Source organism: Cupriavidus sp. a3 (genome assembly GCF_051015765.1).
Lineage (GTDB): Bacteria > Pseudomonadota > Gammaproteobacteria > Burkholderiales > Burkholderiaceae > Cupriavidus > Cupriavidus oxalaticus_A.
On the sequence record NZ_CP170645.1, the window covers coordinates 426,315 to 508,164 of the forward strand.

Genomic DNA, 81,850 nt, shown 5'->3' on the forward strand with positions numbered 1-81,850 from the left:
TCAGCGCATCGAACATCAGTCGGCCGATGCCTGGCCAGCCGAACACGGTCTCGGTCAGCACGGCGCCGCCGGCCATCTGGCCGAGCTGGATCCCGGCGAACGTCACCACGGGCAGCAGCGCATTGCGCAAGGCGTGGCGGCGGATGGTCTCGCCAAGCGGCACGCCCTTGGCGCGCGCGGTCTTGATAAAGTCCATGCCAAGCACTTCGAGCATCGACGCACGGGTCAGCCGCGCGTAGACGGCCATGAAGAAGCAGCCGAGCGACACCGTCGGCAGCACCAGGTGGTGGGCGATATCGCACGCGCGCGCCCAGCCCGACAGGTTGCCGCCCACTGCCTCCATGCCATACGGCGGCAGCCAGCCGAGATGGAGCGAGAAGAACAGGATGGCCAGCAGCGCAAGCCAGAACTGCGGGGTCGCATAGATCAGCAGCGATCCCGTCATCAGCACGCTGTCGAGCCAGGTCCGCCGCCCCGCATAACGCGCCCGCGACGCAATGACGCCGAACACCACGCCGAAACCCAACGCAAACACGAACGCACACGACATCAGTAACAGCGTGGCCGGCAGCCGGTCGAGGATCAGGTCGAGCACCGGCAGGCGCTCGCGATACGAGTAGCCGAGGTCGAGATGGGCCACGCCCCACAGATAGCGGCCAAGCTGCACCGGCAGCGGCTGGTCGAGGCCGAACTCCTTGCGCAGTTCTTCCACATAGGCCGGGTCGGACGCGCCGGACTCGCCGGCCAGCACCGCGGCCGGGTCGCCGGGCGCCATGCGCACCAGCATGAAATTGATGATGACCACGCCCAGCACGACGAACAACGCCTTGCCGAGCCTGGCGATCAGGATGGAGAGTGCCTTTTCCACGCGATCGTATCCTTCTTGGGACTGGAGCATCCGATGCACCGCCGGTTTGGCGGTGCATCGCCCTGCAATCGGCATTACTTGCTGAGATAGACGTCGGCGAACGTGTCGTTCAGGCCGATGGCCGTCTGGATCAGGTTGTGCACCTTGCCGCTATAGAGCGTGGGCAGCTCCATCTCGAACAGGTAACCGTTGGCCACCTCCTGCACCAGGGTCTTCTGGATGTTCGAGTAAAGCTGTTGCCGCTCGCTGTCCGACGTTGCCGCGGCAGCCTTGTCCCACAGCGCATCCATGGCCGGATTCACATAGCCCTGGTTGTTGACGAAGGCCGAGCCCTTGACCTGGTTGCGCGCGAGGTAGAGCCGGGACACACCCAGCGCCGGGTCGCCATACTGCGACGTAAAGCTGAACGTCAGGTCGAAGTCGAATTCGGACACGCGCTTGGCCCAGGTGCCCGCATCGGCGGACTCGATCTCTACCTTGAAGCCGAGCTGCTCCAGGCACTGGCGCGTGTACTCGCCCAGGCGGTCCCACGTTGCGCCGTACGGATAGGACAGGATGCGGATCGTGTGCTTCGACGGATCGATGCCCGACTCCTTGATCAGCGTGCGCGCCTTCTTGAGGTCGAAGCCGTAGGCCGGCACCTTGCCGTCGTAGAACGGAGTCGTCGACGAGATCGGCCCGGTGGCCACCTTGCCCAGCCCGAAGAAGATGCTGTTCACCACGAACTTTCGATTGATGGCCTCCATGATGGCCTGGCGCACCTTCACGTTGTTGAACGGCGCCTTGCGCTGGTTCATCTGGATATAGGCCAGCTTCGAGAACATCTCCCAGCCCTTGGTCGTGTACTGCACGTTCGGCAGCGCGCGCAGGCGCTTGATATCGACGTTGTCCACGTCGCCGGCGCTCACCACCTGCACGTCGCCACGCTCGAATGCCACGGCTCGCGATGCGGCATCCGGGATCACGTTGAAGACGATTTCGTCCAGGTAGGGCTTGCCCTTCTGCCAGTAGTTCGGATTGCGCGCGAGCACGATGTAGGCGCCCTTCTTCCATTCCTTGAACATGAACGGACCGGTACCCACCGGCGTCTGGTTGGCCGGGTTCTTCGCGTACTCGGTGCCATCATAGATGTGCTTCGGCACCATCGGCATGTTGTCGCTGACGAACGACTTCAGGAATGGCGCGAAGGGTTCCTTGAGCGTGATGACCACCTTGTTCGGACCCTGCGCCTGCACGGACTGCACGAACTGGTCGATCACCACGCGGGCACGCGGGTGTACCGTGCGCAGGAACTTGTCGATCGTGAACACCACGTCGTCGGACGAGAACGGCTTGCCGTCGTGCCACTTGACGTTCTGCTGCAGCTCGAACGTGTAGACCTTGCCATCCGGCGAGATGGTCCACGACTTGGCCAGGCCTGGCTGCGGCTTCATGTCAGGCGACCACGTCAGCAGGCTTTCGTAGATCTTGCCCGCCACATACTGTGTGGGCGTCTGCTGGTTCAGGCCCAGCATCAGCGTGGGCGGCTCGGGCTGGGCGATGGCGCGCAGCGTACCGCCGCGGGTCTGGGCGTGGGCAGCGGCGGCAACGCCGAGAGTCAGGGCGAGCGAACATGCAGCGATCTTGAGCAGGCGCGTGGCGGGCAGGGGCAGCTTGGAGGACATGGATCGGTTACCTGTGGAAGCGGGGGACGGGGAAGTTAAAGCGGTTGGACGGCGATGCCGTCGGCGGCGAAGGCCTTGCGGATACGTTCGGCGAACAGCACGGCGCCGGGCTGATCGCCGTGGACGCAGAGCGTGTCGGCCGCGATCGGCACCGACCTGCCGGACAGCGCGAGCACGCTGCCATCGAGCACCATGCGGCGCACCTGGGCAATCGACGCCTCGACATCTTCGATCATCGCGTGCGGCATCGAGCGCGGCGTTAGCGTGGCATCGTCCTGGTAGGAGCGGTCGGCATAGACCTCGTTGGCCACACGCAGGCCCGCGGCCTTTGCGGCCTCGGCCATATTGGCGTTGGCGACATAGATCAGGGTGCCGGGCACCACGTCGCGCACGGCCTCGGCCACGGCGGTGGCCAGTGCGGCATCGCGGGCAGTCATGTTGTAGAGCGCGCCATGCGTCTTCACGTGGTGCAGTGGTACGCCGACGGCGCGCGTCACGCCGAGCATGGCACCCACCTGGTAGACGGTCAGCGCGTAGACCTCGGCCGCGCTCATTGCCATCGCGCGGCGGCCGAAGCCCTGCCGGTCAGGCAGGCCCGGATGCGCGCCGACGGCCACACCGGCATTGGCGGCAGCGCGCACCGTGGCCAGCATGACGTCGGGGTCGCCGGCGTGAAAGCCGCAGGCAATGTTGGCGGACGTGACGTGGCGCAGGATCGCTTCGTCGTCGCCCATGCGCCAGGCGCCGAAGCTTTCGCCCATGTCGCAGTTGATATCAAGAGTCGGCATCGATTGGATTCCTCGTGTTCCTCGTGTTATTGGGGGGAAAGGCCTAGCAGGCGTGCAGCGTCGAGGGCAATGGCGCGCAAGCGGTCTTCCGTGGCAAGCAGTTCGCGCTGGGCGGCCTCGGCAGTCACAGCGCGGAAACGCAGCGCCGTGCCAGGCATGGCCTGGGCCAGCAACGGCAGGTCGGCGCTGATCACGTACGCGATCTTGGGGTAGCCGCCCACGCTCTGGCGGTCGGCCATCAGCACGATCGGGGCGCCGCCCGGCGGCACCTGCACGGTGCCGAAGCTGACCGCCTCAGACACCATCTCGAGCGGTGACGTCAGCGCAAGCGCTGGCCCCTCGAGGCGATAGCCCATGCGGTCGGACTGGCTCGACACCGTGAACGTAGCCTGCTCGAAGTCCTTGCGTGCCGCCGGCGTGAAGCGTTCCCACTGCGGACCGGGCAGGAAGCGCACCGCCTCGCCGCCAACTCCCGTGGCGCAGCCGAGCGCACCGGCAGGCTGACGAGCCGCAACCCACGACATGGCGCTCTGGACCATCATGCGGGCAAGCGGCAGCATTTCTCGGTATGGAGACGCCACGACAACGCGGTCGCCGGCGCGCAATGGGCGGCCCTCCACGCCGCCGAACTTCGCGCGCATATTGGTGCTGCGGCTGCCCAGCACCGCTTCCGGTGCAAAGCCGCCGCGCACGGCGAGATAGGCCCGCGCGCCAAGTCGGCAATGGCCGAACGCGACCGGGACGTCGTGCCGCACCATCACGGCGCGACACATTGGCAGCGGGACACCCCCCACCGTCACGGCGATGTCGGCGCCCGTCACGGCGATCAGCGTGTCCTGAGAAAAGCGAACGGTCGGACCGTTGAGGGTAATTTCAAGCGCGGCGCTTTCGGGGTCGTTGCCGATCAGCACATTGCCCAGCCGGTGGGACCACTCGTCCATCGCACCATTGACCGGTACGCCGAAGCGCTGGTACCCGTAACGGCCCCCGTCCTGGAGCAACGACAACATGCCCGGCCGCTCCACGCGCATCGTGTTCATGGCCGTGGCTCCAGCATGGCGTCGAACTCGGCCGGCGAGATCGGCACAAAGCGCAAGTGGTCGCCCAGTTGCAAGCGCGTTGGCGGCTGCCGGTCGATGTGGAAGAGGTTCCACGGTGTGCGGGCGATCACATTCCAGCCGCCGGGTGACGCGACCTGATAGATCGACGAGATGCCATTGGCAATCGCCACCGAGCCGGCCGGCACCAGCGTGCGCGGCGTACTGCGACGCGGCACGTTCAGGCGCGGATGCAAGGGCCCGGCGAACGGATTGCCCGGCGAGAAGAAGAATGTATAGAGCACCAGTGGCGTCGCACTGTGCAACCGGATCACCTCATCGGTGTCGATTTCGCAGGCGCGTGCCACGTCTTCGAGGTCAGGCCCGTATTCGCCGCCATAGCAGGCCGGCACTTCGACCACGCGGCCGGCATGAACAACGGCCGGCACGCCGTCGACCAGCACGTCCCGGATGCGCGCCGACAGCTGCGCGAACGCGGAACCCTTGTCGCGCGGGAACATCTCCGGCCGGTAGTGCACGGCGACCGTAGTGAACGCGGGCACGATATCGAGCACGCCACGCCATTGCTGCCGCAGGAGCCATTCGGTCACGGCATGCACGGTCTGGCTGACCGCCACGCTGACCTGATCGCCAAGGCGAATCTGCAGGCAACGGTCGCCGACCGGCTCGATGCGCCAGTCCGTCAGTCCCATCGTTGGGGGGCCTGGTTGCGCAATGGTCATCACGGGCGCTCCAGTGCGGCGCAAGCGCTCACGATGCGCTCGCAGGCGGTGCGCAGGCGGTCGTCGGACAAGGCGTACGCGAGCCGGACGTAGGGTGCCAGGCCGAATGCCGAACCGGACACCACGGCCACGTTGGCGGCATGGAGCAGGTACATCGCGAAGTCGGTATCGGTTTCGATGCGCGCGCCATCGGGTGTGCGCATGCCGATCGCCGCGCTGCAGTCCGCATAGAGATAGAACGCTGCGGGAGGGCGGCCCATGGTCAGCACCGGCGCGGCATCGGCAAGGATCGACAGTGCCAGGTCACGGCGTGCGCGCAGCCGGACACGCCAGCCATCGAGAAATTCCTGCGGACCGTCGAGCGCGGCCACTGCGCCGGCCTGGCTGATCGCGCTTGGATTGCTGGTGCTTTGCGACTGCAGCAGCGCCATGGCCTTCACCAGCCAAGCGGGGCCTGCCGCATAGCCCAGGCGCCAGCCCGTCATCGCATAGGCCTTCGATACGCCGTTGATGGTAAGCGTGCGGTCGCGCATATCGGGCGCGGCCTGTGCAAACGACACGAACTCGCCATCGAACACGATCTCTTCATAGATCTCGTCCGACATCACGAGCACATCGGTATAGTCGCGCAGCACGCGGGCCAGCTCGCGCAACTCGTCGGCCGAGTACAGCGCACCCGAGGGATTGCACGGCGAGTTGAACATCACCCAGCGGGTACGCGGCGTCAGCGCCTCACGCAGCGCCGCGGGCGTGAGCTTGAAATCGTCCGTGGGCGCGGCGGTGACCAGCACCGGCGTGCCGCCCGCGATGTGCACCATATCGCTGTACGACACCCAGTAGGGTGCCGTGACCACGACCTCGTCCCCCGCATCGACGGTGGCGAGCAACGCATTGAACAACATCTGCTTGGCACCCGTGCCGGCGATGATTTCTGCATCGTCATAGTGCAGACCGTTGTCGCGTGCCAGTTTTCGTGCAATCGCTGCCTTGAGTTGGGGCGTGCCGGCGACGCTGGTATAGCGCGTCTGGCCGGCACTCATTGCCTGGATCGCGGCCAACTGGATATGGGCGGGCGTGTCGAAATCGAGCTCGCCTTCGGACAGGCTGATAACCGGCTTGCCCGCGTCGGCAAGCCGCCTAGCGGCTTCAGACATGGCGCCGGTGGCGGAAGGACGCGCCATGGCGAGGCGCTGGGAGAGTCGGGAAGCAGAAGAAGTCGGCATGAAAATCGCGTGAGGTCGATACCGGCATTCCGAGTGAATGCCATTGGTATACCACTGGCATTCAAGCAAACGCCGTGCCATACTTCGCCGCATGACGAAAACAGATGCCCTCGCCTATTCAGCGAACGCCATGGAGACACTGCCCGACGCCGATGCCCTAGCCGACGATCTGCCGAAAGAACGCGCGCTCGGCAACCTTGCCTACGAGGCCGTGCTAGACCTGCTGGTTTCCGGTGAACTGCATCCTGGAGACCCTATTCAGGAACGCGCCCTCGCCGCCAAGCTCGGGTTCTCGCGCACGCCCCTGCGCGAGGCCTTGCATCGGCTCGAAGGGGAACGCCTGCTCGAGCGTGGCGCGAACAGCCGCCTGTTCGTGCGGCAGGTGACGGTGCAGGAGATCCTCGAAGCCCTGCACGTGCGCCGCCTGCTGGAACCCGATGCCGCGGCACGTGCGGCGGGTCAGATTCCCAAGGCGGAACTGGCGAGGCTGCGCCGGCGAGTGGAGGAACTGCTCGAGCACAACGAGCCAGGCAATCCGGAGCACCAGGTGCTCGACGCCGACCTGCACGGTGTCATCTGCAAATACTGTGACAACGAGATGCTGGCCAGCATCATTGCGGAAGTTCGACGCAAGACGCGCATGTTCTCGCTAAAGCGGCTCGACCGGCGTCTGGGGCCCGTCTGCCATGAACACTTGGCCATGATTAGCGCCCTTGAACGCGGCGATGCCGAGGAAGCTGCGGCCCGCACTGCCGAGCACATCGATAATATCCGCGCGTCCATTCTTGAGAAGCTTGCGCGGTGGTAGCCTGCGCATTCAGGGAGACCGCGCCAAAACGGGGGCTGACTAGGCGGTAAGGCGGTAGTCTTCTTCTCCGGCGACAGAAGGATACCAACGTTCCGCCCTGCGGATCTGCAGCAAATCATGCGCGTGCCGAGGCCGCCAGGCTATCTGTTTCCGTTTGACAATCCGCTTGCTGACCACCTGATTGACGGCTGACTCGACAATACCTGGCTGACTGGCGTGCTGGCGGCGCCGACAGACATGCTCCCTCCCCATTCAGCAAAACCGTCCTAACCTCCGACTTTTTTCTGAGTACGGACATTATGTCAAATTTGGAGGGCTGCGCCACCGCCGTTCTGCCTTTCGCTGGGGCGGCCCGCACTGTAGGAAACCGGAATTAGCTGGACTACAGATCAGTTTGCTGGACTGGAAATCCGGAATTCGCTGGACTGCCGTGCAATGCCCGCCAACGCCGACCCAGACCTGACTGTAGGTTCACCCTCTGGTCACTGCGACTGGCTCAAGATGTTTGGGAGGCGGCCGTCAATACGGGACTCCATTCCCTGTTTCCGCCATGCGTTATATTCCGATCCGCGACCAGCACCTCACTATCCTCGCCCGCAACCGCGACGCGTGGCGGGCTCGGGCGGAACGACTCTTTGACGTCGAAGATCTCATTCGGGCATGCATCCCGGATGCCGCCACTTGCGATCCAAGCGTTGTTGCCGACGCAATCCGGGAGTGGTTCGATAGTTTCGACGACGGCATTCCGACATGGCGGCTGTCGTCTCAAGCACGATAAGAAGCCGGCCAGGTGGATCCAGCGCCGAGGATCGGCGTGAGCCAGGGAGGACCGTTGACGGCCAGAAGCGGTAGGTCGCGAATGACGCCTTGGCGGAAGCTTTGTTGCGACTGAGGCTGGCTGCTCCGAGAAGAAGGCTGGGCTCTGCCAGGGACAGAGCCCAGCTTTTCCTTACTTGTTGTGCCAGATCAGCCCTGCCTGGACCATGTCAACCTTGCGGACATCGTGCCCCGGGAGGAATTTCGATGGGTCGACTAGTCCTACCTTGTCGCTGGGGTCGAGCGCCGTCGCACTGTCGACCGGCAGATCGCTGATCGGTTTTTCCGCCCAGCTGATCTTGGTCTTGGTGTTGGCGGTCGAGGAGACCATGACTTCGCCGCTCAGATCGACCGTCCGCTCGGCCGGGGTCAGTATCTGCGACAGTTGCACCTTTTCTTGGCGGGACTTCCAGCGGCTGCACCGGTCCGTCTTGCCTATGCCGCAAGCGTAGACGTCTTTCCAGCGCCAGCCGACTGTGACCTGGCCGTCGAAGGTCACCCCTCCGTTCAGCGAATAGACGTTGTTCGAAACCTCACGCTGGACTTTGATAAAGAGGAGGCTCTGGGCCGGGACGTTCTGAGTAAAACTCTCGTCAAACTTTCGCGTGATCGTGTTTTCCTCTTCGGTTTCCCGGCCCACCGTGACTGTGCGGCTCTTCTCGACGCTCGCCGATCCTTCCGATTTCATTCCAATACCGCCGAACTTGAAGGAACCATCAACCTTGATCGAATAGGTTTCCTTGCGACCGGTGACGACAGTCTTCTTGAAGCTGAACTTCTCGCGTTCGACCACCGTAACGCCGATGTTGAAGGTGCGGGTCTGCTGCGCATTGGTGCCATTGATGAACTCATATACCTCGCTGTTTACCGATTGGGGCAACGCGGTCACCACGTCACCGATGACGAGGTCGGATTGCGATACCGAGATCGAGTCCAGTGTCATGCTGTTGTAGTCGGTGCGGAACTTCTTGCGGAATTGGTCGAGCAGGTAATTCTCGACTACGATTCGTTCGCGCGGGAGGCTCTGGACTTTGGTAAGGGGTGTCAATGACGGGCCATCAGCGGCGCTGGCTCCAGCGCTGACCATGCCCAGTTTCGCCACCGCTGCAGACAGGCTTCCGGCGAGCGGCGATTTCGCCTTTTGGCCGGTTGAAGCCTTGGCGGCATCGTCCACCCAGTTGATCTCGACTTCACCAGAGCAGCGATACTTGGTGCTGCCGTCGTCCGTATCACGATCCTCGCAATCGGCCGTGCCGCGCGAATGTCCGATGACACGCCGGCCGGCCGCTGCTAGGCTGACCTCGGCTTCGTCGGTTTTGGCGTCGAGTACATCGTAGAGCTGGCCTTCGGCCTCCCCCACGGAAGTGAACCAGTCACTCGTCGCCGCAATCTTTTGCGTACCCGACGAAAAAAGAGCCGCCGGTGCGCCAAGCACCGGCGTTGCCGTGGCCAGAGCGGCCGTACCTCCGATCAGTGCCGCTGCTAGATAGATGGTCCTCATCGATTTCCCGTGTTTGTTTTTGACTGTAACAATCTATTACCGTTGTAAGGATCAAGTCAATAACACAGTGCTAGCCTCCGTGTGCGCGATGAAGCTGGGGGCGTGTTGCTGGAATTAGGCGGTACAGCATGGTCTGGTTGGAGTAGTGGCGCTCGTAGTGGAGCGGCGCCCCGTCCGGCGTCCGCTGCGGCTGCCGGCCAGTGGCGTGCACGATGGGCTCCCGAAGGGGTGAGCACGCACGGTCTCATGCCGCGCTTCTCGCCTCAATCGCTCCGAGGGCTGCCCGGCGACGTGTGCCCTTTGCTGTGGGGGCCTTCCTCCAGGTGGCTGTATTCACGCTCGACCGGCAGCTTTGCGGCGACGAGATGCGGTCGACGTATGTCGCTTCAGAGTCGGCTCCAGTCGGCTGGCCCAGGCGTAACCAATCCCTCGCGGTCGATCGGGCCCTTACCGGCCAGTTTCTTACGTCGGGAGACGCTGAGAAGTGGCCACTCAAGCGTCAACTCTGCGCTTACAGCGGACAGCAACCACCTGGGCCGGGTGATTAGCTCTATGCCCAATTTGTTGAATAGCCATTCTCTGCGCAGAAATCATATAGCTGCTCATAGGTGTGAATCTGTTTGCGCGTTAATTCCAGATGAATGCCCTTCAGAACGATTAGGCCATTGTCGACGTCCAAGGCTTTCATTGGATTAACCACTACACTCTCGATATGCGAAAACTCTACTTGATTTGGATGGTCAAAGCTCGAACCGGAAAGTTCACAGCAAGAAATCCCATATCGGGTGATTCGCTCTGATTTGAGATAAGGTCTATTATTATCAATTTCCCCCAAAAATACATCCTTCAAATCCCTAACCGCGGCAAGATTGATAATCCGCGTATACAGATCCAAAGCTATATTCAAGTATTGTTTCGTTGCACCAGATTTAAAGTGAATTCTTGCGTGTATCAGTCCTACTAACGTAGGGCCGGATATGTGCTCGAATCCGTCTATATTTACAATTTCAGCAGGTGACACAATTCCGGCGAGCCCTTGGTAAACCAAGGGCCGCTCAGCTCCTGAACTTCCGGTTCGCAGAATTGACGAAAGCCCCTGTATTTTAATATAGGGAACGCCAGTAACACAGATTTTTGTATTTTTGAAGAACGCGTTGACTATAGAGTTGACATGGCCTAGATCGAGGCTCGCCGAAGCGGCCGAGAGGGCGACCTCCAACTCCAATTTGGATACCATCCCGCTCAACGAATGATAAAGCACAGAGGGTGCACTATATTTAGTCATGCTTTACCAACCATTCGCTTATATATCCGATTAATAATCTCAGTTACCTCTTCATTCTCCTTGAAATTTGACTCATTATCCCTGTCTGGGTGAAATTTTGCAGCAAGCTTGTCCCTCCACTCTTTCGCCAAAACTTTATCGACATAATGTTTTCTTGTTATCCCAAGGGCTTCGTCAAAATGATGGGCCTCGTGATTTGTTATATAAAAAGCTAGTTCGTGCTTGTCGGAAATAAAATGCTCGCCCTTGCGCGCCTGAGATGTTCTCGCCAATCTAAATGCCGCTATGATGGCGACAAAATCTTTTCTGTGATCGATTTTGATTAGGTTATTTAATTTTGTGTCTTTCAAAAAGACTTCTTTGGCTATCGAAAATAATTGGTCGTTATCGATGTCACACTCACTTTCAATCAAAAGCCACTCGAAACTCTTCACTATAATCTCCCATTACGCGTACGGCGCCATGCTCTCCACTCACTGAGAGTCAATCGGAGCCAATCTTGGCCGACGCAAGATATTCACGATACTATCGCGCATTCTGCGAGCAGTCGATGGTGATCGCTTGCGCGCATCGCTCATTGGTGCCACCGCTCGGATGGCCTTCTTCTCTGCCGATTCGCCTGGCTGCTTAACTCTGACATCTGCCCTTGGAGCGTTGGCGGCGGAACCGGCACCTATGGGTCGCTATGTAAACCTCTGCATAGCGCCCCCTATGTGCAGGTCGCAACTATGTGTAGGTCGCAGTGGGGGCGCATGGTCGAGTCCGCCGGCGGCGCGGGTTTTGGAATGGTTGATCATTGCAAACCTACGCATAGTTTCCGCTGCGGTTCGACGGGGTGTCGCCACTGGGAGACGCTACGATGGCGGCCGAGGTCTGGCGTGCCGAACAACGGCATTACACTCGCGCCCGGCCAGCAGAACATCACGGCCGCGTCACCGTTATGTTGATTCCCAACCTAGGAAAGGGGCGACGGCCGTTGCATGACTGAAGCCTGCCGACACCACGATGCATCGATCATGGGCGTGGGATACGCGCAGGCGGATCAGACGGACGTTATAACTATGCGCATGCAGTATCGCGGCAAGTTCCCATCAGAGTGGCTACAGCACCAAGGATTGCACGCCATCTGCGCATAGTTGTGACCTGAGCATAGGGGTCGGCAAGAGCCGCAGAGCAACCGGGGTGATGAGCCTTGCAACGAGAAGTGCGCAAAACGGCTTTCGCGCCGCAGTCCGGCTAATTCGCGCTTCTCGTCATGGCAGTCCAGCTATTTCCGAGTGCAAGACCGCGAAGCGGCGACGGAATTAGATGTTAAGTCATTGATTTTTCGGGAAACGCAGTCCAGCGAATTCTGGTTCCTCACAGCACTGTCGCCGCACGATGTCGCACGCGGCCATGCCGCTCAAATGCCTACTCGTTAAACCACGCGTACATCGGCATCCGGTACGTATCCGTCAGATACGATTGCGTTGCCGCAAGGACTTCCAGGTGCGCCGGTTCAGCGGCTTTCTTTGAGTAGCCGGGTTGCACAAGCGTCATGGCATAGTCAGGACGCAACTGCTGCCATCGGTTGATCCAGGTCACGAGCAACGGTAGTCCCCCCCGCTCGAACCGGGAGGCCTTATTCGCCTTGAGCCGAGCGGCTTCCCGCCGCTGCAGGCGTTTGAGCATGTTGCCCAGTTGCTCCGCCCAGCGAACCGATTTCTGGGCCTGTCCGCAGATCTCATAGAGGTCCTCAATGCGTGCGGTGGGCTTCGCTTTGGAGGAATACTTGCAATGATAGAGATGCACGCGCAAGCGATTGCCCTCCAGCTTCATGGCGACAACGTCCGCTACTTCTCCTGCGCCGTCATCGTCAAAGACGATATCCCACGGATCTTCAAGCAGGCGATCGATTACCCGGCGCTGGATCGAATCGGGCCTTTTGTCCAAGCCTTGTGATTCCGACCGGATGTTCACACCTTCCCAGCCACCGGTGGTTATGCGCTTCAGATCGAAAACCGGAACTGCGTCGCGCGGCGGGACGATGAACAGGGCCGAGCCGACCAGCATGTCACCATCGGCCATGTAGACGTGCGGCGGGCTCTCGAGGAACCACTCCAGCAAGGCCTGTTCCTTCTTGCCGCGACGGATCGCCAGCGCTGGCCCTGTAAGCTGAAAGAAATTCGGCGCGCCGCTCTCAATCGTGAAGCGATACGTGGCAGCGAAGCGATCACTGCCGATCCGGAAATGGATGCCGCCTTCGCAAGTGAAGTCCTCCAGGGAAATCTCGCAATCTTGAAACGGCTCGGCGGTATCGCCAGCCACCAGCGCGATGCGATCCTCGCGCTCGAACAGCACGTCCTCCGGCCAGTCGATCGCCAATGGAATCTTCCCCGCTGGCAGACTTTCCTGCGCCACCGCCTTGACAAGATTCCTGAGGATTCGTTCAGTCGTGATGCGCTCATCCAGAAGCTTCTGCCCGAGCCTGTCGCACCACCGCATCCATTCGGCCGGATTATTGGTCGTGGTCTGCGACCAAATTTTTCCCTTGATGGAACAGCCCAGTGTGGCACGCGTTCGAATAGAATCCCGCGACTCGCCGTCCTCGTCGACGTCCTCCAGATCTACAAAGCCCTGTCCGAACAGATTGTTGAGGGTCTTTGTGCGATTGCCGGCATAGGCGTTGAGCTGATCAGCGATATCGACACCCATGAACATGGAGTAGCGCACGGGCTTCCGCTGGGCCTCACTTAGCCCAAGGTTCGACAGCATCAACCTCTCAAAGCCGTCCAGCGCACGAAATACCGAATCCCCACCGAGCCGGGTCGCCGTGCCGCCGGTCAGCTTGCTGGCCAGTGGCATGTGCAGGTCCTTCTTGCGCGACGTATTGATGAAGAGAAGCTGCTGCTCCTCATTCCAGTAGGCCATGACAAGGTTATACTGGACGTTCCTGGGGAACTTCACGCTCGTCCAGGGCAAGGCTTCCTCGTCGCGGGTCACGAGGATCAGAAGGCGTTCCGCAGGATTCACGCTAGGACCATCGGCGATGGTCGCATGACTTCCGATAGCCTCATCGATATCCTCAACGCACCATTCTTCGCAGTCTGTGCGATAGACGATGGTGCTCATTCGCGGCTGGAGGTTTTCGACATGGAAGTTATCGGGCGGCACTAGAAGGCCCGTCACGATGTCTTCGCGGCGCTTAGCGTCGAACGTCTTCTGGTAGCCAACTACATTCAGGAGATGGTTCCAATCGGCATCCTCCGCATACAGGGCCTTCAGACGCTCATTGACATCATCCATTGCCACGTTCGCAATCACTGTCGCGGCGCCCAAGTCTGCGCGGGTTCGGGTAAACCGTCCAACGAACTGAAGCGTGATGGCCTCGCTCTTGTGCTTGTCATGCAGCGCGGCAATCTTCAGCTCTGGCAGATCGAAACCCTCTCCGAGCATGTTAACGCATACAATGATCGCGGCCTCGCCCGAACGGAGCTTAAGCAAAGCTTCCCGGCGAGCGATCACGCCCATGTCGCTATGTATCAGTTGTGGGGAAAACTCGCCCAGCCTGGCCTGATACTTTTGATGCAAGGCTTTGGCGGCCTCAATCGTTCCCACTCGCGCCATCACCAGATGAGCCCAACCGTTCGCACGGTCGCGTCGCAATACCTGCCCCACATGCGTGATGATCTGACCGTCGGCATCATCGCGATCCAGACCCATCACGGGAATATAGTTAATCGACTTGAAGAGCCCATCACGCTGGGCTTGCCTTAGGGGGTAGGAATAGATATGTCGCCCGTCCACACGCTTACCGTCGTTGCGGTATGGCGTCGCGGTGAACTGCAGAACAGTCTTTTTGCTGAATTGCTGCTTAAACGCGCGCCACGTGGCAGCAGCAATGTGATGCGCTTCATCGACAAAAAGATGTGTCGCCCACTCTGCGGCACGCTCCTGCATGTCCGAAGATAGCTCGGTGACTAGATCCATTGTTGTGACAACGACTTGTGCGGAGTTGAGGAGGCGAACAAACTCCTCTATTGTCTTCGGCGCGCGTTTAAGCATAGCAACCGTAGGCAACAGCGCACTGTGGGCAAGGCATTGGGTTTGCCTAAGCATGCCCAGGCTCAAGAACTTGTCGGCCACTTGCGTGCGAAGCGCATCCGACGGGACGATGACCAGCAGTCTCGGTATTAGTGCCATAACCAGAAGCGCAAGCATGGTTTCCGTCTTGCCGGTCCCGGTCGGCAGGACGACCGTCACTGCGGCCCGGCTCACGCTCCAATGAGCAAGCACGGCCCTGACTGCACCAACCTGCGGCAAGCGCATGCCGGCCCGAACGAGGCGCTCCCCATCGTAACGTTCCACCCGAAGATCTAGGGCATCCTCCCAAGATGCCAAGGTACGCTCGGTATCAGCGATCTGCGCGGTCTCCATCCCCCTCGCCTGACGCGGGCGTGGCAGCAGCCATTTTGCTTCCCCTCGCATGGCTGCCTCGATGCTAGAGGCATCGTCAACTTTGAGGACACTGGCGTGCCCATGCGACGAACTGGTATTACGATCCACGACCGCGAAGGAACCGAAGTCTCGGCTGAATCCGCTAAACCCTGCGCTTCGCTGTAGCGGGGACAACTTGACCGCCACGCGCTGCTGCGCCGACCGTAGCCGTTTGATCATATTTCCGTCTGCTCGGTCGATCAGATCCACCATGTTCGGGACGACGAGTTCTACCTCGTGCGCAAATAGATCATCCATGCATGCCCCTGCCGTCGAAAAATCGGATTCAATATTGACATTGCTTTCACGTCGCCGCCCCGGCACCTGCTCGTAAAATGCCCGGCGAATGTCCAAGTACACTGATCACGCAATACCCTCGCGCATTTGCCACTACGCCGCGCGACACCGGACCAGTTGTAGGCGGGCCTTCTCGCAAAACCAAAGAGCTTGGCGGAAACCGTGCCTATTGTCATCCCTGCGGATGTAGGAGCCGAAGGCATACAGCCGTCAATTTTGCAGGTGGCGATGTAACCCAAGCCGCGATAGACGATTTGCACGCCGAGATAGGCGATCAATGGGCGCCGATCCAGAACGGTCCCCTGACGATTGTGATGAGCGTTTCGCACTGCGAGTGGTCACTCAAAGTGACCCCTTGCTTACAGGGTGAAACGTCGAAGGTTGCGTTGGTAATCGAGTGTGATGACAAGTCAGGTAGGACCGGGACCTGCTAAGCCTGTGGGGTCATACGAGCCTTAAGCTCGCAGTACGAATGAGGCGCAGGTCAGCATATTTCATAGGGGCCAGCAGCGGCGATACCGGCTGCAAGAAGGCCGAATATAGAGCTGCAGCCCATCCTGTCAGTGTCTGAACAAGCGAAAACCTTGCGCAAACGGGGCGCGTTCATATAGATGACCCCTAGTTGGGATGCCCAGGCATATGTGGGCATTACACTTCTGGTAAGGAATCCTATTCTCGGCCCCGCCCGGCCAGCCCAACGGCAGCCTGCTGTCTCAAGGTTACGAAAAATCGCGCCCTATGGTCGACAAAGGCAAATTAACAATCATCTTGACCACGTCGTCATTCGCTTCGCACCGAATGCTCCCAAAATGCGAGGCCACAACTTCGCGGGCGAGAAACAATCCGAAGCCGCCGCCCTCAACCGCATTGACAAACCTTACTCCACGCTCAAAACAGCGTACGGGATCTATGCGATGACGAGATTCATTCTCGACAACCATTATTGCGCGCTGTCCGGTTGCCTGCACAGTAATGAATATGCGTTGCCCCTTCTCGCCATACTTTATAGCGTTCTCGAGTAACACTGCGGGAATTAATGGGAACGACTTTTGACTACCTTTGACGATCGCTCTCACGCCATTGACGTAAATGGACATTGACCGAGCTGCAGCACGCTCTTGATAGATTCGCTTCATCTTGAAAGCGAGGTCATACAAGTTCACAGTAGAGTCAAGAGGAAGAGAGCGCATTCCTTCGATGTTGGAGAGCGCTTCCAAGATATCGAAGTTATTTCTCATCAACTCTGCGGCGCCCTTGATGCTCAAGAGACCCCTTGTTTCGCCGGTATCAGAGATGGCGCGCTCGGCGTGCTGAATGATGGTGGCATTCAACTTTCTCAGTTCATGAAAAGCCTGCGGCAACACCTTCGACGCCTCCACCAATGCGTCGGCTTTGAGCGCAACCAACTCGTCAGCCAACTTGACCACCGAATCCACTGAGTTCCTTGTCACTCTGTTGGCTGGGTATTTCTTTGCAACCTCCCGTTCGCGGTCGGACCCAAACCGCGGATGCGCTACGACGCCCGAGACGGCCCATTTCTTCCCATTGACGTCGAAGCCTTTGGTCGTGAATCCGAAGGGGCACTCTGCAAAGCGCCCAGGGGTGAGTGTCTCATAATGCCGACGACACCGCTGGTCATTCGACTTTACCCTCTCTCGGCAAACGAGAGGGGACGGAACTTCGGTGCCGTCAATGACCGCAAGCTTTGCAATGTCGGTGAGGGGAAGAAATGACAGCGGCCTAGTCATACGAACATCTTCCCGATGATTGCCTCGACAGTCTTCTCTGCCGCGATACCAACGGCCTTCGAAAGGTACTCTTTAAATTTAGTCTTATCTTTCCCAGAAAGCGCCTTGCTGAGGGCGTCTCTCATCTTGTCTCGATCTTCACTCCGACTGACCGAGAGCTTTATTATCAGAGCTTCAAATAGATGCTCTTTGCTAAGCGCCTTGCGCAACTCCTCCTCGATAAGCAACATCGAATCACCAAGCCCCATGTCCTTGGGAAGCACGGCGTGGCTAAGGCGGAAGAACTCCGACTCAGAAGCGTTCAGACTTCTGGAGGTATATGCAATGATGCGTGTACGAGGTGAAACGCGACGAATGTGCTTAATTAGGTCAAGCCCCTGCCCGGCGCCCAGACGCTGGCCTACGCCGTAATAGTCGACGATAGCAACATCGTAAAGCTGGGCGTCGTAGTTCCTTAGGTCATCGCCAGTCCTATCGTGCTCAACGACGAATTGGCTGCTCTTGATATGCTCGATGAGCAGCGGCTCCTCGTCGTCAATGAAGGCGATTCTTCCTTTCTGAATCAGTTCCTCACGCGTCAATGCACCATCAAACGTCGCAAGCGGCTCAGTCCGCTTCCCAAACAACTTCCCAAACATGTGGCCCCCTTGTTGTCGTAACATTTTATTACAAATGCATGACGGATACGACAACAGTTGAGGGAAGAAACCGCAGCATCAAGCTCGGAAGCTGTTCAGCGGCCGTTCCAGCCCTCCAGTACCTCTGGCGGTGTGTCGAGCGGCGCCGGCAGAAGCAGACGATTTACTTTGAGGCGAAAAAAAGCCAGGCAAGGCAACGACGCCGGGCAGACGCCTTAACAGGGAGCAAAGCCCAGGATGATGCATGATGGGCTTGTTCGCATGCCTGCCCGGAAACCTGTATCGGACTTCAGGATGATCCGGCGCCGAGGGCCTTGTGCTCGTTTGAAGTCGCTCTGCAGAAAGTCCAGAAAGTATCGGGAAAACCCGAACTGCAATACCGCTCAGCTTGTTGTCATCCGTATTTTTTCAGTTCATTCTGTAAGTGTGCAGCCATTCAAGGGCGCGCTCGCGATACCGCTTCCAGCAACGGAGCTTCGTTTTATCCGACCCGAAAAAACTTCACGCTCTACTCCGAATTGATCGCCCGCCGCAGCCAATCTGGCACGTGGCCCTGCCCGTCCCAGCTCTGCCCGGCGGCGTTGCGGTAGCAGACCACCGGCGCCGGTGGTGCGGGAGGTGGTGGTGGCGGTGGCGCGAAACACCCTGCCGCGCTTCCAAGGTGAGCCCGTAGTCGTCCATCTCCGCCTGGATCCAGCGGATCGCGTCCGCCCGCTCAGTCTTTGCTGTCATCGCTGCCGTCACTGCTGTCGTTGCCTTCGTCCTGATTGCCAGGCAGCGCCGCCGCCCCCTGCTCGTTACACAGCTCTTCCCCTTGGTCTTCCTACGCAGTGGCCGCCGAACTTCCGGCCTGCCGAGTTTGCTAGTCAGAAGGTTGGCGGACCGGCCGCGCCCGCCAACCTGTCGTTCAGTACATGAGATCGATGAGGAAACGCTCGGGCTTCTTGCCAATCCACGCGGGAGCCCGACCGCGCCCCGACCAGGTCTGGCCCGTCTTGGGGTTGCGGTACCTCGGAGGCGGCGCGGCCTTCGTCTTGGTCCGAACAGCGCGGGCAGCGGGCTCAACACCGGGCTTGCCCGCAATGTCCTCAATGCTGAGGTCGTACTCCTGCATCAACTGCTGAATCTCCGCCACGACCTTTGGCACTTCCGTGGCTCGCAACTGCTCAAGTTGCGCATTGACAGATGCCAGTTGGGCGAGCAGTGAGGATTGGGACGGGCGTTGGGTTGCGGTAGGCGCCTTTTGCTCCTGTCGCGGCTTCCGGGTTCGCGTCTTCTGAGTCGGCGCTTCCGAGGCAGCCTCCACTCCAGGCAGTGTTATCTGCTTCGGCCCGCGCTTCCGGGTTGGGGTCTCTTGGGACGTGACTTCTGGGGCGGCAACTTCAGCTAGGATTTTCGGCTTACGACCGCGCTTGGGGGCCCGCGTCTCTTCCGGCGCAGCTTCCGGAGCTGGGGCGTAAAGCGGTGCTAGCGGGGCGGCCGTTTCGGCCAGTTCGTCCTGCGCGGCAGCTTCCGTCAGTTCGTCCGTGGTCAGGACTTCAACGGGAGCTTCGGCCACGGCTTCAATGTTCGCTTCCGAGGGCATGGCTTCAATGGGCGCTTCCGGCGCGTCAGATTCAGTCAAAGCTTCCGAGGCAGTGGCTTTCATCGATTCTTCCGGTGCCACGTCTTCCGTTGAAGCGTCCGGAGCGGTGTAAGGCCGCCGGCGCCGATATGACACGGTCGCCGTCGGGCCGCTATCCCGGCTTGTGGACCAGAAGTCCAAGCGTCGGGTCTGAGTGTCAACGCTGCCACTACCGACGCATGCATCACTGGCTTCACCCATGACGGTATCCGCGTCGCGCATCGCCTCAGCGATGGGAAGCTCCATCTCACCAAGTCCGTCCGTCGCTTTGCTCGCGACAACGGGTTCAACCACTTGCTCCGGGGCCAATTCGTTCTCCTTCATTGAAGTCACTGCACGTGCAGATGCTTCCTAATCCCATGGACGGTGAGACCTTGTCTCTTGCGTGTCGTTCGAACTTACCCATCGGCGTTTATGTGATGCAAGGTTGGGGGATGGCCCGTAGTCGTCCATCTGCGCCTGGATCCGGCGGATCGCGTCCGCCCGCTCAGCTTTGCTGTCATCGCTGCCGTCACTGCTGTCGTTGCCTTCGTCCTGATTGTTGGTTAGCGCCGCCCCCGACTCGTCGCCCTGTTTTTCGCCCAGCTCATCCTGCTGAGCTTCCCCCTGACCCTCGCCCTGCTCTTCCGGCGAGGTCGCCGCCGAACTGCCGCCCTTGCACCGGCTTCTACCGCCACCGCCACCGCCACCGCCACCGCCGTCGCGTTCGCGCGGCGCGAGGCGCAGGGTGGCCAGCAACTGGCGCGCGAGCGCCGCTTCGGATTCGGCCCGCTCGGCCCGGCGCTGCGCCGCCGCGAGTCCGCCTGACGGTGTCCAGGTCGCCCGCTTGCGCTGCGCCTACTCGGTGGCCGCGAGCCGATCAGCCAGGGCCGCGGCCTGCGTTCCAGCTTCGCGCGACCTTCCGCCTGCGCCACCGTGGCATCGCGCGCCTCGCTGCGTGCCGCCGCCAGTTCCGTACGCAGGTCGTCGGTCGTCCGCTCGCTCTTCTGACGCGCGGTGCGCTCGTGGTCCAGTTCGGCGTCATCGTACTTTCCGCGCAATTTCTGGCGCTTTGCAATGAAAAGGGCTTATCTATCAATGGTTTACAATACCTAACGGCGTGTGATTCGTTCCACTGAGAAGCCTTAGTACGGGCGGGTCTGCGGGTCTGCTACCGCCATATTTTTCACGGAAAGTACGATGACTGCTGACCCCGCAAGTGATGCAGCCGAGCGCCGCGCACACGCTGTGGCGGTGCACGATCATCGGGGAGTCCGATTTGAAAAGTTTAAGGAACGGCGAATGGCACAGCGGCTCTCAGTCCGCGATGAACCGGTGGCGACCTTCCGGCGAACCTTGCGGCCAACTTTGAGCTGTGCCAGCCCATCGTCACGCTGGAAAGGCGCAACGATGCTGACTACCTGCTTCCCTCTGGCTTACGGGTCGACCGTGGGGGAAACACGACCGTAGCGCGTGGCTTCGAGGGCGGCGTTTTTACCGGATTGCCAGCCGGAGGCAAACCAGCAGCCCTAGCCTCTTCCGCGGGCCACACCGCCCGGGCAAAGGCCGCCTGAAACCTCTCGCTCATGAGGTACTGGGACAGTTTCGTTGCCATGCCTGGACCTCCTGTTTTGCTAGTCTACCGGACTCGGACCGCCTGCGCAGCGCAGCGAATTGCCTGGCCAGGCATGACAGCGTCTTTGCCGAGTTCTGGCAAAGGCTACGCTCGAAAGCCCTTGGAAAATTTGTCTCGTCGAGGCCGTCTCGCCTGCGTGTCCTAGCCCAAGTGAGAGGCGCTGCCTGGCGAAGCCGCGCAGCCAGCATCGCGCTCGAAATCCTGCATGAAGGTGGCTTCTTGCAGCGCTGTCAGCTCAGTCAGCCTATGCCGCTGCGCGAGTGTTGGGGTCAGCCAAGCGCCAGCCCAATAACCAACTCGCCAGAGTAAATCTTCCAAACCACCTTGATACAGGCACCGAGATTGTCATAAAGCGCGGGCATGAAGTGAGCCAACACAAGCTCGCAACGATTTCCACTACCCGTGAGCATGCCTGCCACAAACGTGGGAATCCGCTATCACAAGTGTACCGCGCCAGACCGGTCCGCTATTGAGGGAGGGAGACCTTGAGTCCATTATCCGAGCCGATAAAACTCAGCACTTTGCCCTGCATTGACCGCCGCGGCAGCCAGTCTGGCACCTCGCCGGTCCCGTCCCCAGCATGGTCCCGCGGCGTTGCGGTAGCAGACAACCGGCGACGCGCGGTGACGCCTGGAACGACTGGTGCGGATTGCAGCATCCGTGCGAAGCGGGCAATGAAACCGCCGTCCAGACGCGCCTCACGGTTGGACAGGCTCACCCGAATGCGAGGTTAGCCGCGGCCAGCTATGATGAACTCACAAATCACAGAGGCGGAGGCGCCATGGCTTCGAAACTGACTGACTACATCATGAGCCAACGCTTTCAAGACGTGGTAGGACGTGCGATCGAGCAGGCGGTGGCCAGGACGCGTGCGGCAGGTTTGACGCCGGCCGGCGATCCGACCATCCAGCCGAGCTCGCGTCCGACGACGACGGTCATCGTGGAAGCTGTCGCGCTCGCCAAGCCCGAGCGAAAGATCGCTGCTACACCGCGTCGGGGGCACTCCTCAGACGATCCTAATATTGGTTGAGGCGCTGGGCTCTCCCAGGGGCGAATGGCATGTGCGGGCGGCCCCCGCGCCGCTAGCCCCCGCCTGGACCCCCATTTTTTGCTTCCTCCGTATCGTTGCAACGCTATGCAATTTGACATAGCTGGCGCTATGTCAACTTTCGCGGTAGGGGAGCGCTTTCTACTGGATGAATGGATAACTTTGCGCGAACTATCCGGATCCGCAATCGGGGATTCCCAATGGCGGTAGCCGGTCATAAACAGCCTGTTTTGAAGTCAAAAAAGCCGGGGCTGACCGATCTCCGGATCGTTGCCTCGTTTCCGAGAAATCTGTCAGTGCTGTCTATACGGCTCCACGACCGTCCATCGGTGCCACAAAAGCACGGTAGCGGCCACAATGACCGGCGGCAGAGTCAGAGAGCTAACCATCGCCCATCCAAAGGCAGCGAGGAGACTGCCGGAAACGAACGATCCCAGGACCATTGCCCCAAACACGACGAAATCGTTCAGTGATTGGACGCGCGCGCCTTCCTCCGGGGTATGGCAAGTCAGCACCATGGCGGATGCACCGAGAAAGCCAAAATTCCAGCCGACCCCAAGGAGAACCAGGGCGATCCAGAAATGGTTGACGGTCATGCCACTCATGCCTGCCAGCGCTGCCAATCCGGTCAGCGCCAGGCCCGCCAGCACGATTGCCGATGAGCCGAACCGGGCGATCAACCGCCCCGTGAAGAAGCTCGGCGCATACATCGCGATGACGTGCATCTCAATACCATAGTTTGAGTAGAGACGAGGAATTCCGCACAGCTCCATTGCCAGTGGCGCGGAAGTCATCATGAAATTCATCATCATGTAGCTGACCATGCCGCACAGCATGGCAACAAGCAACTGGGGTTGCCGGAGAATCTCACGGGTAGACCGTCCGCTGTTGCTGCGTGATCCCGTCGTGCGGACCCGGAACCTGATGCCGCGCAGGACGATCGCCGAAAGGACCGCGATTGCGGCAGAGCCCAGATATGTCACGGCGTACGCATGGGGCGGCCACAGATTCATTGTGGCAGACACCAATTGCGGCCCCACCACCCCGGCAGCGACCCCGCCGGCCAGCACCAACGACAGCGCACGCGGCTTTTCTTCGGCACTGACACATTCGGCGGCAGCGAACCGAAACGTCAAGACTACAGCGGCATAGGCGCCCCCGAACAGCATGGAAACGCAGTAGAGCGCGAATGACTGCTTGACAAGCGCCAGCGCGGCCAACAGGCCAACGAGTACACCACAAGCGTTTCCGGCGAGAAATGCGGTTGGTCTGCCGAACCGGCGAGCAAGCATCCCGACAGGCAGCGTGGACAGTGCCATTCCGACCACAAACAGCGAAATCGGCAGCGTGGCCAGTTCCGGGCGCGGCGACAGCATATTGCCGATGATGGCGCCGGTCGCGTACACGACTGTGGAGTTCGCGCCGGAAAAGGCCTGCGCAATCGCAAGTCGGGCAACGGACGAGTTGAACTTCATGGGTTGTAGTGGCGAGGAGATGGAAGCGCAGAACGTCAAGGCCAGTGGCGAACCGCAGGTAAATCATCAGCAGTGCCACGGGCGTTCGGGACGCGCCGTGGCATCACCTAATCCACGAGGCAGGTTCGACCGGCGAGATGCAAGACATTTGACCCCTACTTCCCCGCGGCCAAATCCAAAATCCAGCTAGACATTCGTGTAACCAGAGATGAAAGTCTTTTGTTTCCCGGTCTGCTCGTCGTACACATGACGAGATATCTTGCCGATGTTGCCGCCATATACGTGAATGCTGATCGACACGCTGTCGTCGTATGCATTCGCCACGCGGTGAATATCTCCGATCGATGGGGAAACCCGATCGATGTGGCCGGGCTCAAGAAGCTCTTTGCCGAGTGAACGCATCGGCTTGCCAGGCGCCTCGATCTCGAATCGCTCCGACGTCTCGGAACCACGAAGCATGCCGATGAGCGCCCAGACGGTGTGATCATGCACCGGGGTCTTTTGACCCGGACCCCAAACAAAGCTGACGACCGAGAATCGGTCGCGCGGGTCGGCATAGAGCAGATACTGGCCGTAATATTGAGGATGCGGCTGCGCGAACTCCTCCGGCAACCAGTTGTCCACGGCAACCAGCTCGCCAAGAAGCTTCTCTCCGGCGTCCAGAATTCGCTGCTCATTGTTGGCACCGGCATCGACGATTTCGGTCATTCCGGCGACAAAGTCGCTGAAAATCTTGGGAAGGTTCATTTGATGTCTCCTTTCTGGTGTTTAAGTCTTTAATTCATCTGAATCAGAGCAAGCCTGTTCCTCAGGCAACTTGCTGGGGCTGCATCGTCTGGGTGCCGTGCTCTCGCCCCATATTTCTCAAACCGTTCAGGACACTGACCCGACGGTCCGTTAGTGTCTTTCAATCCTCACAAGGCAAGTGTGCGCCGAACACCCTTGCGAAAAACCGGAGCTGCCTTTATCCAGGGTGAGCACATTGGGATTGCCGGCAACTTCCAGGGCATTCGGCCCTTCATTTTCCGGCTCGTACCACGCCCCGGTCGGCAGCATCAACACGCCCGGTCTGATCGCATCCGTAATGGAGGCAGATGCAAGGCACTGTCCGCGCGCATTCCATAGTCGCACCGCAGCGCCGTCGGATATGGACAATCGTGCCGCATCGGTTGGATGGATCCATACACGCTCACGGCCGTTATGCTTTGTCGCCACGCTGACGGGCGCCTCGTCCAATTGGCTATGAAGCTTGCCTGATGGCTGCCTGGAAATCAGGTGGAACTCCTCCGACTCGGCGCTGCCGAGCCACTCTGCGGGTGGAATCCAGGACGGAAACGGCGGACAGTCATCCAGGCAAAGGGCAGCGAGCTTGTCGCTACCCAGCACGATTCGTCCGCTTTCCGTGTTGAGGCGATGTCCTGCCGGATCGCGTCGGAACGCATCGAGATAAGTGAACATGGCCCGGGTCGGCACAGGCGTCGATCCTCGTTCCCAGAATTCTTCAAATTCCGGCAGGTCAATGCCCAACCTTTCCCGGGTGTGTCGCGCCGACCGTTCGTACATCATCCGGATCCACTGCATCTCGTCGCGCCCTTCGCTGAAAGCGCTTTCCACACCGAGGCAATCTGCGATTCCGCGGACGATGTCATAGTCGTTGCGAGCCTTTCCCAGGGGACGAATGGCCTGATGCATGGCAATCAGGTGGTCGGAGCGACGGTTCCCCGCAATATCGTTGCGCTCAATGGAAGTGGTCGCGGGCAGGACAATGTCGGCGCGACGGGCCGTCGCCGTCCACATCGGCTCCTGCACGATAATGGTCTCAGGGCGCGCCCACGCTGTCCGCAGTCGGTTCAAATCCTGATGGTGGTGAAACGGATTTCCGCCAGCCCAGTAGACCAGCCGGGTGTCCGGGTAGGTGTGCGTAATGCCTTCGTATGTGAACTGGTGCCCCGGCTCCAGCAGCAGATCTGCGATGCGCGCGCAAGGGATGAAGTCGGAATTGGGCTTGGCGCCCTGCGGAAAAGCCGGGGACTGCGCGCGGGAAAGGGGCGACCCCACTCCACCAAGGGAGCCATACCCAAAACCGACTCCAGTGCCGGGCAGCCCGATCTGGCCGATCACTGACGCCAGCGCAAGAGCGGCCCAGTATGGCTGCTCACCATGGTGGGCCCTTTGCAAGCTCCAGCTAACGGTAATCATGGACCGCGTGTCTACCAGGCGACGAGCGAGAGCTTTCAGAGCTTTTGCGTCGAGGCTCGATATTTGGGAGGCCCAGTCGGCGTCTTTCCGTACTCCGTCATTTTGTCCGGCCAGATATGCGAGGAATCGATCGACCCCGCTGCAGCACCGGCTCAGAAAATCCTTGTCGTGCCGATTCTCCGAGACGATCTCGCCGGCAAGGCCTAACATGACCGCGGCATCGGTATTCGGGCGCACGGGCAGCCACTCGGCCGGCACCCACTCCGGCAAATCGTCCCGCAGCGGCGAGACCAGGATGAACCTGACGCCGCTATCGACCATCGCGCGCAGATGGGATTCAAGCTGGTGGCGGGCTATACCGCCCGCTTCGCTCTGGGCCGTTCGCGGAGACAGCCCGCCGAAAACGACAACGGTTTGCGCGTGCCTGGCAACGGCATCGAGCGTGGTCGCACCACCATTGCATGCCTCGCTGTCGCCCAGCACGTGGCGGAGGATGACGGGACCGGCTGCAATGCTGTACGTGTCGACATGACCGGTATAGCCGCCGACCAGATTCAGCATGCGCTTGATCTGTGAGGGCGCATGATGAAACCGGCCACAACTGGTCCACCCATAGGAGCCCGCGAGGATCGACTGGTTGCCGAACTCGTGGCGGATCCGATTGATCTCGCTTGCGACGATTGCGTTGGCTTCTTCCCATGAAACCGGTACGAACGCGTCGTCGGATCTCCGCTCGCTTGGCCCGCGATTCGCGAGCCAGCTCTTGCGAACCATGGGTTCAGGGACTCTCTTCGACGACTCCGCCCAGTACTTCACCGACTGGATGACCGGCGACGGGGACGGGTCCTCGGCAAACGGCTCCACACCCACTACCTTGTTGTTCTCCACAAGCAGCGTGTAAGCTCCCCAGTGGCTGCAGTGGCTGAATCGCTGAACTGCCATCGATTTTCTCCTTCCTCGGTTCACTGCGGCGCTCGCGGTAGTACATCTGCGGCCCCGGACATCGCCTTAAGCACGCCGAGGATCCGATCCGCCACCAGTTCACAGACCCGCAGTTCAGAATCGGCGGTCACCCCAGCCACATGTGGCGTCAGCAGGAGATTGGGAACACCTACCAGCACGGAGCCGCCTGGAAGAGGTTCGTCGTCGAACACATCCAGGGCAGCCGCCTGGAGCATTCTTCCAGTCAAGGCGCGCGCCAGCGCTGCCTCGTCGACGATGCCCCCACGAGCAGCATTGATCAGCACTGCGTCAGGCCGCATCATGGCAAGCCGTTCGGCGTTGATGAGGTGACGAGTCTCCGGCATCAGGGGGATGTGCAGACTGACGACATCACTGCTGGCGAGCAGCTCGCTCAGAGGAAGCATTTCACACTTGAAGTCAATCGACGTCTCCGGCCGGAACGCCGGGTCATATGCCACCACGCGCATATCCAGCCGGCTAGCCAGCCGACCCGTCAACTGGCCGATTGAACCAAAACCCACCAGGCCTAAAGTACAACCGCGGGCCTCCCGTCCTTCAGGCTTTGCCGGACGGATCCAATGGCCCTCGGCCAGTGCATCACTGACGCTGTAGTGGGAGTACCTGAGCAGCAGCATGGCGCAGGTGACGACATATTCGGCCACAGACCTGGCGTTGGCCCCGATGGCCGGAATCACCTCGATACGGCGCGCCTGGCAGCCGGCAACGTCGATATTGTCGAGACCGACACCAAGGCGTCCAACAGCACGGCATTCGCCCAGCGCATGGAGGAGCTCACCCCTCACCTGCGTACGGTTTCGAACGATCAGCGCATGGGCATCCTGGGCGGCATCCAGAAGCTCCTCCTGCCGCATGAACAACGTAGGGTCGAACAGAACCTCGTGCTCCGCCCGCAGGCGCTCTAGCGCGCGGGGATGGATCAACTCCGGTATCAGGATCTTCATGTTTCCTCCTCGTGGTTCTGGGCGCGCGGTCACGCGGCCTCGACGGCGGCAGGAAGAAGACACTGCCACGCAGTCATGTCGCTCCCGCATTGAGCGTCCGTTGCACCGTCGAAGCCAATTTCACTCACGGATGTAAAGGGCCTACTTCAGTAGCCCGCTCTGCTTGAGAACCGGCGTGTACTTGCGGTAGTCAGCCCATGCTGCCTCGCGTGCGGCGGCACCGTCCTGGTAGGCGATGTCAAGAGCGTTATCCGCAGCGAACTTCTTGAACTCCGGCGTTTCCATGGCAGCTTTGGCGGCGTCGTGGATGTATTTCACTACATGCCCCGGCGTCGCTTTGGGCACGATGATGAGGTAACGCACGCCAAAGTCGGCCGAAACGCCCTGCTCCTTCATCGTTGGGACGTCCGGCAACCGGGACTGGCGCGTTTCACTGAAGGAGCCAAGGGCACGCATCTTCCCCGACTTCAGATACGGGACTGCCTCGATAGGCTGCGCAATCGCAGCCGTAATGTGCCCGCCCAGCAATTGGGGGCCGCCTTCCCCCCACCCTTTCTGGGCCACATCAATCAGCTGGACACCTGCCTGGCGCTCGAGCTGAAGCAAGTTGAGATGGCTCAGGGTCGTCACGCCCGGAAAGCCCACGCTGAGGCTTTCGGGGGATTTCTTGGCCGCCTGGAGCAACTCTTGGAGAGTCTGGTAGGGCGAGTTGCTTGGCACCAGCATCACTGGCGCGAAGTTGACGATATTGATGACTGGCGTGACATCGTCCGGCGATTTATATGACAACGCGTTGACCTGCGGCGACAGCGCCAGATTCGAATTTGGTACGAATGCGAACTGATATCCATCGGGCTTTGCCATCGCGAGCGTTGAAACCGCCAGACTTCCACCGACACCTGGCTTGTTTTCGACCACGATGCCAGCGGGGAACTTGGCCGCCATGATGGCGGCTAGCTTGCGCGTGACAAGATCGGCTGCGCCGCCCGGAAGATAACCGACCAATGCGGTGACCGGTCGGCTCGGGTAGACGTCCTGCGCCATCGCAGAGGACACTGCGGCGCTCAGGAGCAGCAGGGAAAGTATTGCTCGCATTCTTTGTCTCCAATCCATCTTATGTTTTGCCTGGAACCACTGAGGCCGCGCTCAACTGCCAAGGCTGACGAAGGTGGTGGTCATCTGCCGCTCCGCTTCGGGCGCGAGCGTCATGCCAAGGCCCGGTGCTGTCGGCACTTGGAAGCAGCCGCCGCGGGGCTGCAAGTCTTCGACAAACAAATCCCGGTTACACCCTTTCAGCGCATAGGTGTGGTGTTCATGGATCTCGAAGTTGGGGATGGCGGCTTCGAACTGCAGGGCGATCGCGGTGGCCAATGGCGATCCGCAGACATGGGCCTGCACCCCCACATCGAAGGTGTGCGCTAGATGGGCGATCTTGCAGGCCTCGCTGATACCCCCGACCAGGCCCACGTCGGGCTGGATCATGTCGAGGGACCCTGCCTCCAGGTAGGGCAGGAAACCCCAACGGGTATAGAGCCGCTCGCCAGCGGCAATCGGCACCGGCGATTTGCGCGCGGCACGATTGTGCGCATGCGCGCCGTTGTAATGGGTTGGCTCCTCCATGAACAGAATCCCGAGGTCCTTCAGTGTTTCCGCCGCTTGCAGTGCGCCAGCCGTGGACGTGAAGGAGTGCAATTCCAGAATGATGTCGGCATCGGGACCAATCCCGTCGCGTACGGCTTCCATGCGAACCCTGAGCATCCGACGCTGCTCTGGCGTCAGAATGCCGCGCAGCTTGGCAGCGCGACTGCCGTCAGGTGCAATCATCAACGGATCGACCTTGACGCAGTCATAGCCTTCCTCGCGCGCGCGGACAGCGGCTTCGCGATACCGTGCCGGATCGACGAGGTTTACCGTTTCCTCGGCCCAGTCGAACTGCAGTTGGCTGGCATAGCAGCGCAGCGGCGATGGTGTGTCGGCTCCGAGCAGCCGATGCACCGGCAGGCCAAGCGCCTTACCCTTGATGTCCCATAGTGCCGCGTCGAGCGCGCTCATTGCACCGAATACCACGGGTCCGCCCCCTTCCGCCCAGAAGGACTTGCGCAGCATCCGCTCCCAGATGGATTCCGTGGAGAACGGGTCGTGGCCCAACACGAAGCGCTGACCCAGGGCCAACACCATGGGTCCTGCCGCCTGGGCCCCGGTACCGTAGGCCATGCCGACTTCACCCAGTCCAGTGACGCCTTCGTCGGTGTGGATTCTGGCGAACACGTGATGCCAAGAGGCTATTCCACCTTGCCCGGACAGTTCGGCCTCGAGCACTTCAATCTTCGTGATTTTCATGATGGTCCTCCGCTCTCAGTTACTCGACTCGGATGTTCGCGTCACGCGCCACGGCGCTCCAGCGATCGACTTCGCTCAGCAGCAGCTTTCGAAGGACCTCCGGATTGCCGCCACCCGGCTCGGCACCTTGCCGCCTCCATTGCTCAACGAACGCGCCGTTTGCGAAAGCCCGGGCAGTTGCGGCATTCAGCGCGGCGACCACCTGCGACGAAGTGCCGCGTGGCGCGAACAGCCCGTACCAGCTTGCCGCGTCATAGTTCGACACGCCCGATTCGGCGATAGTGGGAAGATCGGGCAGGGTGCGCGACCGCTGCCTGGAGGTCACCGCCAGCGCGCGCACGCTGCCGCTGCGCACATACTGCAGAGCGGACGGCATGGTTTCAAAGTAGACCTGGATGGTGCCGGAGATCAGGTCGACAAGCGCGGGACTGGAACCTTTATAGGGAACATGCATCATCCTGGTTCCCGTGACGGCCTTGAACTGCTCCGCCATCAGGTGGTGAAGCGTGCCCGTGCCGGGCGACCCGTAAGCAAGCTTGTCGGGATTCGCCTTCAGATAGGCAATGAGCTCGGCGACATTCTTCACCGGCAGCTTGTTGGTCACCAACAGCACATGATCCACTCGCCCGAGAAAGCTGACCGGCGCCATGTTGCGGATGTCGTACGGCAGCGAGGGATAGACGGTTTGCGCAATCGCGTGATGCGCCGCCCCAAACAAGATCGTGTAGCCGTCCGGCTTGGCCCGCGACACCGCGTCCGCGCCGATGGTGCCCCCTGCGCCAGCACGATTCTCAACGATGATGGATTGGCCAACCTCCCTGGAAAGCTGCGCCGCGACGAGTCGCGCAAGGATATCGACGGTGCCTCCTGGCGGAAACGGAGCGACAAGTCGCACCGGTGAGGCAGGGTATGACGTCTCGGACGCCGCGCGCACGTCCGCGAGCGGAGCCATGGACCCCGCTCCGATACAGGACATGGCTTTGATGAAGTCTCTGCGTTTCATGTCTTTTGTCTCCTCCTGGTTCTGCGACCAGCGTTACTTCGCGAGATAGCCGTGTCGCGTCTGAGGCAGTTTCATCTCAAGGATGCTCGCCGCAACCTGCGTTCTCAGGATCTGCGCCGTGCCGCCGGCGATGGTGAACATCCGGGCGTCCCGGACGTGCCGCTCCATCGGGTTGTGGCGACCATAGCCGGACGACCCATAGAGTTGCAGCGAATCGTTGGTGACCTTGTTGGCAGTTTCGGCGGCGAAGATCTTTGCTCGGGCGGCCCGGGCCATGTCGGGAAACTCTTTCCCGCTGCAAGCGGCGGAGTGCAACAGCAATCGCGCGGCCTCCAGCTGCACGGACATATCGCTGATCATCCACTGCAGGCCCTGGAATTCGGCAATGGGGCGGCCGAACTGCTCGCGGGATTTCGCATACCGCACGCCCTCCTCGAACGCGCCCTGCGCGATGCCGAGCGCCACAGTTCCCGCTCCGACGCGTTGCGCGTTATACGCGTTCATCAGTGAAGCGAAACCACGCTGCAAGCCGCCAGGTGGCACGACCAGCATGGATTTATGGATCTTCAGATCACGAAATTCGATATGCGTCTCAGGGATGCCACGGACGCCCATCGCGTAGAGACGGCGGCCAGTCACCAGGCCATCCGGGCTATTGCCATCGCGCATGCAGATGAAGGCGCCGATTCCCTGATCGACACCGTCATCGAACACCCGTGCAAAGATCAGATGCAGTCGCGAGACGCCTCCGCCGGTGATCCAGTACTTTTCCCCATTCAGGATGTAGTCGTCCCCAACCCGGTCCGCTCGCGTCGTCATTTCGCTTGCTGCGCTACCGGCATTCGGCTCGGAAATGCAGATGGCGGGCTTGTCACCGCTGAGCACGGCCGCTGCAGCGATTTTCCGCTGTTCATCGGTGCCATAGCGCAGGATCGCGCCGATCGCACCCATGTTGGCTTCGACAGTAATGCGACCCATGGTGGCACAGGCCTTCGCCATCTCCTCGATGACGATGACCGTATCGTGGTAGCTGCGGCCTTTTCCCCCAAGTTCCTTTGGGATCGTCATTCCCATGAAGCCTTCTGCAAGCAGCCGGTCCACGTTCTTCCACGGATAGGCCTCGGTAACGTCAGTGTCCGCGGCAGTCGGTCCGAAAACGTTCTGCGCCAGGTCGCGTGCTGCCAGTTGCAGCTCTTTTTGTTCAGAGGTCAGTTCGAACATGCTTATCTCCATTTTTCCTTTAGTTGCCCAGCCAGTCTTTCAGGATCGCGTCGCGATGCTCATCCAGCCGTGGCGGGGGTTTTCGATAGGTTGCAGGCGTCTCGGACAGCTTCAGGGGGTTCGCGAGCAGCCGCAGATGACCGTCCTTTGCCCATTCACAGGGAATCCGGATCTCCGCGCCACGCGCCTTGACATGAGGATCGTTAAAGACATCCTCGAGGTTGTTGACAGGGCCGCATGGCACACCCGCGTCTTCCAATGCGGCGAGCCACTCGGAACGGGCACGCGTGCGTAAGGCAACGGCGACCCGCTCGCAGACCGCCTCGCGATTTGCCACTCGTGCCGGATTGGTTCGAAAACGCTCGTCCGATGCAAGGTGCACGAGGTCTGCGACGCTGCAGAACCGCTCGAACTGGGCGTCATTGCCGATCGCGAGAATCATTGGAGCATCGGCGGCGTCGAACACCTGGTAGGGCACGATATTGGGATGCCCGTTGCCCAGCCGCTGCGGGAGAACGCCATCTGCAAGGTAATTGGTTGCGCCGTTCACAAGCCATGCAATCTGCGAGTCCAGCAGCGACACGTCGATGTGCTGGCCACGTCCATGCATTGCGCGATACTGAAGCGCGGCGAGAATACCGACCGTGGCATACATGCCGGTCATGACATCGGCGATACCGACACCGACTTTCATCGGCTGGCCGTCAGGTTCGCCCGTGAGGCTCATGATCCCGCCCATCCCCTGGATGAGAAAGTCATAGCCTGGGCGCCCGGCGTACGGGCCGGTCTGGCCGAAACCCGTGATCGAACAGTAGATCAGCCTGGGGTACTGCTCCTTGAGCTGTTCATATGACAGTCCGTAGCGCGCCAGCCCCCCGACCTTATAGTTCTCCACGAGCACGTCGGCGTGCTTCAGGAGTTCGTGAATCAGGACGCGCCCCTCGTCTGACGCCAGATCGATGGCGATCGAGCGCTTATTGCGATTTGCGCTGAGGTAGTACGCGCTCTCCTTCGTGGGATTCCCGGCAGTGTCCTCGATATAGGGCGGGCCCCATTTCCGCGTATCGTCGCCCTCCTCGGGACGCTCGACTTTCACTATGTCGGCGCCCAGGTCGCCAAGAAGTTGGGTAGCGCTTGGACCGGCGAGAATCCGGGAGAGGTCCAGGACCTTGATACCGGCCAATGCCAGGCGGTCAGAAGGCACGTTCATTCCGCACCTCGCAAGCATTTGAGTCCGGTGAGCAAACGCCTTCTACGGCAAATTTGCGATCTTGCATCCCACTGCATCGCATGACGAAATCTCCTTTCTGATCATGCGATGATTCTAAGAATCGGTGTCTGACAACCTCAATTGAATTACGGCGCAAGGATAGGAGAAACCCTAGGCATGTGGACAAATGCAAGCGATGGTCAACGCGTGATCGCAAGCCTGTTGCCTACCAGGCTGCAGAATGTCCTTGCGTGTTTGAGGGTGGTATGCCGGAGCTGTCCTGCCGAGCGCATCTTGCGCTTCGTTGCGCAAGCGTGGGCAGTACACCGGCTCACATCCGCGTTGCGGAAACGGAGCGAAGATATTCGGTAGCAGATGATGCTGGACTGCCCGCTTGGCGCCGGTGCGGCTGCGGTTGCGCTGCCTGATTCAACACGGGCGGCAGGTGAATGCCTGAGCGGCTGTGCCGCCTTGAACAGGCGGTGACCCTATGACCAGGCCAACGCTGTCACTTGCGAAGGGCAATGGCTAACATCTCAGCGGTAGCGCAAAGGGTCTCACCTGCCTTGAGTGTCATTTCGACCCACACCTTGCGCCCTTCGATGGATTTAAGAACCCCTGACACCGTCAGTTCCCGAGACTGTGGAGTGGGAGCCAGGAAGTTGACGTGGAGTGAGGCGGTGACGAACCTGCCCAAGGGTCCGTCGGGGTCCTCCGAGTGCTGCCGATGAAAGGAGGCAGCGGCAGCTGCACCGTGGCAATCGAATAGTGATGCGATCATCCCACCATAGACGTTCCCAGGCACGCCACCGCTGTACATCGCGTCCGGAGTAAAACGGGAAACAGTTTCGGCTCCGGTCAAATAGGTCTTGAGCCCGTGACCATATGGGTTCGCCACGCCGCACCCATAGCAGTGACTGTTCTCGGGAGAATATTCTTTCTGAATCCAGACGTCAGCGTGCTCGATATTACTCATGGTCAAGGGCAATAGTGGCTGTCTCCCTGCTTCGCTGTGGATGTCAGCCATTGGTCTAAGCAATGGTTCCGAGGCTAAGACCGATGCCGCTCATGTGCAATTGAATCGCTTTTCAATGCCCTCCAGCGAACACGGGCTGGAAGACGTCCCGTTTAACGATAAGGCCTGGCCTAATACCTCGCCACACTGAACCGCTTCGCTTCCTGCCACAGCGCCTTGGCTGCGGGAGATAGCTTGTTCTCGCTCAGGCATGCCAGGCCGATACTACGGCGGGTCCGGGGCTGAAGCGGTGCATACAATACTCCCGGATATGAATCAGGCACCGCCAGCCGCGCCAGGATGGAGACCCCTTCACCCCTGGACACATACTCGAGGATGGACATGATTTGCAGCAACTCGTGCGCGATAGTCGGGCGACAACCATGTCGCGCAAATAGCCTTTGAATGAGTTTCTGAGAACCGGCTCGCGTCATGATGAAAGGAAACCGGGTTACGTCGGCGAGCTCGACTTCTTGCTGGGAGGCAAGCTCATGGTCGGCGGGCAAGACCGCAACCAGTTCGTCGACCGCCAGGGTAATGGTTTCGAAGTCTGGCTTTGGCAACGTGACAGCAGCCAGCTCGATGCGTCTCTCGATCAGGTCCTGGCTGGTTTCCTCGTCCGGCCGCTCGGTAACCACCACACTGACGCCGGGATACTTGCCCCTGAACTGTTGTAGCAAAGCAGGCAACGCATGCAGCGACGCACTTGCGCCAAATGAGCCAATGCGTATCAAACCAGTCTTCAGTTCTGCGCCGGCACGTGCGGTGGCAGTGACGAGTTGCAACGAAGCAAAGACGTCCCGTACGTGAGGGAGTACCTGTTCACCAGCGAAGGTCAAAGACAAACCGGTTTGGTTTCGCTCGACAAGCTGGACGCCAAGTGCGTCCTCCAGCGCCCTCAATGCGTGACTGGTGGCGGATGGCGTCATGCCTAGCTTTGCCCCAGCGCCCGCAATTCCATCGGAAGAGACTAATGCGAGAAGAAGCTCCAGTTGCCGCAGTGTAGGGAGCTGAGGTCTTTCAGACTTGCGCATCGACGATCCATAGGCTGTATTGAGGTCAGTTTCATCCCTTCCCCCGGATCGTTGAAACTAAACTCATTACTCAGCGGTGTCAATGGAGCTGACCCTCTTCTTGGCTTCGCCGGGACCACATGGCTTCGCCGGGACCACATCGGGGCACATATCAAGCAGGTAGCGCAGGACCTGGTCGAGGTCTGCCAGCCTTGCAAGGATGTGAGGCCAGCAAGGCAGACCGCGCCTCGTGCATGCGGGCCTACAGGATCTCTTCGGCCGCGAGGAATGAAGCTTCAATCCGGGCCGACACAGCCAGATGAACTACCTGCGCAATTTGCGACGGCAAGACGCCAAGTGCTCGGGCCGCATCCACATGGCGCTCCATACAATACACACATTGGGTGATTGTCGAGCAGCCAATGGCAAGCAGTTCATAGTCGAGCTTGGACAGTGGCAGCCCGTCCTTGTGCATTTCACCGAGCATCTTCGTCAGCCGGTCGAAATCGCCTGGCGACGACCTGCGGAATTGCGTCATCAATTCCCGGTCTCTTTTGATTTCCGAAACTGCCGAAGAGACGGCGGCACCGTCTGCGTCCCCATTCAGGTACTTGTAAGCCAGTCTGCCATAAGCTACCGCTGCACCGGCTCGCAAAGCCGTTGCAACGCTCACCGCTTGCTCGATCTCCTCTCGCGCGAGGATGCCTTCTGCCTCGCTTCTGCAAGTTCGCAGCATTTCCCTACACGGTATCGCGACTGCAATAGCGATCCGAACCAAGACCCGCTGGCGGGGCGACAGGGCCCCATCCGTGTCACCGGATGCATGCAGGTGCAGCCTGTGTGCTTCAAATGCTTGCACATAGTTCGATGCCGGACCCTTTATCCTGGAAACGACCTCGTTGAGGCTCGCAGCAGCGGTCATTGTCTCTTCCTCCCTATCATGGTTATATACTCGCGAAAGGCTATCGCGCGGGGAATCCCATGAGCAATTGAATTAAAACTCAATCGGCGGAAGGGGCTGCGTTTGCCGCAGCAGCCGCGGTTGGTCCGCGCGCCGAAAGCACGTCCGGGCGCCGGTCAGTGCATCATCAGACCACGAACAAGCACCGAAGCACCGCTGGCGCAGAGAAAAACCAGTAGCGCACGCTTCACGGCGTCTGCGGAAATGTGTCGCCGCAGGCGGGATCCGGCAGTCAGCCCGACCAGACCGAACGGCATCGCAAACACGGCGCTACGCAACAGTTCCTCCTGTTGCAGAAGTCCCCCGCCAGCAAACGCCAGGAGGCGCATTACCGCGCTGAACAGGATCACGGCCGCGATGGTTGAGCGGAACTTGCCGATCTCCGGCAGACGTCTGGACAAATACATGGTGTACACAGGCCCGCCGGTACCGAACAAGGCGCTGAATACGCCACCGATAACGCCTGCCGGCACCGACCAGCCCTTTGCGGCGCAATCCATGCGAGCGGAGGAAGCCATCAGCGTGCGCGCCGTCATGGCCAGGACAAACAGCCCAAGGCCAACCAGCAACCAACGGGATTCGACCTTGGCCAGGACGGTGGTCCCAAGCGCCACGCCGACCATCATGAAAGGGACCAGATGCAACAGCTCCGTTCGCGACACCGAATTCCAGTTGTGCAGGCCAACGACCGTGGTTGCCACGAGATCAAGCAGAAGCAACATCGGAACCACTACTTGCAGCGGAAGGAACTGCACCAGGATGGGCACTGCAATCATCGCCGCACCGAAGCCCGTGAGGCCGAACACTGTGTAAGCGCCAGCAATTGTCGCACCTAGAATCGCATAGTGTTCTGCGCCCATCGTGGCTCCGGTGAGATTATTCTTCTATGTCCTGCTACAAGTTAATCCCGGCGCGTTGGCGGCCGACGGTTAAGGTGCAATGTCCTCCGCCCGATCCTTGGGGGCTGCTCACGCATTCACTGCACCGGTTAGTTGGCAGAGATCTTTCGCTTTGCCACCAAGACCTTCCAGCGCCCGGCTTCCTGAGCGATCTCTTCGGGGAGCCTGCCCTTCGGAGTCAGCGTCTTGGTCATGCCTTGGGAGGCCAGATAGCGCTGCATGCTCGGTTCTGCTGCCGCCTTTTCGAGGTCGGCATACATCTTCGCCGTCAGCCCTTTCGGCGTGCCAGCTGGGGCCATCAGTGCAAACCAGCCGTAAAACGTGAAGCCTTGCAGGCCCGCCTCCGCGACGGTGGGAACGTCTGGAAGCAGGGTTGACCGTTCCTTGCCCGTCACGGCAAGCGCCCGCAAGCGGCCGCCCTTCAGAAGCGGCGAGATAGCGTTGATGTTGCCCACAGTCATGTCTACCGTACCGGCCATCAGATCCGAGTAGGCGGGGCCCTCTCCCTTATAGGGCACATGGACGACGTCGATGCCGGCAGCCTCGGCAAAAGACTCGCTGGCCATATGGACCTGGCTCCCGTTGCCCGCCGACGCAAAGGTCAACTTGCCCGGATTAGCCTTGGCGTAGCTGATGAGTTCCGCGATCGTCTTGGCGGGAACCTTCGTATTGACGGTCACCACCATCGGGCCGCTGGCGATCTTGCTGATCATCTCGAAGCTTTCGGCAGAGTACGGCAGCTTCTGATAGATAAAAGGATTGACCGTGAACATGCTGCCGGAGGCCAGCAACAGCGTATAGCCATCGGGAGCCGACTTCGCAACGACTTCGGCACCAACGGCACCGCCAGCACCTGGCCGGTTGTCCACCACAACCGGTTGCTTCCATTGCTTGCCGAGTTCAAGGGCCACGGCTCGCGCCAGTAAATCGGTCGCACCACCCGAGGCGAATGGGACAACCAGGCGAATAGGCTTGCTTGGCCATTCCTCGGCATGCGCAGGAACCATATAGAGTGGCGCGATCGCGAACGCAAACATGGTCAACGCCGTGGACGTGCGGGAGCGCGCCGCATGGGTGGCTCGGCACCGCTCCTTCAAAATGGGATGTTGCCGCATGCGGCACAACCACTGTCGCCAGTGTCCAAGCCAATACTTGACGGCTTTTCGCGTGCGTGTTGAGTTCATCGTTGTCTCCTTTGTGGCGTCGCCCTTGTTTTGCGACTATCGTCTACGGTGTTGCGTTTCTTTTTTGTCGATCCTAATAACAAGGTCCATCAGATGGAAACGGAATATGGAACTTACGTTGATCAATTAAAGTTGTTATCTTTTTTAGAAAAAAAGCACTCCTCCCACCATATTCAACGGCGAGTGCGACTAACCAACTCTGGACTTCATGGAATGACTATCCGCTTCGATATGGATTCAGGAATTCCGACATCGACGGGGAGATCGGCCGTGCCGGATGTGAAACAACCGATAGCAGTCGCGTCAGCCGCGGAAACTCCGTACGCAGTTCAACCAGCGTCCCCTTGTCAAGCATGCCCTGCACCAGGATCCTGGAAAGGCAACTGATACCCAGGCCAAGCTCGACTGCGTACTTGATAGCCTCGGAGCTTCCAAGCACCGCTTTCGGGCTGAGCGGGCCCAGGTAGGGATGCAATGCGCTCCCCACCGCGTCTCGCGTGCCTGATCCCTCTTCGCGAAACAGCCAGTCCGCCTGCTGAAGCTCAAGGCCTGATACCGCCTGGCCGGATGCACGTTGGGCGACAGCCAGCCGGTTATGGGGCGACGCGACGATGACGAGTTCATCATCGCGCCATCTGTAGCTGAGCAATTCCGTTGCAGGATTTGGTCCCTCAATAATGCCGACGTCGACACGCGTCTCTGCAACGAGGCGAATTACTTCCTGTGAATTCCCGATCTGGGTATCCACGCGTCGTTCTGGATAATTGATATGATAGTTAGCCAGCATCTCTGGAATCAGATAATTGCCAATGGTAGTGCTGGCCGCAATTTTCATGTGACACGTGGCTTCCCCGCCGGAAAGCTCGCGTTCGATGGCGCGCGCCTCCAAAATCAGGTGGGTCGCCCGCTCCTGGAGCGCCCGGCCGGCATCGTTCAGCACCAGACGCTTGGATACGCGATCGAACAACGTTACCCCAAGGCTTTGCTCCAGCTCATTTACCGCCGAGCTGACGGCCGACTGCGACAGCGCCGCTTCCTCCCCTGCAGCAGATGTAGATCCTGTCCTTGCAACTGCCGAGAACAGTTCCAACTGCCGGAGTGAGAATCGTACTGCCGCCATGGTCAGCCCTTCTGCACCAGCCTCGGACGACCGCCGTCGGGCGTACTCGCCGGTGACGTGACATCCGTTAACGCGTCCAGCAGCAGCTTCGACAAGTGCGCGCGCGGATTGTCACGCGGAACCAGGATGCCGAGGCGACGCGTCAGCGGCGGCGTACCGAACGGAATCGTACGGATCGTCGCCGGGAACTCGTTCTCGACGCCGCGGGCTGGTACCACCGAAGATCCGAGGCCATTGGCCACCATCGCGATGACGCCCTCGAGTGTGTCGATTTCCATCGTGGAACGAACGGCAATCTGTCGCCGCACCATCTCCTCCTGCACAAGCAGGCCGACACGAGCCGTGCGGTTGAATCGCACGTAAGGGGTCGTTTCCAACACCCCTTTGTCCGAATCTCCACGCGTCGTGACATGCGTGATCACCACGAACTCTTCGTTAAAGAACGGCATGAATTGCAGGTCCAGGCGTGGCACCTCCGGCTCCGTCACGACCGCAACATCCAGCTGCCGCCGGTACACGGCCCTCTCCAGATCGTGGGTAAGCCCGGTAGTCAGGTGAATGTCGATGCGGTGTCCCTGCTGGTGGAGCCGCTTCAATGCCAGCGGCAATACTCCCGATACGCAGGTATGGACGGAGCCGAGCTTGAGCACGCCTCCGGCGGCTTCGCGCTTGAGCGCGGCGGACATGCTCTCCCAATGTGTCAGCAGGTCGCGCGCACGGTTCGTGAACGCGAGGCCTGCGTCCGTCAACACGGGCGGCCTGCGGCTCCGATCGAAGATCGTCATGCCGAGCTCCTCTTCCAGGGAACGCATTTGCATGCTCACCGCCGAAAGGGAAAGCCCGATGGCATTGCCCGCCTCGGCAAAACTGCCTCGGTCCGCAATGGCTACCAGTGTGTAGAGTGTCTTGACGTCCATGGCTGACAAAGTGATGTGTGGTTCAAGCCGCTAGCTCGCTGCGCCGTCATTTTGCCGCATGGGCGGGCATCGTCCCTTATATCCCCAGCAGGCGACGAGCGTTCCCTCCCATCACCTTCTCCATGTTCTCGGGGCGGATCGGCAACGTCTCGAACCATCGCTTGTAGTCCCGCACCGGGCAGAACGGGAACGAGCTTGCGTACAGCATGCGGTCGGCCAGGAAGGAATCAGCGGCCTTCACATACTCCTCCCAACCGGGCATCCGCGAAAAGTACATATCGGGCGAAAGGTACATGTTCGGGCGGCGGAACGCGATGTGCAGGATCTCCGTCACCCAGGGCCAGCCACCGTGAACGACGACGACGTTGAGCTTCGGAAAGTCGGCCAGGACCCGATCGGTTCGAACCGGATCGGAGTAGCTCAGGTCCGGCCCGGCCGTGCCGCCCACCATCATGATCACGGGCACGTCCAGGTCTTCGCAGTGTGCGTAGATCGGATACAGGCGACGATCGTCCGCGTACATGGGAATCGGATACGAGCCCGGTTCGATGTTGATCGCTTTGAAGCCGCTGGCGACCGCTTCCGAAATGGTCTTGCACGCAGCCACGCGGTTAGTCGGATCGATCGATGCCGCACCGATGAAGCGTCCCGGATAATCGCGCACGATTCGCGCCACGTCCTCGTTGGACACGCTTCCCAGCGTTCCGGCGAGGCGCCCCACCACGACACCCTTGTCGACGCCGGCTTCTTCCATTTCCGCGAGCAGCAGCTCCATCGATTGCTGCTGCGCGGCAGGCGACGGCTCAAAGCCCACCGTCCTTGTAAAGCCGTCGCGGCGCTCGCCAGCCGAGTACATCAGCGTATCGAGAAAGCCACCGAGGGGCGGTCGGAGTCTGAAATCAATGATCATGTCTTGTTCCTGGCTGGTCTGCTACGGGAATGGGCTTACATCACCTCGTTCTTGCGGTCATCCGTTTCGCCGTACCGGTGCAACGCCGGCGGCTTGAGACCGACGTACAGCTTTTCGATCCCGGCATTGATCACCTCTGCATGCTGTGCAAACAGCGAATTGCCGTCCAGATCGCTCTCGACGATGAACGGCCCAAAGTTCTCGACCTCGAACATCCACATCGCCTGCGCAATGCCGAGTTCGTCGAGCCAGAACACGTCCTGCACCCGCTTGATGCCTCTGCCGAGCAGCGCCCCCGTGCCATAGCCTACGGTCGTCAGATAAATGGCGCCGCCGGGCGCCAGCACGCGCTTGTAGTCGTCGGCAGGCATGCCACCCTTGCCGATAAAGATCCGGCATTCCGTCTTCTCCATCCACTTCGGAATCCATTTGGAGAACCGGAAGCTTGCCGTCGCTGTTACCGCGCCGATGTTGTAGCCGCCATCTTCATCGGGTGCCGCCGCCGGTGAGCAATGGAAGTTGACGTTGCTGAGCCCACGCAGCTCTACCGGCGGCTCCCGGCCTTCATCGAGCACCTTCTTGTAGACGCCTTCCCGCGCTGTGTAGATCACACCCGTCAGATACACGGCCGATCCCAGCTCAAGCCTTGCGATGTCTTCCGTGGTCGCGGGCAGGTTGATGTGGAAGACCTTCAGTTCATCGTCTTGCGGGTTTACCATTCGACCGTCTCCCTGCGCAGATAAGGGGTGAACCACTGTGGGTCCGTGCGATATTCGATGTTGCCGTCCGCATAAATTCGCGCCGTGGCGCGTCGCGAAGACAGGCAGAATGTGTGAAGGCTGATTGGCATGCCGCCCGTATGGGTATGCCCCACCTCGATATGGCAGTCCACGACCATCGACGAGCCCACGAAGCCCATGGCGCCCATGCCGATCGAGTTACCCAGCTTCATCAGCTCGAGCTCGAGTTCGGCGATCTTCGGATCGGGGTTGCGATCACCCACCACGCGCAGACATGCCGCCTGCTTGCCGAGTTGCATGCAGGTGTCCTTCGACCCGCCCAGGCCGATGCCGACAATGGCCGGCTGGCATGCCAGGCCGCGCTTGCCAAAGGCAATCAGCGTGTCAAGGACGAACCGCTTGATCCCATCGATCCCGTCGCCCGGGAACAGCATCCGGTAGTCGGTGCCGAACAGCCCGCCCTTGTGCACGGTCGTGATGTCGACCCAGTCGGCGTCCGGTTCGAACGACCAATCGATCTCGGGCGCATTGATGCCGACGTTGTTGTTGTTATCGGTACGCCAGAGCGGGTGCACGCGGTTCGGCCGTAGCGGAACGGCCAGCGTGGCGTCGGCGGTGGCCTTGCGCAGCGCACGCTCGACGGCGACGAAGCCGCGCTGCATGGAAGCGTTGTTGCCGACCTTGACGTAGTAGCGCGGCAGTCCGGTGTCCGCACACATGGGCCGGCGGTCCTGGTCAGCGGCTTCCCAGTTATCCTGCATGGCGTGGATCACGAAGCGCGGGAGCTTTCCCGTTTCGGTCTTCTGCAACGCCTGGATGCCCTGCTTGTAGTCTTTGGGGATCTCGATCGCGGCGCGCTTCATGATCTCGAACGCGGCTTCCTCGACCCGATCGATAGAGATGGTCATCGTAGCGGTCCTCTATGCTGCAACTTTTGGGGGTTGACCGGCCTCACCGGTGATCAGTGACGTGCCCGGCTTGACGATGTCGAACTTCACCGGAACCATCTCCAGGCGGATATCGTCGCCGTCCGCGGTCACGCGGGTGTAGCGGCTGGTGTGCAGGTCACCGGGCTCCGGAAAGTCTTCGCGGAAGTGGGCGCCACGGCTGTTCTCGCGTGCCAGCGCGGAAACGGTAATCACGCGCGAGATGTCTACTAGGCTCTGCAGGTTGAGCCAGTCGTGCCAAGTCACGCTGTAGCGGCGCTCGCCATCGGGTACGCCCATGCCCAGCAGCGCGTCGCGATGCGCGGCGACGGAATCCAGGCCCCGGCGCATCGCCTGTTCGTTGCGCAGGACGCCAACGTCGTCCCACATCGTCTGCGCAAGCGCATCGCGCAATTCATGAATGGCGCCCGGCGTCTTCGAGAACGGGTACTCGGCGCGTTCGATGCCGCTCAAGATGACGCGCCGGTCCGGCTCCTTCCAGTGCTGGACGCCAGAAACATACGCGGCCATTGAGTCGCCGGCGATGCCGCCGAACACAGTCGAGTTCGCCACGCCGTTGCCGCCCAGGCGATTGGCTCCATGCACGCCGCCGCAATCCTCGCCAGCGGCGAACAGGCCGGGCGAAGCGGTGCTGCAGTCCACATTGAACTCCACACCTCCCATCAGGTAATGGGCCGTCGGTACCACCTCGACGCGACCGCCGGCAAGGTCGAAGCCGCAGTCCTTGCAGCGATTGACCATCCCCGGGAACGTCTTGGCCACCTTCTCGGGCCCGAGGTGGCTCATCTGGATGAAGATGCCGCCCATCGGGCCGCTCCTGCCGGCACGCATTTCAGCATAGATGCCGCGGCTGACCACGTCTCGCGTCGCACGCTCGCCGCGGGCATCATAGTTGGTCATGAAGCGGTCGCCGTTGCCATTGATCAGCCAGCCGCCCGCACCTCGCAAACCTTCTTCAAGCACCGTGCCGGTCATGCGAGTATCCGGGCCGCCGAGCAGCCCCGTCGGATGAAACTGGACCATCTCCATGTCCCGCAGGCTCAGGCCATAGCGCATGGCCATCGCGAGGCCGTCGCAGGTTTTATCCCCTGAGGGCGTGTGGTAGCGGTACATGGTCGGACCTGCGCCCGTGGCCATCAGCACGGCCTTCGCCTGTACGAAGCGATAAGTGCCGCGACGCATGTCGATGAACAACACGCCAGCGATACCAGAGCCGTCGGCTGCGGGAACTAGCTCGATCGCGCGGTGCTCCTCCATTTCTTCCACATCGAGGGCCCGCACCTGCTCCATTAGCCGATTGATGATCTCGATACCGGTCAGGTCAGCCTTGTGGACTGTGCGGTCAAAGCTCTGGCCGGCAAAGGCCTTCTGGTGCAGCGTGCCATCGGGATTGCGGTCAAAGAAGCACCCGATCTCGTTTTCCAGTTCGCGGACACGTTCTATCGCCCCTTCAACAAGCCGCCAGGCAAGGTCCTGGCGGGGCAGCCACTTGCCACCTTCGATCGTGTCCATGAAATGACGCTCGACCGAATCTCCGACCGACAGTGCCACGTTGTAGCCGCCCTGGACCATGCGCGTGCAGCCGCATTTTCCAAGCAGGCCCTTGACCGCCACAGATACTTTGAGCGCGGGATTTGCCTTTTTTGCGTGCAACGCCGCGAATAGCCCTGCCCCTCCGGTACCGAGGATCAGGATGTCTGTCTTGTGGTTCTCGATTTGCATTCAGATTACCCCCAGGGCAAAGATCACGCCGACGAACAGCGACAGCGCACCGCCCCAGCTGATCCATGACAGGCGTGCGTCTCGAGTGGAACTCCATGGCAGCAATTCCAGCGCCAGCAGTCGCAGCCCGAAGCACATGTGAATGGACAACAGCAACACTAGGCCCCATTCGCCGAACTTCACCGCGCCCATGTCGGCAAATTTCAGGAACGCGTCCATGCGCGCATGCTCGTCCAGTGCGAGTCCGAGGACATAGAAGTGCGCTGGGAGGAAGATGCCCAGTGCCAGGCCGGACAGACGGTGCCCGAGAAAGGCCCAATAGGCGCGGTGATTTCTTGGCGACTTCATGACAGCAGACCTCCCACTGCCGCCACGGCGCGCATGCCCATCGACAGCAGCAACAGTCCGAACAGCAAACAGCACACGGACGCTGCGCCACGGCTCAGCCGGGCCCATTCGATCAGAATGTTGCGCAGCCCGATTGGCACGTGGACCGCCACGCTGATCACGAACAGCGAGTAGAACGGAATCCAGAGCAGACTGCCCTGCGTGCGGGAAAGTATCTCGGCAGCAGTCAAGCCGCCACGGACTGCATAGAGAATCACGCCCAGATGCACGAGCACGAATGGCGCCATGACCATTGCGCTGAGACGCTGGAGTGCGAACAGACGCTGCTCCATGGTCAGTCACCTCCCTTCAGGAATTGCAGCAGCGCATTTTTCTTGAGCCCTGCAATGCTGCCCGTCGGGCTCAGGCTCACAGGGCAGTGCGTCATGCAATTGCCCTGCGTATGGCAGGAATTGCAGCCGCTACCCGACGTCGCCTTCTTCAGCACGTCCTTGGGATCGGCATGGCGTTCGTCGTTGAACAGGGTCCACGCCCGGTTCAGCGCGGCGGGTCCGAGATACTCCTTGTCCCATGACACGACGTCGCACGAGGCATAGCAAACGCCGCAGTTGATGCATTCGATGGCGGCGTCGGCCATCTTGCGCTTCTTGCTAGTCGGAGACACCGCTGCCGGCGGATCGTGGCGCGTCGCCGTGCCGACGAACGTATTGCCGGCCTTCTTCCATTTGTCGAAGAACTCCGACATGTTGACCACCAGGTCCTTGATGCGGGGCATGTTGCGCAACGGCTCGATGACGATCACGCCATCCTCTTCTACGCGGCTGACGTGCGTCCGGCAGGTCCAGCGTGGCTTGCCGTTCACAGTCATCGCGCAGGATCCGCAGACGCCCACCCGGCATGCGAAGCGGTAGGACAGCGTCGGATCGATGCGGCGCTGCACTTCGGTCACCACGTCTAGAACGGTCTGGTTCTCGCGCCACGGCACTTCATAGGTTTTGAAATCGCCTTCGCCGGTGCCCCGGGCAATGCGTACCGTAAGCGTGCGTTGCGCGGCCTTTGTCGCCTCCATCACTCTCTCCCGTTTCCTTCAATGCGCTGACGCGCCAACCTGTCTTGCGCGTGAAGACCGTCGCAGGATGGCCTTCCATCTGATGTTCGGCCGTGGTCTTCTGCAGTTGAGTTGAAACAAGTTTAAGTAATCGATATTTCTGAATCAATAATATATAGCTTGATATTTTTTGAACTTATAGGCGAAAAATGACGCTTAGCTCACCCGTTGCGCAAAGTGTTCAGAGAAGGTGCGGCGTCGTCGAGGAAAAGCCTTGCGCGAAGGTTTCTCGCAAGTAGTCCACAAAGACCTGCGAGACCCGCGAGGCGTGGGCCGAATAGGGTCGAATGGCGTAGAGCCAGTCTCCGAATGCGCCGGTAGAGCGCCACTGCGGCAGAACCTCGATGAGTCGACCTGTTTCTAGAGCAGACTGTGCACTGAAGTCCGGCAGCAGCGCGATACCCAGGCCTTCGATCGCGGCATCGCGCAAGGCTTCGCTGTTGTTGACGGTCAGGGGCCCTGTGACTGGCACTGTCACAGGGTCAGCGTGCCTGACATTGGACTCCACCACCGCAGGGACAAAGGTCCAGGTTGGCGTTCCCTGCAGCCGGGGATAGTGCAGGCACGCGTGCTCTGTCAGCGCTTGCGGCGTCTCGGGAGTTCCGCTGCTGCGCAGGTAAGCGCGGCTTGCGACAACAACCGTGCGTGTTGTCGCGAGCGTCCATGCCACGTGGGTTTCCGGGGGCGTAGACGTATGCCTGACCGCAATGTCGAAGCCCTCCTGGGCCAGCGGCCGCAAACGATCCGACATGTCGAGTTCGAGTTGGATCTGCGGATACCGGCGCAGGAAATCAGGCAGGCGAGGTACCAGCTGCTGCCTGGAAAATGCCACCGGCGCGGTGACACGCAGGAACCCTCTTGGCGCTCCGGCCAGGTCTCGGACATTGGCATAACCTGTGGCGATCTGCTCGAATGCGCCGCGCATGGCATCCACCAGTTGCCGCCCGGCATCGGTCAGCGTTGCGCTGCGAGTGGTCCGCTGGACCAACGTAATGCCCGCCGCCTTCTCGAGATCCGTGATGTGCTGGCTCATGGACGCCTTGCTGACGCCGAGGCGTGCGGCCGCCTTGCTGAAGCTGCCCTGCTGATGCAGTATCACAAGCCAGTGCAGGTGCTCCCAAAGTTCCTCGACGTTGTCCTTGCGCATGCAATACTCCTAGATCGGCACATTCAGATAGGGATATTTCATATCTATAGCATGCTGGTATCAAAAATTCCTGAACAGTTAGTTCGGCGTTCGATGACTAGCCGTTGACAGGGGCCCTTCATAAACTCCAGACATCGAAAACGCGGCGGGCATGCATATCCCGCCGGTACTGACAGGAGATGCCCGTGACTACGCCCTACACCAACCCCGCAGACGTCATTCATTTCGTTGCCGGCGAGCCGTACGAAAGCAACGGCAAGCGATCGCAAGCGGTGTTCAATCCCGCCACCGGGGCCGTAGCGCGCCAGGTCCGCCTGGGCACGGGCGAGGACGTGAATGCCGCCGTGGCTTCCGCGCTGGCCGCTTTTCCGAAGTGGGCCGACACCCCGCCAATTCGCCGGGCCCGCGTGATGCTCAAGTTTCTGGAACTGATGAACCGGCACAAGGACGAACTGGCCGCGATCATTACGGCGGAGCACGGCAAGGTGCTAAGCGATGCGGCCGGCGAAGTAAGCCGCGGCATCGACATCATCGAGTTCGCCTGCGGCATCCCTCAACTGCTCAAGGGCGACTTCACGGACCAGGTCTCGACCGGCATGGACAACTGGACCATGCGCCAGCCGCTGGGCGTGGTGGCTGGCATCACGCCGTTCAACTTCCCGTGCATGGTTCCGTGCTGGATGTTCCCCGTCGCCATCGCGGCAGGCAACTGCTTCATCCTGAAGCCCAGTGAGCGGGATCCTTCGGCCTCGCTCTTCATGGCACGCCTGCTCAAGGATGCGGGGCTTCCCGATGGAGTCTTCAATGTCGTCCAGGGCGACAAGACCGTCGTGGACGCCCTGCTGCATCACAACGACGTCAAGGCCGTGAGCTTCGTCGGGTCCACGCCCATCGCGAATTACATCTACGAGACTGGCGCCAGGCTTGGCAAGCGGGTTCAGGCGCTGGGCGGCGCAAAGAACCACATGGTTGTGATGCCCGATGCGGACATCGATCAGGCCGTGGACGGACTGATCGGCGCAGCATACGGCTCGGCCGGCGAGCGCTGCATGGCTATCTCCGTGGCAGTGCTCGTCGGCGACGTGGCAGACAAGATCATCCCGAAGCTGGAAGCCCGCGCGCGCGAACTGGTCATCAAGAACGGCATGGAGGCGGACGCCGAGATGGGCCCCGTCGTGACCGGCCAAGCGCTCGAACGCATCGAAAACTACATCGCCCTCGGTGTCGAAGAAGGCGCCAGACTTCTGGTCGACGGCCGCAACTACAAGGTTCCTGGTCTCGAGCAGGGATTCTTTACCGGCGGAACGCTGTTCGACAACGTGACCCCGGACATGCGGATCTATAAGGAGGAGATCTTCGGTCCGGTGCTCTCATGCGTGCGCGTGGATGACTTCGCGCAAGCCGTGAAGCTGGTCAACGCACACGAATTCGGCAATGGCGTGGCATGCTACACCCGCGATGGCCAAATCGCACGCGAGTTCTCGCGGCGCATCGAAGTCGGTATGGTCGGCATCAATGTACCCATCCCTGTTCCAATGGCATGGCACGGCTTCGGAGGCTGGAAGCGTTCACTGTTCGGTGACATGCACGCCTACGGCGAAGAAGGCGTCCGCTTCTACACGCGCCAGAAAAGCATCATGCAACGCTGGCCCAACGATACGGCTCGTGGAGCTGAGTTCGCGATGCCCACTGCGAAATGATATCGCGAAGGGATCGACGTCGCGGCGAACAGCCTGGCGTCGATCCCACCGCAAATATGGCACAGCCTTCGCGCCAACTTCCCGCAAACGGTCGTATTAGAAAGTGGGCGCACCAACAGCGGCGCCGGTTCGCTTATGCGCCGGCGCGCAGTATTATTCTCGCTCAGTCAGGGGTGACGCCCGAATCTCGAATCACCGGGCGCCAGACATCAAACTCCTTTTGGACAAATTGCGCAAACTGTGCCGACGGGACGAAGTCGATGGTTGTTACCATCTTGCTGAGCCGGTTTTTGATGTCCGGGTCCTTCAGCACTTTCTCGACTGCATTCTGCATCTGAATAACGGTAGCAGTCTGAGTCTTGGCAGGGAACCACAGCCCGAACCAAAGCTCAGTGTTGGCTCCCTTGATGCCTTGCTCGTTGATCGTCGGTACCTCTGGGGCCAGCGACGATCGCTCGCCACTAAATGTGCCAAGAACGCGAAGTCGGCCGGCGCGGTGGTGTTCAATGTACTCCGCCAAGCCATCCACGCCCGACTGTACGTGCCCCCCCAGCAAGTCGCTCACCAGCGGTGCACCGCCCTTATAAGGGATATTCGTCCATTCGATCCCCGCAGCCTTAGCAAACCGCTGCCCGGTCAAATGACCAAGACTACCGGGCCCGTTGCTACCGTAACTGGTATCTTCCTTATGAGCCTTTGCGTAGCTAACCAGGTCCTTGACATTCTTCAAGGGCGAGTTGGTCGGCACCGCAACTGCCACTGGCATTGTGGCGATCTTTGCAACCGGTGAAAAATCCCTGACAAGGTCATAGTTAATCTTTCCCGAATAGATGATTGACTGCAGGATCAGAGTATTCGGAGCAATCATCATCACTGAGCCGTCGGCCGGCATGGCTTTCACCTGGCTGGCCGCAATACGTCCGCTGGCTCCCGGCTTGTTGTCGACAATGACTGGTCTGCCCAGGGGATCCTTCAGTTTGTCTGCCAACAGGCGTGCAATGTGGTCGACACTCCCTCCGGCGGGGAAGCCTACAACGATAGTGAGCGGTTTCACCGTTTGCGAATTTGCGCCGAACGTCGAGAACGTCAACATCGCCCCAACGGCTAGATGCTTCCCGACCATTTTTTTGCCAAAAAACTTCATTCCTCTATCCTCCTCCACATTTCTAATATAGTTGACTACCTGTCCATTCCAGGAAATAACAAAACTCATCCATCTGCTGCCACCAGCAATGGTGGTTGCTTGAATCGATGTTCATGGACTACTACCCGAATCCGCATCAAGGTATTCCGCCTGTTACTTTAAGGCTAGTAGGAAGATTTTCATTGCGAAATATACTCAAATCACCTTTGAACCAAAGGAAATAGTGGTCGCAAGACTGCGTGACGCCCCCATGGCGAGAGCAAGCCCTCGCGCATCAAATCTGCGTCACAACACCATTCTTGAATCTCATTCAAAACTGCTGGTCCAAAATTCCGCTACTGGACTGTGGTCGAGTGTGCGCACAATGATTGCACTAAAGATTGTGAGCATATTCATGTATTCCTTCGACGAGGTCATTGACCGTACCGAGACAAACTCCATGAAGTGGGCAGGCGCAAGAGGCAGGCTGACCCCCGCGCAGCTGGTCGCCGATCCGTTGCCCATGTGGATCGCCGATATGGACTTCCGCGTTCCACGGCCAATCCGTGCAGCGCTAGCAAAGGAGGTGAAATTCGGGGTCTTCGGCTACACACAGGTGTCCGACGGATACATCGAAGCGGTGCTTGAATGGCAGGCAAAGCGATTTGGGTGGTCGCCACGGTCGGAGTGGCTAGTACCGGCCGTCGGTGTTGTGAATGCGCTAAATATGGCCGTCCAGGCGTTCTCAGACCCGGGCGATTATGTGATGGTGCAGCCGCCGGTTTACATTCACTTTCATCACGATGTTCTTATCAATGGTCGCAGACTGCTTGAAGTTCCATTGACATCCACCGCTGACGGCTATGAGTTCGACCCCGACAAGTTCGAAGCCGCGATACGACCTGGCACAAAACTGTTCATTCTATGTAACCCGCACAATCCCACCGGGAATGTCTGGACACGCGAAGAACTACTCCAGATGGGTGAGATTTGCCGGCGACATAATATTATTGTCGTTTCAGATGAAATTCATCAGGATTTCGTCTTCGATCACGATAAAAAACACATCCCGTTTGCTAGCCTAGACCCAGAACTTGCAGATAGCTGCATCGTTTGCACGTCACCGAGTAAGACTTTCAATACCGCCGGGCTTCAGTGTGCGAACATCCTTATTCCGAATGAACGCCTTCGTACGGCATTCATCGCACAATCGGAGAGATGCGGAGTGAAACTCCTGAACAATCTCGGACCTGTGGCCTGCGAGGCAGCATATCGGCATTGTGCGCCCTGGGTCGACGCCATGCTTGACTATGTTGCGGAAAACCAGCGGCACTTTGCCGCACGTGTTAGGGAGCTCGACCTACCATTGCGTGTGATGCCGACGGGATCCCTTTACCTGGCATGGATAGACTGTCGAGCACTCGGATTATCCCCCTCGGAGCTTCACGACCAAATGATTCGACGCGCGCGCCTGTGGCTTGATCCGGGCTCGAAGTTTGGCTCCGCCGGCGAAGGCTTTATGCGCATTAACCTCGCGTGCCCGCGTAGCACTGTGGATGAGGCCTTGAACAGGCTGGCGAACGCATCGTTCTGATTCTTTGGCAAAAGAGGCGCAGGAGCTAGCGGTTTCGCATTTTTCGCTCGTGCGCAGTATCACGGTGGCTTGTCTACCCCCTAGGTAGTCAACTTGTGCTCTGAAGCGCTAGATCCCAAGGAGGAAGGTCACCGTAGCATTCCGCGATGAAATCGATGAAGTCACGAACCAGATAGTTCGCATACTTTGACTTGTAATACATAGCGTACAAGACATGTTCGATGGCCGACCTATATTCCGGTACAACTTGAACTAGCTGCCTACGGAGAATGTCGGATGAAACAAGGTACGTCGGTAGGCATGCCACCCCATGTCCAAGTAGTGCCGCCTCTCGCAGTGCGAGACTGGAGTTCGCTGTTAGCTTCGGCTTCACAGTGACTTGGTGAATCTCCTTGTCACGCCGGAATGTCCAGGCGCCGCGAGGTGTCATGTCGGGGTAGACCAAGCATTGATGGTTGCTTAGGTCCTCTGGGGTCGAGACGGCATCGTGGCGGCTAATGTATTCTGGCGATGCACAGTAGACCCAACGAATAACAGAAAGCTTTCGTGCGGCGTACCCCCAGTCCGTTCCGGCGGTAATCCTAAGTGCAATGTCATAGCTTCCTTCGGCAAGATTCACGCAGTGATCGTCCAAGGCAACATCGACTTCCACATGAGGATTTCCGTCGATGTAGCGTGCGATCCACGGTGTCAGCTGACTGCATCCAAACGCTAGGGAGCAGGTTACGCGCAGCCTCCCTTCAACTCGTCCCTGAATGCTGCGCGCTGTGTCAAACGTCGCTTCTAGGTCCGTAAGCAAGTCATTCGCCTTTTCAAGAATAGCGCGACCGCTTTCAGTCAAGGTCAGATTACGAGTAGTACGCTTGATTAGCAGAACGCCAAGTCGCTCTTCGAGTTGAGCCAAGCTTTTGCTAACCGCAGATGGAGTCAGGCTCAACGCGCGGGCTGCGGCAGAAAGACTGCCCGATTCCGCAATTCGAACGAACACAGTCAATTGGGTAAGCGAAGCAAATGATCTCAATGGACGACCTCAGCGCATGGTACTAGCGAGCCAGGAAATGGTGATGGTATGCCGATATGAGTGGTACGAAGGCTCAGACTGCCGAGGAAAAAAACTGAGAGTGGCGCGAGCGTCGCTTCCCGCTTCAGCGATAAGTCGAGAAATGGCTTCCCATTCCGGCAATTCGACCCTGAAAGGTTGAGTTGTGAAAAATCCTCATAATTCGATTGTGTTTTCTTCTCTTTTCACAATCAATTGAATTTGTCCTCAACGCCCTGGTGCGACGACTTGGTCGTGTTCGGCACAATGGCCGTAAGTTCATTTGTCTCATGCTGAAGTGGCGCGATGTCCGTCGCGCCAAGAACCACCCAGCCCCGGCGGATCACTCATATGCACAGCTACGTCCGTGACTGATTGCCGATCAAGTCAACTAACAATAGCGCCCCAGAAACTGGCGTACTCTATCGGTGTCAGGTGCCGTGAAGAACTTCTCGGAAGGATAAGCATCAATCTTGTGGGACATCCCTACTTTGTCTAGCAGCGTGCACGCCCGCGTCACGGCCTTGTCGCGTGCCACACGCTGCACGTGAACCGGCGCTTCAATCACGTTCTCCAATACCGTCAGTCTTTCGCAAACACGGCTTGGAATGCCTCGACAACCGGCATGCCGCCTCGGAAACCATCTCCGGCACTGGCAGACCGGGGTCCGCACCAGCCGAATGCCTTGCCGGAAGCCTATCTCGCGGCGCTAGCGTGCAAAAATCTCCGAATTCTGAGGCGCCCCTCACAGAGCGATCCACGGTGGACGCTGGGATCTGCGACGGCCCCTATCCACCAACCCGAAAAAATTCCTTACTCTGCCCCGCATTGACCGCCCGCCGCAGCCAGTCCGGCATGTCGCCCTGCCCGTCCCAGCGCTGCCCTGCGGCGTTGCGGTAGCAGACCACTGGCGCTGGTGCCGGCGCGCCCTGCTTTTCGTCCTGCTGTTCGTCCGGTTTTGTGCCTGGCGCCGCCTCGTCGGTCGGCGCCGGGCCGCCGGCCTTGCGCCGCCGCCCGCCACCACCCTCCGCCCGCCCGGGTGGCGCCACCCGCAATTCTGCCAGCAGCTGGCGCGCCAGCGCCGCCTCGGCCTCGGCCCGTTCGGCCCGGCGCTGCGCCGCGCCCAGCTCCGCCTGCACCGCGTCCAGGTCGTGCGCCGCTTTGCGCTGCGCCTGCTCGGCGGCCGCGAGCCGATCGGCGAGCGCCGCGGCTTGGGCCTCGAGTCGGGCCCGGACCTCGGCCTGGGTCACCGCCGCGTCGCGGGCCTCGCTGCGCGCCGCCACCAGTTCGCCGCGCACGAGCGCGCCCGCGAGCCGGTGAACCTCGCCCAGGAACGGGCCGAGGCCAGTGAGCGACGGAGCTTGCGCGAACTGGACGCGGAGCGGACCGCGCGCCAGCAGAGCGAGCGCACGGCACGAGCTCGGTCGAGAATTGGGTACGCAATTCCGCCAGCTGCCGCCCGGCAGCGTCCAGCTCCGCCCGCCCCGCTTCCAGCCGGGCCTGGGTCGCGGCATGGGCCTGGCGCTCCGCGGCCAGGTCCGCCTGCACGGCGTCGTGCACCTCGCGCGACTCGGCCAGCTGCGCAGTGATGGCGGCCACCTCCTCCCGGGCCGCCGCGGTCTCGGCCCGTACCGCGTCTCGCTCGGCTTCAGCGGCGCTGGCCGCATCGCGGGCCTCGGCGCGCAGCGTGGCGAGTTCGCCAGTGGCGGCCTCGTTGGCCGCCTGCCAGATCGTCTTGATGGCCTCGGCGGCCACCTGTTTCAGGGCGTCCGGCAGGTCGGGATGGTCGATGGTGACACGCGTGCGCCCGCGCAGCTCCTGCCAGAACGCCTGCAGCACCTCTGCCGGCGTGGCCATGCTGCCCTTGCGCACCAGGCTGCGTCGAGGGGCGCGAATATTGCCTATTTTAGATCCATTAAATCACTTTCCAGGTGGAGACTGCGCCTTTGGGGCCACTTGTTAACCGCTATCGGCGCAAACTATGAAGGAACGAGTCGAAGTTAAGGGTTACCCCTATTTTACTTCGATATTTGAATCGGTTCAAATTGAACCGGTTCAGATGGTCAAAGAACCCTCGCCACTAGGAGACAGACTCATGCACCGCTCGACCTTCTTGCGCGCCGCCATTGGCGCTCTCACTTTCTGCGCTTTCACTGCCCATGCCGCAGCCGATGACTACCCCACTCGGCCCGTCGAACTGCTTGTTCCCTTCGCCGTCGGCGGCGGAACCGACGCGGTCGCACGAGCCTTCGCCGATACCGCGGGACGAAAGCTTTCTCACGGAATGATTGTGGTCAACAGACCGGGCGCCGCCGGTGCCATCGGACACCAGGAAGGCGCCAGAGCGCCGGCCGATGGCTACAAACTGACCATGGTGACGCCGGAGATTAACCTGGCCTATCTGCAGGGAATCGGCAAAGCACGGTCCCAGGACTACACCTACATCGCGCGACTGAACGTCGATCCGATCGTGCTCATCGTGCCTACGAACTCGCCGTTCAAGACGCTGGAAGATGTGCTGGCCAAGGCCAAGGCAAAGCCGGGCCAAGTCGCGCTTGCAAATTCGGGTAAAGGCGCGACGTATCACCTGGCGGCCGTCGCCTTGGAGGAAAAAACCGGTCTCACCTTCAACAACATTCCGTATGTCGGGGCCGGCCCTGAGATGACCGCGATCTTGGGGAATCAAGTCGAAGGTGGCTTTGCGACGACCGGCGAAGCCGGGAACTATGTCAAGGCTGGCAAGTTCCGCCTGCTTGGCGTCATGGCACCGCAGCGCCTCAAGGACTTCCCGGATGTCCCGACCTTCAAGGAGCGCGGCATTGACCTCCAACTGGGAACCTGGCGCGCCTTGGCCGTGCCGAAGGGAACGCCTCCCGCAGTCATCGCGAAGCTGAAGGACGTCGCCCAGAAAGCGAGCCAAGACCCGAAATACCAGCAGTTCTTCAAGAACCAATTCCTTGGCATGGTCTATGAAGATGGCGACAAGCTCGCGCCCGAACTCGACCGCGAATTCAAGTTCTACAGCGACATCGTCGCAAAGCTGCAGCTGAAGTAAGGAACACCGTGATACGCGACAAGACGATGAGTCCCGCCGAAGCTGCCCTCGTGGTCGACGACGGCGCGACGGTCGCCGTGACGGGCTCGGGTGGGGGGGTGGTCGAGCCCGATGCCATCTTCGAGGCCATCGAGCGGCGGTTCCGCAACGCCGAGGGGGCTGCCGGTCTAACGTTGGTCCACTCCCTGGGACTGGGGGACAGAAACCAGCGCGGCTCGAACCGTTTCGCCCACGATGGCATGGTGCGCCGCGTCGTCGGTGGTCACTGGACCTGGTCGCCGCGAATGCAGGCTTTGGCCAAAGACAACCGCCTGGAAGCCTATGCACTGCCGGGCGGTGTCATCGCCCACCTGCTGCGCGAGATCGGCGCAGGCCGCCCGGGCCTGATCACCCACGTAGGCCTTGGGACCTTCGTTGACCCGCGCAATGGCGGTGGCCGGATGAACGCTGCGGCCAAGGAGGACGTGGTTGAACTGCTCCAACTCGACGGCCGGGAATACCTCCGGTACAAGCCCTTCACGGTCGATGTTGGCATAATCCGAGGCACCTTTGCCGACACCGCCGGCAACATCTCGCTGGAGGAAGAACCAGCGGACCTGGACGGCTACGCCGTGGCGCTCGCAGCCCACAACAGCGGTGGCAAAGTTATCGCCCAAGTGCGCGAAGTCGTTCCAGCGGGCCAGCTCAATCCCCGCAATGTTGCCATCCCGGGCGCGCTGGTCGACGCGGTGGTCGTCGTGCCGGAGCAGATGCAAACCTACCGGGGCCGATTCGATCCGTCGCTGGTTGGTCGTGGCGGAGAATTCCGCAAGCCGCAGGCATCGACGGACCCCCTCAAGAGAATCATTGCGCGTCGCGCCGCCCTCGAACTCCGGCCGGGCGACAGCCTGAACTTCGGATTCGGCGCTTCAGCACAGGTCGCCTCCCTCATCGCCGAACGGGGAAAGTCTGACGACTACTGCTTGACCATCGAGCAAGGCATTCACGGCGGCCACATGATCGATGATGACCTCTTCGGCATGGCGCATCATCCCTCGGTCATCATCGACTCGCCCTCCCAATTCGATTTCTACAGCGGTGGTGGGCTGGACATGGCCTTCTTGGGCATGGCCGAAATGGATGGCGCGGGCAACGTCAACGTGTCGAAGCTCAACGGTAACGTCAACGGACCAGGTGGATTCATCGACATCTCCCAGAACGCCAAGACCGTTGTCTTTTGCGGCACCTTCGATGCAAAGGGCAGTCAGGTCAACATCGAGAATGGCCAAGTCCAAGTGCAACAACACGGCCGCATTCGCAAGCTGGTCAACGAGGTGTCCCAAGTCACGTTTAGTGGCCAGCAAGCTCTGAGCCGTGGCCAGCGAGTTCTGTATGTGACCGAGCGTGCCACATTCGAATTGAAGGCCGAAGGCGTGGAACTGATCGAACTGGCCCCCGGCGTGAATCTCCAGCGAGACGTCCTATCGCAGATGGACTTCGCCCCCGTCGTTCGCGCCGTCCGTACCTACGACGTGGAGGTAATGCAATGAGTGAACTGCTCATCAGCGTGGAAAACCGGGGGGCAGTCCGCATCATTACGATGACCGGCATGCCGCGCCGAGGCAATCCCATGTCTCCGGAGCTGGGACGGGCACTGCTGGGCGCCCTATCGGAAGCGATGGTTGACGCTCAGGTGCGCAGCGTCGTCCTTGCTGGCACGCCTACCCATTTCTGCGTCGGCGCCAACCTGGTCGACGTCGCCAAGCTCCAAGGCGTCCAGGCAATTCTGAATGGCTGGCTCGATGACCTGGACACTATCCGCCGGATGCCTAAGCCGATCATTGCTGCGGTGCGTGGATATGCAGTCGGTGGCGGCTTCGAGCTCGCGCTGTACTGCGACCTCATCGTGGCTGCAGAAGACGCGCGCTTCGCCTTGCCCGAGACCGGCATTGGCGTCATCGCCGGTCAGGGTGGAAGCCAACGGCTGATCGGCCTGGCAGGCCGCGCCATCGCGGCCGACTTGATCCTGACTGGGCGTGAACTGTCTGGCGTGGAGGCCAAGAACTACGGCATTGCAGCGCGCGCTGTTCCAACCAGCGAAGTTGTAGAGACCGCCATCGGTATGGCGGAAGCCATTGCGCAGCGCAGTGCTCCCGCTGTTGCCTTCGCACGCGAGGTAATCCTGGAGGCGTCCGAGGGGTCGTTGCGGCAATCGCTTCGCATAGAACGACTGCTTGCGGCTGTGGTGCTTGACACCACCGAAGCCAAGACCCGCATCGGCAACTTCCTCGAACGACGCAGCGCACCGAAGCCAACTGGGGATCGATCATGAGGCCCGAGCAACTCGACGGTTCCACGCAGCTCTACGGGATCGTGGGCGATCCGATAGCGGCCGTACGCTCTCCCGAGGTATTCAATGCCATGTTCTTGCAACGCGGCATCAACGCTGTGCTTGTGCCGATGCACGTCGGCGAGGAAGACATTCTTTCGGCGTGGGCCGGACTGTCCACGCTGCGGAACCTGCGGGGCCTTGTCATTACGATGCCCCACAAGGTGCGCCTTGCCGCATTCCTGGATGAGGTCGGAGCCGCTGGCCAGCTCGTAGGTGCCGTCAATGCGGCTCGCCGTGAGCCGGATGGCAGGTGGTCGGGCGACATGTTCGACGGCGTCGGATTTGTCGATGGGTTGCGCGATCAGGGTCACGACCCTTCAGGCTGGAGGGTGCGCCTTCTCGGCCTTGGCGGTGCAGGCGCTGCGATTGCCCTAGCTCTGGCCCAGGCCGGCGTTGCCCGTCTTTTGCTGCACGATCCCGATACGACGAAGCGGGACATGCTCTGCCGCCAACTGCAGGCGGCCTTTCCCGCGGCACGCATCACGACCGAGACGGCACCAGGAGAAGCCGTCGACGCAGTGGTGAACGCCACTCCCTTGGGGATGAAGAGCACAGATCCGCTTCCGTTCGATCCCGCCGAACTGCCGCGCGAAACGCTGATCGTGGACGTCATCACCAAGCCCGAGATCACACCGTTACTGCAGCGTGCGATCGACACCGGACATCGTACCCATTCCGGAAAGCACATGCACCTTGGTCAAGCCCGACGCGTTGCGCAGTTCTTCGGATATGAGTTGGACTGAGAACAGCACGCCTTCGCATGGCGAACCCGTGAGTTCGCATCTTTGCCTCTTGCAGTTTGAAAACGAAATTACATGTCAGTTAGCGACCAAGTAAGTCTGCTCCGCAATATGTTTGACGCCGCAGTGAGTCGCGCTCAGCCTGATCGCTGCATCGCGCAATTCCTGCCCACTCCGCCGATGGGGCGGACCATAGTTGTGGGCGCTGGCAAGGCATCGGCCGCGATGGCGCAGGCGTTGGAGAAGCACTGGTCTGCGCCAGTGAAGGGACTGGTCATTACTCGTTATGGCTACGCTGTTCCCTGCGAGCGCATCGAGATCGTAGAGGCTGCCCATCCTGTCCCGGATGAAGCAGGCCTGAAGGCAACCGAGCGTCTGCGGAAAATGGTTTCCGGTCTTTCCGAAGCGGATCTCGTTATTGCGCTAATCTCTGGAGGCGGCTCGTCGTTACTCGTAGCCCCAGGGGAAGGCATTACGTTGCAGGACAAGCAGGCAGTGAACGCCGCGCTACTGCAGTCCGGAGCAACGATCTCCGAAATGAACTGCGTCCGTCGCCATCTGTCCTCAATCAAGGGGGGACGCCTCGCCGCTGCATGCTATCCCGCACGAGTCATCACGCTACTCATCTCGGATGTCCCCGGGGATAAGCCAGTTGATATTGCATCGGGACCGACCGTTGCGGACGAATCGACCAGTGCCGATGCGCTTGCGATCCTTGAACGGTATCGCATCGCCGTCCCAGAAAACTTGCTGAATTACCTGCACCAGCCGCACTCGGAGAGCCTCAAGGCCGATGATGTGCGCCTTCGCAGGACGGAGGCGAGACTCATTACCACGCCGCAGGTCGCCTTGGAAGCCGCGGCTGAAGTCGCGCGCCAGGCCGGTTACGCGCCCTATATCCTCGGAGACAGCATTGAGGGCGAAGCGCGAGACTTGGGCCTCACGATGGCCGGTATCGCCAAGCAAGCCGCGTTGCGCGGACAGCCGTTCAAGGCTCCTTGCGCATTGCTGTCGGGCGGAGAGGCGACCGTAACCATTAAAGGCAACGGGCGTGGTGGTCGGAATGTCGAGTTCCTGCTGTCTCTTGCGGTGGCTCTCAATAAGCTGCCCGGTGTTCATGCAATTGCCGGCGACACGGATGGTGTTGACGGCGCCGAAGAAATTGCTGGCGCTTGCATCACGCCGTCCACGCTCGATCGGGCCTGGGCACTTGGCATCAACCCCCGCAAGAGCCTCGACAACAACGATGGCCATGGCTTCTTTCAAGCTATCGGCGATTCCGTTGTGACTGGCCCCACGCTCACGAACGTCAATGACTTCCGGGCAATCCTAATCGACAAAAGATAGGCCCGCCCAACTTGGCTCTGATCCTAAGTCGGTCGAACCCAGCACGGCCTTTTCCACCGGCTTGCTGATTACCTCAAGCTCGATTTCATGCTGCCGACTGCGTTCGAGGTCGGCAGCCTGCTTCCACCGCAAGCCCCGCCCCTTGCCTCAATATCGGAGTAAATAAGTGAGACGCATTCGAAATGCTAAGGTTGTAGCGACCCTCGGCCCGTCCAGTTCCTCGCGCGAGGTCATCAACGACCTCTTCCTGGCGGGCGCTGACGTGTTTCGGCTCAACTTCAGCCATGGTACTCATGAGGACCACGCGCAACGGCTGACGGAAATCCGGGCTGTTGAGAAGCAACATGGCCGCCCTATTGGCGTGCTACTCGACCTCCAAGGCCCCAAGCTTCGTATCGGCGCATTTGCTGGCGGAAAGGTATCACTGTCTGCCGGCGACAAGTTTCGCCTTGACCTCAGCGAGGCCGACGGGTCGGCGAGACGAGTGCATCTACCGCATCCGGAAATCTTCGCCGCCTTGCGAGAAGGCTCGGAACTGCTACTGGATGATGGCAAGATTCGACTGCGTGTGGATAGCCGCGGAGAAGACTTTGCCGAAACGACCGTCCTTAATGGCGGGCCACTGTCGAACCGGAAAGGGGTAAATGTTCCGGACGTGATGCTGCCGCTTTCTGCGATGACGGAGAAGGATCGTCGCGACCTGGAGTTCGGACTCGAGCTCGGTGTAGACTGGGTCGCGCTCTCCTTCGTGCAATGTCCAGAGGACGTTCGCGAAATCAAAAAGATCGTGAACGGTCGGGCTGGCGTCATTGCAAAGCTGGAAAAGCCGGCGGCGATTCAAAGCCTGGATGAGATTGTTCGCGAAGCGGATGCCGTCATGGTGGCACGAGGCGATCTCGGGGTGGAGATGCCCGCGGAGCAGGTGCCGTCACTCCAAAAGCAGATCATTCGGGCCTGTCGAAAGGCCGGCAAGCCTGTGATTGTGGCGACCCAGATGCTGGAGTCAATGATCGCTTCGCCGGTACCGACGCGGGCTGAAGCGTCGGACGTGGCGACCGCCGTCTACGACGGCGCCGACGCGGTCATGCTTTCCGCTGAGTCCGCATCAGGTCAGTACCCTGTGGAAGCCGTGCAGATGATGAACGGAATCATCAAGCGCACAGAGTCTGACCCCCTGTACCACGACGCCATCGAGGCCTCGCACACGCCGCCGAATCAACAAGTTGCTGATGCCATTAGCAACGCCGTGCGGCACATCGCGCAGTTGCTCAAGGTGCCAGCAGCCGTGGCCTATACGAGTTCCGGCTATTCCGCGCTTCGCATGGCGCGTGAGCGTCCCGCTGTCCCTATTGTCGGGATGACGCCTCTCGAATCCACTGCACGTCGTCTCGCCCTGGCCTGGGGCGTTCACGCCGTCCTGTGCCAGGAAGTGGAAGATGTCGTTGAGATGACGGATCTCGCGTGCCAAACAGTCTTGAAGGAGAAGTTTGGCAGCTCGGGACTGTCAATCGTTATATCGGCAGGTCTTCCGTTCACGGTAGCGGGAACCACCAACCTGTTGCGTATCGCGCAAATTCATTGACGTTTGAACGGTCTCTAAAACCAAGGACCTGCTGCCGCACGGGTTGAACGCCAGGACTGGGCGACGTTGGCATCGCGGCAGGACCTTCCGGCGCTTACACGGGTCGACGCAATCTCGGGAGTGGTTCGATAGTTCCGACGACGACGGTATTCCGACATGGCGGCCGTCGTCGCGGGATCGATAAAATGGCCCGCCACCGGGGCTACTACACATGCTAGGCGGCACGATCGAGATAGCCGACTGCTGATGGGTCGGCGACCCGCCATTTACCTCCTTCGCCGTCATACAGTCATTCAGGCGACCGGTTAGCGGACCTTCATGTTGAGTTGGCTGCTGGACGCGCGACTTCGCCAGAATGCAAGCTGATGTCCATTTCCAAGCCTATGGTCGAGTCTATCAGTAATGAGGAATGCATCGGCGTTGGCTCCGACGCGGTCACGCTAAGTGAACTCAACAGAGCAAGGTATGGCGTAGGCCTTCCTCTGGGCCTCCGGGTACGAGCGGCTCCGGTTCTTTGCTTAACTTTGCGACGTTCAGTTGTCAGGCTATTAGCGGCACGCCAATGACGCAAGATCTCGTTGCAGTCCAAGACGCTCGGTCGCATCATCTTTCGGCTACCGTTTCCATATCGACGCCAAGCTGCGCGATGAGCCATGTTACGAACGTACCGACCTTCGTAAGGTGCATCTCGTTCTGTCTGTAAGACAGGAAATGGGTTTCACGTGCGATTTGGGTGAACTGATCCTCGCCGAGGGCGACAAGATCGCCCCTGGCTAATTCACGCTCGGCCAGCCGGATGCTCTCAAGCGCGACACCCATGCCATCAACGGCCGCCGAAATCGCCAGCGCGCCGCGATCGAAGGATGCACGCGGACGCGTTGGACAGGCCATGCCATTAGCGCCAAACCAATCTGGCCAACTCACCCGGCTGAGTTGGGAATCGATCAGCGGAAGCTTTTCCATCTGATCCCGTAGCGACTCCCCGGCATTGATCAAGGCTGGAGAGCAAAGCGGAACGATGCGCTCCTTGCCCAAAGGACGAACGACCAGTCCTGCCCGTGTGTGCGCCGAACCATAGGTGATAGCGACATCGACCTCGCGCGCCTGTGTCAGGTCAATGGCTTCCGCGCCCGAAGACAGTCGGATCGTGATATCGCCATGCGTCTGCATAAACTGCGGCAGCCGTGGACCGAGCCATTTCACGGCAAAGCTGGGCGCGCAGTACACCGCCAGCACCTGTGACTGAGGAGCCAGCGCGACTTCGTTGCATGCAGCCTCGATGACATCGAACACCCGGGAAAGACTCTCCTGAAGGCGCTTGCCTTCTGGCGTGAGTTCCACGCGGCGAGTCCTTCTATCAAAAAGCTTGCGGCTGAAATACTCCTCGAGCTCCCGCACCTGGTGGCTGATCGCCGACTGGGTCAGATGCAGTTCCTTGGCCGCCAGAGTAAAGCTTTCCAGTCGGGCAGCGGCCTCGAAGGCTCGAAGCAGCACAAAATTTGGCACGCGCCTCATAAGACTCCAGCTATACATGAGTGTGGTTCATGTTTTCATGAACACCCATCGTTTGTCAACGCAGTCCCGGGCCACGACTATGAACACGTACCGCAGGCCCCGAACACGCCTTGCGAACACAAATAGTCCCTACACGGTTTTCAACGAGGAGTTGACATGGCAGCAGTACTCGAACGCGCCCCGCAAGTCTTTAACGAGCAGGAACGCACCTCCATTTATCAGCCGGAACAGATGGGGCTGATCTATCCGTCCGTGCCCAAGTTCGCGACGCCCGCAGAAGAGCGGCAGCATCGCAAAGAGCGTCTGGTCGCGGCCTGCCGCGCCTTCGCGCTGGAACGTCTGGACTACGGCTTCGCGGGGCACCTGACGGTGCGCGACCCGGAGCATCCGGAACTCTACTGGACCAATCCGATGGCGGTGCATTTTGCACAGGTGAACGTCTCGAATCTGATCTGCGCAGACCACGAAGGCCGCGTGGTCGAGGGCGATTACGCCATCAACCGCGCCGGTTTTGTGCTCCACGCCGCCGTTCACGAGATGCACCAGGACATCGTAGCGATGTGCCATGCCCACACCGAATATGGCACTGCCTTTGCCTCGCTGGGCAAGGGCATCGAACCGATTACCCAGGACGCATGTGCGTTCTATGAAGACCACGTCGTGATCGGCGACGAGGCGGGCAAGGTTGCGGTGGAGGTTAAGGGCGGCCACAAGGTAGCCAACGCCTTCCGCGGTGTGAAGGCCGCCATTCACCAGAACCATGGCCTGCTTACGGCAAGCCGCCACAGCATTGAAGCGGCGGCCTTCTGGTTTATCGCGCTGGAGCGTTGCTGCAAGCAGCAGCTGATGATCGAAGCGACTGGCGCCAAGACTCATCTGGTGACGCCCGAGCGCGCGCGCTACAGCCGCGAACACGTCGGCAGCGACTACATCGGCTGGCTGCACTTCCAACCGATCTGGGATCACCTGCGCCTCACCCAGCCGGACATGTTCGATTAAGCAATTGCCTCACCAAAGGTCACGCCCCGTGACCTTACAGGCCGCATGTCCAGCAGCGCGATGCTGACGCGGCCTCCTCTGCATCGATAAATACAGCCCCCAAGGAGACACCCCATGCAAACACCAGTGAGCGTGGTGACGCCCTACGTCGCCACCGAATCGGAAACGTATTCCAAGGTCATGTGGCGGCTATTGCCGTTCCTGTTTCTCTGCTACATGTGCGCATACCTGGACCGCATTAACGTGGGGTACGCGAAGCTGCAGATGATGCAGGACCTTGGGCTTAGCGATGCCGTCTACGGCCTTGGCGCGGGGATCTTCTTCGTGGGCTACCTCCTGTTCGAAGTCCCCAGCAACCTCATCCTGTTACGGGTGGGCGCCAGGCGGTGGATCGCCCGCATCATGATCACGTGGGGCCTGATCTCTGCCGCCATGATGTTCGTCAAAACGCCGACAAGCTTCTACATCATGCGCTTTTTGCTTGGGGTGGCCGAAGCCGGCTTCATCCCGGCCATCCTGCTTTATCTGACCTACTGGTTCCCGTCATCTCGCCGTAGCAAGGTGACTGCGCTGTTCCTGACAGGTATTCCCATGTCCGGCGTCGTTGGCGGCCCGCTGTCTGGCTGGATCATGAGCGCCATGCACGGCTCGCACGGCTGGGCCGGATGGCAGTGGCTGTTCTTGCTGGAAGGCATTCCCACAGTTCTTGTCGGCATCGTCGCGTACTTCTATCTCGACGACAAAATCTCGGACGCGAAGTGGCTGAGTTCGTCCCAGAAAACGATGATCGAAACCAATCTGGCTGCAGAGAGCCGTGGTCACGCCCTGCACTCGGTGCGGGACGGGCTGACCAATCCGAAGATTCTGCTCCTCAGCTTGATCTACTTCTTTTTTACCATGGGGCTCTACGGCGTCAGCTTCTGGCTGCCGACGATCGTCAAGGCAAGCGGCGTTTCCAATCCGCTGGACATCGGCCTGCTGTCAGCCATTCCGTACGCCGCCGCGACTGTTTCGATGATTCTCGTGGGTCAAAGCTCGGATACCCGGGGTGAACGTCGCTGGCATCTGGCGATACCAGGTGCGCTCGGGGCTCTGGGTCTGTGCTTTAGCGTAGCCTATGCCAACAATACGGCCATTGCGATGTTTGCGCTGACCATTGGCACGATGGGAATCATGACGACGATTTCCCAGTTCTGGACCTTGCCGCCCGCGATTCTCGGCGGTGCGGCCGCCGCAGCCGGTATTGCTCTCGCCAACTCGGTGGGCAGCATCTCCGGCGTCATCAGCCCGTATCTCATTGGCTGGGTCCAGACATCAACCGGTACCACTGGCAATGGCGTGCTTGTCCTGGCCGCGAGTCTGATCATCGGCGCGCTGCTCGTGTTCACCGTGCCTGCGCAACTGGTCAACATTGGCAGCCGCCGATAACAACTGGGACGATATGGATCAGGCCGTCTGACGGGTGTCCCCGATGTACTCGTCAAGGCGGCTGATCAGATTTTCCCGGGCGCGCGTCGTATGCAGATCGGTCAGCTCAGCCGCGCGTGCGGCGTCGCCCGCAGCAATGGCTTCCGCGATGGCCTCGTGTTCGTCCCAGATCGTCTTGCGTTGCTGCGCGGACGATTGCAGAACGGCCCCCATGGCGCGGCGGAGATGAACCCAATAGTTCTGCGCGCTCTGTTCGAGGAACGGATTGCCTGCCGCACGATAGATGGCGTGATGAAATTCCATGTCTGCATCGATCATGGCCTTGACGTCCTTGCCCTGCGTCGCACGCCGGCCGTTAGCAATGATCTTCGGATCGACCTTGAAGTGCCGCTTCGCCGCGAGTCGGGCAGCCAGGGCATCCAGCGAACCACGAATCTCGTAGAGGTGCCCGATCGACTCTGCATCCAACGGAGTGACCAGCACCCCCCGACCCGGGGCATCTTGCACGAACCCGTCTTTCTTCAGGATGCGGAGCGCCTGAATGACCGGCGAACGCGACACCTGCATCTGCTCGGCGATTTCTTCCTGGGTCAGGCGCGTCCCAGGAGCAAGCGTCCCATCGCTGATGGCGTCGAGAAGCATCTTGTACACCTCATCGACGAAATCGGGCCGGGCTTGAATCTTGGGAAATGTGGTCGCCATGGTAACTGCCTTCTGAACTCTGTATCCAGTTCATTGTGGTGGAGCCGGCCGTTCAATGCAATTGGATTCAGAGTCCGCACGATGTACTTGACTTTGGCTTGATCCAACGCCAACAATTTGAACTCTGAATACAGAGTTCAGAGTTCGAAATATGCAACCGAGGAACGAATCTATGCGAGTCTCCTATGAAAAAGATGCTGATATGTCACTTCTGCGAAAGCAAAAGGTGGCCGTTATCGGCTACGGCTCTCAAGGGCATGCGCATGCCCTTAACCTGAAGGACAGCGGCATCGACGTGGTCGTCGGCCTGCGCGAGGGTGGCGAGTCCTGGCAGAAGGCGGCGGCAGCCGGACTTCAGGTCGCCAGCATGGCACAGGCCGCGGCAGCCGCCGATTTTGTGATTCTTCTCATTCCTGATGAGACCATCGGCCGGGTCTACCGGGAAACTATCGAGCCAGCAATGCGTGAAGGCGCAAGCCTCGCATTTGCGCATGGGTTCAACATCCACTATGGCCAGGTCGTTCCCCGCAAGGATCTGGACGTCGTCATGATCGCGCCCAAGGCGCCCGGTCACACGGTGCGCTCGACCTATGCGGAAGGCGGCGGTGTCCCAGGGCTAATCGCCGTCGCGCAAGACCGGTCAGGACGCGCCCGGGATCTCGCATTGGCATACGCCACGGCCATTGGCTGTGGCCGCTCTGGAGTGATCGAGACGAATTTTCGCGAGGAGACCGAAACCGACCTCTTCGGCGAGCAGGCAGTTTTGTGCGGCGGCACCGTCGAGCTCATCAAGGCCGGGTTCGACACGCTCGTGGATGCTGGATACGCCCCGGAAATGGCGTACTTCGAGTGCCTGCACGAACTCAAGCTGATCGTGGACCTGATCTACGAAGGCGGTATCGGCACGATGAACTATGGCATTTCCAACAATGCCGAGTTTGGCGAATACCTTACCGGGCCGCGCATCGTTACCAGCGAGACCCGCGCCGCCATGAAGGCCATTCTCGAATCCATCCAGACCGGCGAATACGCCAAGTCATTCATTCTCGAAAGCCAGGCGGGCGGACCTACCCTGCAGTCACGCCGACGCCTGACCGCAGCCCATCCGATCGAAGTCGTTGGTGCGAAGCTGCGCGAGATGATGCCGTGGATTCGCAAGTCGGCCTTGGTCGACAAAACCAGGAACTGATCACCCAGCCAAGCGACCAAGGCGCCAATTCCCGCGTAAACCCGAACTTACATCGCCGTATTGCGCGCCTAAACTCTGTATACAGAGTTCAGAATTCAGTAGTCAAAGACAACTGCAAGACCCCAGGAGACCCCACCATGACCACGCCCTTCGACCAACACGACGCCAGCAAGACCACCGGAGGCACTCCCGCTGCCGCCCCCGCCGCGAAGAAGCTGATTCCTTACGGCGGCTACTACACGAGCCGCGTACCTGGCCACGACCCCGAACTCACCGAAACGGGCCCGGGCACGCCGACGGGCGAATACATGCGTCGTTTCTGGCATCCGGTGTGCATGTCCATGGAGCTCACCGACACGCCGCGCTTCCTCAAGATCCTGAGCGAAGAACTCGTGGCGTTCCGTGACGGCAGTGGCCGCGTCGGCGTGCTGCATGCCCACTGCGTGCATCGTGGCGCTTCGCTGGAATACGGCGCGATCCAGGAGCGTGGCATCAAATGCTGCTACCACGGCATGGTGTTCGACGTGGATGGCGCTTGCCTGCATGTCCCGTTCCCTGCGGGCGAGGAGAACGAAGCCGACAAGTACGCCTGCTCGATCCGTCAGGGTGCGTACAAGGCCATCGAGCGCAACGGCCTGGTCTTTGCCTATATGGGACCGCCGGAAGAGGAGCCGCCGTTCCCGGAGTGGGAGCAGGATTTCACGGTGCTGCCGACCGACGAACTGGTGCCGTACAGCAACTTCCAGCACTGCAACTGGCTCCAGGTGCAGGACAACGCCGCCGACAACTTCCACCCCACCGCCCTGCATGCCGCGAAGAACGTCGTGGGCGGCAAGTTCCAGAGCACGACCTTCGACGAAGTCGGCGCTGCGTCAATGGAAGTCGCACCGGACATGCAGTTCATCCCCGTTCATCAGGGCCGCGGCCTCGCCTGCGCGGGTGCCCGGCGTGTCGACAAGGACAAGATGTTCCTGCGCATCCAGCACCAGGTCCTGCCGAACCTCAGTCTGCATGCCTATACCTCGGAAGATGGCTCTAAGAAGAAGCTGTTCAGCCGCTTCCACATCATCCGCTGGACCGTGCCCGTCGACGACGAAAATAGCAAGATGATCGGCTGGCGCGTGATGGGCCCCGGCATCGATACGCGCCTTGTGGGCGACAAGAGCATGGTCGGATACGAAACCATCGATTTTCTCGATGGCCAGGTCGCCATGCGCAGGCCAGAACGATTCGGCAAGTACAAGCTCGAGGACATGCCGCCGATTCCTCCCAATCACCGCGAGCGCACCAACTACAAGGATGCCCAGTACGCGCCGGGTGACTACGAAGCGATCATTAGCCAGCGTCCGATCGCGGTGCACGCACTGGAAAACCCTACCAAGTTCGATGCCGGTCTCTATGCCTTCCGCAAGATGCTGCGCGAAGCGGTGCGCGGCTCCAACGCTGCCGCCGCTGCGCAAGGCTTCGCCCAATGGCTGCGTGACGTCGGTGGCGCGCCCAACAGCTACTGCACGGGCAACGTATTCGAGCTCCCGGAAGCCGAAACGATGGAGCAGGAGGTCGCCAATCGTCGCCTGCTCGCACGCAAGGCGGTCGCCATCATCACGGAGGCCGATGGCCTGAAGGGCGAAGAGCGCGCTGCGTTCGTCAAGGCCAAGTTCGAAGAACTGGAGCAGAGTCTGAAACCTTAACGCGAGCCTACACATGAACGCCGGGCGGCACCGTACCGCCCGGCCCGATGCACCTGGAGATACGAGGTTCACCATGAATGCCCCCACCACCGAGCGCAGCGCGCTCACCCATCTGGAACTGGTTCTTCGGCAAGTTCGCATGGAGGCTGCCGGAATCAACTCATACGAATTCGTCGATCCCGACGGCAATGAGTTGCCGGGATTTACTGCAGGCGCGCACATCGACGTGCATATTGCCCCGGGAGTTATCCGTCAGTATTCGCTTTGTAACGACCCCCAGGAGCGTCACCGCTACGTCGTCGCCGTCCTTCGAGATGAAACCGGCCGCGGCGGCTCACGGGGAATGCACGAGACCTTACGGGTTCCGAATCGCGTCAAGGTCAGCGTGCCGATAAACAACTTCACCCTGGCTGAGGGCGTCAGCAAGTTCATCCTGCTTGCCGGCGGTATCGGTGTGACGCCGCTCAAGGCGATGGCCCATCGCCTCGAATCGAAGGGAATCGACTATGACCTGCACTACTGTGCCAAGGGCCTACAATACGCTGCGTTCGAAGCGGAACTTAAGAGCGTCGCCAGAATTGGGAAGATCCACTGTCACTTCGATGGAGGGAATCCCAAGAACGGGCTCAATATCACCGAGCTGCTAAGGCATCCAGAACCGCATACGCATATCTACTACTGCGGTCCAGCCGGATTCATGCAGGCTTGCGCCGATGCCGCCGCGCACTGGCCACAAGAACTTGTCCATTGCGAGCACTTCAAGGCGCCGGTGCAAAAAGCACCGGGTGCGAGCGATGTGCCGGTTGAGGGCTATGTGGTCGAGTTGGCGCAGTCCGGGACGAAGCTCACTGTTGCACCGGACCAAAACCTGGCAGAAGTCCTCCAACAAGCGGGTGCGCCGGTGGAGACGTCCTGCCAGTCCGGCCTATGTGGGACTTGTAAAGTCCGCTATCTGGCCGGTGAGGTCGACCACCAGGATTTCATTCTCGACGAGAGCGAACGACAAAGCGTGATGACTCCGTGCGTGTCTCGGTGCTGTGGCGGGACACTGGTACTGGACCTGTAGCAGTCACCGATGGAGCGAAGCCATGTGCAGTGATGGCCGTCCACTAGTGCATATTCTTCTGCTGTTCATCCTCATCTCAGCGACTGCGCCTGCGCCCCGACGTCCACCGTCACATGCCATGGACGGGTTGCAGGCCATTGACCTGCAGATAGCGACATCGCGACTATCGCTGCTTAAACAGGCAATAGACCCGTTCCTGTGAGCCACCAGCGTCGGGGCCGCCCCCACCCTTGATCAATAGATCCGCAGTCTAGCCTGTGTTCCGCAGCCCAGCGGCTACGCCGTTGATTGAAATGTGAATTCCACGCCGTACCCGATCACTCTGGTCGCCGCTCCTAAAGCGCTGAAGAAGTTCAAGCTGTAGCAGATTCAGGGGATCGATGTAGGGAAACCGATAGCGCAAAGATAACTGCATGTCTAAGCAGCGGAGGCTTGAGCCCGTGATCATCGCTAATGCGTCCGCAGCCCTGTGCCATTCGGCTTCGATCATCGAGAAGATGTTCTGGCTCAGCGTGCGATCTGACACCAGCTCAGCGTAACGTTTGGCCAGCTGCAAATCGCTTTTGGCCAGCACCATGTCCATATTCGACAGGAGCGTGCGAAAGAAAGGCCACTGCTCGTACATCTGCTGCAGCAGAGCTTCTCGATGGTTTCGGCACTCGGCGCCAGGAGCTGCCTGGATGAAGCCCGCGACGGCGCTGCCGAAGCCGTACCAGCCATTAATGGTCAGGCGGCACTGGCCCCAACTGAAGCTCCAGGGCACGGCGCGGAGATCCTCGATGTTCTGCTGGGGATTGCGCGATGCAGGACGTGAGCCGATGTTCAATTCGGCAATCTCGCGGATCGGCGTGGCGCCGAAGAAGTAGTCGACGAAGCCCGGTGTCTCGTACACGAGCGCACGGTAGGCGGCCATGCTGGCGCGTGAGAGCGCCTCGGCAGCCTCCACGAATTCGACGGGCGCTGCTTCGCCGGGCGTGAGGAAGGTTGCCTCCAAGGTGGCGGCAACCAGCGTCTCCAGATTGCGCCGGCCGATTTCGCTGTTGGCATACTTGGAGCCGATCACCTCGCCCTGCTCCGTCAAACGCAATTGCCCGCGCACCGTTCCCGGTGGCTGCGCCAGAATGGCCTGGTAGCTAGGACCGCCGCCACGGCCGACCGTGCCGCCACGCCCGTGGAACATGCGCAGGCGGATGGGGGGCATCTGGGCTTCGTTCAACTGGTCGAACAGCTTAACCAGAGCGCCCCCTGTACGGTACAGTTCCCAGTTGCTGGTGAAGATGCCGCCGTCCTTGTTGCTGTCGCTGTAGCCGAGCATCACGTCCTGCTCGGCGCCGGAGCGCAGCACCAACGCATGAACGCCTGGCAGACTATAGAACGCGCGCACGATTGGCGCGGCATTGCGCAAGTCCTCGATGGTCTCAAACAGCGGGACCACGATGAGATCACACACCCCGTCGTGCTGCAGGGTGCCGCGCATCAGACCGACCTCCTTTTGCAGCAGCAGCGCTTCGAGCAGGTCGCTCACCGTCTCGGTGTGGCTGATGATGTAGTGGCGGATGGCGGCGCGGCCGTAGCGCGCATGCGCGGTACGCGCCTGGGCGAAGATGGCCAGTTCACTCGTCGTCAGCGCTTCGTATGCTGCGTCGGGTACCCGCAGCGGGCGGGCATCATCGAGCAAGCGCAGCAACAGGTTTTGCTTGGCATCCTCGGCCAGCGACGCGTAGTCGCCTTCGATGCGTGCTACCTTCAGAAGGTCGGCGATTACTGCCTCGTGCTTGTCGGAGCTTTGACGCAGGTCCACCGTCGCGAGATGAAAGCCGAACACTTCCACGGCACGGATCAGCGGCCGCAGACGCGGTTCGATCAGAGCCGAGCCATGCTTCTCGCGCAGCGATTTCTCGATCGTGCGCAGGTCGGCCAGCAAGCTTTCGGCATTCGGATAAGGGTTCTGCGGTGCCACCGCGTGGCGCGCCGCCACCCCACCGGTCAGTTCGCGCAGCGTGGCCGCGAGGCGCGCATAGATGCCGATCAGTGCCCGGCGATATGGCTCGTCCCGGCGATGCTCACTGGGGTCCGGGGACGCTTCTGCCAGCGACTGCATTTCCTCCGACACATCCACCAGTGCGGCCGACAGCGACAGTTCGCTGCCCAGGTAGTGCACTTCGGTGAGGTAATGTCGCAGCGCCAGTTCGCACTGACGACGCAAGGCGTAGTCCAGCGTCTCTGCCGTCACGTTCGGGTTGCCGTCACGATCGCCGCCGATCCACTGGCCCATGCGGAAGAATGGCGCGATGCTCTTGCGGCCCAACGCGTTTTCCAGGTCGGCGTATACCCGCGGGATCTCACGCAGGAAGGTCGCCTCGTAGTAGGAAAGCGCATTCTCGATCTCGTCCGCCACCAGCAGCTTGGTGAAGCGAAGCAGCCGCGTTTGCCACAGTTGCGTGACACGCACGCGGATCTGCGCTTCGTTATCGGCAAGTTCGCGCGAGCTGAGCGCGTCAATGGCACTGGCATAAAACTGCTGCCGCAGGCGAATGTCGTCGCGTTCGGCGAGCAGCTGCGCGATGCCGCGCTCGGCGTCGAGGATGCTCTTGCGTTGCACCTCGGTGGGATGGGCGGTGAGAACTGGCGAGAGGTAGCTGTACTGCAGCGAATCCGCGATCTGCCCCGCATCGATGCCGGCATCGCTAATTCGCGCGAGCGCCACTTCCAAGCTACCTTCAATCGGCGCACCGGCACGCTCGGCACCGGTGCGGCAGCGGATCTGATGTCGGTCCTCGGCCAGATTGGCCAAATGGCTGAAGTAGGTGAAGGCGCGGATCACGCGAACCGTTTCTGCGGTCGAGAGGCCTTTGAGCAATTCCTTGAGCGCGCTGTCGGCAGAATGGTCCTCGTCGCGGCGGAAAGTCACCGAGAGCGTGCGGATCTTTTCCACCAGCGCGAAGGTGTCGGCGCCCTCCTGCTCGCGAATCACGTCGCCGAGGATGCGGCCGAGCAGGCGGATGTCCTCAACGAAGGCTTGATGGTCAGCTGCACCCGGGGGCGCGACGGCAAGGTTCGCCACGGCATCCGTCTCCTGTTTCGGCATTGGCTTCGTCCTATTCCAATCCTAAGCGTATCGCGATCAGCGGAACACTTCCGGAGGCATCAGCTTGACTTCGCCGACGGCCGGCTTGAAGTCCATCTGCGCAAGGATGTCCCTTTCGATATCCACGCCGGGTGCCACCTCGATGAGCGTCAGGCCGTCCTTTTCCAACCGGAATACAGCCCGGTCGGTAACGAACAGCACCTCGCGGCCATGCTCACGGGCGAATTCCCCACTGAAAGTAATCCTTTCGACACTGGAAACGAACTTGCGGACCTTGCCAGGCTGTAGAATATTCAGCCTTCCGTCAGAGAACGCCAGCTTGGTTCCTTGGGCGTCGAGCGTTCCGCAAAAAACGACCTTTTTGGCGTTTTGCGTGATGTCGACGAACCCACCGGGCCCAATCAGGTTTCCGCCCAGGTGGGAGACATTGACATTGCCTTGAGCATCCACCTCACCCATACCGAGGAAGGCCACGTCGATCCCGCCGCCACTGTAGAAGTCGAACTGCTCAATGGAAGGCAGAATGACTTCGGGATTCCGGGCGGCCCCGAAAAGCGCATCGTCGAGCATGCGGCCGTTGTGAACGCCCTGCTCCACACTCATCCAGAGCTGGTCGCCGATGCCCTGTTCCGCGATGACTCCGAAGATGCCGCCGGGGATACCGAATCCGAAGTTCAGCGAAGCGCCGGGCACAATCTCCATGGCTGCCCGGCGGGCGATAATTCGCCGCTCCAGTTTTGCCGGCAAGTCTGCCGTGGCCGACCCAAGCTGTGCGCGGCGCGAACCGCTCACCGTCATGTCATAGCCGAGGCCATAGAACTGCTCTTGGTTAGGGGCCTCGACCACGTAGTCGACCATGATTGCCGGGATCCGGATGTTGCGCGGGTTCAACGTGCCTGCCTCAACGACCTGGCGCACTTGGGCGAGGACCAGTCCCCCGCTGTTGCTGGCGGCAAGCGCCATGGTATGCAGGTCGAGATCCATCGGCTCCTCTTCGGGACTGATGTTTCCACGGGAATCCGCGTAGGTGCCCCGGACGATAGCGACATCCACCTTGAATGGCTTGTACCGCAGGATGTCCTTGCCATCCACTTGCATCAGTTCGACTAATTGATCCTTGCTTCGCGCGTTGCAGGCGCCGCCGTCATGGCGGGGATCGGCGAACGTCCCCAGGCCGGTTTCCGTGAACAGCCCCGGCCGGCCGGCGCCGATCTCTCGAAGCAGCTGCTGGATCACGCCGGCAGGAAAGCTGTAGGCCTCCAGCTTCTCTTCGCGGATCAACTGCTGCATCCGCGGCGACCATGTGAAGTGTCCGGCAATCACCTTGGCGACCAACCCTTCGTGCGCCAGCCGGTTGATGCCGCGTTGGTCCCGATCACCGAGCCCGAGCGAGTGCACGAGCGTCAGATTGCGCGGATGGCCGGTATCCAGGAAGCGCTTTTCAATGGCCGCCAAGATCTCCTCGGCAGAGCCCATGCCGGCGCCATTGCCCGCGACGGCGACGGTGTCGCCATCCTTGATCAACGCAGCCGCAGCGGACGCACTGGAAATTTCAATTTTGGTCATATGAGGTCTCCACCGTTCAGTGATGCCGCGGCCAGAGTGGTGCCGAGCACAAACGTTTCTGATTCCTGCAATTTGAATCGATTCAAATCGATCTGTCAAATCCTGCAGATGCACTTGGGCGTAGGGGGAAACACTAATACCGAGCGCTTTTTGAATCGGTTCAAATTCGAACCATTCCAACAAGCTGTCCCAGGAGACTTTGGAGATGAATGCTCGTCGCTACCTTGCCGCAGCTATCGCTGCCCTGCCCTTTGCTGCTTGCATGTGGGCGGCCCCTGTCCATGCGGCCGACATCAAGGAGAGGTCGATCAAGCTGTCTGTGATTACCGCACTCGACACTCCGTTGGGCGTTGGCGCCACCAAATTCGCCGAGATCGTCGGCAAGAAGAGTGAAGGCAAGCTCAAGGTCAAGGTGTACGGTGATGGAACGCTGGGCGGTGAGCAGCAGATGATCTCGTCGCTGCAGGGGGGAACCGTGGAAGCCACGATCGTGCTGCCGGCCGCGCTCAGCGGGCTCGTCAAGAACTTCGTGGTGCTCGATCTGCCCTTCGTCTTCGACAGCGAACAGCAAGCCGCGCGCGTGCTCGATGGCCCGGCCGGCAAGCGCCTGATGTCCTATCTCCCCGAAAAGAACCTGGTCGGCCTCGGCTTCATGGAACTGGGCTTCCGCCACTACACCAATAGCAAGCGTCCGATCACCAAGGTCGAGGACTTCGCTGGGCTGAAGCTGCGTTCGTTTCAGAACCCCGTGTTCATCGACCTGACGTCTGCGCTTGGCGCAACGCCGCTGCCTCTGTCGTTCACCGAGCTCACCTATCCTGTTGAATCAGAACACAAGAAAACCTAGCGCATCGGGGGCGTTCATATAATCTATTCTGCCGCGGGGGGGGATCGGCGACGCAGTTCCAGGTCCTGCAGCCGGTCCAGGGTGAACAACGTCCGCTCGATGCGGCCGAGCTCGCGAAGGGCCACGGCCAGGCCGTTCTGTCGCGGATAGCTGCCGAGCTTGCGCAGCATCAACGAAGCGGTGACCGTGCCCTGCCGGATCGACGTGGCCAGGCGCAGCACTTCGTCCCAGTGCGACCGGATCAGCTTCTCCTTGTACGTGCTGCCGATCATGGGCGCTAGTGCCGGATAATCGTCGGGGTTGCCGGGAATGTGTACAGCTTCGTGTCGGCGAGGTCGCGAATGCGGGGCGAGAACCGGAATCCGAGCAGGTGCATCAAGGCAAAGACGTGGTCAGTGAAGCCGTTGGTGTCGGTGTAGTGCTCCTGGATACGCAGATCCGATTCGTGGTACAGCAGGCCGTCGAGCACATGAGTCACGGACGCCGACGTTGACCAGCTTGGAATGATACGGCGCGTACTGGTCCGAGATGTGCGTGTAGATCACCCGGCCGGGATCCGAGCCGTACTTTTGACGTGCCCGGTGCTTTCGGCACGTCCCCCGGCCTTGAAGCGCTGGCCATCCGACGATGACGTGGTGCCATCGCCCCAATGGGAAGCAAAGGCATGGGCCGACTGCGCGTTGATCAGGTCCGCCAAGCCCTCTGAATAGGTCTCGTCGCGAATATGCCAGGCCTGCAGCCAGGAAAGCTTGGCGTAGGTGGTACCCGGGCAGGATTCCGCCATCTTGGTCAAGCCGAGATTTCCAGAATTGATCGCAGCTGCTCCGCATTCCAAAGGAAGGGAGGGGTTCGAACCGAGATCGCAGAAGGTGCTTGTCGGGGACGGCGGTTTCGGGATCGGTTGCTTGTGCGAAGCGTAGGAATCCGCGCAGCGCACCGAGAATGGCGGACTGTGTCTGCGGCGTGCGGTGAACCCGCGTGATCCACGCGAGTACATGTACGGTCTCAACGGGCTCGCCAGGATGTTCAACGGCGTAGTCCCGCACGAATTGCGTCAGTACGCCGCGGTGAGTTTGACGGTAGCCCAGCGACTCGCGATGCACAAGGTACTGCGCAAGCTGATTCTCCAGTTCCTCGGGTTTCATGCGCTTCCGGCCACGGCTTAGCAATTCGCGAGAGCGCGGGAAGATCGAGCTTCGCGTAGATCGCGGTGCTTTGTAGCGATTGATGACCGAGTACGCCGGCGATGCCCTTGAAACTGGTTTCCTGCTTGAGCATGTTCGTCGCGGCGGCGTGGCGCAGCAGATGTGCAGCGCCACGCGCCGAAGAGATGTCGGCTCGGGTCATGGCTCTCCGGACAATCTTGGAAATCGATGACGAATCCGCGAATGGCTCCCATGGTGGAGCCGCTTCGAGGAAATTGGCCTTTGCGGCGAGGGCGGCCGCTCGCGTTTGAGGTACGCCAGCAGTGCGCGGCCGACGTCGCGGGCGCAAATCGCGGTCTCGACGCGACTTGGTGCCGCGAACGCGGATGACGCCGTTGCCCCAGTCGATATCGTCAAGCGTGAGCTTGGTCACCTCGGCGGCTCGCATTCCTGTTCTCGCGAGCAGGAGGACGATCGCCGTGTTGCGCAGTGGCTGGTACGTATCGCCACTCGCAGCGAATGCGATCACTCGGTTGACCTCATCGGTCGATAGGCAAGCAGGTAGTGCAGCGTGGCGCCAGCGCCGGATTCTTGGTATCGCGCCCTCAAGCCCGGGTACGACCAATGCAGGAACGCGTGCGCAACCGCTGTCATCCAACTGCGTGGCACGAAATCGACGCCGGCACTTCGGCCAAGCGGCTTTTTGGTGACACCTTACCCATGCACACGCTGATGCAGAAAGGGCTGGTGCCTCTGTCGCGCACTGCGATTGATGGCGCGATTGCGAAGAATGGTGCCGCAGTGGCACTCAACCGGCGGGCCTTTGACTGGGGTCGGATTCTGGCGACAGGCTTCAACCCTGAGTCGATTGAAGGCTCATCCACCCCATTGGCCAAGCCTCGAACGCTGGATGAAGTGATCGCCCATCGGATGCAGGAACTGACCGCGTACCAGAATGCTGCTTATGCTGAACGCTATCGGGAACTAATTTTCCGGGCGCGGAGTGCCGAAGTTGTTGCGAGGCCTGGTAGCGAAAGCTTCGCGATGGCCGTGGCGGTGAACGCGTACCGCCTGATGGCATATAAGGATGAATACGAAATCGCTCGGCTCTATTCGGACGAGGAGTTTAAGACGTTTCTGGCAGCGCAATTCTCCTCCTCCAGTAAGGTATCCCTGTGACTTGCGCCTCCGCTGCTTTCACGCACCGATGCCCCAACGGGTCGTCCCCGCAAACGCCGTTTCGGTCCATGGATCTTCCCCGCGCTCGGCATGCTGGCACGTCTTCGTTGGCTGCGCGGCACCCCCGCCGATGTGTTCGGTTATACCTCAGAGCGACGCGCAGAACGGTCGCTGATGGCCGAGTATTTCGCGGACATCGAAAGGCTAAGCACGACGCTTTCAGATAGCTATGAGATTGCGTTGGAACTGGCGAGGTTGCCACAGCAAATTCGCGGCTTCGGCCCCGTGAAGGAGGCCGCAATGGCGACGCATCGCAAGCAGCGCGGCGAACTGATGCAACGGCTTGCGAGCAAGTAATTCAGAGGCAGGAGCAACTTGGGCTTCGTCTATCCTACCCGGTAAAACTCCACCGACTGTCCCGCATTGACCGCCCGCCGCAGCCAGTCGGGCATGTCGCCCTGCCCGCCCCAACTCTGCCCCGCGGCGTTGCGGTAGCAGACCACCGGCGGCGGCGCTGGGGCGGGTGGCGGCGGTGGCGGGCCCCTGACCAAGATACGCCCTTATGCGCTGCAGAGCATAAGGGCGTTTAGGCACAGTTCCCGGTTATGCCCAGTCTGTACTTATCACATGCAGCAGAAGGCGTGAGTCGGCCATTTGTGTCCGCGGGCATCTGTGACGTCTTCGCATAATCGGAGCAGGCTTTTCCGATCGACCAATCTGGTCGAGAGGAGAAGCTCATGGGTCACACCCAGTCCCCAGGTCTGTCGGCACGCCACGCGCGACGTCCCGACGCGACCTCGGTAACGGAGTTACCGAGCGAACTGCAGCATTGGCTAGACGACTTCGATCGCCATCTATCACAGGTCGTTGGGCTCGCAAGTTCCTCCCGCCGCCAGTATTGCTTCTACGTGCGTCGGTATCTCGCTCAATACGGTGAAGCAACTGCCTTGGCCCAGTGGATGCCACGCGCGGAATGGCTTAGTGCCTTCGTCTGCCAAGAGGCGGCTCGTCTCCACGGGCACTCCCGCAAGAAGCCTGGCAATGCATTGCGTGCCTGGCTCAAGTATTTGGTTTTCTGTGGTACGGCCGGCAGTGAGCTCAAGGACGCGATTCCCGCAATGCCTCACTGGAAGTACGCCTCCTTGCCAGTTCGTCTCACTGCAGACCAGATCGAGCGCGTGCTGGGCGCCTCGCTCGACGGAGGCGTCCACGAACTGCGCAACCGGGCGATGCTGGTGATCTTAGCGAGAATGGGTCTACGGGCCCGCGAGCTGACGCAGTTGATGCTTGACGATTTCGACTGGAGTGCGGGATGTATGCGTATTCGCCCCGGCAAGACTCACCGTGAACGCTGCCTGCCGCTGCCTCATGATGTTGGCGAAGCCTTGTCTGCCTACCTTCTGCGGGAACGCCCCCGCAGTTCTTGCCGAGCCGTATTCCTGAGCACCAGGGAGCCATATGGACCGATCCTGGACTCGTCAGTTGTATCGAGAACCGTCCGCCGCGCAATGAACCGCGCTGGTGTCGTTGGCATCCCCGCTGCAGCACATGCGCTGCGACACACTGCGGCGACGCAAATGGTGTGCGGTGGAGCGAGTTTCAAGGAAGTCGCCGATGTGCTGGGGCACGCCTCGCTGGCGACGACAGCCATCTATGCGAAGCTCGACCACGCTACGCTCGCGCAGGTAGCCTTGCCTTGGCCGGGAGAGCGATCATGAGCGGGCATCCAGAGTTACGCGATCACTTGGAGGCCTATCTCGCTGTCAGGGAAGCGCTTGGCTTCAATGATGCAGCCAGAAGGACGCTGCTGCGAAGCTTCGTTGAGTATGCGATCACCACTGACAGATGGCCGATCGACGCACAGCTCGCTCTCGATTGGGCGTGCGGACCGTCGTCAGTTCGCAGTGCGGCCGGACAGGCGAGCCGCCTTTCCGCCGTCCGACGGTTCCTGTGCTATCTGCGGGCCAGCGTTCCAGAAACGCAGGTGCCTGGAAGCGGGTTGATTGCGCGGCAGCAGCGACGCAAGCCCTATATCTTCACGCAGGAAGAACTCACCCGCCTTCTGGATGCCGCTGCTGCAATGCGGCCACGTCGCAAGCTGCGGCCGCACGTGTACGTCTCAATGATTGGCCTTTTGGCCAGCACTGGACTTCGCGCAGGCGAGGCCATCCGGTTGACAGTCGATGACGTGCGGCTTGACATCGATCCGCCGCGAATATTGGTCCTCGAGACCAAGTTCCGGAAGTCGAGGATCGTGCCCGTGCATCCGACCGCCGCCGAGAAGCTCAAGACCTACGCACTGCTGCGCCGGAGGCTGGGATATGCAGGACTGTCGGACTTGTTCTTCATGTCCGAGATCGGAACGGCGATCAGCTACGGATTCTTCGCCACCTGGTTCACGCGCACTGCCCGACGGTTGGGCATGTCGCCACCATTGGGTGCTCGAGCGCCAACGCTGCATAGCCTACGCCACACCTTCGCCGTCGAGCGGCTGACGCAATGGTGCCTGGAAGGTGTGCCGGTCCAGCAATGGGTACCGAATCTCTCCGTCTATCTGGGACACGTCAGCCCGGTTGAGACGTACTGGTACCTGACGGCAACGCCAGCACTGCTGACCGCCGCGGCTGCGGCGTTTGGACAGTATGCAAATCTGGGAGATACGCGATGAAGACAACTACCATGATTGGGCCTCTGCTGCAGAGCTTCTTCGTTGAACATCTGCTCGCCCACAAGCATGTCAGCCCGCGCACGATCTCGAGCTACCGGGATGCGTTCCGTCTACTGCTTCAGTTCGTGCGGGACAAGACGCACATTGAACCGGCCTCACTGCACTTGGCTGCGTTGGACGCCCCCGTCATCCTATCGTTTCTCGACCACCTGGAGACTGAGCGCCACAATTCGGTGAGCTCACGCAACGCCAGACTGGCGGCGATCCACAGCTTCTTCCGATGGGTCGCACTGTGCGAACCGGAAGCAGTGGGCATGGCCACACGGGTACTCGCAGTTCCGCTCAAGCGGACTGATCGATTGCTTGTGCAGTCGCTCACCCGTGTCGAAATCGATGCGCTGCTTGTAGCGCCGGATCGGTCCCAATGGCGCGGCCGGCGCGATTACGCGCTGCTTCTGACGATGTACAACACCGGCGCGCGCGTTTCGGAAATCACCGCGCTTCGACAGGAACAGGTGCAGTTCGGTGCTAGCTCGTTGGTCAACTTGAAAGGCAAGTGAGGTAGCCTGATCGAGGCGGACACGCTTGGTCCTTAGATTAAGATCGTGGATCAGGAGTGTGCACAGATGAGCA

64 protein-coding genes and 9 pseudogenes (1 of these 73 running past the window's edge) are annotated in these 81,850 nt (G+C 60.4%); 20 read left to right on the plus strand and 53 right to left on the minus strand.

What is annotated here, in order from left to right; all coding sequences use genetic code 11:
* From ACAD63_RS34880 to ACAD63_RS34905, 6 genes are all read right to left on the minus strand, one after another.
* Window positions 1–868 carry the 5' portion of an ABC transporter permease gene (locus ACAD63_RS34880; protein WP_434034826.1) on the minus strand. The gene continues 122 nt to the left of window position 1, outside the view, so the window shows 868 of its 990 coding nt (coding positions 1–868); it begins with the start codon at window positions 866–868; its stop codon lies off the left edge, out of view.
* Between the two features lie 74 nt (window positions 869–942).
* Window positions 943–2,532, minus strand: a complete 1,590-nt coding sequence (locus tag ACAD63_RS34885) for an ABC transporter substrate-binding protein (RefSeq protein ID WP_434034827.1) — start codon at window positions 2,530–2,532, stop codon at window positions 943–945.
* 35 nt (window positions 2,533–2,567) lie between these two features.
* The gene (locus ACAD63_RS34890) at window positions 2,568–3,320 is read right to left on the minus strand and encodes a LamB/YcsF family protein (RefSeq protein ID WP_434034828.1); all 753 of its coding nucleotides are present in this window, start codon (window positions 3,318–3,320) and stop codon (window positions 2,568–2,570) included.
* A 26-nt stretch (window positions 3,321–3,346) separates the two neighbouring features.
* On the minus strand, window positions 3,347–4,360 hold the full coding sequence (locus ACAD63_RS34895) for a biotin-dependent carboxyltransferase family protein (protein WP_434034829.1): 1,014 nt from the start codon (window positions 4,358–4,360) through the stop codon (window positions 3,347–3,349).
* Window positions 4,357–5,100, minus strand: coding sequence for a 5-oxoprolinase subunit PxpB (gene pxpB, locus ACAD63_RS34900; protein ID WP_434034830.1), 744 nt, complete (start codon window positions 5,098–5,100; stop codon window positions 4,357–4,359). The genes ACAD63_RS34895 and pxpB overlap by 4 nt, the downstream gene beginning before the upstream one ends.
* Window positions 5,100–6,323 carry a pyridoxal phosphate-dependent aminotransferase gene (locus tag ACAD63_RS34905; protein WP_434034831.1) on the minus strand — a complete coding sequence of 408 codons (1,224 nt, stop codon included), beginning with the start codon at window positions 6,321–6,323 and terminating at the stop codon, window positions 5,100–5,102. The genes pxpB and ACAD63_RS34905 overlap by 1 nt, the downstream gene beginning before the upstream one ends.
* Window positions 6,324–6,453: 130 nt before the next feature.
* On the opposite strand from ACAD63_RS34905, the gene ACAD63_RS34910 reads away from it, so the two are divergent.
* Window positions 6,454–7,131, plus strand: coding sequence for a GntR family transcriptional regulator (locus tag ACAD63_RS34910; protein WP_434034832.1), 678 nt, complete (start codon window positions 6,454–6,456; stop codon window positions 7,129–7,131).
* A gap of 39 nt (window positions 7,132–7,170) precedes the next feature.
* Here the strand turns inward: ACAD63_RS34910 and ACAD63_RS34915 are convergent.
* The 11 genes and pseudogenes from ACAD63_RS34915 to ACAD63_RS34965 form a co-directional block, all read right to left on the minus strand.
* Window positions 7,171–7,329, minus strand: a pseudogene (locus ACAD63_RS34915) (ISKra4 family transposase); the annotation flags it as partial.
* Between the two features lie 751 nt (window positions 7,330–8,080).
* Complete coding sequence (locus ACAD63_RS34920; protein WP_434034833.1) at window positions 8,081–9,448, minus strand: hypothetical protein; 1,368 nt, start codon at window positions 9,446–9,448, stop codon at window positions 8,081–8,083.
* A 550-nt stretch (window positions 9,449–9,998) separates the two neighbouring features.
* Entirely contained in the window at window positions 9,999–10,733 is a 735-nt protein-coding gene (locus ACAD63_RS34925; RefSeq protein WP_434034834.1) for a hypothetical protein, read from the minus strand.
* Window positions 10,730–11,167 carry a hypothetical protein gene (locus tag ACAD63_RS34930; RefSeq protein WP_434034835.1) on the minus strand — a complete coding sequence of 146 codons (438 nt, stop codon included), beginning with the start codon at window positions 11,165–11,167 and terminating at the stop codon, window positions 10,730–10,732. The genes ACAD63_RS34925 and ACAD63_RS34930 overlap by 4 nt, the downstream gene beginning before the upstream one ends.
* 976 nt (window positions 11,168–12,143) lie before the next feature.
* On the minus strand, window positions 12,144–15,563 hold the full coding sequence (locus tag ACAD63_RS34935) for a DEAD/DEAH box helicase (protein ID WP_434034836.1): 3,420 nt from the start codon (window positions 15,561–15,563) through the stop codon (window positions 12,144–12,146).
* A gap of 662 nt (window positions 15,564–16,225) precedes the next feature.
* Window positions 16,226–17,254, minus strand: a complete 1,029-nt coding sequence (locus tag ACAD63_RS34940; RefSeq protein ID WP_434034837.1) for a sensor histidine kinase — start codon at window positions 17,252–17,254, stop codon at window positions 16,226–16,228.
* Window positions 17,251–17,892, minus strand: a complete 642-nt coding sequence (locus tag ACAD63_RS34945) for a hypothetical protein (protein WP_434034838.1) — start codon at window positions 17,890–17,892, stop codon at window positions 17,251–17,253. Before ACAD63_RS34945 ends, ACAD63_RS34940 begins: the two co-directional genes overlap by 4 nt.
* 508 nt (window positions 17,893–18,400) lie before the next feature.
* Window positions 18,401–18,624 (minus strand): annotated as a pseudogene (locus ACAD63_RS34950) (H-NS histone family protein).
* A gap of 175 nt (window positions 18,625–18,799) precedes the next feature.
* Window positions 18,800–19,840, minus strand: a complete 1,041-nt coding sequence (locus ACAD63_RS34955) for an H-NS family nucleoid-associated regulatory protein (protein WP_434034839.1) — start codon at window positions 19,838–19,840, stop codon at window positions 18,800–18,802.
* Window positions 19,841–20,008: 168 nt separating this feature from the next.
* Window positions 20,009–20,532: pseudogene (locus ACAD63_RS34960) on the minus strand (DNA-binding protein); the annotation flags it as partial.
* 1,093 nt (window positions 20,533–21,625) lie between these two features.
* A pseudogene (locus ACAD63_RS34965) lies at window positions 21,626–21,745 on the minus strand (H-NS histone family protein); the annotation flags it as partial.
* A gap of 167 nt (window positions 21,746–21,912) precedes the next feature.
* On the opposite strand from ACAD63_RS34965, the gene ACAD63_RS34970 reads away from it, so the two are divergent.
* Window positions 21,913–22,161 (plus strand): hypothetical protein, encoded by a 249-nt coding sequence (locus ACAD63_RS34970; protein ID WP_434034840.1) that lies wholly within the window; start codon window positions 21,913–21,915, stop codon window positions 22,159–22,161.
* Between the two features lie 311 nt (window positions 22,162–22,472).
* Here the strand turns inward: ACAD63_RS34970 and ACAD63_RS34975 are convergent, their stop codons facing one another.
* From ACAD63_RS34975 to ACAD63_RS35090, 24 genes are all read right to left on the minus strand, one after another.
* A complete protein-coding gene (locus tag ACAD63_RS34975) occupies window positions 22,473–23,654 on the minus strand; it encodes an MFS transporter (RefSeq protein ID WP_434034841.1) in 1,182 nt (393 codons plus the stop codon).
* A 186-nt stretch (window positions 23,655–23,840) separates the two neighbouring features.
* On the minus strand, window positions 23,841–24,401 hold the full coding sequence (locus ACAD63_RS34980) for a cysteine dioxygenase (protein WP_434034842.1): 561 nt from the start codon (window positions 24,399–24,401) through the stop codon (window positions 23,841–23,843).
* A 150-nt stretch (window positions 24,402–24,551) separates the two neighbouring features.
* Window positions 24,552–26,795, minus strand: coding sequence for a molybdopterin-dependent oxidoreductase (locus ACAD63_RS34985; RefSeq protein ID WP_434034843.1), 2,244 nt, complete (start codon window positions 26,793–26,795; stop codon window positions 24,552–24,554).
* A gap of 20 nt (window positions 26,796–26,815) precedes the next feature.
* A complete protein-coding gene (locus ACAD63_RS34990; protein ID WP_434034844.1) occupies window positions 26,816–27,778 on the minus strand; it encodes a hydroxyacid dehydrogenase in 963 nt (320 codons plus the stop codon).
* Window positions 27,779–27,919: 141 nt separating this feature from the next.
* The gene (locus tag ACAD63_RS34995; protein WP_434034845.1) at window positions 27,920–28,873 is read right to left on the minus strand and encodes a tripartite tricarboxylate transporter substrate binding protein; all 954 of its coding nucleotides are present in this window, start codon (window positions 28,871–28,873) and stop codon (window positions 27,920–27,922) included.
* Between the two features lie 51 nt (window positions 28,874–28,924).
* Window positions 28,925–30,118 (minus strand): mandelate racemase/muconate lactonizing enzyme family protein, encoded by a 1,194-nt coding sequence (locus tag ACAD63_RS35000; RefSeq protein WP_434034846.1) that lies wholly within the window; start codon window positions 30,116–30,118, stop codon window positions 28,925–28,927.
* Between the two features lie 19 nt (window positions 30,119–30,137).
* Window positions 30,138–31,121 (minus strand): Bug family tripartite tricarboxylate transporter substrate binding protein, encoded by a 984-nt coding sequence (locus tag ACAD63_RS35005; RefSeq protein WP_434034847.1) that lies wholly within the window; start codon window positions 31,119–31,121, stop codon window positions 30,138–30,140.
* A gap of 33 nt (window positions 31,122–31,154) precedes the next feature.
* Window positions 31,155–32,342, minus strand: coding sequence for a 3-sulfinopropanoyl-CoA desulfinase (gene acdA, locus ACAD63_RS35010; protein ID WP_434034848.1), 1,188 nt, complete (start codon window positions 32,340–32,342; stop codon window positions 31,155–31,157).
* A 19-nt stretch (window positions 32,343–32,361) separates the two neighbouring features.
* Entirely contained in the window at window positions 32,362–33,552 is a 1,191-nt protein-coding gene (locus tag ACAD63_RS35015) for a CaiB/BaiF CoA transferase family protein (protein WP_434034849.1), read from the minus strand.
* 508 nt (window positions 33,553–34,060) lie between these two features.
* Window positions 34,061–34,528: a PaaI family thioesterase gene (locus tag ACAD63_RS35020; protein ID WP_434035085.1), complete on the minus strand. Its 468-nt coding sequence runs from the start codon at window positions 34,526–34,528 to the stop codon at window positions 34,061–34,063.
* 170 nt (window positions 34,529–34,698) lie between these two features.
* Window positions 34,699–35,601, minus strand: a complete 903-nt coding sequence (locus tag ACAD63_RS35025; RefSeq protein ID WP_434034850.1) for a LysR family transcriptional regulator — start codon at window positions 35,599–35,601, stop codon at window positions 34,699–34,701.
* 241 nt (window positions 35,602–35,842) lie between these two features.
* Complete coding sequence (locus ACAD63_RS35030; RefSeq protein WP_434034851.1) at window positions 35,843–36,502, minus strand: carboxymuconolactone decarboxylase family protein; 660 nt, start codon at window positions 36,500–36,502, stop codon at window positions 35,843–35,845.
* A gap of 155 nt (window positions 36,503–36,657) precedes the next feature.
* The gene (locus ACAD63_RS35035; protein ID WP_434034852.1) at window positions 36,658–37,401 is read right to left on the minus strand and encodes a sulfite exporter TauE/SafE family protein; all 744 of its coding nucleotides are present in this window, start codon (window positions 37,399–37,401) and stop codon (window positions 36,658–36,660) included.
* A 128-nt stretch (window positions 37,402–37,529) separates the two neighbouring features.
* Window positions 37,530–38,624 (minus strand): Bug family tripartite tricarboxylate transporter substrate binding protein, encoded by a 1,095-nt coding sequence (locus ACAD63_RS35040; protein WP_434034853.1) that lies wholly within the window; start codon window positions 38,622–38,624, stop codon window positions 37,530–37,532.
* 217 nt (window positions 38,625–38,841) lie between these two features.
* Window positions 38,842–39,744: a LysR family transcriptional regulator gene (locus tag ACAD63_RS35045; protein WP_434034854.1), complete on the minus strand. Its 903-nt coding sequence runs from the start codon at window positions 39,742–39,744 to the stop codon at window positions 38,842–38,844.
* 2 nt (window positions 39,745–39,746) lie between these two features.
* A complete protein-coding gene (locus ACAD63_RS35050; protein ID WP_434034855.1) occupies window positions 39,747–40,661 on the minus strand; it encodes a LysR family transcriptional regulator in 915 nt (304 codons plus the stop codon).
* Window positions 40,662–40,737: 76 nt separating this feature from the next.
* The gene (locus tag ACAD63_RS35055; RefSeq protein ID WP_434034856.1) at window positions 40,738–41,571 is read right to left on the minus strand and encodes an amidohydrolase family protein; all 834 of its coding nucleotides are present in this window, start codon (window positions 41,569–41,571) and stop codon (window positions 40,738–40,740) included.
* Window positions 41,572–41,606: 35 nt separating this feature from the next.
* On the minus strand, window positions 41,607–42,290 hold the full coding sequence (locus ACAD63_RS35060; protein WP_434034857.1) for a fumarate hydratase C-terminal domain-containing protein: 684 nt from the start codon (window positions 42,288–42,290) through the stop codon (window positions 41,607–41,609).
* On the minus strand, window positions 42,284–43,219 hold the full coding sequence (locus ACAD63_RS35065) for a fumarate hydratase (protein ID WP_434034858.1): 936 nt from the start codon (window positions 43,217–43,219) through the stop codon (window positions 42,284–42,286). Before ACAD63_RS35065 ends, ACAD63_RS35060 begins: the two co-directional genes overlap by 7 nt.
* Window positions 43,220–43,231: 12 nt before the next feature.
* Window positions 43,232–44,980, minus strand: a complete 1,749-nt coding sequence (locus ACAD63_RS35070) for an L-aspartate oxidase (protein WP_434034859.1) — start codon at window positions 44,978–44,980, stop codon at window positions 43,232–43,234.
* Window positions 44,981–45,328 (minus strand): succinate dehydrogenase, encoded by a 348-nt coding sequence (locus ACAD63_RS35075; protein WP_434034860.1) that lies wholly within the window; start codon window positions 45,326–45,328, stop codon window positions 44,981–44,983.
* Window positions 45,325–45,660: a succinate dehydrogenase gene (locus ACAD63_RS35080; RefSeq protein ID WP_434034861.1), complete on the minus strand. Its 336-nt coding sequence runs from the start codon at window positions 45,658–45,660 to the stop codon at window positions 45,325–45,327. The genes ACAD63_RS35075 and ACAD63_RS35080 overlap by 4 nt, the downstream gene beginning before the upstream one ends.
* Window positions 45,661–45,662: 2 nt before the next feature.
* The gene (locus ACAD63_RS35085; RefSeq protein ID WP_434034862.1) at window positions 45,663–46,397 is read right to left on the minus strand and encodes a succinate dehydrogenase/fumarate reductase iron-sulfur subunit; all 735 of its coding nucleotides are present in this window, start codon (window positions 46,395–46,397) and stop codon (window positions 45,663–45,665) included.
* A 220-nt stretch (window positions 46,398–46,617) separates the two neighbouring features.
* Window positions 46,618–47,583: a LysR substrate-binding domain-containing protein gene (locus tag ACAD63_RS35090; RefSeq protein WP_434034863.1), complete on the minus strand. Its 966-nt coding sequence runs from the start codon at window positions 47,581–47,583 to the stop codon at window positions 46,618–46,620.
* A 179-nt stretch (window positions 47,584–47,762) separates the two neighbouring features.
* On the opposite strand from ACAD63_RS35090, the gene ACAD63_RS35095 reads away from it, so the two are divergent.
* Window positions 47,763–49,283 (plus strand): CoA-acylating methylmalonate-semialdehyde dehydrogenase, encoded by a 1,521-nt coding sequence (locus ACAD63_RS35095; RefSeq protein WP_434034864.1) that lies wholly within the window; start codon window positions 47,763–47,765, stop codon window positions 49,281–49,283.
* A gap of 163 nt (window positions 49,284–49,446) precedes the next feature.
* Here the strand turns inward: ACAD63_RS35095 and ACAD63_RS35100 are convergent, their stop codons facing one another.
* A complete protein-coding gene (locus ACAD63_RS35100) occupies window positions 49,447–50,496 on the minus strand; it encodes a Bug family tripartite tricarboxylate transporter substrate binding protein (RefSeq protein ID WP_434034865.1) in 1,050 nt (349 codons plus the stop codon).
* A 325-nt stretch (window positions 50,497–50,821) separates the two neighbouring features.
* Between ACAD63_RS35100 and ACAD63_RS35105 the strand changes: the two genes are divergently transcribed.
* Window positions 50,822–52,000, plus strand: a complete 1,179-nt coding sequence (locus ACAD63_RS35105) for a MalY/PatB family protein (protein ID WP_434034866.1) — start codon at window positions 50,822–50,824, stop codon at window positions 51,998–52,000.
* Window positions 52,001–52,088: 88 nt separating this feature from the next.
* On the opposite strand, the gene ACAD63_RS35110 is transcribed toward ACAD63_RS35105, so the two are convergent.
* From ACAD63_RS35110 to ACAD63_RS35120, 3 genes and pseudogenes are all read right to left on the minus strand, one after another.
* Window positions 52,089–53,021 carry a LysR family transcriptional regulator gene (locus ACAD63_RS35110; protein ID WP_434034867.1) on the minus strand — a complete coding sequence of 311 codons (933 nt, stop codon included), beginning with the start codon at window positions 53,019–53,021 and terminating at the stop codon, window positions 52,089–52,091.
* An 806-nt stretch (window positions 53,022–53,827) separates the two neighbouring features.
* Window positions 53,828–53,962 (minus strand): annotated as a pseudogene (locus ACAD63_RS35115) (H-NS family nucleoid-associated regulatory protein); the annotation flags it as partial.
* A gap of 62 nt (window positions 53,963–54,024) precedes the next feature.
* Window positions 54,025–54,917 (minus strand): annotated as a pseudogene (locus ACAD63_RS35120) (DNA-binding protein); the annotation flags it as partial.
* Window positions 54,918–55,134: 217 nt separating this feature from the next.
* Here ACAD63_RS35120 and ACAD63_RS35125 point away from each other — a divergent pair.
* From ACAD63_RS35125 to pyk, 6 genes are all read left to right on the plus strand, one after another.
* Window positions 55,135–56,094, plus strand: a complete 960-nt coding sequence (locus ACAD63_RS35125; RefSeq protein ID WP_434034868.1) for a Bug family tripartite tricarboxylate transporter substrate binding protein — start codon at window positions 55,135–55,137, stop codon at window positions 56,092–56,094.
* A gap of 26 nt (window positions 56,095–56,120) precedes the next feature.
* Window positions 56,121–57,623 carry an acyl CoA:acetate/3-ketoacid CoA transferase gene (locus tag ACAD63_RS35130; protein ID WP_434034869.1) on the plus strand — a complete coding sequence of 501 codons (1,503 nt, stop codon included), beginning with the start codon at window positions 56,121–56,123 and terminating at the stop codon, window positions 57,621–57,623.
* Window positions 57,620–58,405 carry an enoyl-CoA hydratase/isomerase family protein gene (locus ACAD63_RS35135; protein ID WP_434034870.1) on the plus strand — a complete coding sequence of 262 codons (786 nt, stop codon included), beginning with the start codon at window positions 57,620–57,622 and terminating at the stop codon, window positions 58,403–58,405. The genes ACAD63_RS35130 and ACAD63_RS35135 overlap by 4 nt, the downstream gene beginning before the upstream one ends.
* The gene (locus ACAD63_RS35140; RefSeq protein ID WP_434034871.1) at window positions 58,402–59,208 is read left to right on the plus strand and encodes a shikimate dehydrogenase family protein; all 807 of its coding nucleotides are present in this window, start codon (window positions 58,402–58,404) and stop codon (window positions 59,206–59,208) included. Before ACAD63_RS35135 ends, ACAD63_RS35140 begins: the two co-directional genes overlap by 4 nt.
* A gap of 72 nt (window positions 59,209–59,280) precedes the next feature.
* Window positions 59,281–60,552, plus strand: coding sequence for a glycerate kinase type-2 family protein (locus ACAD63_RS35145; RefSeq protein WP_434034872.1), 1,272 nt, complete (start codon window positions 59,281–59,283; stop codon window positions 60,550–60,552).
* 166 nt (window positions 60,553–60,718) lie between these two features.
* Entirely contained in the window at window positions 60,719–62,134 is a 1,416-nt protein-coding gene (gene pyk / locus ACAD63_RS35150; protein WP_434034873.1) for a pyruvate kinase, read from the plus strand.
* A gap of 603 nt (window positions 62,135–62,737) precedes the next feature.
* Here the strand turns inward: pyk and ACAD63_RS35155 are convergent.
* A complete protein-coding gene (locus ACAD63_RS35155) occupies window positions 62,738–63,649 on the minus strand; it encodes a LysR substrate-binding domain-containing protein (protein ID WP_434034874.1) in 912 nt (303 codons plus the stop codon).
* A 156-nt stretch (window positions 63,650–63,805) separates the two neighbouring features.
* On the opposite strand from ACAD63_RS35155, the gene ACAD63_RS35160 reads away from it, so the two are divergent.
* Together ACAD63_RS35160 and ACAD63_RS35165 are read left to right on the plus strand one after the other, a co-directional pair.
* Entirely contained in the window at window positions 63,806–64,648 is an 843-nt protein-coding gene (locus tag ACAD63_RS35160) for a class II aldolase/adducin family protein (protein WP_434034875.1), read from the plus strand.
* A 114-nt stretch (window positions 64,649–64,762) separates the two neighbouring features.
* Entirely contained in the window at window positions 64,763–66,076 is a 1,314-nt protein-coding gene (locus ACAD63_RS35165; RefSeq protein WP_434034876.1) for an MFS transporter, read from the plus strand.
* 18 nt (window positions 66,077–66,094) lie between these two features.
* On the opposite strand, the gene ACAD63_RS35170 is transcribed toward ACAD63_RS35165, so the two are convergent.
* Window positions 66,095–66,778: a GntR family transcriptional regulator gene (locus ACAD63_RS35170; RefSeq protein WP_434034877.1), complete on the minus strand. Its 684-nt coding sequence runs from the start codon at window positions 66,776–66,778 to the stop codon at window positions 66,095–66,097.
* A 151-nt stretch (window positions 66,779–66,929) separates the two neighbouring features.
* Between ACAD63_RS35170 and ilvC the strand changes: the two genes are divergently transcribed.
* From ilvC to ACAD63_RS35185, 3 genes are all read left to right on the plus strand, one after another.
* On the plus strand, window positions 66,930–67,967 hold the full coding sequence (gene ilvC / locus ACAD63_RS35175; protein ID WP_434034878.1) for a ketol-acid reductoisomerase: 1,038 nt from the start codon (window positions 66,930–66,932) through the stop codon (window positions 67,965–67,967).
* A 137-nt stretch (window positions 67,968–68,104) separates the two neighbouring features.
* A complete protein-coding gene (locus ACAD63_RS35180) occupies window positions 68,105–69,658 on the plus strand; it encodes a Rieske 2Fe-2S domain-containing protein (RefSeq protein WP_434035086.1) in 1,554 nt (517 codons plus the stop codon).
* A gap of 73 nt (window positions 69,659–69,731) precedes the next feature.
* Complete coding sequence (locus ACAD63_RS35185; RefSeq protein ID WP_434034879.1) at window positions 69,732–70,724, plus strand: PDR/VanB family oxidoreductase; 993 nt, start codon at window positions 69,732–69,734, stop codon at window positions 70,722–70,724.
* 250 nt (window positions 70,725–70,974) lie between these two features.
* Here the strand turns inward: ACAD63_RS35185 and ppc are convergent, their stop codons facing one another.
* Both ppc and ACAD63_RS35195 read right to left on the minus strand, forming a co-directional pair.
* Window positions 70,975–73,812: a phosphoenolpyruvate carboxylase gene (gene ppc / locus ACAD63_RS35190; RefSeq protein WP_434034880.1), complete on the minus strand. Its 2,838-nt coding sequence runs from the start codon at window positions 73,810–73,812 to the stop codon at window positions 70,975–70,977.
* Window positions 73,813–73,848: 36 nt separating this feature from the next.
* The gene (locus ACAD63_RS35195; protein WP_434034881.1) at window positions 73,849–75,378 is read right to left on the minus strand and encodes an acyl CoA:acetate/3-ketoacid CoA transferase; all 1,530 of its coding nucleotides are present in this window, start codon (window positions 75,376–75,378) and stop codon (window positions 73,849–73,851) included.
* A gap of 205 nt (window positions 75,379–75,583) precedes the next feature.
* On the opposite strand from ACAD63_RS35195, the gene dctP reads away from it, so the two are divergent.
* Window positions 75,584–76,225 carry a TRAP transporter substrate-binding protein DctP gene (gene dctP, locus ACAD63_RS35200; protein ID WP_434034882.1) on the plus strand — a complete coding sequence of 214 codons (642 nt, stop codon included), beginning with the start codon at window positions 75,584–75,586 and terminating at the stop codon, window positions 76,223–76,225.
* Window positions 76,226–76,248: 23 nt separating this feature from the next.
* Here the strand turns inward: dctP and ACAD63_RS35205 are convergent, their stop codons facing one another.
* The 3 genes and pseudogenes from ACAD63_RS35205 to ACAD63_RS35215 all read right to left on the minus strand — a co-directional run bounded on the left by ACAD63_RS35205 (window position 76,249) and on the right by ACAD63_RS35215 (window position 78,178).
* On the minus strand, window positions 76,249–76,497 hold the full coding sequence (locus tag ACAD63_RS35205; protein ID WP_434034883.1) for a Tn3 family transposase: 249 nt from the start codon (window positions 76,495–76,497) through the stop codon (window positions 76,249–76,251).
* Between the two features lie 5 nt (window positions 76,498–76,502).
* Window positions 76,503–77,222, minus strand: a pseudogene (locus tag ACAD63_RS35210) (Tn3 family transposase).
* A gap of 29 nt (window positions 77,223–77,251) precedes the next feature.
* Window positions 77,252–78,178 carry a tyrosine-type recombinase/integrase gene (locus tag ACAD63_RS35215; RefSeq protein WP_434034884.1) on the minus strand — a complete coding sequence of 309 codons (927 nt, stop codon included), beginning with the start codon at window positions 78,176–78,178 and terminating at the stop codon, window positions 77,252–77,254.
* Between ACAD63_RS35215 and ACAD63_RS35220 the strand changes: the two are divergent.
* A pseudogene (locus tag ACAD63_RS35220) lies at window positions 78,103–78,906 on the plus strand (DUF6537 domain-containing protein). The gene ACAD63_RS35215 and the pseudogene ACAD63_RS35220 sit on opposite strands and share 76 nt — an antisense overlap.
* Window positions 78,907–78,935: 29 nt before the next feature.
* On the opposite strand, the pseudogene ACAD63_RS35225 reads toward ACAD63_RS35220, so the two are convergent.
* Window positions 78,936–79,088 (minus strand): annotated as a pseudogene (locus ACAD63_RS35225) (H-NS family nucleoid-associated regulatory protein); the annotation flags it as partial.
* Between the two features lie 198 nt (window positions 79,089–79,286).
* On the opposite strand from ACAD63_RS35225, the gene ACAD63_RS35230 reads away from it, so the two are divergent.
* The 3 genes from ACAD63_RS35230 to ACAD63_RS35240 are packed head-to-tail and all read left to right on the plus strand — an operon-like array spanning window position 79,287 to window position 81,777.
* Complete coding sequence (locus ACAD63_RS35230) at window positions 79,287–80,267, plus strand: tyrosine-type recombinase/integrase (protein ID WP_434034885.1); 981 nt, start codon at window positions 79,287–79,289, stop codon at window positions 80,265–80,267.
* Window positions 80,264–81,217, plus strand: a complete 954-nt coding sequence (locus ACAD63_RS35235) for a tyrosine-type recombinase/integrase (protein ID WP_434034886.1) — start codon at window positions 80,264–80,266, stop codon at window positions 81,215–81,217. The genes ACAD63_RS35230 and ACAD63_RS35235 overlap by 4 nt, the downstream gene beginning before the upstream one ends.
* Window positions 81,214–81,777 (plus strand): tyrosine-type recombinase/integrase, encoded by a 564-nt coding sequence (locus ACAD63_RS35240; RefSeq protein WP_434034887.1) that lies wholly within the window; start codon window positions 81,214–81,216, stop codon window positions 81,775–81,777. Before ACAD63_RS35235 ends, ACAD63_RS35240 begins: the two co-directional genes overlap by 4 nt.
* The last annotated feature ends 73 nt before the right edge of the window (window positions 81,778–81,850 follow it).

What these genes read in the sequence shown, in the direction of transcription:
- ACAD63_RS34885 (WP_434034827.1), bottom strand. Translation starts at nt 2,532, where the DNA reads ATGTCCTCCAAGCTGCCCCTGCCCGCCACGCGCCTGCTCAAGATCGCT.
- ACAD63_RS34890 (WP_434034828.1), bottom strand. Translation starts at nt 3,320, where the DNA reads ATGCCGACTCTTGATATCAACTGCGACATGGGCGAAAGCTTCGGCGCC.
- ACAD63_RS34895 (WP_434034829.1), bottom strand. Translation starts at nt 4,360, where the DNA reads ATGAACACGATGCGCGTGGAGCGGCCGGGCATGTTGTCGTTGCTCCAG.
- pxpB (WP_434034830.1), bottom strand. Translation starts at nt 5,100, where the DNA reads ATGACCATTGCGCAACCAGGCCCCCCAACGATGGGACTGACGGACTGG.
- ACAD63_RS34905 (WP_434034831.1), bottom strand. Translation starts at nt 6,323, where the DNA reads ATGCCGACTTCTTCTGCTTCCCGACTCTCCCAGCGCCTCGCCATGGCG.
- ACAD63_RS34910 (WP_434034832.1), top strand. Translation starts at nt 6,454, where the DNA reads ATGGAGACACTGCCCGACGCCGATGCCCTAGCCGACGATCTGCCGAAA.
- ACAD63_RS34920 (WP_434034833.1), bottom strand. Translation starts at nt 9,448, where the DNA reads ATGAGGACCATCTATCTAGCAGCGGCACTGATCGGAGGTACGGCCGCT.
- ACAD63_RS34925 (WP_434034834.1), bottom strand. Translation starts at nt 10,733, where the DNA reads ATGACTAAATATAGTGCACCCTCTGTGCTTTATCATTCGTTGAGCGGG.
- ACAD63_RS34940 (WP_434034837.1), bottom strand. Translation starts at nt 17,254, where the DNA reads ATGACTAGGCCGCTGTCATTTCTTCCCCTCACCGACATTGCAAAGCTT.
- ACAD63_RS34945 (WP_434034838.1), bottom strand. Translation starts at nt 17,892, where the DNA reads ATGTTTGGGAAGTTGTTTGGGAAGCGGACTGAGCCGCTTGCGACGTTT.
- ACAD63_RS34955 (WP_434034839.1), bottom strand. Translation starts at nt 19,840, where the DNA reads ATGAAGGAGAACGAATTGGCCCCGGAGCAAGTGGTTGAACCCGTTGTC.
- ACAD63_RS34970 (WP_434034840.1), top strand. Translation starts at nt 21,913, where the DNA reads ATGGCTTCGAAACTGACTGACTACATCATGAGCCAACGCTTTCAAGAC.
- ACAD63_RS34975 (WP_434034841.1), bottom strand. Translation starts at nt 23,654, where the DNA reads ATGAAGTTCAACTCGTCCGTTGCCCGACTTGCGATTGCGCAGGCCTTT.
- ACAD63_RS34980 (WP_434034842.1), bottom strand. Translation starts at nt 24,401, where the DNA reads ATGAACCTTCCCAAGATTTTCAGCGACTTTGTCGCCGGAATGACCGAA.
- ACAD63_RS34985 (WP_434034843.1), bottom strand. Translation starts at nt 26,795, where the DNA reads ATGGCAGTTCAGCGATTCAGCCACTGCAGCCACTGGGGAGCTTACACG.
- ACAD63_RS34990 (WP_434034844.1), bottom strand. Translation starts at nt 27,778, where the DNA reads ATGAAGATCCTGATACCGGAGTTGATCCATCCCCGCGCGCTAGAGCGC.
- ACAD63_RS34995 (WP_434034845.1), bottom strand. Translation starts at nt 28,873, where the DNA reads ATGCGAGCAATACTTTCCCTGCTGCTCCTGAGCGCCGCAGTGTCCTCT.
- ACAD63_RS35000 (WP_434034846.1), bottom strand. Translation starts at nt 30,118, where the DNA reads ATGAAAATCACGAAGATTGAAGTGCTCGAGGCCGAACTGTCCGGGCAA.
- ACAD63_RS35005 (WP_434034847.1), bottom strand. Translation starts at nt 31,121, where the DNA reads ATGAAACGCAGAGACTTCATCAAAGCCATGTCCTGTATCGGAGCGGGG.
- acdA (WP_434034848.1), bottom strand. Translation starts at nt 32,342, where the DNA reads ATGTTCGAACTGACCTCTGAACAAAAAGAGCTGCAACTGGCAGCACGC.
- ACAD63_RS35015 (WP_434034849.1), bottom strand. Translation starts at nt 33,552, where the DNA reads ATGAACGTGCCTTCTGACCGCCTGGCATTGGCCGGTATCAAGGTCCTG.
- ACAD63_RS35020 (WP_434035085.1), bottom strand. Translation starts at nt 34,528, where the DNA reads ATGAGTAATATCGAGCACGCTGACGTCTGGATTCAGAAAGAATATTCT.
- ACAD63_RS35025 (WP_434034850.1), bottom strand. Translation starts at nt 35,601, where the DNA reads ATGCGCAAGTCTGAAAGACCTCAGCTCCCTACACTGCGGCAACTGGAG.
- ACAD63_RS35030 (WP_434034851.1), bottom strand. Translation starts at nt 36,502, where the DNA reads ATGACCGCTGCTGCGAGCCTCAACGAGGTCGTTTCCAGGATAAAGGGT.
- ACAD63_RS35035 (WP_434034852.1), bottom strand. Translation starts at nt 37,401, where the DNA reads ATGGGCGCAGAACACTATGCGATTCTAGGTGCGACAATTGCTGGCGCT.
- ACAD63_RS35040 (WP_434034853.1), bottom strand. Translation starts at nt 38,624, where the DNA reads ATGAACTCAACACGCACGCGAAAAGCCGTCAAGTATTGGCTTGGACAC.
- ACAD63_RS35045 (WP_434034854.1), bottom strand. Translation starts at nt 39,744, where the DNA reads ATGGCGGCAGTACGATTCTCACTCCGGCAGTTGGAACTGTTCTCGGCA.
- ACAD63_RS35050 (WP_434034855.1), bottom strand. Translation starts at nt 40,661, where the DNA reads ATGGACGTCAAGACACTCTACACACTGGTAGCCATTGCGGACCGAGGC.
- ACAD63_RS35055 (WP_434034856.1), bottom strand. Translation starts at nt 41,571, where the DNA reads ATGATCATTGATTTCAGACTCCGACCGCCCCTCGGTGGCTTTCTCGAT.
- ACAD63_RS35060 (WP_434034857.1), bottom strand. Translation starts at nt 42,290, where the DNA reads ATGGTAAACCCGCAAGACGATGAACTGAAGGTCTTCCACATCAACCTG.
- ACAD63_RS35065 (WP_434034858.1), bottom strand. Translation starts at nt 43,219, where the DNA reads ATGACCATCTCTATCGATCGGGTCGAGGAAGCCGCGTTCGAGATCATG.
- ACAD63_RS35070 (WP_434034859.1), bottom strand. Translation starts at nt 44,980, where the DNA reads ATGCAAATCGAGAACCACAAGACAGACATCCTGATCCTCGGTACCGGA.
- ACAD63_RS35075 (WP_434034860.1), bottom strand. Translation starts at nt 45,328, where the DNA reads ATGAAGTCGCCAAGAAATCACCGCGCCTATTGGGCCTTTCTCGGGCAC.
- ACAD63_RS35080 (WP_434034861.1), bottom strand. Translation starts at nt 45,660, where the DNA reads ATGGAGCAGCGTCTGTTCGCACTCCAGCGTCTCAGCGCAATGGTCATG.
- ACAD63_RS35085 (WP_434034862.1), bottom strand. Translation starts at nt 46,397, where the DNA reads ATGGAGGCGACAAAGGCCGCGCAACGCACGCTTACGGTACGCATTGCC.
- ACAD63_RS35090 (WP_434034863.1), bottom strand. Translation starts at nt 47,583, where the DNA reads ATGCGCAAGGACAACGTCGAGGAACTTTGGGAGCACCTGCACTGGCTT.
- ACAD63_RS35095 (WP_434034864.1), top strand. Translation starts at nt 47,763, where the DNA reads ATGCCCGTGACTACGCCCTACACCAACCCCGCAGACGTCATTCATTTC.
- ACAD63_RS35100 (WP_434034865.1), bottom strand. Translation starts at nt 50,496, where the DNA reads ATGAGTTTTGTTATTTCCTGGAATGGACAGGTAGTCAACTATATTAGA.
- ACAD63_RS35105 (WP_434034866.1), top strand. Translation starts at nt 50,822, where the DNA reads ATGTATTCCTTCGACGAGGTCATTGACCGTACCGAGACAAACTCCATG.
- ACAD63_RS35125 (WP_434034868.1), top strand. Translation starts at nt 55,135, where the DNA reads ATGCACCGCTCGACCTTCTTGCGCGCCGCCATTGGCGCTCTCACTTTC.
- ACAD63_RS35130 (WP_434034869.1), top strand. Translation starts at nt 56,121, where the DNA reads ATGAGTCCCGCCGAAGCTGCCCTCGTGGTCGACGACGGCGCGACGGTC.
- ACAD63_RS35135 (WP_434034870.1), top strand. Translation starts at nt 57,620, where the DNA reads ATGAGTGAACTGCTCATCAGCGTGGAAAACCGGGGGGCAGTCCGCATC.
- ACAD63_RS35140 (WP_434034871.1), top strand. Translation starts at nt 58,402, where the DNA reads ATGAGGCCCGAGCAACTCGACGGTTCCACGCAGCTCTACGGGATCGTG.
- ACAD63_RS35145 (WP_434034872.1), top strand. Translation starts at nt 59,281, where the DNA reads ATGTCAGTTAGCGACCAAGTAAGTCTGCTCCGCAATATGTTTGACGCC.
- ACAD63_RS35155 (WP_434034874.1), bottom strand. Translation starts at nt 63,649, where the DNA reads ATGAGGCGCGTGCCAAATTTTGTGCTGCTTCGAGCCTTCGAGGCCGCT.
- ACAD63_RS35160 (WP_434034875.1), top strand. Translation starts at nt 63,806, where the DNA reads ATGGCAGCAGTACTCGAACGCGCCCCGCAAGTCTTTAACGAGCAGGAA.
- ACAD63_RS35165 (WP_434034876.1), top strand. Translation starts at nt 64,763, where the DNA reads ATGCAAACACCAGTGAGCGTGGTGACGCCCTACGTCGCCACCGAATCG.
- ACAD63_RS35170 (WP_434034877.1), bottom strand. Translation starts at nt 66,778, where the DNA reads ATGGCGACCACATTTCCCAAGATTCAAGCCCGGCCCGATTTCGTCGAT.
- ilvC (WP_434034878.1), top strand. Translation starts at nt 66,930, where the DNA reads ATGCAACCGAGGAACGAATCTATGCGAGTCTCCTATGAAAAAGATGCT.
- ACAD63_RS35180 (WP_434035086.1), top strand. Translation starts at nt 68,105, where the DNA reads ATGACCACGCCCTTCGACCAACACGACGCCAGCAAGACCACCGGAGGC.
- ACAD63_RS35185 (WP_434034879.1), top strand. Translation starts at nt 69,732, where the DNA reads ATGAATGCCCCCACCACCGAGCGCAGCGCGCTCACCCATCTGGAACTG.
- ppc (WP_434034880.1), bottom strand. Translation starts at nt 73,812, where the DNA reads ATGCCGAAACAGGAGACGGATGCCGTGGCGAACCTTGCCGTCGCGCCC.
- ACAD63_RS35195 (WP_434034881.1), bottom strand. Translation starts at nt 75,378, where the DNA reads ATGACCAAAATTGAAATTTCCAGTGCGTCCGCTGCGGCTGCGTTGATC.
- dctP (WP_434034882.1), top strand. Translation starts at nt 75,584, where the DNA reads ATGAATGCTCGTCGCTACCTTGCCGCAGCTATCGCTGCCCTGCCCTTT.
- ACAD63_RS35205 (WP_434034883.1), bottom strand. Translation starts at nt 76,497, where the DNA reads ATGATCGGCAGCACGTACAAGGAGAAGCTGATCCGGTCGCACTGGGAC.
- ACAD63_RS35230 (WP_434034885.1), top strand. Translation starts at nt 79,287, where the DNA reads ATGGGTCACACCCAGTCCCCAGGTCTGTCGGCACGCCACGCGCGACGT.
- ACAD63_RS35235 (WP_434034886.1), top strand. Translation starts at nt 80,264, where the DNA reads ATGAGCGGGCATCCAGAGTTACGCGATCACTTGGAGGCCTATCTCGCT.
- ACAD63_RS35240 (WP_434034887.1), top strand. Translation starts at nt 81,214, where the DNA reads ATGAAGACAACTACCATGATTGGGCCTCTGCTGCAGAGCTTCTTCGTT.